General features: G+C 62.0%; 101 protein-coding genes and 4 pseudogenes (2 of these 105 cut by a window edge). 47 read left to right on the top strand and 58 right to left on the bottom strand.

The genetic code is table 11. The features are described from left to right. On the bottom strand, positions 1-989 hold the 5' portion of the coding sequence (locus tag OKW38_RS04030) for a tryptophan leader peptide (RefSeq protein ID WP_429360107.1). The gene continues 319 nt to the left of window position 1, outside the view; 989 of the gene's 1,308 nt are visible here — the first part of the coding sequence; its start codon is at positions 987-989; its stop codon lies off the left edge, out of view. 414 nt (positions 990-1,403) lie between these two features. Between OKW38_RS04030 and OKW38_RS04025 the strand changes: the two genes are divergently transcribed. Together OKW38_RS04025 and OKW38_RS04020 are read left to right on the top strand one after the other, a co-directional pair. Further along, on the top strand, positions 1,404-1,889 hold the full coding sequence (locus tag OKW38_RS04025; protein WP_018422486.1) for an adenosine-specific kinase: 486 nt from the start codon (positions 1,404-1,406) through the stop codon (positions 1,887-1,889). Between the two features lie 51 nt (positions 1,890-1,940). Then, positions 1,941-2,843: an ATP adenylyltransferase family protein gene (locus tag OKW38_RS04020; protein WP_429360106.1), complete on the top strand. Its 903-nt coding sequence runs from the start codon at positions 1,941-1,943 to the stop codon at positions 2,841-2,843. Positions 2,844-2,885: 42 nt separating this feature from the next. Here the strand turns inward: OKW38_RS04020 and OKW38_RS04015 are convergent, their stop codons facing one another. Then, entirely contained in the window at positions 2,886-4,538 is a 1,653-nt protein-coding gene (locus OKW38_RS04015; protein WP_429360104.1) for an FAD-dependent oxidoreductase, read from the bottom strand. 173 nt (positions 4,539-4,711) lie between these two features. Here OKW38_RS04015 and OKW38_RS04010 point away from each other — a divergent pair, with 173 nt between their 5' ends. Then, positions 4,712-5,527 (top strand): DUF4410 domain-containing protein, encoded by an 816-nt coding sequence (locus OKW38_RS04010; RefSeq protein WP_429360100.1) that lies wholly within the window; start codon positions 4,712-4,714, stop codon positions 5,525-5,527. A gap of 18 nt (positions 5,528-5,545) precedes the next feature. Here OKW38_RS04010 and OKW38_RS04005 read toward each other — a convergent pair whose 3' ends face one another. Next, a complete protein-coding gene (locus OKW38_RS04005; protein ID WP_429360098.1) occupies positions 5,546-6,769 on the bottom strand; it encodes a YeeE/YedE family protein in 1,224 nt (407 codons plus the stop codon). A 495-nt stretch (positions 6,770-7,264) separates the two neighbouring features. Here OKW38_RS04005 and OKW38_RS04000 point away from each other — a divergent pair, with 495 nt between their 5' ends. Continuing rightward, positions 7,265-9,655 carry a filamentous hemagglutinin N-terminal domain-containing protein gene (locus tag OKW38_RS04000; protein WP_429360096.1) on the top strand — a complete coding sequence of 797 codons (2,391 nt, stop codon included), beginning with the start codon at positions 7,265-7,267 and terminating at the stop codon, positions 9,653-9,655. Positions 9,656-9,727: 72 nt separating this feature from the next. On the opposite strand, the gene OKW38_RS03995 is transcribed toward OKW38_RS04000, so the two are convergent. After that, entirely contained in the window at positions 9,728-11,743 is a 2,016-nt protein-coding gene (locus OKW38_RS03995) for an acyl CoA:acetate/3-ketoacid CoA transferase (RefSeq protein WP_429360094.1), read from the bottom strand. 31 nt (positions 11,744-11,774) lie between these two features. After that, on the bottom strand, positions 11,775-12,242 hold the full coding sequence (locus tag OKW38_RS03990; RefSeq protein ID WP_184005654.1) for a CBS domain-containing protein: 468 nt from the start codon (positions 12,240-12,242) through the stop codon (positions 11,775-11,777). 861 nt (positions 12,243-13,103) lie between these two features. On the opposite strand from OKW38_RS03990, the gene flgM reads away from it, so the two are divergent. After that, positions 13,104-13,415 (top strand): flagellar biosynthesis anti-sigma factor FlgM, encoded by a 312-nt coding sequence (flgM, locus tag OKW38_RS03985; protein ID WP_429360092.1) that lies wholly within the window; start codon positions 13,104-13,106, stop codon positions 13,413-13,415. 180 nt (positions 13,416-13,595) lie between these two features. Here flgM and OKW38_RS03980 read toward each other — a convergent pair whose 3' ends face one another. The 11 genes and pseudogenes from OKW38_RS03980 to OKW38_RS03930 form a co-directional block, all read right to left on the bottom strand. Continuing rightward, the gene (locus OKW38_RS03980; protein ID WP_429360090.1) at positions 13,596-14,498 is read right to left on the bottom strand and encodes an NAD-dependent epimerase/dehydratase family protein; all 903 of its coding nucleotides are present in this window, start codon (positions 14,496-14,498) and stop codon (positions 13,596-13,598) included. 181 nt (positions 14,499-14,679) lie between these two features. Further along, complete coding sequence (locus OKW38_RS03975; protein WP_184024102.1) at positions 14,680-15,036, bottom strand: STAS/SEC14 domain-containing protein; 357 nt, start codon at positions 15,034-15,036, stop codon at positions 14,680-14,682. A gap of 113 nt (positions 15,037-15,149) precedes the next feature. Beyond that, positions 15,150-15,479 (bottom strand): annotated as a pseudogene (locus OKW38_RS03970) (UbiA family prenyltransferase); the annotation flags it as partial. A 14-nt stretch (positions 15,480-15,493) separates the two neighbouring features. Then, entirely contained in the window at positions 15,494-17,020 is a 1,527-nt protein-coding gene (locus OKW38_RS03965; protein ID WP_429360065.1) for a glycosyltransferase family 39 protein, read from the bottom strand. Positions 17,021-17,315: 295 nt separating this feature from the next. Beyond that, entirely contained in the window at positions 17,316-18,572 is a 1,257-nt protein-coding gene (locus OKW38_RS03960) for a hypothetical protein (protein ID WP_429360063.1), read from the bottom strand. A gap of 466 nt (positions 18,573-19,038) precedes the next feature. After that, the gene (locus OKW38_RS03955; RefSeq protein WP_429332705.1) at positions 19,039-20,283 is read right to left on the bottom strand and encodes a D-amino acid dehydrogenase; all 1,245 of its coding nucleotides are present in this window, start codon (positions 20,281-20,283) and stop codon (positions 19,039-19,041) included. Between the two features lie 107 nt (positions 20,284-20,390). Continuing rightward, positions 20,391-21,236: an urea carboxylase-associated family protein gene (locus OKW38_RS03950; protein ID WP_429332706.1), complete on the bottom strand. Its 846-nt coding sequence runs from the start codon at positions 21,234-21,236 to the stop codon at positions 20,391-20,393. Positions 21,237-21,404: 168 nt separating this feature from the next. After that, positions 21,405-22,136, bottom strand: coding sequence for an ABC transporter ATP-binding protein (locus tag OKW38_RS03945; protein WP_090810981.1), 732 nt, complete (start codon positions 22,134-22,136; stop codon positions 21,405-21,407). Beyond that, positions 22,124-23,932, bottom strand: a complete 1,809-nt coding sequence (locus tag OKW38_RS03940) for an ABC transporter permease subunit (RefSeq protein ID WP_429360061.1) — start codon at positions 23,930-23,932, stop codon at positions 22,124-22,126. The genes OKW38_RS03945 and OKW38_RS03940 overlap by 13 nt, the downstream gene beginning before the upstream one ends. A gap of 3 nt (positions 23,933-23,935) precedes the next feature. Continuing rightward, the gene (locus OKW38_RS03935; protein WP_018422469.1) at positions 23,936-24,835 is read right to left on the bottom strand and encodes a branched-chain amino acid ABC transporter permease; all 900 of its coding nucleotides are present in this window, start codon (positions 24,833-24,835) and stop codon (positions 23,936-23,938) included. Positions 24,836-24,860: 25 nt separating this feature from the next. Continuing rightward, positions 24,861-26,063 carry a branched-chain amino acid ABC transporter substrate-binding protein gene (locus OKW38_RS03930; RefSeq protein WP_429360059.1) on the bottom strand — a complete coding sequence of 401 codons (1,203 nt, stop codon included), beginning with the start codon at positions 26,061-26,063 and terminating at the stop codon, positions 24,861-24,863. A 310-nt stretch (positions 26,064-26,373) separates the two neighbouring features. Here OKW38_RS03930 and OKW38_RS03925 point away from each other — a divergent pair, with 310 nt between their 5' ends. After that, positions 26,374-27,150 carry a maleate cis-trans isomerase family protein gene (locus OKW38_RS03925; protein ID WP_429360057.1) on the top strand — a complete coding sequence of 259 codons (777 nt, stop codon included), beginning with the start codon at positions 26,374-26,376 and terminating at the stop codon, positions 27,148-27,150. A 158-nt stretch (positions 27,151-27,308) separates the two neighbouring features. Here the strand turns inward: OKW38_RS03925 and OKW38_RS03920 are convergent, their stop codons facing one another. The 7 genes from OKW38_RS03920 to OKW38_RS03890 all read right to left on the bottom strand — a co-directional run bounded on the left by OKW38_RS03920 (position 27,309) and on the right by OKW38_RS03890 (position 34,688). Beyond that, positions 27,309-27,758: an SET domain-containing protein gene (locus tag OKW38_RS03920; RefSeq protein WP_090811862.1), complete on the bottom strand. Its 450-nt coding sequence runs from the start codon at positions 27,756-27,758 to the stop codon at positions 27,309-27,311. A gap of 233 nt (positions 27,759-27,991) precedes the next feature. Continuing rightward, a complete protein-coding gene (locus tag OKW38_RS03915) occupies positions 27,992-28,819 on the bottom strand; it encodes an ABC transporter permease (protein ID WP_090810989.1) in 828 nt (275 codons plus the stop codon). A gap of 66 nt (positions 28,820-28,885) precedes the next feature. Beyond that, complete coding sequence (locus OKW38_RS03910) at positions 28,886-30,142, bottom strand: ABC transporter permease (RefSeq protein ID WP_429360055.1); 1,257 nt, start codon at positions 30,140-30,142, stop codon at positions 28,886-28,888. A gap of 39 nt (positions 30,143-30,181) precedes the next feature. Beyond that, a complete protein-coding gene (locus OKW38_RS03905) occupies positions 30,182-31,237 on the bottom strand; it encodes an ABC transporter substrate-binding protein (RefSeq protein WP_429360053.1) in 1,056 nt (351 codons plus the stop codon). A 2-nt stretch (positions 31,238-31,239) separates the two neighbouring features. Then, a complete protein-coding gene (locus OKW38_RS03900) occupies positions 31,240-32,445 on the bottom strand; it encodes an ABC transporter ATP-binding protein (RefSeq protein ID WP_429360051.1) in 1,206 nt (401 codons plus the stop codon). A gap of 43 nt (positions 32,446-32,488) precedes the next feature. After that, the gene (locus OKW38_RS03895; protein ID WP_429332714.1) at positions 32,489-33,640 is read right to left on the bottom strand and encodes an SRPBCC family protein; all 1,152 of its coding nucleotides are present in this window, start codon (positions 33,638-33,640) and stop codon (positions 32,489-32,491) included. A gap of 124 nt (positions 33,641-33,764) precedes the next feature. Further along, on the bottom strand, positions 33,765-34,688 hold the full coding sequence (locus OKW38_RS03890) for a LysR substrate-binding domain-containing protein (protein WP_429332715.1): 924 nt from the start codon (positions 34,686-34,688) through the stop codon (positions 33,765-33,767). Between the two features lie 178 nt (positions 34,689-34,866). Between OKW38_RS03890 and OKW38_RS03885 the strand changes: the two genes are divergently transcribed. The 4 genes and pseudogenes from OKW38_RS03885 to OKW38_RS03870 all read left to right on the top strand — a co-directional run. Next, positions 34,867-36,225, top strand: a complete 1,359-nt coding sequence (locus tag OKW38_RS03885) for a flavin-containing monooxygenase (RefSeq protein ID WP_429360049.1) — start codon at positions 34,867-34,869, stop codon at positions 36,223-36,225. Continuing rightward, positions 36,225-36,656, top strand: coding sequence for a RidA family protein (locus OKW38_RS03880; protein ID WP_090811000.1), 432 nt, complete (start codon positions 36,225-36,227; stop codon positions 36,654-36,656). The genes OKW38_RS03885 and OKW38_RS03880 overlap by 1 nt, the downstream gene beginning before the upstream one ends. 10 nt (positions 36,657-36,666) lie before the next feature. After that, positions 36,667-37,344 carry a DUF1028 domain-containing protein gene (locus tag OKW38_RS03875; RefSeq protein WP_429332717.1) on the top strand — a complete coding sequence of 226 codons (678 nt, stop codon included), beginning with the start codon at positions 36,667-36,669 and terminating at the stop codon, positions 37,342-37,344. Further along, positions 37,337-37,564 (top strand): annotated as a pseudogene (locus tag OKW38_RS03870) (acetylornithine deacetylase); the annotation flags it as partial. The gene OKW38_RS03875 and the pseudogene OKW38_RS03870, both read left to right, overlap by 8 nt. An 86-nt stretch (positions 37,565-37,650) precedes the next feature. On the opposite strand, the gene OKW38_RS03865 reads toward OKW38_RS03870, so the two are convergent. Continuing rightward, positions 37,651-38,982: an NRAMP family divalent metal transporter gene (locus OKW38_RS03865; protein WP_429360047.1), complete on the bottom strand. Its 1,332-nt coding sequence runs from the start codon at positions 38,980-38,982 to the stop codon at positions 37,651-37,653. Positions 38,983-39,569: 587 nt separating this feature from the next. On the opposite strand from OKW38_RS03865, the gene OKW38_RS03860 reads away from it, so the two are divergent. Then, the gene (locus OKW38_RS03860) at positions 39,570-39,794 is read left to right on the top strand and encodes a hypothetical protein (protein WP_018422453.1); all 225 of its coding nucleotides are present in this window, start codon (positions 39,570-39,572) and stop codon (positions 39,792-39,794) included. 84 nt (positions 39,795-39,878) lie between these two features. Here the strand turns inward: OKW38_RS03860 and OKW38_RS03855 are convergent. The 3 genes and pseudogenes from OKW38_RS03855 to OKW38_RS03845 all read right to left on the bottom strand — a co-directional run bounded on the left by OKW38_RS03855 (position 39,879) and on the right by OKW38_RS03845 (position 43,129). Continuing rightward, positions 39,879-40,865: pseudogene (locus tag OKW38_RS03855) on the bottom strand (ABC transporter permease). Then, a complete protein-coding gene (locus tag OKW38_RS03850; protein WP_429360045.1) occupies positions 40,862-41,323 on the bottom strand; it encodes an ABC transporter permease in 462 nt (153 codons plus the stop codon). The pseudogene OKW38_RS03855 and the gene OKW38_RS03850 overlap by 4 nt, the downstream one beginning before the upstream one ends. A gap of 87 nt (positions 41,324-41,410) precedes the next feature. Then, complete coding sequence (locus tag OKW38_RS03845) at positions 41,411-43,129, bottom strand: alpha/beta hydrolase (RefSeq protein WP_429360043.1); 1,719 nt, start codon at positions 43,127-43,129, stop codon at positions 41,411-41,413. Positions 43,130-43,344: 215 nt separating this feature from the next. Between OKW38_RS03845 and OKW38_RS03840 the strand changes: the two genes are divergently transcribed. From OKW38_RS03840 to OKW38_RS03830, 3 genes are all read left to right on the top strand, one after another. After that, a complete protein-coding gene (locus OKW38_RS03840; RefSeq protein WP_143037295.1) occupies positions 43,345-43,593 on the top strand; it encodes a hypothetical protein in 249 nt (82 codons plus the stop codon). 48 nt (positions 43,594-43,641) lie between these two features. Next, a complete protein-coding gene (locus OKW38_RS03835) occupies positions 43,642-44,022 on the top strand; it encodes a hypothetical protein (RefSeq protein ID WP_429360041.1) in 381 nt (126 codons plus the stop codon). 263 nt (positions 44,023-44,285) lie between these two features. Continuing rightward, the gene (locus OKW38_RS03830) at positions 44,286-44,615 is read left to right on the top strand and encodes a hypothetical protein (protein ID WP_429360039.1); all 330 of its coding nucleotides are present in this window, start codon (positions 44,286-44,288) and stop codon (positions 44,613-44,615) included. A gap of 67 nt (positions 44,616-44,682) precedes the next feature. On the opposite strand, the gene OKW38_RS03825 is transcribed toward OKW38_RS03830, so the two are convergent. After that, positions 44,683-45,453: a DUF3047 domain-containing protein gene (locus tag OKW38_RS03825; RefSeq protein ID WP_429360037.1), complete on the bottom strand. Its 771-nt coding sequence runs from the start codon at positions 45,451-45,453 to the stop codon at positions 44,683-44,685. 404 nt (positions 45,454-45,857) lie between these two features. On the opposite strand from OKW38_RS03825, the gene OKW38_RS03820 reads away from it, so the two are divergent. From OKW38_RS03820 to OKW38_RS03805, 4 genes are all read left to right on the top strand, one after another. Next, positions 45,858-46,400: a phasin family protein gene (locus OKW38_RS03820; protein ID WP_429360035.1), complete on the top strand. Its 543-nt coding sequence runs from the start codon at positions 45,858-45,860 to the stop codon at positions 46,398-46,400. Positions 46,401-46,508: 108 nt separating this feature from the next. Next, positions 46,509-46,706, top strand: a complete 198-nt coding sequence (locus OKW38_RS03815) for a hypothetical protein (protein ID WP_184024187.1) — start codon at positions 46,509-46,511, stop codon at positions 46,704-46,706. A 333-nt stretch (positions 46,707-47,039) separates the two neighbouring features. Further along, on the top strand, positions 47,040-48,065 hold the full coding sequence (locus OKW38_RS03810) for a lysylphosphatidylglycerol synthase domain-containing protein (RefSeq protein ID WP_090811015.1): 1,026 nt from the start codon (positions 47,040-47,042) through the stop codon (positions 48,063-48,065). Next, entirely contained in the window at positions 48,040-49,263 is a 1,224-nt protein-coding gene (locus OKW38_RS03805) for a polysaccharide pyruvyl transferase family protein (RefSeq protein ID WP_429360033.1), read from the top strand. The genes OKW38_RS03810 and OKW38_RS03805 overlap by 26 nt, the downstream gene beginning before the upstream one ends. Before the next feature lie 71 nt (positions 49,264-49,334). Here the strand turns inward: OKW38_RS03805 and OKW38_RS03800 are convergent, their stop codons facing one another. Then, entirely contained in the window at positions 49,335-50,051 is a 717-nt protein-coding gene (locus OKW38_RS03800) for a transposase (RefSeq protein WP_429332724.1), read from the bottom strand. A gap of 237 nt (positions 50,052-50,288) precedes the next feature. Next, the gene (locus tag OKW38_RS03795) at positions 50,289-50,453 is read right to left on the bottom strand and encodes a hypothetical protein (RefSeq protein WP_184069678.1); all 165 of its coding nucleotides are present in this window, start codon (positions 50,451-50,453) and stop codon (positions 50,289-50,291) included. 488 nt (positions 50,454-50,941) lie between these two features. Here OKW38_RS03795 and OKW38_RS03790 point away from each other — a divergent pair, with 488 nt between their 5' ends. Continuing rightward, entirely contained in the window at positions 50,942-51,985 is a 1,044-nt protein-coding gene (locus tag OKW38_RS03790) for an AraC family transcriptional regulator (RefSeq protein WP_090811021.1), read from the top strand. 228 nt (positions 51,986-52,213) lie between these two features. Beyond that, positions 52,214-53,146 carry a hypothetical protein gene (locus OKW38_RS03785; protein ID WP_090811023.1) on the top strand — a complete coding sequence of 311 codons (933 nt, stop codon included), beginning with the start codon at positions 52,214-52,216 and terminating at the stop codon, positions 53,144-53,146. 62 nt (positions 53,147-53,208) lie between these two features. Here the strand turns inward: OKW38_RS03785 and OKW38_RS03780 are convergent, their stop codons facing one another. Continuing rightward, complete coding sequence (locus tag OKW38_RS03780) at positions 53,209-53,793, bottom strand: glutathione binding-like protein (protein ID WP_090811025.1); 585 nt, start codon at positions 53,791-53,793, stop codon at positions 53,209-53,211. A gap of 295 nt (positions 53,794-54,088) precedes the next feature. On the opposite strand from OKW38_RS03780, the gene OKW38_RS03775 reads away from it, so the two are divergent. Then, positions 54,089-56,842 carry a UPF0182 family protein gene (locus tag OKW38_RS03775; RefSeq protein WP_429360031.1) on the top strand — a complete coding sequence of 918 codons (2,754 nt, stop codon included), beginning with the start codon at positions 54,089-54,091 and terminating at the stop codon, positions 56,840-56,842. Positions 56,843-56,854: 12 nt separating this feature from the next. Here OKW38_RS03775 and OKW38_RS03770 read toward each other — a convergent pair whose 3' ends face one another. After that, positions 56,855-57,316 carry a hypothetical protein gene (locus tag OKW38_RS03770; protein ID WP_429360029.1) on the bottom strand — a complete coding sequence of 154 codons (462 nt, stop codon included), beginning with the start codon at positions 57,314-57,316 and terminating at the stop codon, positions 56,855-56,857. Between the two features lie 183 nt (positions 57,317-57,499). Further along, positions 57,500-57,922, bottom strand: coding sequence for an ACT domain-containing protein (locus OKW38_RS03765; protein ID WP_184044736.1), 423 nt, complete (start codon positions 57,920-57,922; stop codon positions 57,500-57,502). Between the two features lie 163 nt (positions 57,923-58,085). Between OKW38_RS03765 and OKW38_RS03760 the strand changes: the two genes are divergently transcribed. The 8 genes from OKW38_RS03760 (at position 58,086) to OKW38_RS03725 (ending at position 64,234) form a co-directional block, all read left to right on the top strand. Then, on the top strand, positions 58,086-58,295 hold the full coding sequence (locus OKW38_RS03760; protein ID WP_084754273.1) for a hypothetical protein: 210 nt from the start codon (positions 58,086-58,088) through the stop codon (positions 58,293-58,295). A 239-nt stretch (positions 58,296-58,534) separates the two neighbouring features. Further along, complete coding sequence (locus OKW38_RS03755; protein WP_429360681.1) at positions 58,535-59,440, top strand: S1C family serine protease; 906 nt, start codon at positions 58,535-58,537, stop codon at positions 59,438-59,440. A gap of 18 nt (positions 59,441-59,458) precedes the next feature. Beyond that, positions 59,459-60,127, top strand: a complete 669-nt coding sequence (locus OKW38_RS03750) for a LuxR C-terminal-related transcriptional regulator (protein WP_429360027.1) — start codon at positions 59,459-59,461, stop codon at positions 60,125-60,127. Between the two features lie 289 nt (positions 60,128-60,416). Further along, complete coding sequence (locus tag OKW38_RS03745) at positions 60,417-60,605, top strand: hypothetical protein (RefSeq protein WP_090811035.1); 189 nt, start codon at positions 60,417-60,419, stop codon at positions 60,603-60,605. 755 nt (positions 60,606-61,360) lie between these two features. Continuing rightward, positions 61,361-61,846, top strand: a complete 486-nt coding sequence (locus OKW38_RS03740) for a LysR family transcriptional regulator (protein ID WP_429360025.1) — start codon at positions 61,361-61,363, stop codon at positions 61,844-61,846. A 13-nt stretch (positions 61,847-61,859) separates the two neighbouring features. Continuing rightward, positions 61,860-62,126, top strand: a complete 267-nt coding sequence (locus tag OKW38_RS03735) for a hypothetical protein (RefSeq protein WP_429360023.1) — start codon at positions 61,860-61,862, stop codon at positions 62,124-62,126. 379 nt (positions 62,127-62,505) lie between these two features. Further along, positions 62,506-63,798 (top strand): NAD(P)/FAD-dependent oxidoreductase, encoded by a 1,293-nt coding sequence (locus tag OKW38_RS03730; protein WP_429360679.1) that lies wholly within the window; start codon positions 62,506-62,508, stop codon positions 63,796-63,798. 31 nt (positions 63,799-63,829) lie between these two features. Continuing rightward, entirely contained in the window at positions 63,830-64,234 is a 405-nt protein-coding gene (locus OKW38_RS03725) for a DUF3331 domain-containing protein (protein WP_244144742.1), read from the top strand. Between the two features lie 289 nt (positions 64,235-64,523). Here OKW38_RS03725 and OKW38_RS03720 read toward each other — a convergent pair whose 3' ends face one another. The 4 genes from OKW38_RS03720 to OKW38_RS03705 form a co-directional block, all read right to left on the bottom strand. Then, positions 64,524-65,435: an IS5 family transposase gene (locus tag OKW38_RS03720; protein WP_429360677.1), complete on the bottom strand. Its 912-nt coding sequence runs from the start codon at positions 65,433-65,435 to the stop codon at positions 64,524-64,526. Positions 65,436-65,508: 73 nt separating this feature from the next. Next, on the bottom strand, positions 65,509-66,102 hold the full coding sequence (locus OKW38_RS03715; RefSeq protein ID WP_429360021.1) for a tyrosine-type recombinase/integrase: 594 nt from the start codon (positions 66,100-66,102) through the stop codon (positions 65,509-65,511). Between the two features lie 690 nt (positions 66,103-66,792). After that, positions 66,793-68,118 (bottom strand): type II toxin-antitoxin system HipA family toxin, encoded by a 1,326-nt coding sequence (locus OKW38_RS03710; RefSeq protein WP_429360018.1) that lies wholly within the window; start codon positions 68,116-68,118, stop codon positions 66,793-66,795. Further along, on the bottom strand, positions 68,118-68,498 hold the full coding sequence (locus tag OKW38_RS03705) for a helix-turn-helix domain-containing protein (protein ID WP_244145165.1): 381 nt from the start codon (positions 68,496-68,498) through the stop codon (positions 68,118-68,120). The genes OKW38_RS03710 and OKW38_RS03705 overlap by 1 nt, the downstream gene beginning before the upstream one ends. 207 nt (positions 68,499-68,705) lie before the next feature. Here OKW38_RS03705 and OKW38_RS03700 point away from each other — a divergent pair, with 207 nt between their 5' ends. After that, complete coding sequence (locus OKW38_RS03700) at positions 68,706-68,930, top strand: hypothetical protein (protein WP_167368781.1); 225 nt, start codon at positions 68,706-68,708, stop codon at positions 68,928-68,930. 121 nt (positions 68,931-69,051) lie between these two features. Here the strand turns inward: OKW38_RS03700 and OKW38_RS03695 are convergent, their stop codons facing one another. After that, positions 69,052-69,924, bottom strand: coding sequence for a LysR family transcriptional regulator (locus OKW38_RS03695; protein ID WP_187613438.1), 873 nt, complete (start codon positions 69,922-69,924; stop codon positions 69,052-69,054). 112 nt (positions 69,925-70,036) lie between these two features. Here OKW38_RS03695 and OKW38_RS03690 point away from each other — a divergent pair, with 112 nt between their 5' ends. Further along, on the top strand, positions 70,037-71,434 hold the full coding sequence (locus OKW38_RS03690) for an MFS transporter (protein WP_429332734.1): 1,398 nt from the start codon (positions 70,037-70,039) through the stop codon (positions 71,432-71,434). 199 nt (positions 71,435-71,633) lie between these two features. Here OKW38_RS03690 and OKW38_RS03685 read toward each other — a convergent pair whose 3' ends face one another. The 3 genes from OKW38_RS03685 to OKW38_RS03675 form a co-directional block, all read right to left on the bottom strand. Further along, positions 71,634-72,311 (bottom strand): carbonic anhydrase, encoded by a 678-nt coding sequence (locus OKW38_RS03685; RefSeq protein ID WP_090811049.1) that lies wholly within the window; start codon positions 72,309-72,311, stop codon positions 71,634-71,636. 10 nt (positions 72,312-72,321) lie between these two features. After that, on the bottom strand, positions 72,322-73,644 hold the full coding sequence (locus tag OKW38_RS03680; RefSeq protein WP_187615545.1) for a DUF2254 domain-containing protein: 1,323 nt from the start codon (positions 73,642-73,644) through the stop codon (positions 72,322-72,324). Positions 73,645-73,814: 170 nt separating this feature from the next. Then, entirely contained in the window at positions 73,815-76,580 is a 2,766-nt protein-coding gene (locus OKW38_RS03675) for an MGH1-like glycoside hydrolase domain-containing protein (RefSeq protein ID WP_429360016.1), read from the bottom strand. A gap of 204 nt (positions 76,581-76,784) precedes the next feature. Between OKW38_RS03675 and OKW38_RS03670 the strand changes: the two genes are divergently transcribed. Continuing rightward, positions 76,785-78,506: a dihydroxy-acid dehydratase gene (locus OKW38_RS03670; protein ID WP_429360014.1), complete on the top strand. Its 1,722-nt coding sequence runs from the start codon at positions 76,785-76,787 to the stop codon at positions 78,504-78,506. A 220-nt stretch (positions 78,507-78,726) separates the two neighbouring features. Here OKW38_RS03670 and OKW38_RS03665 read toward each other — a convergent pair whose 3' ends face one another. Together OKW38_RS03665 and OKW38_RS03660 are read right to left on the bottom strand one after the other, a co-directional pair. After that, the gene (locus OKW38_RS03665) at positions 78,727-79,023 is read right to left on the bottom strand and encodes a hypothetical protein (RefSeq protein WP_090811057.1); all 297 of its coding nucleotides are present in this window, start codon (positions 79,021-79,023) and stop codon (positions 78,727-78,729) included. Positions 79,024-79,036: 13 nt separating this feature from the next. Beyond that, positions 79,037-80,764 (bottom strand): methyl-accepting chemotaxis protein, encoded by a 1,728-nt coding sequence (locus OKW38_RS03660; RefSeq protein ID WP_429332738.1) that lies wholly within the window; start codon positions 80,762-80,764, stop codon positions 79,037-79,039. A 363-nt stretch (positions 80,765-81,127) separates the two neighbouring features. On the opposite strand from OKW38_RS03660, the gene OKW38_RS03655 reads away from it, so the two are divergent. Both OKW38_RS03655 and OKW38_RS03650 read left to right on the top strand, forming a co-directional pair. Next, entirely contained in the window at positions 81,128-81,436 is a 309-nt protein-coding gene (locus OKW38_RS03655) for a DUF4148 domain-containing protein (RefSeq protein ID WP_090811061.1), read from the top strand. 470 nt (positions 81,437-81,906) lie between these two features. Continuing rightward, positions 81,907-82,548: an NmrA family NAD(P)-binding protein gene (locus tag OKW38_RS03650; protein WP_429360012.1), complete on the top strand. Its 642-nt coding sequence runs from the start codon at positions 81,907-81,909 to the stop codon at positions 82,546-82,548. 209 nt (positions 82,549-82,757) lie between these two features. Here the strand turns inward: OKW38_RS03650 and OKW38_RS03645 are convergent, their stop codons facing one another. From OKW38_RS03645 to OKW38_RS03635, 3 genes are all read right to left on the bottom strand, one after another. Continuing rightward, entirely contained in the window at positions 82,758-83,561 is an 804-nt protein-coding gene (locus OKW38_RS03645; protein WP_429332741.1) for a hypothetical protein, read from the bottom strand. 225 nt (positions 83,562-83,786) lie between these two features. Continuing rightward, positions 83,787-85,094: an MFS transporter gene (locus OKW38_RS03640; RefSeq protein WP_429360010.1), complete on the bottom strand. Its 1,308-nt coding sequence runs from the start codon at positions 85,092-85,094 to the stop codon at positions 83,787-83,789. Between the two features lie 307 nt (positions 85,095-85,401). Then, the gene (locus tag OKW38_RS03635; protein ID WP_429360008.1) at positions 85,402-86,145 is read right to left on the bottom strand and encodes a GntR family transcriptional regulator; all 744 of its coding nucleotides are present in this window, start codon (positions 86,143-86,145) and stop codon (positions 85,402-85,404) included. 143 nt (positions 86,146-86,288) lie between these two features. On the opposite strand from OKW38_RS03635, the gene OKW38_RS03630 reads away from it, so the two are divergent. The 6 genes and pseudogenes from OKW38_RS03630 to OKW38_RS03605 all read left to right on the top strand — a co-directional run. Continuing rightward, positions 86,289-87,593: an MFS transporter gene (locus OKW38_RS03630; protein WP_429360006.1), complete on the top strand. Its 1,305-nt coding sequence runs from the start codon at positions 86,289-86,291 to the stop codon at positions 87,591-87,593. Next, positions 87,590-88,477 (top strand): amidohydrolase family protein, encoded by an 888-nt coding sequence (locus OKW38_RS03625; RefSeq protein ID WP_429360004.1) that lies wholly within the window; start codon positions 87,590-87,592, stop codon positions 88,475-88,477. The genes OKW38_RS03630 and OKW38_RS03625 overlap by 4 nt, the downstream gene beginning before the upstream one ends. 7 nt (positions 88,478-88,484) lie before the next feature. Further along, positions 88,485-89,771: an ATP citrate lyase citrate-binding domain-containing protein gene (locus OKW38_RS03620; protein WP_429360002.1), complete on the top strand. Its 1,287-nt coding sequence runs from the start codon at positions 88,485-88,487 to the stop codon at positions 89,769-89,771. A 27-nt stretch (positions 89,772-89,798) separates the two neighbouring features. Further along, on the top strand, positions 89,799-92,498 hold the full coding sequence (locus OKW38_RS03615; protein ID WP_429332743.1) for a CoA-binding protein: 2,700 nt from the start codon (positions 89,799-89,801) through the stop codon (positions 92,496-92,498). A 671-nt stretch (positions 92,499-93,169) separates the two neighbouring features. Next, positions 93,170-95,476, top strand: a complete 2,307-nt coding sequence (locus tag OKW38_RS03610) for a WD40 repeat domain-containing protein (protein ID WP_429360000.1) — start codon at positions 93,170-93,172, stop codon at positions 95,474-95,476. 156 nt (positions 95,477-95,632) lie between these two features. Further along, positions 95,633-95,835 (top strand): annotated as a pseudogene (locus OKW38_RS03605) (NUDIX hydrolase); the annotation flags it as partial. A gap of 75 nt (positions 95,836-95,910) precedes the next feature. Here the strand turns inward: OKW38_RS03605 and OKW38_RS03600 are convergent. Genes OKW38_RS03600 through OKW38_RS03590 form a run of 3 tightly spaced genes read right to left on the bottom strand, consistent with a single transcriptional unit; the run spans position 95,911 to position 96,707 of the window. After that, entirely contained in the window at positions 95,911-96,186 is a 276-nt protein-coding gene (locus OKW38_RS03600; protein WP_262420048.1) for a hypothetical protein, read from the bottom strand. Between the two features lie 39 nt (positions 96,187-96,225). Then, positions 96,226-96,435 (bottom strand): hypothetical protein, encoded by a 210-nt coding sequence (locus tag OKW38_RS03595; RefSeq protein ID WP_090811076.1) that lies wholly within the window; start codon positions 96,433-96,435, stop codon positions 96,226-96,228. A gap of 26 nt (positions 96,436-96,461) precedes the next feature. Next, a complete protein-coding gene (locus OKW38_RS03590) occupies positions 96,462-96,707 on the bottom strand; it encodes a hypothetical protein (RefSeq protein WP_090811078.1) in 246 nt (81 codons plus the stop codon). A gap of 310 nt (positions 96,708-97,017) precedes the next feature. Here OKW38_RS03590 and OKW38_RS03585 point away from each other — a divergent pair, with 310 nt between their 5' ends. From OKW38_RS03585 to OKW38_RS03575, 3 genes are all read left to right on the top strand, one after another. Beyond that, positions 97,018-97,335 (top strand): hypothetical protein, encoded by a 318-nt coding sequence (locus tag OKW38_RS03585; RefSeq protein WP_090811080.1) that lies wholly within the window; start codon positions 97,018-97,020, stop codon positions 97,333-97,335. A gap of 255 nt (positions 97,336-97,590) precedes the next feature. Then, entirely contained in the window at positions 97,591-99,216 is a 1,626-nt protein-coding gene (locus tag OKW38_RS03580) for a response regulator (protein WP_090811081.1), read from the top strand. Next, positions 99,213-99,845: a response regulator gene (locus tag OKW38_RS03575; protein ID WP_090811083.1), complete on the top strand. Its 633-nt coding sequence runs from the start codon at positions 99,213-99,215 to the stop codon at positions 99,843-99,845. The genes OKW38_RS03580 and OKW38_RS03575 overlap by 4 nt, the downstream gene beginning before the upstream one ends. Before the next feature lie 39 nt (positions 99,846-99,884). On the opposite strand, the gene OKW38_RS03570 is transcribed toward OKW38_RS03575, so the two are convergent. The 9 genes from OKW38_RS03570 to OKW38_RS03530 all read right to left on the bottom strand — a co-directional run bounded on the left by OKW38_RS03570 (position 99,885) and on the right by OKW38_RS03530 (position 111,508). Then, positions 99,885-102,716, bottom strand: a complete 2,832-nt coding sequence (locus OKW38_RS03570; RefSeq protein WP_429359998.1) for an ATP-binding protein — start codon at positions 102,714-102,716, stop codon at positions 99,885-99,887. Beyond that, positions 102,713-103,846, bottom strand: coding sequence for a substrate-binding domain-containing protein (locus OKW38_RS03565; protein WP_429359996.1), 1,134 nt, complete (start codon positions 103,844-103,846; stop codon positions 102,713-102,715). The genes OKW38_RS03570 and OKW38_RS03565 overlap by 4 nt, the downstream gene beginning before the upstream one ends. Positions 103,847-104,231: 385 nt before the next feature. Then, a complete protein-coding gene (locus tag OKW38_RS03560; protein ID WP_429359994.1) occupies positions 104,232-105,560 on the bottom strand; it encodes an NAD(P)/FAD-dependent oxidoreductase in 1,329 nt (442 codons plus the stop codon). Positions 105,561-105,612: 52 nt separating this feature from the next. Beyond that, positions 105,613-105,957 carry a cupin domain-containing protein gene (locus tag OKW38_RS03555; RefSeq protein WP_018422376.1) on the bottom strand — a complete coding sequence of 115 codons (345 nt, stop codon included), beginning with the start codon at positions 105,955-105,957 and terminating at the stop codon, positions 105,613-105,615. Next, on the bottom strand, positions 105,954-106,946 hold the full coding sequence (locus OKW38_RS03550) for a M14 family metallopeptidase (RefSeq protein ID WP_429359992.1): 993 nt from the start codon (positions 106,944-106,946) through the stop codon (positions 105,954-105,956). Before OKW38_RS03550 ends, OKW38_RS03555 begins: the two co-directional genes overlap by 4 nt. Before the next feature lie 2 nt (positions 106,947-106,948). Next, entirely contained in the window at positions 106,949-108,427 is a 1,479-nt protein-coding gene (locus tag OKW38_RS03545; protein ID WP_429359990.1) for an NAD-dependent succinate-semialdehyde dehydrogenase, read from the bottom strand. Positions 108,428-108,510: 83 nt separating this feature from the next. Next, positions 108,511-109,599 carry a tartrate dehydrogenase gene (locus OKW38_RS03540; protein ID WP_429359988.1) on the bottom strand — a complete coding sequence of 363 codons (1,089 nt, stop codon included), beginning with the start codon at positions 109,597-109,599 and terminating at the stop codon, positions 108,511-108,513. 94 nt (positions 109,600-109,693) lie between these two features. Then, entirely contained in the window at positions 109,694-110,617 is a 924-nt protein-coding gene (locus OKW38_RS03535) for a 2-hydroxyacid dehydrogenase (RefSeq protein WP_429359986.1), read from the bottom strand. Positions 110,618-110,623: 6 nt separating this feature from the next. Beyond that, a complete protein-coding gene (locus tag OKW38_RS03530; protein ID WP_429332752.1) occupies positions 110,624-111,508 on the bottom strand; it encodes a GNAT family N-acetyltransferase in 885 nt (294 codons plus the stop codon). 317 nt (positions 111,509-111,825) lie between these two features. Between OKW38_RS03530 and OKW38_RS03525 the strand changes: the two genes are divergently transcribed. The 4 genes from OKW38_RS03525 to OKW38_RS03510 form a co-directional block, all read left to right on the top strand. Beyond that, positions 111,826-112,440: a cupin domain-containing protein gene (locus tag OKW38_RS03525; protein WP_090811100.1), complete on the top strand. Its 615-nt coding sequence runs from the start codon at positions 111,826-111,828 to the stop codon at positions 112,438-112,440. A 459-nt stretch (positions 112,441-112,899) separates the two neighbouring features. Then, positions 112,900-114,393: an aldehyde dehydrogenase family protein gene (locus OKW38_RS03520; protein ID WP_090811878.1), complete on the top strand. Its 1,494-nt coding sequence runs from the start codon at positions 112,900-112,902 to the stop codon at positions 114,391-114,393. A gap of 106 nt (positions 114,394-114,499) precedes the next feature. Further along, positions 114,500-115,168 (top strand): haloacid dehalogenase type II, encoded by a 669-nt coding sequence (locus tag OKW38_RS03515; RefSeq protein WP_090811879.1) that lies wholly within the window; start codon positions 114,500-114,502, stop codon positions 115,166-115,168. A gap of 81 nt (positions 115,169-115,249) precedes the next feature. Next, positions 115,250-115,343: the start of an NAD(P)/FAD-dependent oxidoreductase gene (locus tag OKW38_RS03510; RefSeq protein WP_429359984.1), read on the top strand. The gene runs 1,184 nt beyond the window's last position; only the first 94 of its 1,278 coding nucleotides appear in the window; its start codon is at positions 115,250-115,252; its stop codon lies beyond the right edge, outside the window.

Genomic DNA, 115,343 nt, shown 5'->3' with positions numbered 1-115,343 from the left:
GTCGCGAGACTGTGCCGGTTCTTGTGAATCGAAGCGCGCCAGGTCGCAAGTATGTCGGCGCGCAACGCTGCAATTGCGTTGCCGAGCGACGTGCTCTGTCCGCCAACGACGAGCCGGCGTTCGTCGAGCCTGTCGACGTGGTCCCGGTATCCTTCGAGGAAGGGCTGCCAGTTCAAGGGCAATTCGGTCGTCTCGGAGAACGACCGGCTAGTCTCATTGAGCTCGGTCCTGATGTCCTCGATGGCCCGAGCGTCGGCAAGCCGCGCCTCATAGACCTCGTGAGCCGTCACCATCTGGCGATGAAGGGCGAACAGGGGATTCTTGTGGCGGCGTTGCAGGTGTCGCTCGGCGGCGCCGGGATGAGCGCTCCATCTCCAGTTGGGCAGCGATTTCGCGTCGAAGTCGACCGCGTCTATCATGGGCCGGAATACCGCCAGCCCCTCTTCGGTTGCATGCTCAAAACAGTCGGCCAGTTTGAAGTCGTTGCCTTGCAGGTCGGTGCCTTCGTTCCCGGCATAAGGCGAGTCCGGTGCGAGCCTGAGGAAAGCAGTAGCGAGGAAAAACTCCATGGGTAGCTCGACCGACAGACCCTCCAGTCGGAAGGTGCGCTGTTGAGCGGAAAGGTCCTCGACAGAATGCGCGAGGCGGTTTTCGAGGTCGAGGAGCGAGTCGATCTTGTCGCCGGCCGACGGTTGCATCGCGTCGGCGAGCAGGCACAAAGACTCACGCACCATTTTTGCCGCGATCGTGCCGTGCTTCTCGGCGAAAAGCCACAACCAGAGGGCAAGCTGATACCCCCGGACGCCGTTTCGCGCGAGCGTTTCGATTTCGGGCGCAAAAGTAATTCCAGGCGCGGCCCAGTTCGCAAACGGTGGCGAGTCGCTGCCCAGGTACATATCCAGAAGCTGCTTCAACGACTCATGCGTGCCGCTCGGCCAGCTTCGCGTCTCGTCGTACCGCTTCTCGGTCTTCCAAAGTTTCCAGGCCATCGTGAACCTCGCAAGAGTGTGCGGGATGCGGCTTGGTGAAGATACTTGCACACTCGGTCGGGGGCGTAAACCGGCGGTTGACCTTGTTGACCCGGAGAGGTTGCCGCGGTGCGATGGGGGTTTAAAGCGGGTCAAAACGCTATGAGGATGAATCGGCTTTTGGTCGATCAGTGCCGCCATAAGTCAGGCTTTCTCTGCCTGCCCGATCCTGGACTGGCGCGACCCGGAAGCGGTGTCCGGGCGCGTTCGAATCCCGCGGCTCGTGGTCGGTCGAGGTTTCGCTCACGCGCGGTTAGTACTAGGCTAGAAGCCGGATCGACGAAGACCGGCTGACGCGCGAACCATCCACGGTCGCGTTGGCCCGTGTTCGACGTGTTTTCATCGGCGTATTGCCGCAATGGAGCGAGGTCCACCATGCAATTGTCCGCCGTCAAGGTCGTCAAGCCCGAAGCGACCAACTTCATTCTCGGGCAAAGCCACTTCATCAAATCTGTCGAGGATATTCACGAAGCGATGGTCGGCACGGTGCCCGGCATCAAGTTCGGTCTCGCGTTTTGCGAGGCTTCCGGCAAGCGCCTCGTGCGGCGCTCCGGCACCGACGAAAGCCTCGTCGAGATGGCATGCCAGAACGCAACCAACGTCGGCGCGGGCCATAGCTTCTTCGTGTTTCTGGGCGACGGCTTTTTCCCCGTCAACGTGCTGAACACGATCAAGGCCGTGCCGGAGGTCTGCCGCATCTTCTGCGCAACGGCGAATCCCGTCGAAGTGCTGATCGCTGAAACAGATCAGGGGCGAGGCATCGTCGGCGTGGTCGATGGTTTTTCGCCTGTCGGCACGGAAAGCGCGGAGGACATTCAATGGCGCAAGGATCTTTTGCGCACGATAGGCTACAAGTTGTAGCGGCTGCGCGTTCACCCGCTTTACGCGCGCCGCCACGCCTGCCGACATCCTATGGAACGGCAACGACGCCTGATTCCGGGCACGCTGTGGCCCGCCATTGTGCGACAGACCGGACATGCGCTGAGCTGCGGCGCGCTGCGACCGATCGACACGCAACAGTCCGTGATCGACTGCGGCGGCATCCGCTTTCTCGTGCGTCGGGTGTCGAGCCTGACGCGCAAGGAACAGCAACGCGAGCAAGCGCGCAAGCTGCAGACGGCAAAGCACCCTCAGGCGAACCCATTTCTTCCCTATGAGCCGGATCTGTTCGTCGCCGACATCTCCGATACTCACCTCGCGTTGCTGAACAAGTTCAACGTGATCGATCATCATCTGCTGATCGTCACGCGCGAATTCGAACCGCAGGAAGCGCTGCTCGATCTTGCCGATTTCGAAGCGCTGCTCGCGTGCATGGCCGAATTCGACGGCATCGGCTTTTACAACGCCGGCACGCAGGCGGGCGCGAGCCAGCCGCACAAGCACCTGCAGATCGTGCCGCTGCCGCTCGGGGAAGCCGATCCGTCCGTGCCGGTCGAGCCCTTGCTCGGTGCGGAGGACGGCATGGCGGATCTGCCGTTCCGGCATGCGTTCGCACGCTTTCACGCCGATGATCTGGCTCGCGCGGATGCGCCGAAGCTGGCGCTTTCCCGCTATCGCACGCTGCTCGACGCGGCGGATATCGGCGCGCTCGAAATCGACCGTGCCTGCTGTCATGCGACGCCCTACAACCTGCTGGTCACGCGGCGCTGGATGTTGCTCGTGCCGAGATCGCAAGAGCGAGTCGAAGGCGTGTCGGTCAACGCGCTCGGCTTTGCGGGTTCGCTGTTCGTGCGCGATGCGGCTCAACTGGATGTGATCGAAAGGCTCGGCCCGATGACGGTATTGGAACGCGTCGCGCTGCCTGCGAATCCATAGCGGCCGCGCAACCCGATCGCGCAGCAGACTCACGCGACGAACTCAAGCTCCGTCCGACTGCAAATACCTGTGCGCGAAAGCAATCGCCATGCTGCCCTCGCCGACGGCCGAAGCGACGCGCTTCACAGGGCTCAGTCTCACGTCTCCACACGCGAACACGCCAGCCACGCTCGATTCGAGCAGATAAGGATCGCGCTGATGCGACCAGCGTCCGGCCTTGACGACGTCATCGCCGGTCAGAACGTAGCCGCGCACATCGCGCGCGATTTCGGGCGGCAGCCACTCCGTCTGCGCATCCGCTCCGATGAAGACGAACAGACCGCCGCAGTCGTGTCGGCTCACTGCGTCGCTCGTCGAATCGCGAACGGTGATGGCCGTCAGATGCGTATCGCCATGCGCGCCGACGACTTCCGAGCGCAGCCGCACCGCGACATTCGATTTGCCCGCTAGCTGTTCGACGAGATAGCGCGACATGCCCTTTTCGAGCGAATCGCCGCGCACGACGAGCGTCACGCTGCGCGCATGATTGGCGAAGTACAACGCCGCCTGGCCGGCCGAATTGCCGCCGCCGATCAGATGGACATCGAGGCCGTGCGTCGCGCTCGCTTCGCTGCGCGCCGCGCCGTAGTAAATCCCCTTGCCGATCAAGCGGTCGAAGCCGTCGATCGCCAGCCGCCGCCAAGTGACGCCCGTCGCGAGAATGATGGTTCGAGCGTGCACGGCGTCGCCGCCGTCGAGATGAATCCGCCGCGCCTGCACATCGATGCGCTCGACCGAGCGCGTCACGAGGATCTCCGCGCCGAGCCGCCGTGCCTGTTGCAGCGCGCGGCTCGCGAGTTCGTCGCCGGAAACACCATTGGGAAAGCCGAGATAATTTTCGATGCGCGAGGACGTGCCCGCCTGTCCGCCCGGCGCCTCGCGCTCGAGCACCAGCGTGCGCAGACCTTCCGACGCGCCGTATACCGCGGCAGCCAGCCCCGCGGGACCGCCGCCGATGATCGCCGTGTCGTATGCGGCCAGACGCGGCTGCGTCTGGAGGCCGAGCAGTCCCGCAAGCTCGCGGGTCGCGGGCCGCCTCAGCACCGTGCCGTCGATGAGGCGCAACGCGGGGCACTCGCCTTGCGTTGGACACGTGCCAGGCCAGCGCGCGGCCAATTCGGGCGCATCCGGCGCCAGCCAGTCGACGCTGATCTGATTGCGCGCGAGGAACTGACGCAGCAGCGTGCACGCATTGTCCCAACGGTTGCCGACGATCGTCACACGCGCCTTCGGCGGCTCGGCGGAAAGGCTTTGCAGCCCGCCGATGCGTTCGCGCGCGAGCGCGCCCATCTTGAACGCCACGTCGGGCGACGCCGCCGCGAGCGCATAGTATTGCGGCGCGTCGACCCGCATCACGCGCGAAGGCTCGGCCGCTCGATACGCGCCCGGAAACGGTGCGCTCAGCGCGAGCGGCACTTCGCCGAAGATCGTGCCGGGCAGACGCCAGCCCAAGGTTCGCTCGATGCCGTCGAACGTCTTGATGACTTCCATCTTGCCCGACAGCACGGCGTATAACGCGCGCTCGCCGCCTTCATGGACCGCGAACTCGCCCGCGCATAGATGCAGGTCGGCGCACGCGTGCACGAGGATTTCCAGTTCGCTGTCGGGGAGGGTCGAGAACAGCGGCACGGCGCGGATGTCGTCGATCGTCAGCATGGCTTGATTTTCCGTTCTGTCAGGCAGATGACGCAACGCGCGGTGCACCGGGTTTCAGAGGCGTCATGTCGGACGATTGGACTCGCGCAAACGGATGCGCAGACAAAGCGCGAAGTCGGCAACCGCACCGACCCAGTATAGGATTTTCAGATCGCGATGCAGACGATCAAGCCATGGGTGCGCTTCTGAAAGACCTAAGCTGGATGAATGGCCGCGATATGAATGCCGTATTTCGTCGCTGCCATGCAACCAGTATCAGGCGATCAGCGTGGAGGTGCGCAATGGTGTTGCGATGGGTGCGAATGGTATGTCTGGCGACGTACGTGTGTGCCAGCGCGCAAGGATGTCTGGCCGCGGATTCGTCGGCGGCGCTCGCGGCTCCTGTCGCGCCGCCGGTCGTCTATGTCTCCGATTTCGATCTCGACGCCGCGAACATCGCCCCTGACAGCGGGCCAGGCCACCGCGCGCGAGGCATCCTGGGCAATCTGGTGCCTGAGGGCCCGGTGCGTCAGCAGCAGGATCCGCAGGCGCGTGCGCGAGACATGGTTGCGCTGATGGCGCAATCTCTGACGGACGATCTGAAGAAGGCCGGAGTAGACGCGCGCCGCGTCACGCCGGGTGAACCGCTGCCCCACGACGGCTGGCAGGTGCGCGGCGTTTTTCTCAGTGTCGATGAGGGTAATCGGCTGCGTCGCGCGATGGTGGGTATGGGCGCGGGCCAAAGCCAGTTTCAGGTCGCGGTTTCCTGCGATAACCTGGCTACGCCGGAGTTACCGCCGCTCTATGAAACTGTTGAAGAGGGGGCGAGCAGGGATATGCCGGGCGCCGTGATCAAGCTCAACCCGTACGTGATCGCCGCGAAGGTCGTGCTGTCGGGCCGCGATGAAAAGACGGCGGTCAGGAAAAGCGCGCAGCAGATCGCTGACGAACTCGCGCGACGGCTTCAGACGGGTGCAAGGGAGGCCGGCAGCGCAGCCCCCGCCCGATAGGCGGCCGAAGCCGCCCGCTCAGCAGCCCGTCCGCTTGACGCGCTCGACCGCGAGGCCGAACACCGGACGCAGCTTCGTGCCGACCACGTTGCCGAAAAATGCCGAGACGAGCCACAGCCAGCCGTGCAGGCTGCCCGACACGATGCCGCTGAAGTACGCGCCGATATTGCAGCCGTACGCGAGGCGCGCGCCGTAGCCGAGAATCAGTCCGCCGACGATCGCCGCGATCAGCGAGCGCAGCGGCAGACGCCACACCGGCGCATAGCGGCCGGCCAGCGAAGCGGCAACCATCGCGCCGATCACGATGCCGATGTCCATGACCGACTTCGCGTCGTGGCTGATCGGTGCGGCAAGGGCGGCCGCGTTCGGGCCGGTGCTCCACACATGCCAGCTCGCGACGTCGACGCCCATCGCGGAGAACGCCTTCGCGCCCCACAGCGCGAACGCCGACGTGATGCCCCACGGATGGCCCGACAGCGCGAGCGTCGCGAAGTTGAGGATCGCGAGCACGACGCCGCCGGCGAGGAGCGGCCACGGGCCATGCAGCCACGGCGATGCGTTCGGGGCGCGATCCATGTCGCTGACGAGACGGCCGTGACGGCGCTTTTCGATCAGCACGCTCAGCGCGGCGATGGCCGCGAACACCACGAGGTTCAGCGCGATCGCCGGGCCGACGCCGAGCGTCTGCACGAGCGAGATCGGCGGCAGATGCGGCAGCGCGGACCAGAACGGCATGTGCGCGGTGCCGATCACCGAGCCGATGATGAACGCGATCAGCGTGACCACCATCCGTGTGCTGCCGCCGCCGACCGTATACAGCGTGCCGGAGGCGCAGCCGCCGCCGAGCTGCATGCCGATGCCGAACATGAACGCGCCGATCAGGACCGACGTGCCGACGGGCGACACTTCACCGACGACCGGATGACCGAATAGCGTGCCGGCGGAAAGCGCCGGGAAGAACAGCAGCACGCCGATCGCGAGCATCAGCATCTGCGCGCGCAGGCCGGCGCCGCGGCCGTCGGCGATGAACACGCGCCATGCGGACGTGAAGCCGAACGCGGCGTGATAGAGCGTGACGCCGAGCAGCGCGCCGAGGACGTACAGCGCGGCCTGTTTCACGCTGACGGTCTGCGCGAGATAGATCGCGCCGAGCACGACCAGCGCGAACGCGACGGAAAGCGGCTTCGGATTGATGTTGACGAGACGGCGGGGCGCGCCGAACGGCGTGGAGAGATCGGACATGGAGAGCGGGGCGGGCACGCTTGTCGCGCGAGGGCGGCACGCCTATGAAACGGCGGTCGCTGCGCGGGAGGAGGGCCGCGAATAATCGTTTTTGGGAAAGCTCGCGAGTATACCGAAATGTCGCGTTGCGGCTGTTGCCCAGCAAGGTTCGCGCTGCTCGATCGCAAATCCGGGCGCGGGCGGTGCCGCGAGGCTGCAAGGCCCGTCGCACGGGCGCTTGACGATGGTCGACCGCGCTTGAAACCAGTGACTTAATAACCTCCCGTAATAAAAGTATTTCAAACTTACATTGAAATCGTTATCAAGATGGAAGGCGACGGTAATCCCGTCCCGGTCGCGCAACAACATTTCGGGCCGAAATATCGACCAAATCAGCCACGGTCGTTAAGTGGCGACGCGACGAACTGCTAATCTTCATACGCGGCGACTCACGCGTTTCCGGTCGGCTCCACGGGTCGTTGGCAGCCGTTTCGCGCGAGCGTGGAAGGGGGATGTATGAGCACTCGAAGGCCATCTCTGCTGCGGCGACGTCCATCGCAACGCCGTCATGCAAGCGTGCGAATTTCATTTGCCATCGTCATTTCGCTGACCGGACTTTCCACGACGCACGTCGCGTACGCGGCGGGTACCCTGCCGCAAGGCGGGCATTTCGTCGCCGGCTCGGGAAGCATCACTCAGAACGATGCCGGCATGAGCATCACGCAAGCGGGCTCGCGCGGCATCATCGAATGGAACAGTTTTTCGATCGGATCGTGCCGCACGGTGTCGATAAACAACGGCACGGGCGCGACACTCAATCGCGTGACGGGTAACGATGTGTCGGCGATCTACGGCACGCTGAAGGGCACCGGCAGCATCTACCTCGTCAATCCGCATGGTGTGCTCATCGGGCCAGGCGGCGTGGTGTCGACGGGAGGGCGTTTCGTCGCGTCGACGCTCGACGTCCCCAACGATGTCTTTCTCAACCCGCCCGGGTTCGGTGGCTCGACTTACACAGGCAGTTCCACGGCGGATGTAGTCAATCTCGGCAAGATCAGTTCGTCGGGTGGGGACGTGTTCCTGATATCGGCCAGCAAGGTCACGAACGCAGGGACGATCGATGCGCCGAACGGCAATGCCGAACTCGTCGCAGGCCGTCAGGTCCGGCTCTTCGACGGCAACTTTCAACAAGTCTTCGTGGAGGTGGGAAGCGGCGGCACGGTGACGAACTCAGGCACGGTACGGGCGGCGATCATCAACGTGCAGGCGGCCGACGGCAATATCTTCGCGCTCGCGGGTCATTCGGGCGCCCTGCGCGCCACCGGCACCGCGACGCGCGACGGCCACGTCTGGCTCGTCGCGAACACCACCGTCAACGGGGTCGTCGTCAACTCCGGCAACGTCGATGCGCGCGGGGCGCAAATCAGCGCGCGTAACGCGGACGGCAGCGGCGGCACGCTCGACATGTCCGGCAAGGACGTCAAGGTCGGCGGCGCGGATGTGCGGGCGAAAGCATGGAACATCACCACTGGGGACTTCACCGCGGACGTCCCGACCGCCAACACGCTCGGCGCAAGTCTGAGCAACGGCGCATCCATCTCCGTGCTCGCGAACGGCGCGGACGGCAAGCTCGGGGCGACCGGCGAGGGAGACATCGCGATCGAAGCGAGCGTGCGCTGGCACGGAGCCTCCTCCCTGACGCTCGACGCGGCGCACTCGCTGACCATCGCACCGCAGGCGACCATCGCCAATAGGGGCACAGGCTCGCTCACGCTGTCCGCCGACACCTATGGTTTCGACAACGGCGGCAGTCTGACCAACCAGGGCACGATCGACTGGTCGCGAAGCATGGGCATCGTCAGCGGCCTGTACGACATGAACGGCAGCTACACGCCCGGCACGGTGTACACCAACGTATCGTGGCACCCCGCGCCGTTTACTGGGCTCGTCACGCAGTTCACGGCCTATCAGCTCGTCAACTCCATGACGGACCTGAGCGCGGTGAATAACAACCTCTCCGGCAACTATGCGTTGGGCAGCAGGGGGCTGGAATTCTCGGGTGCGCCGGAGTTCGGAGGCATCGGCACCGCCGCGAATCCGTTCACCGGTCAGTTCGACGGCATGGGGCATCTCCCCGCGGATCTGCGTCTCTCAAGCACGGCCGATACCGGACTCTTCGGCGTGATCGGCAAGAGCGGCGTCGTGCGCAATTTCACGCTCGCGGAAGGCACCGCGACGTCCTCGGGAGAAACGGTCGGCTTGCTGGCCGGCATCAACTACGGATACATGGTGAACGTCGGCGCAACGGGCGCCATCGGTGCCCCGGGCAACACGAGCACAGTGGCCGGCGGTCTGGTCGGCGAGAACTTTGGGCGCATCGAGCGCTCGTGGGCGGGCGTAAACATCATCGGCGTGGGTCAGATCGGTGGGCTGGTCGGGCTCAACGATGGCCGCATCGATCAGTCTTTCGCGATCGCCCCCGCATCGGGCGGTGCGCAAAGCACGGTCGGCGGACTCGTCGGCACGAACCATGGCGCCATCGGCCGATCGTATGCCTACGAATTCCTGAACGGCGGCGCGACTGTCGGCGGACTTGTCGGCAGCAATACGGGCTTCATCCGCGAGTCGTATGCCGCGTCCAGGCTCACGGCGGGCGCGAACTCGACGGAGGGCGGTATCGCGGGCACCAACAGCGGCCGGATCGCGGCGAACGTGTTCTGGAACAGCCAATCGTCGGGGGCGGCGGCGGGTGTCGGTTCGGGCACGGCGGTGGCCAGTTCAAGCGGACTCACGGACATCCAGTTGCTCGAGCCGGCGAGCTTCGGTCCGACGTGGGATTTCAGCGCGAACGGCACGTGGGTCGCGGGATATCCGGGGCCTCAGTTGCGCTGGCTGGCAGGGCACTGACATCGAGGGTCCGACAGAACCCGGCGCGGGCGCACTCGGCCTTCGGTGCCGCGATCACGATGCAAGCCGGATTCAGCGGTTTGACGACTGTTCGCGCAGGTAGGCCTGCGCTTCCGCCTCCGTCTCATAGACATAAGGTGACAGCCCGCGCCGCGTAAGGGCGCCACCCAGCTTGGCGCGCATGAAAGCGCTGGTAGTGAAGCGCGTTACGCCGAGATAGTAGCGCTGCACCATATCCTCGACCATTTCGACGTACGCGTCCTCCAGCGCGGGGTCCAACACGAAACCCTCGTAGTTCACCACTGCATAAACCTTGTGGTCCAGTGGTTCGCAGACGCGGCATACCTGAGTCCGGATCGCCGCGATGTCGTCGGGACGCTTCACCTCGAGGCGCGCGAAATTGAGAAACATGATGTTCTTGTCGTCGTCGTAGATGAAGCGCGCTTCCAGCGGCAGTCGCAAAACATTCGAGCGCAGGCCCATCGGTTCTGGCAGGAAAATCCGCTCGTCCATCTGCGTCGGCGAACGCAGGATCGGTGCGAAGTCCATCCTGGCCAGAATATCGCGCTCCAGATCGACGCCCGGTGCAATCTCGATGAGTTCCATGCCCTCGGCGCCCAGCTCGAACACGCAACGCTCGGTGATGTAGAGGACCGGCTTGCCCATTGCCGCCGCATACGGGCCAGAGAACGTGCGATGCTCGACTTCCTCGATGAATTTCCTGGCCGTGCCGTCACGGTGGATATGCAGCTTGCCGTCGACGACCGAAATCTGGCTGTGGCCCGCCATGAAAGTGCCGACGAACACGACTTTCCTGGCATTCTGGCTAATGTTGATGAAGCCTCCGGCGCCGGGCAGGCGCGGCCCGAATCTCGACACATTGAGGTTTCCCATGCGATCGGCCTGGGCGAGGCCAAGAAAGGCGACGTCGAGCCCGCCGCCGTCATAGAAATCGAACTGGGCGGGCTGATCGATGATCGCCTGCGCATTGGTCGCCGCGCCGAAGTTCAAGCCTCCCGCCGGAATGCCGCCGATGACGCCGGGCTCGGTGGTCAGCGTCATCAGGTCGAGGATCCTTTCCTCGTTGGCGACGCTGGCGATGCCTTCGGGCATGCCGATCCCGAGATTCACCACGCTGTTTGGCTGGAGTTCCATTGCCGCGCGTCGCGCGACCACCTTGCGCTCACTCATCGGCATCGGCGCCATACTGCTCGCGGGGACCCGGATTTCGCCGGCGTACGCCGGACTGTATGGTGTGGCAAAGGTCTGCTGGTGGTTCTCGGGCGGCGCCAGCACGACGCAATCGACGAGCACGCCGGGGATCTTGACCTGTCGCGGATTGAGCGAGCCGCTTTCGGCGATGCGCTCCACCTGGACGATCACGAGGCCGCGGCAGTTGTGCGCGGCCATGGCGATCGCGAGAGCCTCCAGTGTCAGGGCTTCGCGCTCCATCGTCACATTGCCTTCCGGGTCGGCAGTGGTGCCGCGCACGATCGCGACGTTGATCGGGAAGGCCTTGTAGAACAGATATTCCTCGTCGCCGATCCGCATCAACTCGACCAGATTCTCGGTGGTGCGCTCGTTCAGTTTGCCACCACCGAAGCGCGGATCGACGAAGGTGCCGAGGCCGACCCGGGAGAGATGGCCCGGCTTTCCGGCCGCAATGTCGCGAAACAGGTGGCTGATCACGCCCTGCGGCAGGTTATACGCCTCGATCTGGTTATCCACCGCAAGCTGCTGTAGCTTCGGCACGAGGCCCCAGTGTCCGCCGATGACGCGCTTGACGAGCCCCGGCGTCGCCAGGTGGTTCAGTCCGCGTTCCTTGCCGTCTCCCTGGCCGGCCGCATAGACTAGCGTGAGGTTGGCGGGCTTTGGGAGGGTGACTAACGTATCCTCGTCATGCGCCGTACAGAGTTCCTCGATGGCAATGGCGATGTCTTCGGCGAAGCCGATGCCGACGAAGCCACCCGTCGCGACCGTATCGCCGTCGCGGATCAGGCGCACGGCATCGCGCGCCGACGCCACTTTGCCGGACGAACGGGAAAGGATGGCCGGTGAAAGCGCCCCCGCGGTTGATTGCGTGCTCACGTTTCACCTCGCCTGATTCGAGCGCGACTTTCTAATAGGCGCCACCGGTATCAATGGTCAGATGGAGCATGTCGTCCTCGAGAATCCTGATGAAATGCTCGTCCTCCTGCAGGAGTTCCTCCAGCACGTCACTGTCGGAAAGCACGCCGATGACGCGCCCGGATTCGATCACAGGCAGGTGCCGGATCCGCCGGGTATGCATCGACGCGAGGCATTGATCGCAGGTATGCTCGGGCGTCACATAAAGCACCTGGGTGGTCATGATGTCGCCAACCCTGGTGTTCGCGGCGTTGCGGCCAAGCACCTCGACCTTGCGGGCGTAGTCGCGCTGAGACAGCACGCCAACCAGATTGCTGCCCTGCAGCACCAGCACCGTCGTCACGTCCTTGTCGGCCATCAACTGCAACGCGTTCAGCACCGTGTCGTCGGGGCCCACTGAGATAACCTCCCGAGGGTTCCCGGACAGAATTTGCCGTGCTGTCTTTCTCTCCTTTTTCATGACCGCCTCCAGACAGAAAGGGGAGCATGTACGGACTACGCTTGATCAAAGCGAAATCAAAGCGGAATCGGAATACGATCGTCCAGACCCAGCCAAGGCTGGCGATCTTTTCTCATTCGTTGAATTGCAGTGTAGATCGCTTGACCTGAGTCGAACGAACATTTTCCGTTCCGGCGCTACGCCACTCGGTGAGTCGAAGCGACGAGGCACCTGCCGCACGAGCGCGCCTTGCCCATTCGCAAGCGTCCGGCGCTAACTGTCGCCTCACCACCGCAGTCGCACCGGCAAACCCACAATCCATCGCCAGCGTACCGCTCGGTCGTCAGCTGGCCGAAAACCTCGCCGCTCTTCAGTGCAGGTGAGCCCGGTCGCGACCGCCACACGCTACGCTGCTCACGGCAGCCGCAATCACGCACTGCACCGCTCTCTACCGTCTTCAGGGCGGAAGTCACATGGCCGCCGCATCGGCATCGCCAGAGCCACACGTCTGCGCCGCAATATTGAAGCGCGACGAGATCGCCAAAGGCGCGACCAGCGACATCGCGACTTGGCGGAAAGGGCCATCGAGGCTGCAAGGGGCGGCGGGTACGTTTGTTCACAGCAAGCAAAATGGGGTGCGGCCTCGTGTTCTCAAGCATACCTGCGCCTTTGATTCGGCGCGGGTCGACGCTTCGATCAGCTTATAGCCGTTGTGTGGTATTGCTCACACTTTGTTGCAATTTGCTGCAGGCGGCTAGAGCGCCCGCCCGGCAAGGCTTAGCGGCTCGCGGCGAAACGTGGATACGGTTCCGCTTCCCACAGCAGGGTGAAGATTTCAAACGCTGAACCGTTAAAGGACTCAACCAGTGGGGAACACACACCATGAAGATTGAATCCAGCAATTTTCCGCTCGCGGCTTCGCAGAACGGTCCGCAACGCGCAACGATCAACAGCGATGCGAAGGATGCCGTCGAGTCCGCGCACCAGGTCAGCGCTGCCGGCGCGCAGCATTCGACGGTTAATCTCTCATCAGTGTCCGCGATGCACACGTCCAGCGATTCGGATAGCGACACGGCGAAGGTCGAGTCGATCAAGGGCGCCCTGCGTGACGGCAGCTACAAAGTCGATTCCGGAAAGATCGCCGACGGCATGCTAAGCACCGCGCGCGACCTGCTGCAAACGACTACCCGCTGACCGGCGGCTGAACGTAGCAACACCGACGGCGGATAAGCGACGCAGGCGCCAGCGCTGACAGCCGTGAAGGCGAGCCATTGGCTTCATTGTCGGTCCGCGTTCGGGGTGGCGGCACGCCTCAAAGCAGTCCATGAAGACTCGCACGGCGTGATTGGCCGGCCGGGGGCCGGCCCGCCATGCTTACTGGACGACCTGTTTCGCTTCGTCGCGCCAGTAGTGTTGCTGGTTCCACCCAAGAAGGCGCTTGAGCTTCTCGTTGCTGAGCAGGGTCTCGAACTCGCCGAGTTGCTTTTTGAGCGGCACGCCGGGGTAGTAGCGTCGGAGCAGTTCCGCGGTAGGTACGTCGGACGACACGTCGTCGGCCGCGACATTCATGACCTGAAAGCCGAGGCCGTCCTTTTCGATGGCAAGCCGGCACGCGCTCGCGAGATCGCGCCCGTCGATATAGCTCCACGCAATCCTCTTGCGCAGTGCTGGATCCTTGAGCCACGCCGGAAACTTCGCGTAGTCGTTGGGTTCGAGCACGTTGCCAATACGAAAGCAGTAAATGTCAGAGCCGGTGCGCGCGTGGAACGCCTTCGCCGTCACTTCGTTGATCACCTTCGACGTCGCGTAGCTGTCCATCGGGTTCACCGGGTATTCCTCGTCGAGCGGGAAGTACTCTGGACTGCGATCCCGGTGCGCGAACACCAGACCGTATGTGGTTTCGCTCGATGCCACGATCACCTTGCGGATGCCAAGCTTCGACGCTGCGTCGAGGATGTTGTACGTGCCCATCACGTTGATCCGGTAGACCTCGTTGTCGGGCGTGATCATGATGCGAGGGATCGCCGCAAAATGCACAATCGCGTCGATCGGCTTTGGTTCGAGGTCGTCGGCGAATTCTCCCGGCGCGGTGCTCGATGCCAGCGCATTGAATACCTGGCCCGCATCGGTGATGTCCGTAATCAACGTGCGCGCCGTGCGCGCCGCCATCGGCACGCGGTCAAGATTCATCACCTCGTAGCCGTGCTCGACCAGGTTCTGGACTACCCATTTTCCGGCCAGGCCGCTGCCGCCGGTCACGATCACTCGCTTCGTCATGTGCTCCTCTTCTCCTGTTTTCCTACATGTTTTAGCGCTTTTCCGCGCGTGTCGCGCGGCCTCATTCCATCATAGGATCGTTGCGCTCCGTGTCCTTGATTCGGCAGTAACAGTTCTGATGTTGAGTCGTGCGGCTCCAACTGGCCGGCCTCCGCCCGATGCGGCCGGCTGGAGACGACGTTCAGGCGTTGATCCAGGCTCGCGCCTGTTCCAGCTCGTTGACGTGGAACGCCTTGATTTCAGCCTTCGTGAAGAACCGGGCCAAATGCATCGAGGCGCGAATCCAGCCCGCGTCGGCCACCACGGCGGCGCGCGTGACCTTGCGGGCGACAGAGACGCCGAGCGTCAGGTCGGTCCATAGCGCCTTCGGCTCGATGCCGCTGAAATGCTCGATGCGTTCGAGCACGCGGGTCTTACCGTTCAGTTCAAGATCACCACGCATGCGCTCGATGGCTTCGCGCAGTTCGTGGTCGGTGATTTTGCCTTCGACGGATATTTCGATGACCGACGAATCGGGGACGGTGTGATACAGGATCATGGCAGGATCTCTAGCCAGAGAGACGTTACACGCTCAGGTACGGATGAGCCTGGCGTTCGACGGCGTACTCATCGTACCTCTTTCCACTCGCTCGGTTAGGTTACGAGCCGATCTTCCCCTGAGAGGCAGTCGAGGCCATCACGCTTGCGCCTTGCCGACAGGTTGACCTCACCCTCGGTCGCATGGACCTCGTCGAAGCAGCCCAGACGATCCGCGATGGCCTGCGCATAACGCTGGTGCGTGGCGGTTGCAAGCACGAGCGCACGGCCGGCCGCGAGCCGCGCCTTCAGGCCCGCTTTGCCACCATGCAGCAGCCAGACCAGCAGTTGCCAGCAGCGCAGCGGCGAGGCTTTCAGATAGGCCTACACGCACTCGATCAGAACGTCGGAGCGCAACAGCGTGCCGTCGAGACCGACGACGAGCGGCCGGCCGCGGTACGGCATGATGGACGCGTGGCTCACGACTGCGGCACGATCACGAACAGTTGGTAGGGACGCGCAGGCAACTCCCGTACCCATGCGGTCTTGCTCACCTCGAGCGCAATCGGCGCTGCATAGCTTAGCGACGATGCCGTCGCGATGCAGCCCGAGTCGTCGCCACGGCACACAATCAGCGAGCCCTGGCGCGCGAAATCGGCGGATGTGAGCCAGGGCGTTGCCGCCGGCCAGTCGAGATCCCAGAAGCGGGCGCGGTCGCCGTCATAGAACACCATCGAAGCGGCCTCATGCGTCGAGCCCGCCACGATCGACAGCGGCTGGCTGGTGCGTTCGTACCACACCGCCTGCGCGGCTGCCGCGAGTTCCGCGCGCGGCTCGGCCGCGTCGTCGGAATTGCGCCGCGCCCCTGTGTAGCCGACCACTGCCGATACCGCGAGCACCAGCGCCCAGTACACCGCCATGACGCGTATGGCACGCTGCGGCGCGAACTCGAAGCGGGCTTGCACGAGCACTGCAAGCCAGAGCGGCACCATTGCGAACCACTGCGCCATGCCCCAGACCGAGGCCATCTGCGTCTTGCCGATCACGGACAGCAGGCCCACCGCGAACAGTGGCCCCAGCGCGAGCCACCAGAGATCCGGGTACGACGCGCTCCGAACAACGCTCAGCGCCATGAGCCGCGCAGCCCCGCGCGTGCGCACCATCAACAGCACGAAAACGAAACTGAGCACGAGATAGCCGATCTGCGCGAGCGTGTAGATGCCAAAGCGCCCGACCGCGGCGAGAAGCGTGCCGCCGGTGCGTTGCGCGGCATACTCGAGCGTCGGGAAATGATTAACCATCATCCAGTGTACGTGCGGGGCCAGCACGGCGACTCCCGCCGCCACCGCGAGCAGCGAATCGACGCTGACGAGGCGCGCACGCCATGCGGGACGCGCGAGCAATGCCAGCAACAGCCCGAGCAGCAGCACGATCGTAAAGTACTTGCCCAGCACGGCAAGCGCCGCGCACGCCCCGAGACCGAGCGCCGCGCCGCTGCGCGCGAGGCGGCTGCCCGGCTGCGCGTAGCGGACGAAAAAGTAGGCGGTCCACGGCCAGACCGACAGCAGGATCGAGTTCGGATTGAATTTGATGGCGAGATTCGAGTAAAGCGGCGAGACCGCCATCGCAAGCCCGGCGATGATCGCGATCTGGCGCGGCACGAAGCGCCCGGCGAGCGCGACGATCCCGGCCAGGCCGACCAGCACGTTCACCGCCGACAGCGCGAAATAGGCGAGATCGGTGTGCGGGAACACGCTGAACCAGGCCGCTGCGACCCACGACGAAAGCGGCGGGTGCTTCGCGTAACCGGCCTGCCACTCGATGCCCCAGACATAGGTCTCGACCATGTCGCCCTGGATGTCGAGATTGCCGCGCGCGAGCCAGGCGGCCAGCGTCCAGACCAGCGCGTGGAAGGGGAGCAGCCAGTCGAGTGATGCGATGCGCGCGGCGGCAGGTTTATCGGAGGCTGAGGCGAGCGACGTGGGATTCGAAAGCTGGGTCGACATTGAGCTTTTGGGTCTGTGTGCCGCCGTACCGGGCAGCGTTTTTGGCCCGGCATTGTAATATGAGCTTACGTAGGGAGAGAGCGATCCTGACAGACTGCCCGGCAACCCATGGCGCCCGATCAAATCAAAAAGGCCTTGATGAAGGACGTTCGCGGCGACAATTGATCCGTGTGGTCAAGCCGAAGATTCGATTCTCTTGACGCGGCGCTCAACTCGGCCGCAATTGCAGATGCGCTTGAGGAAGCTTGGCTAAGATGCAAAAGTCGAGACCTGGTGTGACGGTCACCGTCAGATCCTACTGTTGCGCTTTTACGGTAACGATCTTTCCGTCACAAAGCAGTTCAGAGCCTTTAATGTCGATCAAATGTTGAGTGGCATTATGACTTAAATGGTCGGTCAGGTAATAAGAGACCCCATTGTCGTTGTGCAGTGATTTCCATCTTGAGTTGTAATTCCAGCTCGTCTCGTTTAAATCTCGATCGATCTGTATCAAGTTAAAAACTCTATTTGTTCCTTCGAATACGATCTTCGCCGGCCAATACTCTGCATAAACCGTGCTGCCACTTATCCCCTGGCGAGACAGGCAATCAATTTCTCGCTGAAAGTTTTCGTTTTGCGGGATCTTCGGCGCTGCCACGAGCGCGACCAGAAATATTATCGACGTCAGGGCAACGACATTTTTAATCTTAATTGAGCGATCTATCAGATCATGAAACATCCAGGCAGAAATTATGTAGGTTATTGATAGATAGCGAAATTCATATGTGTTATGAATCAATCCGGCGGCACAGACCACGGCGATCGAAAAAATGGCGGCTGCGCACAGTGATTTGCTATATTTGAACGATTTTGTTTTTATAAAAATAGAAATCATGAAAAACAAAATTATGGCAATATGTAATACATTTCTAAGTTTATCCGTATAATCTTCGGCCGCGGAATTTTTAGCCTGAATGGTCAGCGAGGAATTAATTTCAAGCGAGATAAGAAAGATAAATATTGCCAAAGCGGAGAAGGCCACAGTAAAGGCGAGAAATTTTTTTCTCTCGCCGAATATGGCCTCTGATGCCAACAGTGCTCCAAACCAGAGAACGAAATAAAGATCTGATATGCCGAGCAAAAAAATCACGATTACCAAAACGGCACTGTTCAGGACGGTGAGCTTGAAATGGCTTTTTACGTAGAAATATAGAATTACGGCTAGCACCGCTGCGAAGCCGTGATGTTCGAAGCTAAAGGCCGTTTCAATCAGAAAATAAAAGTCTTTTCCGATCACCAGCAGGCCGCTCACCGCGATAGCGATTAACGATATCGTTAGATTTGTGTATGTTTGGGCGAAAGGGCGTTCCTTCGATGTTAGAAGGCTGCATGCAAATACAAATATCAGTACTTGAACGGGCGCCGTCACCAGATGAAAAAAATACGGAGTTCGAGCGAGGATTTCAAATGGTATTGATAGCAATATATCTGGAAAAAACGATGGCGCACCGGGGTAAGTCCATCCTCTCAGGCTGCCAAACTCAATAAGATCTTTCGCTTGGGAGAATGACACGACATCGTCGGCGTTTATTTCCTTTCTAAGAGAAACTATCCATATAGAAAACAAAACTAAACATACGGTGGATGCGAATATTTTCATTGCATCCGTTCTATTCTTCGAGTTCATCTTGCGATTCTATATAGGTTTTTTTTGCGTCAATCAGGAAATCGGCGTTTACGTTGCCGATGGCATTCGCCGTGCCAGCGTTTTCATGCTGCCGCGTTTCCGCCTGCGCTTAATTCCGTCTTCATGATGCCATACTGAGCCGAACGGTCTGACAGATCAGGGTGGAATGTCTCCCGATACTTCAATGCCGTCACACATCGCGACCGACGCGCGATAACGCGTCTCGAAGTCGCAATTCTTTGAGCGCGACGTGTACCGACGGGTCATGCGCGGCGGATTCGACCGGTCGATGCAATAGTTTGCCGGCATCGTTCGGCTGGGCCCCATGTTTTGGCTGCAAAACGCGTCGCCATCAGTCGCAAAGCAGCCCCACCATCGGAATCGCCGGGGTTCGTCCCGTGATCAGGTCGGCCGTGATTCGAGCCGATCCGTGTGACATGGTCCAGCCGATATGACCGTGACCGGTATTCAGATAAAGATTGCGATACTTCCTGCGCCCAAGAAACGGCAGGTTCGTCGGCGTCATCGGCCTGAGACCGGCCCACATTTCGGCGCGATCGTAGTTGGCGCCGGCCGGGTAGAGTTCTTGTGTCACGCTCTTCATAAACGCAAAATCAGAAGGCTTATGGCTCGTGTCGTAGCCGGCAAACTCCGCCGTCGCGGTGACCCGGATCCGGTCGCCGAAGCGCGAGATTGCGACCAGGTTGTGCTCGTCGACCACTGCGACCGAGGGAGGCATGGGCCGGCCATCGATCGGAATCGTGAGGGAGTATCCCTTGATCGGATAGATCGGAAGATCGATGCCGATCTGTCGGCCGAGAACCGGACTATAGGGGCCAAGGGCGAGCACATACGCGTCGGCTTTTACAAGGCCTCGACTCGTTCTTATGCCCACCACATCCTGCCCAGCGGTTTCGAAGCCGTCGATGGTGGTGTCCGTCAGAAGCGTACCGCCACGCGCGACAATCTTTTCCGCAAGGGCGCGGGTGAACTTCGCAGGGTCTCCGGTCTCATCGGTCGGGCAGTAAATGGCACCCGCTATCCTGTCTTTTGCCGAAGCCAGCGACGGGTCGAGTGCGACGACCTGATCGCGGCTGAGAACCCTGATGACTTGCCCATCGGATTCCAGCAGCTTCATGTGTTCGACTCCGCGATCCTGCGCTTCCTGAGTGCGATGAAAATACAGAATTCCGCGGTCATTTCGATCGTATTCAATGGCGTCCTCGGCGATCACATTCTGTAGCACGCGTTGCGAGTACGCGGCAAGCCGATGCTTGAGCAGAGTATTGCGGCGTGCCTTCTCTGATGTGCATTCCATCAGGAAACGCCACGACCAGCTGTAAAGCCTGGGATCCGCCGAGAACTTGAAGCGCAACGCCTGATCTTTCAGCACCAGCGATTTGAGCAGAATCATCGGCGCTTTGGGCGAGGACCAGACAAAGGAATGCCCGGGCGCGATCATGCCCGCGTTACCCCAACTGGTTTCCGATGCGACTAAAGGCTGCCGCTCGACGATCACGACCTCATGGCCATCCTTCTGCAACTGGTACGCGGTTGTCACACCGACTACCCCGCCACCGAGCACGACAACTTTCATGATGTCCTCAGATACAAGGGGGCCGGCGGGCATTCAAGGCGGCGCGGTCTCGCTCCGGCTTTTGTGCTGCGCCACCATCGATTCCTGCTGGACAGGAGGCGCCAGTCTCACTTCCATTGCGGCTGATTCAGCACCATTCCGTGCTGCCCTTTGTAGGCAGCCACGGCCGGCGGCGTCCACCCATCCAGCATCCGTGGCGCGAGTTGCCAGACCTCGACGCCAAGCGGCCGGCACACTTCCAGCGGATCGCGCGCGTCGGGTCCCCACATCGGCACTGACAGATCGCCGCCCGGACAGGTCGACAGCGCGCACAGCAGGTCGATCTCCGCGAAGAATTCGAGGTAATCGCCTTTCTTTGCCGGACACGCCTTCATGAAGTATTTGTCTTCGAGATTCAGGCCGGTGCACTGGAACACGTTGAGCACGTCGTGGACGTCGTACTCAGTCAATCCATACGGGGCGATGGCGCGCGTCAGGTTGGAGTGGCAGTGAAAATGAAAATCCTCGCCGGTCAGCATGCGGTTCACGTAGGGGTCGCAGCGCGTGCCGAGCAGATCGTGGACACGGCCGCCGTGCTCGTCGACGCCGTAGCCTGCGAGACTGTCGTCCGTGATGGTCACCATCGGACGCAGGAATGGCAGCGTCGACCACAGACGGTCGAACGTGCTCACGTGCGCCTGCTGCAACTGGCGCGTGCGCGACGCCCACATGCGCTCGCGCGGGTTGTGCCGGTTCCACATGTTCAGGTCGGCAACCTGCGGGCCTTCGATCGTGACAATGCGAAACACGTGGCCGGCCGGCACGGTCCACGCTTGCCCCGAGCGGATCGGCACGACGATCGATTCGACCAGCGTGCGGGTGTCGTGCTGTGAGGCGATGCGCTGATAGAACGTCTTGTCGACGTCGAGCGCTGAGCCTTTGGTGGACTGATAGGCAGCAGGATAATTCAGCATGATGCATTCTCCGTCGAACTCAGGCCGGCGCCGTGCCGCGACGAGGCGGCGTCGTCATCGCTCGGGCGACGCAGCACTGCAACGACCTTTTCCTTATCGATCTCTGACATGTTTTGCCTCCATGACGTCTGACCCGTTTCAGCCAAGGTCGATTGCCCAGTTGGCGGGTTACTCTGCCGAGCTGGCACTGCCGCCCAGATAGGCAGCGCGGACCCGGCTATCCTGAGCCAGCTCGCGGGCGGACCCCGCGAGCGCAATGTGCCCGCTTTCCAGCACGTAAGCCCGATGAGCGATCCGCAGCGCCTGGCGGGCGTTCTGCTCGACGAGGAGAATCGAGGTGCCTTCGCGGCAGATGTCGGCGATCATGCCGAAGATCGCGCGGACCAGCTTCGGCGCGAGTCCCATCGACGGTTCGTCCAGCACCACGATACGCGGGCGCAGCATCAAGGCTCGGGCAATCGCCAGCATCTGCTGTTCGCCGCCGCTGAGCGTGCCAGCCAGCTGGCTGCGTCGCTCGCCGAGCCGGGGGAACGTCGCATAGAGCTGATCCCTTCGCTGTTGCAATGCCGCACTGTCGCGCCGGATCAGATAGCCGCCGAGATGCAGATTTTCCTCCACCGTCAGCGCCCCGAAAATGCGCCGCCCCTCTGGCACATGACCCAGACCCAGCGCCACGATCTGGTGTGCGCGCAAGCCCGTCAGGCGCTGGCCAGCCATCGCAATGTCGCCCGCGCGCGGCCGGATCAATCCGGAAATCGCCCGCAGCGTGGTCGTTTTTCCCGCGCCGTTGCTGCCGAGCAACGCGACGATCTCGCCCTCCGCGACGTCCAGCGAGATGCCGTGCAGCACTTCGACAGTCCCATAGCTCACACGCAGATCGCGGATTTCTAGGAGTCCCACAGCGATTTCTCCCCGGCAGTATCGTCGCTCGCCTCGTCCTTTCCGGCTGTGCCGAGATAGGCATCGATCACCCGCGGGTCCGCCTGGATCGCGGCGGGCTGGCCCTCGGCGATGATGACGCCGTGGTCCATCACGATGATCCGGTCCGACACGCCCATCACCAGCATCATGTCGTGCTCGATCAGCAGCACCGTCACGCCATGATCCCGGATCCGCCGGATCAGTTCCATCAGCGCGCGTTTCTCGGTCGGGTTCATGCCTGCAGCCGGCTCATCGAGCAGCAGCAGGCGAGGGCTGCTGGCGAGCGCACGGGCGATCTCCAGCCTGCGTTGGTCGCCGTAGGGCAGATCGGCGGCGCGCTCGCCCGCCCTGCCGGCAAGACCGACGAAGGCGAGCCAGCGCAGGCCTTCGGTGGAATGGTCCGCCGCCTCGGCGCGCGCGGACGGCAACGCCAGAAGCTCGGCTGCGAGCGGTGTCCGAAGCCGATGGTCCATGCCGGTCAGGACGTTTTCGAAGGCCGTCATGTGGCCGAACAGGCGGATGCCCTGGAAGGTGCGCGCCATGCCTTGATGGACGATGCGATGAGGCGCGCCGCCGGCAAGCCGTTCCCCGCACCAGACGATCTGGCCGCCAGTCGGGCGGATGACGCCGGTCAGGCAGTTGAACACGGTGGTCTTGCCGGCGCCGTTCGGACCGATCAGGCTCACGATCTCGCCGCTTCGCACCATGAAGCTGACACCGCCGACCGCCAGCACGCCACCGAAGCGGCGCTGCATGTCGCGCACCTCCAGCAGGACCTCATCGGTGACGGCGTGATCGGGCACAGCGACGCGATCGGCGTCAGCGCCCTTGCGCGCCGGCGCGACGCGGCGCAACGGCGCTGGCCACAACCCCTGTGGCCTTAGCAGCATCAGGATCACGAGCCCGATCGCGAAAGCGAAGATGCGCCAGAGATTGAGAAAACGCAGAATCTCCGGCAGGCCGGCGACGATGATGGCGCCGAGGAGCACACCGGGAATGCTGCCCCGGCCGCCGAGCACGACGACAATCAGGATCGTGACGGACTGCAGATAGGTGAAGCCGGTCGGATCGATGGTGCCGAAGCGGGCGGCGAACAGGCTGCCGCCCAGCCCGCCGATCAGCGCGCCCATCACATAGGCGAGCAGCTTGACGCGCAGCGTCGGCACGCCGACGGCCTCGGCAGCTGCCTCGTCCTCGCGGATGCTGGTCCAGGCGCGGCCCAGCCGCGACTGGCCGAGCCGGATGGCGAACCCGAGCACCAGCACGAGGAACGCCATGCCCAGTTCGTAGAGCGCTAGCGGCGAACTGATCTCGAAACCGAACAGGCTCGGGCTCGCGATGCCGAAGATGCCGTTCGGGCCGCCCGTGATGTCGAGGTTGGTGGCGACGATACGCGTGATTTCGCCGAACCCCAGCGTGACGATCGCCAGATAGTCGCTGCGCAGGCGCAGGGTGGGATAGCCGATGACGATGCCCGATACCCCGGCGAACGCCAGACTGAACGGCAGGGTCTCCCAGAACGAGAAGTGCAGCAGGGTTTCCAGCAATGCCGTCGTGTATGCGCCGATCGCGAAGAAGGCCGCGTAGCCCAGATCGAGCAACCCGGCATAACCGACTACGATGTTCAGCCCAAGACCCAGGATCGAATAGGTGACGATGGTCAGGCCGACATCGACGACATAGTTGCTGACGACAGCGGGCAGCGCCACGGCGGCGGCCAGCAGCGCACCGCCGAGAGGTCTGGCCCAACGCGCGGAAGCCTGACTGGCGCTCATGGACTACATTCTCTCGACAACGCGTTCGCCGAACAGCCCGGTCGGCTTGATCACGAGCACGGCGATCAGCACGCCGAAGACGAACACGTCGGTCCATTGCGAAGAGACATAGCCCGCGCCGAAGGCTTCGAGCAAGCCAATCAGGATGCCGCCCGCCATCGCGCCCGGGATGTTGCCGATGCCGCCGAGCACGGCGGCGGTGAACGCGCGCAGGCCTAGCACGAAGCCCATGAAAAAATTGATCTGCGTGTAGTAAAGACCTTCCATGACGCCCGCCACGGCGGCCAGCACCGAGCCGAGCAGAAAGGTGAGCTGGATCAGGCGTTCGACGTCGATGCCCATCAGACGCGCGGCGTCCTGATCGATTGCCAGCGCGCGCATCGCGGTGCCGAGGAAAGTGTGGTGAACGAAGAAATACAGTGCCAGCATCAGGGCCAGGCTCGTCACGATGATGCCGATCTGCGCGAAGGTGATCTGCACGCCGTGGAGTTCGAAGCCGGCCTGGCTCAGCACGTGCGGATAGGTGCGAAAGCCCGCGCCGTAGATCAGCAGCACCCCATTTTGCAGCGCCAGCGAGACGCCCAGCGCCGTAATCAGAATCGACAGCCGCGGCGCGCGCAGCAACGGCTGATACGCGAGCCGCTCGATCAGGAGGCCCAGCGCGCCTGTGACCGTCATGGCGGCCACAAGGGCGATCAGCAGCGCCAGGGCGAGCGGCAGATGCGCGGATGCAAGAACCATCAGACCGGTCCAGCCGATGAACGCGCCGACCATGAACAGGTCGCCATGAGCGAAGTTGATCAGCCGGATGATGCCGTAGACCATCGTGTAGCCGAGGGCGACGAGGGCATAGAACGAGCCGGTCGTCAGCCCTTCGATGACGAACTGGAAGAAGTCGCTCATGACGGGGCGGCGCGCGCAATGACGCCTACTTCATCGCCACCCAATGCCCGTTCGCTTCCTGCCGCTGGTAGGGCTCGAACTTGTCGTTGTGCACGATGATGGTGATGTACACCGCTTTACTGCGGTCCCCCTTCGCATTGAAGGAGATCGTTCCGGTCGCGCCCGGGTAGTTCGAGATCTTGTGCAGAGCCGCGGTGATCGCGGCAGGCTGGGCCGATTTTGCGTCCGCGATGGCTTTGGCCGTGACTCCGACAGCGTCGTATTCATAGACCGAGTACGGTCCCGGCGCTTCCCCATAAGCCTTCATATAGTCGTCGACGTACGCGTGCGCGCCGCTCAGGAACTGCGCAAGCGGTGCCGTCGTGATGATCATGCCGTCGGCGGCGGGACCGGCCGTCTTCATCAGGGTGGGGTCATTGGTGGCGTCGCCGCCCATGAAGGTCATTTTCAGACCCAGTTGCCGCGCCTCCTTGACCAGCAGGCCGGCTTCGGAGAAATAGCCTGTGTAGTAGATCACGTCAGGCTTCAGTGAGGAGACCCGCGTGAGCGTCGGTGAATAGTCCATCTGTCCGGGGGTGATCGAATTGGCGTACACGACATCGACACCGTCCTTCTTCAGGGCTTGCACGGTGTTCTGGGCGAGGCCTTTGGAATAGGTCGTGTTGTCGTCGATCACCGCCACGCGCTTCGCGTGCAGAACGTCTTTCATGAAGCTTGCCGCGAATGGGCCCTGCTGGTCGTCACGGCCGATCGTGCGGAACACGTTGTCGTACCCCATCTCGGTCAGTTGCGGATTCGTCGACGCATCCAGCACGTAGGGAATCCCGGCGCGATGAAAAGTTGTCGATTCCGGCAGCGCCGCGCTTGAGCAATATCCGCCCGCTACCGCGACAACGCCCGCATCGACGAGTTTCTGTGCCGCCTGCACCGCGGTCTGCGCATCGCAGGCGTCGTCCTCGGGCACCAACTCGATCTGCTTGCCGAGCACGCCACCGGCCGCGTTGATTCTGGCGGCGGCGAGCTTCGCGCCATTGACAATATCCGTGCCGGCATTGGCACTGCTGCCCGACAGCGGAACGGGCACGCCGATCTTGATGGTGGCGCCCTGGCTTAGCGCCGAACCGGGAGCCATGCCGACAAGCAGGGCCACGGCGGCCGCCATGCCCGCAAAGGCCGTTTGCCGCGAGCCCCGCTTTGCACCGGACCAGCCAATCGTCTGAGCAAACATGTTAGAGACTCCTTATTGTGAGAGGGATCGGACGATCCGCCACACGGGTATACCGGTGACATCGGAAAGCGGACGGAAATGGGGCGATTGCGTGTGATTCATACCCACCAGGTCAACGGCGTGACTGCTGGTTTCACCGGAGCGCTGACACTAAAGCGCCTCTTTCATGATAGAAGCCGGTGTGCGTTGGACGGTATAGGGTATTTGCGTATAAACCATTACACAAAGGCGCCGGCAATCCCCTACCTTTAAGAGGCAGTGACGACAGAGACTCGCGAGCCCGAACCCGACATGACAGGACGACTCCGAAATGAGTGCGATTGCACCGCATGACGACGTGTACACGAAGCTCGATTTCACGCTGGACGACGGCATCGGCCGTCGTGCCGCGATTGGGCTCGTGGTGCTCGCCACCGATCATACGATCGAGCATGAGTGGCGGGGCTTGCTGACGCAGGACGGCGTGGCGTTCTACGAAAGCCGTGTGTATAACTCGGCGGACATCACGCCCGAACGGCTAGCGGAAATGGAGGACCGTATTGCACCGGCGGTCGCGCTGATCCGTCCGGCCGAGCGTATCGATGTGGTGGCGTTTGGCTGCACGTCCGCGTCGATGGTGATTGGGGAGGAAAAGGTGTTCGCGCGGATTCGCGAAGCGCGTGCGGACGCCGCGTGCACTACGCCGATCACCGCGGCGCTGGCGGCGCTTCGCGCCCTAGGCGTCCAACGTACGGCCCTGCTTACTCCCTATGTGCGTTCGATCAACGAATACATGCGCGACTATATCGAGTCGCGCGGTCACGGCATTACGCGCATGGCGTCGTTCGAGCATGCGAACGATAACGAAGTGGCGCGGATCGACGCGGTGTCATTGCGAACCGGTGTTGAGCGACTTGCGCGCAATCGTGACGTGGACGCGATTTTCGTATCGTGCACGAGCTTGCGCATCGCCGGGTTGATTCCGGAGCTGGAGGCGGCGATCGGCAAGCCCGTGATATCGAGCAACTACGCGATGGCGTGGCACGCGTTGCGGCTCGCCGGCGTGGGAGATTGCGAGCCTCAGCTTGGGCGGCTGTTCGCGCTGTGACGTTGTACCTTGAAACGCGACGCAGCGCGACGGGGCGACCATGCGGAGATCGACGCCGAGGCCATGTTCCAGACATCGACGCGCACCACAGACGCGGCAGGCGCGTCGGATGAACCGCCGCAGGAATCGCTCATCGAAGCGTCTGCGCGACGGCAGGACTACGACGACTGTCCGTCATTTCCCAGCATGGTTCGACGACATGCCGGCGCGCCGCAATGACACGCGTACTGGGCGCGAATGTCGTCGGTGACCGCGCCGTCCACTGACAGACCGTAATTGATGAAAAGCTCCTCCCCGGGTGCGATCGTGGCGAGCGCATGAATGAACACCCGGTCGCCCGTCTCGATGGCCTCGCAGTTGGGGGCGCACGCATGGTTCAGAAAGCGGGCGCTGTTGCCGCCGCGGCTGCCGTCGATCACTCGTCCGCTGGACAGCCCAAACACGAACGTGTGGCCCGCGTCGGCTCGCTGACGGGCGGCGGCGCGCCGCCAGCTGGTCACTTCCCCCTTGTACTCGATCACCCGTTCGCCCGGGGCGATCGGCTGCAGGGCAAACAGTCCCATGCCATGCACTGGTGAGCGTCGTGCGGTGATGCGTCGCAATCGCATGTTGTCGTTTCCTTCGCGACCCTCGGTCGTTGCATGTGGTTGAGCAGCGATGCGAAGCATATCGCCACACAGTCAGGCGCTCAATATTTTTCTTTTTAAAAGCGCAACTAACAGCCAAGGACGGGCCGCGCCAAGGGTTCCGGCTTTGCCGCAACGAGGCTGGCAACGGTCGATGGTTACAGGGAGGTCGTCAAGTCGCATGTCCACGGCATCACGCTGGCACAACCGTCAGCTCAGCCAAACGAGCGGCTGGCCGCCGCTGCGCGCTTGCGCAACCAGTTCATGCAGGCGAACAGGGCGATGGCGAACGCCATCAGCAGTGTGGCCACGGCAAGGATCGACGGGTCGATCTGGTCACGGATGCCACTCCACATCTGCCGCGGCACGGTGCGCTGCTCGGGGCCGCCAATGAACAGAATGACGATCACTTCGTCGAACGACGTCGCGAATGCGAACACACTGCCCGTTGCGACGGCGGGCGTGATCAGCGGGAGCGTGACGCGACGAAACGCGACCCACGGCTGCGCGCCCAGCCCCGACGCAGCGCGAAGCAGGCTTTGATCGAACGACAGCAGCGAAGCCGTCACGGTGATCACCACGAAGGGCGTACCGAGCGCGGCATGCGCAAGCACGACGCCGAGATACGAATTGACCAGGCCGAGCGGCGAAAAGACCAGATAAAACCCTGCCGCGACGACAACGATAGGCACGATCATCGGCGACACGATGATCGGCATGATGATCGAGCGGTAAGGAAACTGCGTGCGGCTCAAGCCGAGCGCGGCGAGCGTGCCGAGCACCGTCGCGATCAGCGTCGACGCCGCGCCGATGCCGATGCTGTTCGCCAACGCGCGTTGCCAGTCCGGCGAACTCAGCGCCTGCGCGTACCAGCGCAGCGAGAAGCCCTGCATCGGGTACGAGAAGAATGAGCCGGAGTTGAACGACAGCGGCACGATCGCGAGGATCGGCGCGACGAGGAAAAAGAAAATGAGCGCGCAATGCACGCGTAGTCCCGCGCCCGCGATGCGTTCCGAGAGTAGCCGGGTTCGTCCGTCTTTCATCTGAGTCTGCCTGTTGATCAACCATACGAAGGAGCGACAACCCATTAGCGTCGGTTGCGCGGCGCGTTAGCCGAAGCGCAAGCGGTCGATACCGACCAGCCGGTTGAAGATGAAATAGAACACCGCCGTGAATGCGATCAGATAGCACGACAACGCACCCGCGAGTCCCCAGTTGAGCTGATCGTTGGTCTGCGACGCGATCAGTTGGCTGATCATTTCGTCGCCGGCGCCGCCTAGCAGGGCGGGGGTGATGTAATAACCGAGCGCGAGCACGAACACGAGAAAACATCCCGCGCCGACACCCGGCAGCGTTTGCGGAATATACACTCGCACGAAGGCCACAGCCGGATGCGCGCCGAGGGATTTCGCCGCGCGCATGTACACGGGCGGGACACCTTTCATCACCGAAAAGATCGCGAGGATCATGTATGGCAGCAGGATGTGCGTCATGCCGATCAACACACCCGTGCGATTGAAAATCAGCGGTAACGGATGATTGATGAGCCCAAAGTGGAGCAACGCGCCGTTGATCACACCACCTGGTTGCAGCAGCACGTACCACGCGGTGGTCCGCACCAGCAGCGATGTCCAGAACGGTACGATCACGAAGAGGATCAGCCGGTTGCTCTGGTCCTCCGGCAATGTCGCGAGCAGATACGCCACGGGATAACCCAGCACCAGGCACAGCAGCGTGACCGTCGCACTGATCGTGACCGTGCGTCCGAAGGCCGCGCGGAAGATGGCGCTGTCCGCCGCGACGGACGTCACCGAGCCATCGGGCGCGACTTGCGCGTCGACGGCGTTCAGCAAATAGTCGGGCGTGGGCGAGATCGACGCACGCTTGAGGAGCCGCCAGGTTTCCGGTGTGTTCCAGCGTTCATCCAGATCGATCAGGGCGGGCTTCCATTGCGCGGGCGTTTGCGAACGTGTGGCACGCGCCGTCTTGAACAGCAGGCTGCGGAACTCTGGTTGAGAGAAGTTCATGCGTCGCGCGATATTGCCGAGCTGGCCGGATTCGCCGGCGTCCTTCAGGTCGTGCGCGAGTGCGGCAAAGGCCGGTTCGCCGGGTACGCCCGCACCGTCCCATCCGGCCAGCGCCGCGCTCAACTGCGGCATGCCGGCGCGCACTTCAGGGTTTCGCACGCTGCGCGCGAGCAGGCTCGCGATCGGCGCGACGAACGTCACCAGCAGAAAGATGAGCAACGGCAAAGCCAGCAGCAACGCGCGCATCGCGGCCTTGCGGCGCGCGGCGCGGAACGACTCGCGGTTCGCGGCCTGCGGATCGCGGCCAAAAGAGGCAGTGGATGGCAGCGGCGTATTCATCGTGCTCGATCTCCCGGGTGACGTTCGTTCGATCTGGCGCTACTGCGTCAGCCAGTTCTGGAACCGCTTGTTGATCGCATCCGCGTTGTCGGCCCAGAACGTCGCGTTGATTTGCAGCGGGCGTTTGAAGTTCTCCGGCGCCGTCGGCAGATCGTTCAGACGCGCCTTGTCGATCAGCGGAATGGCGTCCTTGCGCGGCGGCGCGTACGCGATGTACTTCGACAGGTCCGCATAGGCCTGCGGTGTCGAGGATGCGACGATGAACTTCCGCGCCGCGTCGGCATGCTTCGCGCCGTTGACCACGGCCCACCATTCGTAGTCGTACACCTGTGCATCCCAGACGATCTTGAAGGGCTTCTTGTCCTTGTGCACGGCGTCGTCGATGCGGCCGTTGTACGCCTGCGTCATCACGACCGCGCCGTCGGCGAGCAGTTGCGGCGCCTGCGCACCCGCCTCCCACCAGACGATGCTCGGCTTGATGGTGTCGAGCTTCTTGAACGCGCGGTCGACGCCAGCAGGCGTGGAGAGGGTCTTGTACACGTCCTTGGGTGCCACGCCATCGGCGATTAAGGCCCATTCCATCGCGACCTTCGGCGACTTGCGCATGCCGCGCTTGCCGGGGTACTTGCTGAGGTCGAAGAAATCGTTGATCGTGGTCGGCGCAGATTTCAGCTTGCTGGTGTCATACGCATAGACGGTGGACCATACCATCGCCGCGACGGCGCAATCACTGATCGAGCCCGGCAGGAAGTCACTGGTGTTGCCGAGCAACTTCTTGTCGAACTTGGCGATGAGGCCTTCGTCGCACGCGGTGATCTCGTCGTTGGTTTCGAGGTCGATCAGATCCCAGGTCGGGTTCTTCGACTGTTCCATCGCTTGCAGCTTGGCGAGGCCGCCATCGTAGGACTCGGTGGAGAACTGGTCGCCGGTTTTCGCGGTGAACGGTTCGAACCATGCCTTTTTCGCGGCAGCTTCATACGCACCGCCAAAGGTGACGACGGAAATCGTTTCGGCCGCGTGAACCGTGGCCGTGGCAAACACCCCGAGCGCGCACGCCGCGATGGTGGTCCGGAAGGACGAGAGTGTGGTCTTCATTTCTAGTTGGCTCCTGCGATAAGTGGCGAGGCGGACGAGGGAACGGCAACAGTGGAATAGTCGGCGCCGCCGGACGCGGCGGCGGAATGCGGCGCGGGCGCCATGACGGGCAGCACCTTGCAGTCGTCGCGCCGCCAGGTCACGGCGGTCTGACGGCCGAGCGCGGGCAGGTCATGGTGCTGTGTGTTCGGCAGCTTGACCACCATGCTTTCGCCATGACCGAGCTTCAAATGCACGCGATGATGATCGCCGCAATAGACGAGTTCCTCGACGAGCGCGTGCACGACGTTCATGTTCTGCCGGGTCGCTTCCTGCACGGCGTCCGGCGTCGCCGCGATGTGCGCGCGCTCGGGACGCAGCGCCAGCACCGCCGTGTCGCCCGACGCGAGCCCCGCGCCTGGGCGTCCGCGCACGGTGCTGCCGTCGGCCAGTTGCATCGCAGCCCATTCCCCGCCGTCGGAATCGACGCGACCGGTCAGTCCATTGTTCTCGCCGACGAAATTGGCAACGAACGCATTCGCCGCGTTTTCGTAGAGTTCGGTCGGTGCGGCGGCCTGCTGGATGCGTCCATCGGAAAACACGGCGACGCGGTCCGACATCGTCAACGCTTCGTTCTGGTCGTGGGTCACGTAGACGATCGTCAGCGACAGTTCGCGATGCAGCCGCATGATTTCGTATTGCATGGTTTCACGCAGGCGTTTGTCGAGCGCGCCAAGCGGCTCGTCCATCAGCACCACGCTCGGCTCGAAAACCAGCGCGCGGGCAAGCGCAACGCGCTGCTGCTGACCACCCGACAGTTGCGACGGACGCCGCCCCGCCAGATGCGATAACTCCACCATGTCCAGCACGCGCGTCACGCGCGTTTTCTGTTCGCTACGGCTTATCTTGCGCACCGACAGCGGAAACGCGACATTCTCGGCAATCGTCATGTGCGGGAACAGCGCATAGTTCTGAAACACCATGCCGATATCGCGCCGATGCGGCGGCTTGTCGTCCAGACGCTTGCCGGCGAGGCGGATTTCACCGCGCGTCGGCGCTTCGAATCCCGCGAGCATCATCAGTGTCGTGGTCTTGCCGGAACCGGACGGACCGAGCAGCGAAACGAATTCACCGTGCGCGACATCGAGATCGAGTCCCTCGACGACGCTATGCACGCCGTCGTATGACTTGCTGACGCCGTCGAACGAAATAAATGGTTGGCTTGACATGGGTAACTCGGCAGAGTGTTGGCGGTCCACGTGGGGCGGCAAATCACTTCGCGCCCAGGCGTCCCGCCAGATAGCGGGCGAAGTCGTAATTCGGCCGTTCCAGAGGGCTCAGATGGCCAGGCTTCGCGAGTGGCGCGTGCACGCCGCGAAATACGGCCTCGACGCCGCGCCGGTCCTCGGCGTTGACTTCGTCGAGCAGCGTCTTCAGCGTAGCCATGTAATCGGCGGCCCGCGGATCGTCGACGAAATCCGGTGCGAGGCCGCCGCCGAAGCGGATATGCACGCGGCCGACGCCCCGCGGCTGCAGGATCAGATACCAGAAGTAGCCGGGCGTCAGCGTGATCAGGTGTGTCGGGTAGATCGCCAGCAGCGCGGTGGTACGGCGCCAGTGCCCTTGCAGACGTGTATTGCTGGGATGCGCGTTGCCGATCGGCAGCGACGCTTCCTTGGTGATCCAGTGATAGTTGAACGCGGGCAAGCCCGGCGGACATTCCATTTCTTCGAGCTTCGAGTGCGGCCCGACCGTTGCGCGATGCAGCATCGGCAAGTGGTAGCTCTCCATGAAATTTTCCGCGAGGATCTTCCAGTTGGTGTCCCACACGTGCTCTTCGTGGAAGGTCTCGACGTAGTTGCTCATGCCGTACGGCTCGATCAGCTTCGTCAGCCCGGACAAATGTGATTCCACCGAAGGCGCATGCGCGTTGAGCGTTACGTAGATCCAGCCTTGCCACGTCTCGCAGCGCACGGCAGGCAGCTTGTATTGTTCCATGCAAAAGCCCGGCTGCCGATCCATCAACGGCGCGCCCGCGAGCGAACCATCGAGCGTGTAGTTCCATGCGTGATAGGGGCACACGATCCGGCGCACGTTGCCGCGCCCTTCAAGCAATACCGACATCCGGTGCAAGCAAACATTCGAGAATGCGCGCAATGCACCGCTCGCATCGCGCAGCACGAACACCGGCTGGTCGTCGATTTGCGCGGTCAGATAGTCGCCGCTCTGTGCGAGCGCGCTCGCGCGGCCCACGCACAACCACTCGTTGCGAAACACGTCGCGCCGTTCGAGCGCGAGAAACGCCTCCGACGTGTAGACGGCCGGCGGCATTGCGTGTGCATCCCCGAACGGACGCTCGCAGTTCTCGCGCAGGGCGCGAACGATGTCGAGCTCAGTGTCCGTCGACTGAAGAATGGCTGACATAGGGGGCCCCCCATCAGTGTGTGCATCCGATGAGCACCAATCTAACAATCCAAATTGCTAGGTAAAATATTGTTTTTGCATGCAGTGCATAGCTCAAGCCTATGCCGAGAGGCTTTCCGGGCCGCTAAGCGATGTGGAGGCGCCGAATATACGTTTCACAGAATGCCGAGAAGCGCTTCACAACCTCGCGCGGCTTGACGGCGCCCGATAGTGCGATGCCAAGCGTCGTCGCATTGACGCTTTCCTTGAAATGTTTAATCACGAAGTCTTCGCCGTCCACTGTCCGGGTCGACTTCAGCGGGAAGTTGAGTATGCTGTAACCCAAGCCGTTGGCAACCATGCCACGCACCACTTCAGGCTGTGACGACCGGAAAGCCGCGGTAGGGCGGCTGCCGACTGCGTCGAACAGCGCGGAGAAGTACTCGCGGCTATGCGGAAGGTCCAGCATCACATAGGGCTCGGGCAGCAGATCGGCCAGCGACACTTTGCGGGCCCGTGCAAGCCTGTGTGTTTTAGGCAGGATGACATACGGTGGCAGCGAAAGCAGCGGGGTAAACGCGATTCCATCGGCGATATCGAGGCTGTAGGTCAGCGCGATATCGAGCGAGCCGTCGCGCAGGCCGCTCAAAAGCGTGTCCTGATGCGCTTCCGTCGTACGGAAGGTGACCGCCGGATAGTCCCGCACGAAGCGGCTGATGATGCCTGGCATCAGCGGCGGGGCCAGCGACACCATGCAGCCCAGCGAGATGGAGCCCGACATGCCGCCGTCGATTTCCTTCGCGGTCAGTTGCAATTCTTCGGCGTTCTGAAGCAGATTGCGAGCGTGGCCGAGCAGATCGCGGCCCGGTTGCGTGAGCGACAGCCCGCTGGCGTGATGGCGGATGAACAGTTGGACGCCGAACGATTCCTCCAGATCCGCGAGCGACGTCGAGATAGACGGCTGCGAAATGTGCAGGCGCTTTGCCGCGGCGGTGAACGAAAGCGTCTCGGCCGTGACGACAAAATACCTGAGCTGACGCAACGAGTAGCGTATCGAGTTGCCGTCCATCAGTTGCTCCGTGTTCGGTCGAACCGATTGTCGCTTGCCAATTGTCGATTGCATAGCGAAAAACGATGCAAAGCATTTTTAAAATATAGTTTTTGTTGCCCGCCGCGCGGCGTACATTCTGTCCGACCGAACAGAGAGAGTGACCTGAATCCAGAGCGCTTTTCAGAAGGAGAAGGCCATGTCGGCTGAAAAATTGTCGATCGACACGCTGGTCATAGGCGCGGGTCAGGCGGGCGTGGCAATGAGCGAACACCTGAGCAAACTCGGCGTACCCCATCTCGTGCTGGAGCGCGACCGCATTGCCGAACGCTGGCGTACCTGCCGCTGGGATTCACTGGTCGCCAATGGTCCCGCCTGGCACGACCGCTTCCCTAATATGGAGTTCGAAGGACTCGATCCTGATGGGTTCGCCGCCAAGGATCAGGTCGCCGATTACTTCGAGGCCTATGCGCGCAAGTTCGATGCGCCGATCCGCACGGGCGTCGAAGTCACGAGCGTCGAGCGTCTGAAGGGCCGGGCAGGATTTACGGTCGCAACGTCCGATGGCACGATCGAAGCCCGTCGCGTGGTCGTTGCGACGGGGCCGTTCCAGCGGCCCGTCATTCCCCCCATCGCGCCACAGGACGTCGAGCTCACGCAGCTTCATTCGGCCCACTATCGGAACCCGGCGCAGCTGCCCGAAGGCGCGGTGCTCGTGGTTGGCGCGGGGTCGTCCGGCGTGCAGATCGCGGACGAACTGCAACGCGCGGGCCGCAAGGTTTATCTGTCCGTCGGTGCGCATGACCGTCCGCCGCGCGCCTATCGCGGTCGCGATTTCTGCTGGTGGCTGGGTGTACTCGGCGAATGGGACAAGGAAGTCGCCGTGCCGGGACGCGAGCATGTGACCATTGCCGTCAGCGGCGCGTATGGCGGCCAGACCATCGATTTTCGCAGGCTCGCTCATCAGGGCATGATGCTGGTCGGCACGACGAGATCGTTCGCGAATGGCGTTGCGACCTTCGAACAGGACCTCGCCGCCAATCTGAAGCGTGGCGACGAAAACCTGAGGTCGCTACTGGACGCGGCCGACGACTACGTCGAGCGCAACGGCGTGGACCTGCCGCAAGACCCCGACGCACGCCTGATTCCACCCGACCCGGAGTGCGTGACGCATCCGCTCCCGGAACTGGATCTGAAGAAGGCGGGTGTGAGCACGATCATTTGGGCCACCGGCTACGCCGTCGATTTCAGCTGGCTGCACGTGAACGCGTTCGACGATAAGGGCAAGCCGCAGCATCAGCGCGGTGTATCGAAGGAACCGGGCGTGTATTTCCTCGGCTTGCCGTGGTTGTCGCGGCGCGCGTCGTCGTTTATCTGGGGCGTCTGGCACGACGCAAAGCACATCGCCGATCACATCGTCACCCAGCGCAAATACCTCGCGTATCGCGACACGTCGCAGCGTCGGCAGGACGCACGCGGCGTGCATGGCGCGAATCCAACCGATACCGCGTGCGACGAATCGCACGCGCCGAACACCAAAGAAGTGGGAGTGAACTGATGCCTACGCATACCCGCATCCGCATGTTCAATACGAAGGATACGTACCCGAACCAGTCGCTCGATAACGATCTTTGCCAGGCGGTTCGCGCGGGCAATACGGTCTATGTGCGCGGCCAGGTCGGTACGGATTTCGACGGCAACCTGGTCGGTCTCGGCGATCCGAGCGCGCAGGCCGAGCAGGCGATGAAGAACGTCAAGCAACTTCTCGAGGAAGCGGGCAGCGACCTGTCGCATATCGTCAAGACGACGACTTACATCACTGATCCTCGTTATCGCGAGCCGGTGTACCAGGAAGTCGGCAAGTGGCTGAAGGGCGTGTATCCGATTTCGACGGGGCTGTGCGTCAGCGCGCTCGGCCAGCCGCAATGGCTGATGGAAATCGACGTGATCGCCGTGATTCCGGACAACTGGAAGCCATCTCAGGCGTGAGGAGCTACCCATGACATTCTCGATCGTCGGACGTTGTGGCAAGACCGGTCAGCTTGGTATCGCGATCAGTTCGTCGAGCATTGCGGTGGGTGCGAGGTGTCCGTGGGCGCGCGCGGGCGTCGGTGCGGTGGCGACGCAGAACGTGACGCAGCCCGCGCTCGGGCCGCAGATTCTCGATCTGCTTGAAAGTGGGCGTATCGCGGCGGATACGGCGCTCGAACGGGCGCTAGGCGCGAGCGAATGGGGCGAATACCGGCAGGTGACGGTGGTCGACAGTGAGGGGCGAACCGCGATGTTCACCGGCAAGGAAGCACTCGGCGTGCATCACGCCGTCGCGGGAAATCAGTGTGTGGCAGCGGGCAATCTGCTCGCCGGCAAGCCGGTGATCGACGCGATGGTGAAAGCGTTCGAGAGCGCACAAGGCGTGCTCGCCGATCGTCTGCTGCACGCGATGCATGCGGCCGTCGAAGCTGGCGGAGAAGCAGGGCCCGTGCATTCGGCGGCTCTGAAGATCGTCGCTACACACGTCTGGCCGATCGTCGATCTGCGTGTCGATTGGGCCGACGACGATCCGATCGGCAAACTTGCCGCGCTTTGGCAAGCGTATCGGCCGCAGATGCGGGACTACATCGCACGCGCGTTGAATCCAACCGCGGCGCCGAGCTACGGAGTGCCCGGCGATGAGTGAGTTGTCGAGCCGTGCGCTGCTCGAACGGCTGATCGGTTTTGCGACTGTCAGCCGCGACTCCAATCTGGAACTGATCGGCTTCGTGCAGCAATACCTCGCGGATCCAGGTGTGGACAGCGAGCTGTTCCATCACGCCGAGCGTACCAAGGCCAACCTGTTCGCCACGATCGGTCCGCGAGAGCGTGGTGGCATCGTGCTGTCCGGGCATACCGATGGTGTGACGCGATGTTCGCTCGCCTCGCTGAACATCTCAAAAGCGTGAGGTAGCCTGCGCGTCTGCGGTGCAAATCGGGCGTGAGGGGTTCATCAGGACACGCGCTCCGCCACTTCGAGCACGAAGTGCGCGACCACGACCACACCGGTGATCAGGGTCGCGAGCCAGCAGAGCGCGCGTAACGACCAGTGCGCGACGATTTCGCCGACCGCTTCTCGTTTCGCACTCAGCAGCACCAGAAGCACCAGCACGGGCGTAATCGTCATACCGTTGACGATGGCGCTCCAGTACAGCGCCTTGACAGGGTCGACGTGCCATAGGCCGAGCGCAACGCCAAGCAGCGTCCCGAGCCCCGCGAGCGCAACGAGCAGAACAGCAATGCGCCGATCACGCCGTTGGCCGTGGGGCCAGTCGAACGAACTCGCGACCGCTTGCGCAGCGGAACCCCCAAGCGAAGGTAGTGCGAGCAGCGCTGAGCCGATCAGTGCAAGCCCAAGCAGTGTGCCGGCGTAGCCATCCACTAGCGGTTCGAGCACCCTGGAAAGCTCCATGGGCTCGCCGGGCCGCGTCTGTGCACCATGCAGCGTCGCCGCAGCCGCAATCATGATGCACAATGCGGCCACGCTCGATAGCGCGGTGCGCGTCAAGGTCTGCATGCGCGCCCGGCGAAGCTGCTCTGACGAACGTCGATCGCCTCGCGCCGCGTGCTGTTCGTGCTGTCGATGTTCTTCCTGTGCTTCCTGCTCGGCCTGCGAAAAAAGCAGATAGGGACTCATCGTCGTACCGAGCACGGCCATCAGCATCGTGACGAAATCTTCTTTCCACTCGACGTGCGGCACGAGCGAGCGCAGCACGACCGTGTGCCAAGGCACATCGACGATCAGCAGCACGCCGGCATACGCGAGCATCGGCAGCATCAACCATTTGAGCACCTGCGCATAGCGCGCATAGGGAATGAACCACTGCAACGCAATCGAGGTGCAACCGCATGCGAGGGCAAGCAACCAAAGCGGCCCATGAGTGAAGCGTTGCACGACCGCGGCCATCGCCATCACATTGACGGCGATATTCAGCGTATTGGCAATCACGAACCGCGCCACCGCCAAATAGAAGAACACCGGCGAATAGTGCGCGCGCATGTTCGCGGTCAGGCCATGTCCAGTGACGGCGGCGACACGCGTCGAGACCAGCTGCAACGCGACCATCGACGGATACGACAGCACGCAGGTCCACAGCAGGTCGTAGCCGTACCACGCGCCCGCGAGTGAATAGGTGGCGATCCCGCTGGGATCGTTATCGCAGCCGAGACTTGCCAGCCCCGGCCGCAGATCGGCGGCCCACGAGCGGGCGGGCTGCGACGAGGCAGCGTGCGTATTACCTTGTGCGGCGCGGGGCGCGGTGCCCCTGTCGGGGGAAGAGTGCATTCGCCTGACCGTCGGGAAACCAGGGATGCTGTAGCGCTCGCACGAAACGTTCCTTCGTCGACTCGTTTCGCGGCACACATATTCAGCGGATGTGACGCTATCGGGGGCGACTATCAGGACTCCCGCAGGCTGACGATACAATGTCACATCTTCAACGCGCGCCGACCAGCGCGAAACGCTCGTCGACCGCGGCGAGCGAACGACCAGTCTCCGCGATAGCTCCCCGCAAGTGAGGTCTCAATGCCCAGGCGTCTTTTCCGCGCTGCGGCAATCGAAACGGACTCAAAGCGGTGAATGACACACTCGGCCATACTGCATCGCAGCTGACTCGCTGCGTTTGCCTGAATTTCCGACCTGCTTCGGCAGGGATGCTGGATGTGCCGGACAAAGTGACAGTTGCGACGAGCCGCTGAAGAAAATCGCTGGAAAGGAGAAATCTTGAAAAAGACAGGATTCACGGTTCTGATCATGACGCCTTGCACGGGCGCGCGCGCATCGGACTACGCTGAGGTCTGGAATCCACCAGAGGCACGCGCGAACATGCTTCGAGTGACGACTCGCGCCGCATCCGTCAGGGTCGTGCGCTAATGGAAACGATCGACTACGACGGGTACACGTTGTGGGGGCATGCCATCCTTCAGCAGGAAGGCGAAGGCATCCTGCAACCGGAGCGGTATGCGGCGAGCGGAACCATTACGCGAGGCGGAAAGCTGATCGAAGCATCAGGCATTCTGGGACTATTCGATAGCGAGGAGGAAGCCCACCATGCAGGCCTGGATTGGGCGCGCGCGTGGGTGGATGCTCATGGATGAGCTTGCGCTTGGCAGGGTAGTCGAGAGGCTTGGAGCCGTTGCCGTTGGTGGGCCGGGAGGACGCGCCAGCGGATCGACTCAAACCTACGCTTCCCGCTTGCTGCGCCCATACAGCAGCAACATTGCCGCTATCACCGCGCCGTAGATGATCTGACGTCCCGGCTCGGGCATCTGCGCGACTGAAAGGATCGACTGCAGCAGCGTGATCAGGATCGCGCCAGCCACGGTGCCGAGGTATGAACCTCGTCCACCCAGAATCGATGTGCCGCCGAGCACGACTGCCGCGATCGCCGGCAACAGTTAGGCATCGCCCATCGACTGCGCTGCCTTCGACGCATAACCGGCGAGCAATACGCCGCCGAACGCCGCGAACGCGCTGCACACGGCGAATGCGGCCACGGTCACGAGTCGCGTATTGATGCCGGACAGATACGCCGCGCGTTCGGTATTGCCGATCGCGTACAACGTGCGGCCGAAGGTCGTACGCGACAACAGGAACACCGTGGCGCCGCCGATCACGAGCCATAGCGCGACGGCATTCGGCACGCCCGGTACGAGCCAGCCCGCCGCGAGCCATCGCATCACCTGTGGGGCGGAATCCTGCGGCGACGATCCGCCGGTATAGACGATCATGATGCCCTGTGCGACCGCATTGGTCGCGAGCGTTGCGATCATCGACGGAATGCGCAGCAGCGCAACGAGGATGCCGTTGACGACGCCGATCAGCATGCCGCAACCAATCCCGACCGGTATCGCGAGGATCCGTCCGAGTTCGCCGTGCCCCGCTACCGCGCACGCCATCATTGCGCCGACGGTGATGGTCCACGGCAGCGACAGGTCGATGTGGCCGAGCAGGATCACCATCATCAGGCCAGTCGCGATGATGCCGAGGAACGCGCCGACCTTCAGTTGCAGCAGGATGTACTCCGGCGACGTGAAGTTGCGCGAATACATCCCGCCGACGAGCAGCAGCGCGACGATGCACGCGAACGCGATCACGATCGGTTTGTCGATTCTGCGCGTGAGCCTCGACACGAACGTGGTCCGACTGGTCGCTGAAACGTGGCTCATTGAAACCACTCCAGACGGTTGCGTACCTTGAACAGCCCGCATGCGCCGATCGCGACAGCGAGCAGAAGAATCACACCCTGGAATAGCGGCTGCCACAGCGCATCGACGTTGAACACGAACAGCAGGTCACCGATCGAGCGAAACGCGAATGCGCCGAAGATCGCGCCAATCGCGCTGCCCTTGCCGCCGAGCAGCGACACGCCGCCGATCACCACTGCGGCGATCGAAAACAGCGTGTACGAGTTGGCGCTGCCGAGGCTCGCTTCGCGGGTGTCGGTGAAGAACGTCAGGAATAGGCCGCCGATCGCAGTGAGCAGGCCGGCCAGCGTATAGCTGGCGAACTTCGCGCGGCGGATCGGCATGCCGGACAGAAAAGCCGCAGGTTCGGACGAGCCGGTCGCGTACGCCGCGCGCACGGCGATGCAGGCGCATCTGGCGCGCGTGGTCGGCGAGTTCACACGAGCCTGGCGTTAGCCAGACCGTGTTCTGCGGTGCGCGCCGCAAGCTGCAACGGCACTGCCCCAATCCGTTCGCCTTCCGCTCGGTCACGGCTCTGATTCATCGCCGGCAATCTGGTCGAGGAACCGGGCCAGTCGTTCGGTATCGGCGTGCGTCCAGCCCTCGGGAGGCACCACGCTGGCCCAGCCGTTGACGTAGTCCTCCGACGAGTAGTTGTGACCAAAACCCGCCGGCACGCCGAGTTGGTGAATCAGATCGCCCACCGCCTGCACGCCCGAGACGATGGGAAACCAATGCATGGCGTCAGGCACGTCGAAGCCACGTGGCCGAGCCAGCCATTCGGGCGGCCACCAGAACGCACTGGCACTCCAGAACACGGCCGGATCGGCCGGGTGCTGAAGGTACACGATTCGCGGGGCCGGCCAGTCGGCGTCCAATGCCACCTGATGCGGATCGCGGTTCAAGAACCGTACCGAACGCCCCCCATTGAAGATCGGCTGCCAGAAGGGAGACCCGCTATCGCGCTCGCGAGTGAGTTGCGAATGGATCGGGTTGCTTTGTTTGGCGCCGACGATCAGCACGCCATCCGTTCTGGCCATCATGTTGGCCACCGAGGCAGAGGCGTCTTTCCCGACGAAAGGCGCTTCCACCCCCGCGGCGCCGAGACTCTTGCCGAACAGAACGAGCTTTGGCCGTCGTTTCGGCGGGAGCATCGACCATCGGGCGCGAACCGCGTTGAAGAGCGTGATACCCGCCTCGTTCGCGAGACCAGCATCCATGAAAATCGCGAGTCGGCTAGGCAGGAAAGAGTATTGGATCGCCACTATCGCCGTGTCGCCACTGTGCAGTTGCTCCAGCGAAGCCGCGGCTTTGGGGACTATCCAGCCCGTGCCGGTGGGTATCCACACGACCAGCACTTTCCGCTCGAACCCGCCCGCGCGCTCGAGCTCGCGCACCGCAATCTGCGCACGCTGCTCGAGGGAGTCCGCGGAACGCACTCCCACGTAGACCCTCACCGGATCGACCAGTCTCGCATCAGTCCCGTGGAACTTCGCAAGCTCTTGCTTGTTTGTCGCTGTCGCCACGAAGCCGCGCCCCATGCGGCCCAAGGTGTCCCATGCGACGAACGACGTGCTGCTGCCCGACACCGCCGGCGACGTGGGGGCCACGATTCCTTCAGCGGTGTCTTCGTTCGCCCGCCCGTGGACGAAGTTGGCGGCCGTGTTGAGGGCGGGAAGCGCCACTGCGCGAGCGAGCGCCATGCCAATCACGATGACGAGCAGCGCTGTTGCCGGCACCGAAACGATCGGGGGCACGTGACCCTGGACGACCTGCTTGACTGCGGCGACACCGCGCGCCGTCAATCGCCCGATGACTACCAGCAACACCGCGCTCAACGGCGACAGGACGCTCACCAGCACGGCGTCGAACCAGGCGATCGGCGCCATCCCCATGAAACTACGCTGCTCGTTCTGCCAGCCGAGCCATAGCTTCGAGCCAACGAATAGTGCAATGAGCCACGCCGCTGCCAGAACGATCCAGCTGCGCCGTCGGATCTCGCTGCCGGCCACGCGCCCCCATCGCTCCAGCAGCCGATGCACGCCGCGGCCGAGCAATGTGCCTATCCCATAGCCGATGGCCAGACAGAACGCGCCGACCACGGTTTGCGTTCCCCACGACCGCGGAATCAGTGTCGGCGTCAGTGACTGCCACCAGAACACGAGCGCGAGCAGCGAGCCGCTGAGCGTCGGCGTCCAGGACGTGCTTCGAAGCCCGGCGGCTACCGGCTCATGGGAGTCCCGCATGCGTGCTCGCTCGGATTGGCACAACTCGCACCTCGTTTCCGCGGGTCACCCGCAAAGGAGTTGATGACGCGGCCAGCCTTGATTCAGACTCCGCCAGGAGGGCAGTAATGGAAGATGCCGCCGCATGATCAGCCACGACGATGTTTTCCTGATTACCGCGCGCAACGCGACACATGGGGGCAGCGGAATGGACGGGGCTGCTCCGATCTCGTGCGATGTTTCTCCTGCGTCGAAAAAACGTCAACGATAAACCGGCCATGCGTCGCATTGTATTTACCTTTCTGTCCCCCGAACAACATCGTCGCTCTGCGCGCATCGTGTTCAAACATCGATGGACCGGCCTGTCGGTGGCGACGTCGCGCGAGCGAGGGCTTTACGGAGCTTGCGCGCACGCTGCTTGCCCGTCGCGCTGGTCGCTACCCGGTGGCACGATCAAGCGGTTCGAAACCCGCTGGTTGAATTGACCGTCGCAAACCAAGCCGAATATCTGGAGCATTGCCGACGCTACGCAGTTGACCGGCAAGGCAAACAGGCCAGATAGCGAGATGGTGTTGCGATTGTCGCAAGACTTCCAGGAAGACCCGGTGTCTCCGGTCGCTTCTGTCTGCCGCACGAAGCTCGAAGGGATCATAGGCAAACGCGGCGACGCGCCATACCGCTCCGAAAGGGCGCGCCGGCGCGAGCCATTAAAAAACGTCCTGGCGCGTTGCGGGCCGAGCGACCGCGTCTCGGAACCTGCGCCTTTGAGAAGGCGTCGACAACATCGAATCGACAAAGGTGTGCGCCCGATTTTCTCCATACTTGAACGCTTCATGCTCGGTCAGAAAATCGAACTGTTCCGGAAAACTCAGCAGTTCCTGTTCCGGATTGCCGGGCAACGTCACGGTCCATGACACGCGATAACGGCGATATTTGCCACCGAGCCAATGCGTCTTCGATAGCGTAACGTTCACCTCGATATTGCAGCCGCGATACGGCGCATATTCCTGAATGGACATCGCTTTTCTCCCACAACTGAACGCTTGCCACGTACGTCTGCTTTGCCGGCGGTTGCGCGCGGCCTCCAGATCGGCGGGATAGTCGATCTCGTCCGCGACCGGGACATAGACGCTCGCCCCGCTGGACGCGCCGTTCGGCCGCGAAAAACGCGCAGCCCATGGGTGTCTCCGTTATGCATTCCGTGTTGACGATGCACATCGAGCAACGCGCGTTCCCGCGCGGCAACCATCGTCTCGGCCCGCAGCGCGGCTGCGCTCGTGGCCATTCCCCCGATCTTCGTGACGCGGCGCTCGCGCACCGGCTGAACATCAAGGCGATTCAGGTGGCGGAACGGGACTTCCAGGTCGCCAAACGCCGCAAGGCGCGAAACGAGTTCGTCGACACGTGGTCCGTCGACGCGTTCGTGGAAGAGGGCATGCAGCCGGCGGAACCACGATGGGGTACGCATGAACGGCATTGGCCTGCGGACGCGCATCGGCACGGGTAAAGCGCGCGGGACACACAGCCGGCCACGCCGCGCCGACGGGCTCGATCAACTCGATGGCACCCGGTGATCAAGGCCCGGGAAGGAACTGGATGTCTCCGTACCAGGCCCGTGTCGTGGCACCGGTATTGTCGGTATCGGTCAGCAGCCCGTAGCCTGTGATTCGTCCTGGCGGCTCGTGAAAGACCCGCTCATAGTCTTGCACGATATTGCGGCGCAGGCTTTGCCACTGACCCGCATCGCCAGGCAGACCGGAGACCACGATCATCTGTACGCGGTTCGTGTGAGGGTTGGCAATGACGGTACCCGGCGCGGCGGTGGTCGACCACACGTACATCAACGTGGCATAGGGCAGATCTTCGCCACTCAGTTGCTTGGCCAGCCCCATCTTCGCCCGGTCGAAAAGCGACAGCTTGCTCTTGTCTCCGGCAAACATGAACACCAGCCTCGCTGGCGCGTCTTCCTTCGACGCCACGCGGTTATCGGCGCCTTCGATCGGTCTATCCGCTTTCCAGCGCCATGCCACGACGGGAGTGCGAGCGAGGTCGATATCACCCTCGTGCATCAGCGCGGACGCAGAGCGGTTCGCGTCCGCCTGCAGCACAGTGGTGTGGTCGTCGTGAACGAGCGTGTATTGCGTGATGGGCTTGCCGCGCGCGACCGGCAGGTTCTTCCAGCCCGCGGGCAGCGATGCGCCGGGCTCGAACGAGGAAAAGGCGATACCGGGCTTTTCGTCCTGGGCAAGGATGGGCGGCGACAACAAAAGAAGCGCGACGCATGCGGCGATCCAGGCTGACGGCGCTGTTCGTTTTTGCGCTCGACGGCGCGAGGGAAGATGCACGGCAGGTCGCATTCGTATGTTGGATAGCGTCCATTGTAGTGGGCTCCTCGGGCGACGTTTCAGCGGAGCTTTCACGTCGGCGGTTGAGGTTCTGTTTGCTGCGTCGTAGCGTTTGCATGACGAGGCTCGCAACGCGCCGCGCGGTATTCCCGTCGCGTCGTGCGGCGCGCGAGGGTTTGCTATCAATGACCGTGGTCGCCGCCACTCATCACAGGCGTCAATTTCCCACATATTGGGGAAACTCCCTGGCTACGTAAAAATCGTAGTCCGACTTAACAAAGTTAGAATGACGGCTCTAAGACGGCTTCAGACCGTCTGCCTGGCCAACGGCCCGGTGTGGGAACGACCTTCACGAATCGCAGTGGCAGCGCTCGCCGTGTCCGCGAGAACCTTAGAGATATTCTGTGAGCAGCCCAAAACAGATGCCATTTACCCTATCCATTCCGACCGACGTGTCGCAACTGCCCAACCAGTTCCTCGCCGGTTATTGCGCGCTGATACGGCTGAACGTGGATACATACAGGTCCGCGGTCACGGGTGCCGCGCTGCACTGGGAAAGCGTATTGCGCGCCCAGACGCCTGAACAGTTCCTCAGACGTCAAGCGGATGTGTTGCCTTGGCTTACCCTGCAGTTCGCCGGATACACCCGCGGCTGGATGGATATCGCGTCTGAAACAATCAGACCGTGCCACGCCGGCGGCGATCACGATGACGAGCGTGAGCTCCACGAGGACACCAGGCCCGCTGGCCTGCCGGCCTGCGCAACGGGCGTCGACGCGATGATGCGCGCGGCCGTGCCGCCGGAAGTGCAGCCGGACCGCGTGTCCGTCGCCGAGGCACAGGTCGGGGAAATGGTCCGCGCCTTTCTCGAGCGCGTCGAAAAGGCGACGCCTGACACGGCGCAACGACGAGGTCCGCCTCGCACACGTCGCTCGTCAACCCGATAGGCGACGAGCTTCCACCAATCCTGCCGGGTCCGGTATTCGCGTGCTGCCGACGCAGCCGTGGCCGGATCTGGTCACCCGTTCCTTCGTTCCCGCCGTGAGGTAAACGACATGTTGAGCCCGCACGAAGTGGCCACGTTGTTGCTGTTGAAGGATGCGCCTGAACGAATTGATTCGGATCGGGCAGAGCTTGGCGCGCTCCGCGAACTGCAGTTGATTGCGAATGAGCCAGCTGGGCCAGGCTTCCGGTTACCTCGCGTCACGCCGCGCGGCGACGCCGTGCTGCGAGCGTTCGCACGGGTCCGCTGACCGGTGCACAGACAACGTATCTGCGACCTATACACGTTGGGTGGCCGCCTGCGCCGCCGCTCGGCAATCGTGTGCACGAACAGCTTCGCCAGTGACTGTCGCTGAGCACGGCAGCGCGCAGCGGGGACTTCGTCACGGTCGCTAATCACACCACCATTCTCCCGCGCGGGGAACGAGTTATGCGACGGCTCGCATAGGGGCCCGAGGTGCGATATGCCAGATTCTCGGTGAAAAGTTATCGGGAGAGTCGCAGCTGCGCCTCGATCTCCGAAGTGGACGCAAAAGTCTATTGCTGCCGCTTCAAAGCGACTGACACTACGCTCGCGCCAGCTTATGAAATATCTCGCCCGGGCTGCCGCACTTGCTGGCCTGGCCATCGCGGTCTGGCTCGTCTGGCACGCCGACGCGCAGAAGGTGCTTGGTTTGATGCGCGCGGCCGGCGCCGGGCTCGCGCTTGCAGGGATGGTCCACGTTCTGCCGATGCTCGCCAACGCAAGGAATTGGCAAATGCTGATGCGCGGCGCGATACGCCCGAAGCTGTTCGCGGTACTGCGTCTCGTCTGGATTCGGGAGTCCGTGAACGGCATGTTGCCCGTTGCCCGAGTGGGCGGTGAAGTCGTGACGTTTCGCATGATGCGCAAACGGGGCATGGAGCCTGCCCCGGCCATGGCGAGCCTCGTCGTCGACCTCCAGCTCACGCTCATCAGCGAAATGCTGTTCGCCATTGCGGCCATCGGTTATCTGATCGCCCATGCCGGCTCCAGGGCGTTGCACCTCGCAGCCAGGCTCGGAGGCGGCATCGCCATTCTGGCGGTTCTGCTCCTGGCGTTTTCGTTCGTGCAGCGAGCGAGTCCGTTCGCGCGGCTCACGAAACTTTTCAATCGCATCACGAGCGGCAAGTTCCGCTCGCTCGTCGGCGAGTCGGTGCGCATCGATCAATCGATCAGTGAGCTCTGGCATCAGCCCGGCGTCATCATCCGTTACCTGCTCATCTGGCAATCGCTCCAATGCATCGGAACGGCGCTCGAGCTATGGCTCGCGCTCTATTTCCTGTCGGCAAAAGCAGGTTTCCTGCAGGCAGTCGTACTCGAGTCGCTCATCCAGGCGCTCAGTAGCGTCGTGTTCTTTGTGCCTGGCGCACTCGGCGTTCAGGAAGGTGGATTTCTGCTGATCGGCACGGTGCTTGGTTTCCATCCGCAGCTTTGCCTCGCGCTCGCGGGTGCGCGCCGTATTCGTGACATCATCGTCTTTCTGCCTGGACTGACCGCCTGGCAGGTGGAGGAGTGGCGCGACAAGCGGCGACTTCGTACCGAGGGAGGTCGGGGCCCGAATCATGATGCGAGACACAGGAAAACATGATGCGGTCGTGGTGTTCGGCGCCTTCGATCGCCACAACCTGGGTGACCTGCTGTTCCCTCACGTCGTCGCAAAACTGCTTGCGTGCGACGACGTGATCTTCGCCGGGCTCGCGGAGCGCGACCTGCGCGTCCACGGCGGCCACGCTGTTCAGGCGCTCGCGCAACTGGCCGCCGAACGCGGCAAGGACCGTGTGCATATCGTGCACGCAGGCGGCGAGATCCTGACTTGCGGCGACTGGGAGGCGGCGGTGATGCTGCTGCCGTGGGACCAGGCACAGAAGATCATCGCGCGACTGGAAACGCACAACGACGAGCGACGCGCGTGGGCACGTGCGCTGACGGGTCTCGATGCGCTTGCCCCCTACATGACGTCTCGCGAGATGTTTCCCTGTGCGTCGAGCGTCACTTATCAAGCGGCCGGCGGCGTCGATGTGGAGCGACTCGATCCCGGGATGCGCGCAGAAGTCCTGTCGAAGCTCGCGCAAGCCGACGACGTCAGCGTGCGTGACATCCACACCCAGAACGGGCTCGCCGCAGCAGGCATTCTCGCGCGGCTCGTGCCGGATCCGGCGGTGATGGTGACGGAGCTGTTCGGCACGAACATTCGCGCGTGCAAGGAACGAAGCGGCGTGGCGGATTTGCAAAGGGCGTTTCCCGAGGGGTATGTCGCCGTGCAGTTCAGTGCGGATTTCGGCGACGACGGAACGCTCGGTGTGCTTGCGCGCGAGCTCGATCGCGTGTCGAACGAGAGCGGGCTTGGTATTGTGTTCTTTCGAGCGGGTGCGGCGCCCTGGCATGACGATATGGCCTGCTACGAGCGGATTGCGGCACGGATGAAGGTCTCACGTACGCAACTCTTCCGTTCGCTGGAGATATGGGACATCTGCGCACTGATCGCAGACGCCACGGCCTACGCGGGAAGCAGCCTGCACGGACGGATCGTCGCGCTGGCGTTCGGCTTGCCGCGGGTGAACTTCTTCCATCCGGCGCGCGCGAACGACACGACCAAACAGTCCGCGTTTGCCGCGACGTGGGAGCCAGCGTGCGTGCCGGGCAGCGTCGGGATCGAGGCACTTTCGCAAGCAATGCTCCATGCCCTGACGATCGACCGGACGTTGCTGCGGCGCACGGCCACACACCTCGCCGCTCGCTATCGCGAGGGATTCTCGCAGACGCGAGCGGCAATGTGTTCTGCTTGAAATGCAGGGCTTCGCGCGACGAGCGGCGTCGGCGCGGTCGTGTAATCTCGCGAAGCTCGATCGTTCTTTCCTCAGCCCACGTGTACGAGCGAGCGTGTGGTGCGAACCGTGGACGGCCGGTCGCGCAGCAGCAGTGGCATCAAGCGCCGATTGGCTGTCTGCGCCGCCCATTCGCAATACGCGGGGCTGCCGAGCACCCAGCCGTTGAGCGTCGACTGCATCAGGTTATTGATCTCGCGTTCGTCAACAGGCTGTGCGCCCAGATCGCGATAAGCCTGGTGGCGCTCGAACGGCGTATTGCCGAGCGCCCGGTACAGTGGATGGTCCTTGATGAACCTATCGACACGCAGCCCGATGTGGTGCGCGCAGCTCGACCACGGGTAGTTTCCCGGCTCGGCCGCCAGGCCATTGCGCACCGGCGCCTGATCGATGACCTGGCTCGCGAGCAGGAAATACCGGTCGGGCTCAATCACTGTCGACCGGTACTCGCCACGCCATACCGCACCGCGGCGTCCATGGCGGCGGTTGAAGGTCTCGGCATAGCGACGGCCAACCGCCTGCATTGCCATGGCGACGCTCGACTCGTACGAAGGCGTGACGAGGAACTGTACCGCATCAGGCATGAGCACCCACGCATGGACCGCCAGATCGGCGACGCGCGCTGCGTCTGTCACGCAGGCGAGGAAGTACAGGTAGTCTCCTTCGTCCATGAAAGCGGGTCCCGCGAGTCCCTGCAAGATAACGTGCTGCGGTTGATCGGGGACGTAGTGCCGTGCAAGCCGTGCCATGCTGAATTAACCGGAGATCCGATGTGAGAAAGCGGTCCGACAGATATCGGACGCGGGACCGTGTGTAACGTGCTAGAGGAAATTCTATCGATCATGTCCGTGCATTTGCATCACGAACAGGCCTTTTTTATGGCCTCTGTTCGTTGATTTGCCGATCGCACCCAGTGTCTCTTATGCCAATGCTGAATTGCAGCGCCGCGCTCGGACGTTGATCGACGAACGCTTCGCATCGCAGCTCTATCCCTTGTCGAACAGACTTGAAACCCGCGAGATCGTTTTCGCGGTCAGAACCAGCAATGCACCAGCGATGCTGTAATCGACGTGATGCATAACGTCGGCCAGATGGAAAACGGATAGCGCAATGATCGGGTGGTACATCGCACGGCTTATCAGGCGTTTCATCGGTATCTCACGCTACTGTGTTTGCGCGAAGCGGTCAGTTGCTGTGCTTGAACCGATTCGTGCAAGTTGGGTGACGCGCCAGGTTTCCAGAGTCCGAGGAAGGCTTGTTGGCGAAGTACGGATGACGCCGATCCGTGATGTTCCTTCCTGTCATGAACTCTGCCCGCGGCAAGCCATTGCCGTCCTGCCCGTGCGTCGATCTTTCTTGTCCGATCGTCCACTTCTTGCCGATGCATCGCGTGCGCAGTGCGGGCGTCCACAAAGTTCGTCCTGTCATCCTGGCGAAGCGCACGTTCCGTGGTGCGCTTTTTGCCAGGCACGAGTCTTCAACGGACCCGCAAAGCGCTTCATAAGTCTCGCGAAAAACGTCAGTAAGGGAATTGTCATCAAGTGAGGTTGCGGGTATAACATGGAGCCCTTGGCCATCCTGAAGAATGAACGGCGGCAAGGTTTCTCGCCCGGGAAATCGCATTTCACGCGAGCTATCCATGGATGCAGTCTCTGAGGTTCTGCGCGCTGTTCGTCTGAGCGGCGCCGTGTTTCTGAACGGGACACTCACCGCGCCGTGGTGTCTGATCGGTCGCACCGATGCATCGCTCTGCGGCGCTTACTTGCCGCCTTCGGAGCGCGTCGTTTCTTATCATCTGATCATAGAGGGGAGTTGCTGGGCGACGCTGGCCGACGATCCCGGTTCGGCGATTCACGTCCATGCCGGCGAACTGATCGTGGTGCCTCAGGGTGAAACGCACATCATCGGCAGCGCGATCGATATCTCCCCTGTGCCGTCGGACTCGCTACTGGCCGGGCAGATGGCGACAGCACCCGGTGAAGTGATGACGCTGTCCTATGGCGGCGGGGGCGCTGTGACGCGCATCGTGTGCGGCTTTCTGGCCTGCGACGATACTTTGAGCAATCCGCTGCTCTCATCGCTGCCGCGACTGTTCAAGATCGACATGCGCCAGGATCCGCGTGCGGCATGGCTCGAGTCGTCTCTCAAACTTGCTGCCGCGGAAGCGGCCGACTCGCGCGCGGGCGGCACGATCGTGCTTGCCAGGCTATCGGAACTGCTGTTTGTCGAAGCAATCCGTAGCTGTATTGAAGCGCTACCTGATAACCAGACCGGGTGGCTCGCCGGCGTGCGTGACCGCTACGTTGGACGCGCGCTCTCGCTGCTTCATGCGCAGGCGGCGCATGCGTGGACCGTCGAGGAACTTGCGCGCAAAGTGGGCCTGTCGCGTTCCGCGTTGGCGCAACGCTTTACCGATCTTCTGGGGCAGCCGCCCATGCAATACCTCGCGAGATGGCGCATGCAGATTGCAGCGCACGAACTTCTGATCGGTAGCAAGCCGCTCAACGCCGTTGCGGAACAGATTGGCTATGAGTCGGAAGCCGCATTCAGTCGCGCGTTCAGACGCGAATTCGGCATGCCGCCGGCCGGCTGGCGCAAGAGCAAAGGAAACACGAACGGCGTGGCCACATCAGCGCAGCACGCGCAAGCTACGCGTGGCGTTGCCGCACTGCGGGATCAGTGATGCCTGCCGTGACGCGCCGCGCTGTCTCTATCCACTCAATTGTCGAGCTGTGCGACCAACGTGACGAAACGGCGTTTCAGTCATATCGTCCGGCGACTCGATCATAGAACTTCAAGACTCCCAATCGTAAATTGAGCGTGCCGGAAAGCCAGATCATCCGACTGGCTCTGCCCGGTGAATCGACACTCAACGCCAGACCGCATCGCGGTCCATATTGGGAGAACTTCAATGAACGCAATATTGCGGCTGTCCGATCGCGATCGCTACGCCCGATGCATTCGCGCTTCGAAGATGGTCAGTTGGGACATCGACCGTGACGTGATTGGAGGCCGTACCTTCGACATGTCCCAGAAGTATTTGCCGGACGGGCTGTCGCTGGTGCCGGATTTCATCATGCTCTCGGAGGCTGAGAAGCGGTTCGTCAGCCAGATTCAGGGGCGCACATACGCGAACGTGTTCGGGCTCGTCGAGCGCTTCATTAACGCCAAGGTGCTGGAAGTGAGCCGAGACTACTGGCTCGGCGATCAGGTGGCACTCGAAGCGCTCGTGCGTTTCAGCGACGAAGAGCTTAAACACCAGGCGCTGTTTCGCCGCATCGAAAAAATGATCGGCGAAACGCTGCCCGCGGGTTACCGCTTCGACGTCGATCCCGATGCGCTTGCCGCCGTGGTCCTCGGCAAGAGCACATGGGCGGTGCTGGCCATGACGCTGCATATTGAACTGTTCTCGCAAATTCACTACCGCCAGAGCATTCATCCTGACGATCAGTTATCCGAGCTGTTCAAGGATGTATTTCTGTACCACTGGAAGGAAGAAAGTCAGCACGCCATTCTCGATGAGCTGGAATGGAAGCGGCACGACGCTACGCTGACAGATGCGGCGCGCGACAACGCGGTCAACGAGTTCATCGACCTGATGATTGCGATCGACGGCATTTTGGGCGGGCAGGCGACAGCGGACTCGCGGTATTTCATCGCGAACTGCGGGCGTGCCGTCGTCGAGGCAGAAGCCATGTCGATCGAAGCGAATTTCCATCATGCCTACCGGTGGCAGTACCTCCATTCCGGTATGCATCACCCCCATTTCGCGGAAGTGCTCGATCGGCTCGTCTCCGAAGAGCAGGGGATGCGTATCCGGGCCGCACTCGCCACACTGCATTGAGCGAGCCCGAACACACACGAATCATCCAGCTAAAGGTGCGCGCGGCGAGGATCTGCGTTTCATCAGTCGAGTCCCTCGTGCTTCATGGCAAGCTGGACGGCCGGACGCGCGCGCATCAGTTCGGCAAAGTTTCGCAATTTCTCCGGCACTTCGATGCCTACCTTTTTGGCCCAGAGCAGCATCGTGAACAGATAGGCGTCCGCCACACTCGCTTCGCTGCCGAACAGGTATTCGCCCTTGAACATGGTGGCGATCAACTGGAAGCGTTGACCGAGCTTCTCGCGCGCTGCCGTTGCTTCAGCATCCGAAGTGGGCTTGAAAACACGGCTGAACTGCTTGTGGATTTCCGTCGAAATGAACGCGAGCATCTCGAGCAGGCGCAGGCTGCCGGGTTCGCTATTCGGCGCAAGGGCAGGCTTGCGCTGTGCGACCCACGAAAGAATCGCGATATTCTCGGTAAGCCGTTGACCATCATCCATTTCGAGGGTTGGGACGTAACTCTTTGGATTGATCCGATTGAACTGCTCCCCAGTCTCGGTCTCCTTGGACTTCAAGTCGACGCGAATCCTTTCGAAAGTGAGATCGGCCTCATGCATTGCGATATGGTCGGCGAGGCTGCAGGCACCAGGCGAATAGTAGAGCTTCATGATAGGGGTCCATTTTCGTGAGATGAAGTGAACCGTTTCAACGCAGCAAAGGGCGTGCCGCCGCCGTCGACACCTGGAACGAGAGTTCGACGTCGAGCGTCGATTGCGATGGATGAACTTTGGCATAATTGCCGCATCGCTGCGCCGGGCACTGTCCGTTTTGACTCGCGCCACGTCCACAAGGGTCTTTCGTCATGGTTCGCGGAGCGGCTTCAGATAGCTTGAATTAATGTAGCCATCCGAACCCGGATCGCAATCGCAGCAGGGCAGGGCGACGGCCAGCACAGGAGAGACCATGCGGTCGGAAGTGAAGTCCGGCGTGCGCCTGAGACGTTATGCAATCACGGTGACGGCCGTCATCGTTGGCCTGCTTGTCGTCGGACGCATCACGGGCATCCTGGTCAACTGGCTGTGGTTCTCTTCGATCGGCTATGGTGGCGTTTTCTGGACCATCCTCTGCGCGAGAGCGCTGCTGTTTGCCGCGGTGTTCGCAGTCTCGGCGTGCGCGATATGGCTGTCTGGGATTTTGGCGCATCGTTACGCGAGGCGCGTCGATGTCTTGCGAGCGCAATCTGTTGATCGATCGGGTCCGACGGAAGTTGCCGTTGAATTGTCTGAACTGATCGCGCCGCACGTTCCCTGGCGCTCCAGTATTGCCTGCGCCGCGGTCGTCCTGGGGTTGGTTATTGCCGCTAGCGAAGTCTCGAGCTGGGACCTCGCGCTTCGCTTCATTTATCAGGTCCCTGTTGGCGAACGCGATCCGATCTTTGACAGGGATATCGGCTTTTATCTGTTCTCGCTCCCCGCGTATGTCGCGCTCAAGAACTGGCTGCTGCAGCTAATCTTCTGGAGCGCGATCGTGGCAGGTGCTGTCTACGGGTTGCGCGGTGACATCGCGCTGGAGCGGCCACCACGCACGCTCTCGGCCGCCCCCCTCACTCATGGTTCGGCACTGCTCGGTTTGTTCTTTGCGGTGAAGGCCTGGTCGTGGTGGCTCGACCGCTTTCTGCTGCTCTATGGCGACAACGGCGTCGTGGTCGGCGCCAGCTATACCGATGTCCACGTCGAGTTGCCGGTCCTGTGGATGCTTGTCGGCCTTGCCGCGGCCTCATCCGTTGCCCTTTGGATCAACATGCGCCGACGGAGCCATCTGCAACCCGTCGTTCTCGCGCTGCTCGTATTCGGCAGTTCGTTTGTATGCGCTGTGATCTATCCATCGCTGTTTCAGCGCTTCTATGTCAAACCGAGCGAGCTGAAACTGGAAACACCCTATATCGAGCACGCTATCGCGCTAACGCGACAGGCTTACGGCCTCGCAAAGATCGAGGTTAAACCGTTTGAGGCCGAGCAGGGACTGACTCTCGATTCGCTGCAGGCCAATCGGGCGACCATCGACAACATCCGGCTATGGGATGTGCAACCGCTGATGGATACCTATGCACAGTTGCAGGAGATCAGGACTTACTACAAATTTATTTCAGTGGACATCGACCGCTATCAGCTTGACGCCGGATACAGACAGGTAATGCTGTCGGCGCGTGAACTGGAACCGGCGATGCTTCCGACCAACGCCCAAACCTGGGTGAACCTGCACCTTATCTTTACTCACGGCATCGGCGTCGTGATGTCGCCAGTCACCGAGAAATCCACCGAAGGCTTACCGTTTTTCTATCTGCACGATATTCCGCCAGTCTCCAGCGGCGGCCCGGCCATTCGCGAACCACGTCTTTATTTCGGCGAAGGCCGCCAGGACTACGTCATCGTGGACGGCAACGTAGCGGAGTTCGACTTTCCCCAACGGCCGACTAATGCCTACACGACGTATAGCGGGCGCGATGGCGTCAGCATCGGCAGTGTGGCACGCCGCAGTTTGTTCGCCTGGCAGCTCGACGATCCGAACATCCTGCTGAGCGGCTATATCACAGACAAGAGCCGGATCCTGCTTCATCGCAACATTCAGGACCGCGTGCGTACGATCGCGCCATTCCTGACTCTCGACCATGACCCCTATGTCGTCGCAAGCAATGGGCGCCTGTTCTGGATCCAGGACGCGTACACCGTCAGCCGGTGGTTTCCTTACTCCCGGCCGGGTTTTGGCGACGGCGCCAATTACATCCGAAACGCCGTCAAGGTCGTGGTCGATGCATATAACGGCACGGTCGATTTCTACGTCAGCGATCCCGCCGATCCGCTCCTGCGCACATACGAGCGCATCTTCCCGGGTTTGTTCAAGCCTTTGGACGTGATGCCACCGGAGCTGCGAAAGCATATCCGCTATCCCGAAGATCTGTTCCTGATCCAGGCGCAGCTCTACCGCGCCTATCACATGGATGCGCCGGAGATCTTCTACAACCGCGAGGATCTGTGGCAGTTTCCCCAGGAGCTGGTCGGAATGGATGGCGGAAGCACCGCCAGCACGATGCCGCCGTATTACACGATCATGCGACTCCCCGGCGACGCACGCGCCGAGTTCATCCTCATGCTGCCGATGGTGCCGAGCCAGCGCGAGAACATGATTGCCTGGCTGGCGGCGCGATGCGATGCGCCCGGGTACGGCAAGCTCATCGTGTACACCTTTCCCAAGGACAAGCTGATCTATGGGCCGTTTCAGATCGAAGCGCGGATTCAGCAGAATACCGAGATCTCGCAGCAGATCTCGTTGTGGAACCAGATGGGCTCACGCGTCATTCGCGGTCATCTCGTGGTCGTGCCGATCGAGAACTCGATCCTCTACGTTTCGCCGCTCTATTTGCGCGCGGCGTCCGGTCAGTTGCCGGAGTTGAAGCGGGTGATTGCCGCGTATGGGGACCGTGTGGTGATGGAGAGCACTCTGGATGAGGCGCTGGCGGCGCTTTTCAGTGAGACCGCACAAGCGGCATCGCCAGCCCGAGGCACCGTGGACGCTCGCGCGAGAGAGGCACTTGTCCACTATGACCGCGCCATCGAGCGACTGAAGGCGGGAGACTGGAGCGGCTTCGGCGCGGAACTGGATGCCCTCCGGCCGTTGCTCGAGGCACTCGGCGCTGGCCGTTCCGATGACCGGAAGTGACCAACGGGACGATCAATGCGGCTCGCCGAGGCAAGCGTCGGCAACATCGACGATCGGCTCGCTGTCGGCGTGAGCTTGAGGAAACCGGTCAACGCACTTGATCTGAACGTAGGTCCACCACGTTCCCGGTGGATCGTGACCCAGCCACAACACAGTGGCTGCGACCTTGGTTCGCAGCCCCCATTGGCGCCAGTCAGCACCCGTTGGCGAAAAGTTTCCGTGAATGTCCTTGTACAGGTTACGGTCCAACCCGTATCGCTTCAGATAGGGCGGGTTCATGCGCTCCTCGGGCGTAGCCGGCTCGCCACTTGCGATGCCCCCTTGCGCCAGGGCCGCGTCCCGGCGGAAATCGCTCACGGCACGGCCGACCACCGACAGCTCGAACAGCAATGCCCCGCCAACTGCCATGCAAGTCGTGACAATGCAAAGCGAGAGCGCCCAAAGCACCCGCCTTCGGGTCGTCGGTGTCTTCATCACTGTCGACCTCCTACCGGCATCGGGATTCGCCGCCATGCCCGGCGCTTCGTTCGCCATTCAAATGGCCGCTCGGCTTTGTCGCAACGGATTTGAGATGGTCGACGGCAGTCGTGTCAGACAGAGTGGCCCGCTTGCCTCGTCAGCAAGAGCCAAGCCGGTTTGCAGTCCGGTACGGGTACTTCAGGCCCTTTGTAGAAGGTCAATCGCCTTTTCGGCATCGTCCAACGAGTCGACCGCGAGATACGCAATGAACTGCGTGCCAAGTACAGCGGCCGAGACGCCGCGAAGGTTGATCCCCCCATCCGCCAACATCTGGGTCAATTGCGCGATGATGCCCAACTGGTCCAGACCCATTACACGGACGGAGTGAAGGCTCGGGGTGACGCTGAACCCCGCCTGTGTGGCGGCACGGATCGCACTTTCTCCCTGTAGCGGAGCGACAAACACGACTCCCTTACCCGCTGCCTCTGGCGTTCGACGTGCCACGACGAACTGCAAGTCGACACCAGCATCCCGCAAGACGCTTAAGACCTTCGCAAGGCCTCCCGGTTTATCGTCGATGGTAGCTGCCCAAACCTCGACCCGTTCCACGCTCAGTTCCATGGCCGTCCCTCCCAGTTCGAACCTCATTAGAAAAATCTACTTCACGAACGGCACGCGGGCAAGGACTGTCGGACTACGCGCCGCTCGGCGAGCCGCGTCCAACTTGCTGCTACTGAACATCTGTATCAAGATCAAGTCGCCTCATCACAAACAGGCGACTCTCATGACAGACGATCCCGATGGCGATCCTGCTACCGATCCCGACAAACTGAAAGGCCCAGGCGGCATGAGTTTGAGGCAGATCCACGAACAGGTTCAGAAGTCCGTCCAGCGCGACTGCGAAGCGCAGACTGCGCGCCACGCGCCCGCTCCACCGCAAAGCCGCTGGCAGCGGTGGGTTCGCTATGTATGGGGCCGTAGCGGGCGGCGCTAACCGCAGTTTGATGAGGGACGTGCTGGTCGCAGACCAGACTCGTTGCATCGTGAAGTCCGCATTGCATCCACCCGGCTACCCATTTGGGTGGTGTGCGCCCCCCGTCGTTCTGTCATTGTGAACCCGTCGTCATAACGCTAGCTGGACAGGCGAGCAAACGTCGACGCGAAGCACTGGCAGGTCACACGCAATTGAAGGGGCTTGAAATGGAAACCACATCCTCGAGCGGAAATCCTTTGATGGATCTCTCGGACAATCTGGCAGACATCGTCGCGCGAGTCGGGCGGAGTGTCGTCGCAGTACACGGCCGACATCGCATGCCGTCGAGTGGCGTAATCTGGCGACGTGGCGTCGTTGTGACGGCTGCACACACGCTCAGGCGTGAGGACGGCATCGAAGTCACTTTGACCGACGGCCGTACTGTCGCCGCAGTCCTCGCGGGCCTGGATCTGGGGTCCGACGTCGGCGTGCTGAAACTGGACGGCGTGGACCTCGACCCGATCGGTTCCGGCGACGCCCACTCACTGAAGCCGGGTCATCTTGCGCTCGCTGTCGCACGTGCGGACGATTCCGGCGTCAGCGCCGATTTTGGCGTGATCGGCAGCATAGGTGGTCCTTGGCGCACGTGGAAAGGCGGACAACTCGATGCGTTCGTGCGACTGGACGGCGGTCTGCGCCCGGGTTTCTCCGGGGCGGCCCTCGCGGACATGCGCGGGCAGGTCATCGGCATCTGCACCTCGGCACTGATGCGCGGCGCCGGCATCGTGATTCCGGGGATGACCGTGGAGCGCGTCACCGATGAACTGTTGGCTAAAGGGCGCGTCTCGCGGGGCTACCTTGGTGTCGGCACGCAGCGGGTCGGCCTGCTGGACGCCTGGGTCAATAAAATGAACCTGTCGTTCAGCAGTGGATTGCTGATCAATTCGCTTGCACCGGGCGGCCCTGCGGAGCAGGCGGGCGTGCTGATAGGCGATGTACTGATCGAACTGGACGGCAAGCCTTGCCGCGACATGGGTGACGTGAGTGCGGCGCTGGGCTCCGCAAGCATCGGGCAGCAGTTGCAAATCGCCTTGATCCGAGGCGGCGAACGCCACGCGTGTTCGGTAACGGTGGGCGAACGGCCCCAGCGGAATTCGTGCAGGTGACGTCCGGGAAGCGACCAAATGTCGGATGGACAGACGATACGGAGGGCGCCTTTACGGGTCGTAGTGATTGCGGCATCGTGGCAAGAGCGCGCAAGCCTGCAAGCGCTTGTCGAGGCGAACCCGGCACTTGAGTTCCTGGGTAGCGCGCCCGACGCCGAAAAGCTCGTCGATTGCCTCGCCGGATCGGTGCCGGATGTGGTCGTCGCCGACATCGCGCCGGAGGCGAGCGATGCGCTCAAGACGCTACTCGAACTCTCGCCCGTGTCGCCGTCGCTCGTCCTGTTGAGCGACGACCCGGACAGCGACTGGATCTTCGATGCGTTGCCCGCCGATGCGGTGGCTATCCTGCCGCGCAACGCGATGCCAGCTGAAATCGTCGTGTCCATCGAAGGCGTCGCCGCAGGCCTTTGCGTGCTGACGCCCGACATCCTCGCAAGGCTGCTGGCCGAAACAAGACCGTCGCGCCAGAAGGGATCCGGCGAACCGTTCGAAGCTTTGACGTTACGAGAGATCGAAGTGCTGGCGATGCTCGCCGACGGACTCGGCAACAAGGAGATCGCGCGGCACCTCGACATCTCGGACAACACGGTGAAATTCCACCTCTCGTCGATCTTCGGCAAACTCGGTGCGACCAACCGCACCGAAGCGGTGATGCTCGGCATGCGGCACGGATTCATCATGGTGTAGACAAGCTCGCGTTTCTCTACCCACGACACTAGACGACGTCATGCTCGAACGTTTTCCACCGAGGTGGCAATCTGCACGAACTCGACATCAGGGCGTACCCCGTAGAGACCGGTGACCCGGTCGAGCAACTCATCGGTGAAGAACGCCTTGGCTGCGTCCTCTGATTCCCAAATGTAGAAGTTCGTGGCTTCATGCTTGGCGGAATTGAGGCGGCGACTGGCACGAGAACGTCGAGCGCGCTCTGTATGCCCAGCGTCATTTCGACAGTGACAGGCAGGCTGCCGATGCCGTGCTTGATCCGCTCGAAGCGCAGATACAGGTCGGGCGCATCGAAGGCGAACGTCTGGTTGACGGCAACGCGATCCAGATCCAGTCGATCGTCCAGCGGGCGCTCAGCTACGGGCAGTTCCGCCAGGTAATCGACGAGCCACGCAATCAGCATTTCGGCCAACCCGTGTACTTCGGCGCGACGAGCTGACGTCGAAGATGTCGGTTCTTCCTTGCGGGCCACCCAGACCGTGCCGCGGTACATCGCGGATGTACCGCAACGCGAAGATCACTCGCCGGGCGCGCAGCACCTTGCTGATCCCACCTTGCGCTCGCAGATTCTCGACCGAAGAAATGTCTGCGAATACTGAAAGACCCGCGTTGGGATCGACGTACACGTCCGCTTTTCACCGCGCTACCTATTGCGCGGGCGTTGTATGTGGGGTTGTGCTAACCATAGACCACGCTGTGGCAGAAGCCGGCTCAGTTTCTGCCGCTCGACCGCATTTTCGAGCGCTCATTCGAACGACTGCTCCACTTCGTGACCCGCCGGATACTCAACGCGGACTCCTCGGCCAATGCCGATCTTGGGGCGGGCTGGATTCTACGTCGGCAATGTGATGGATTGCCGACGGTAGCGGCGTCGAGCAGCCGGGCGACAGCTTCCGGCATCGCGAACTCAATGGTCGGAATGGCGCGGTGGCATTGATATCCTCTCTCTGCCATGACTGGACCTGTTCGACGCGACAGGCTACCGAGCCGGCGAAATGCCGCTGGCTGGCGACAGTCTGCGCAGCAAGATCGACACCTATACCAACGTATCGCCGGCCTGACCACATGGATTAAGCGACGATCCCAATGTAGGGATGGTTCAATCGTTCGCCTCGGTCTATCGTTCTTCCAAGTCGGAAAGTCTCATTCCGCTGAAGAGCGACCCGAATCAGACAGCACGAGGTGAACGGTTCCATGGACAAGTTCATGAGCATGCGCATCTTCTCCCGAGTAGTCGAGGCGGGAAGCTTCAGCGTCGTTGCGGAGCATATGAGTTGCAGCAAGGGGAACGTATGGCGTGCCGTCTTGGCACTCGAAGACCAGCTGCAGACGCGGCTCCTGCAACGCACGACACGTCGGGTATCGCTGACGGAACCCGGCGAGCGCTACTACCAGAAGTGCAAGAGGATCCTGGCCGACCTCGACGATGCCGAAGCCGAAGCACGCGACGCCCACACCCGCGCGCGCGGAAGACTCCGCGCTCACTGCGTAACCGATCTCGGTCTCGGACAGTTGACGCACTTGATCATCGAATATCGCAGGCGTTTTCCTGCCGTTTCAGTGCATCTCAAGTTCCCGCCGCGTATGGCGAACCTGATCACGCAATACAACCTGAACCGTCAGACATTTATCGTCGTTGGTCAATTAAAAACGCGCTGTGTGACTTTCTTTCGCGCGTGATGGAGAACGCAAGATGCACACGATCAGATTACCTCGCATTCGGGCAGGCTATATCGTTGCCGCGTGTATTGTGGCAATTGCCGCAATGTGTGCGTCTCGAACGCCCGGTCTGATGCAGGCCATTCTCGTCGTCGGTACGAATGCGCAATTGCCGCTCGAATGCCTGGCCGCAGAGAGTCCAGAGAACGCCGAGCCCTCGCCTGTTGCTACCGTCGCCGACCGTTCCGAATGGAAGGCGCATGTCCCGACGCAAGGCCGCGCCCCGCCACGCAAATGCTAGAAGAATACAACTCTCCCGTGCGCATTCGACGCGAGCGCCGTAGCATGACTGGCTACGAGCGAAGCGTGACCAGTTTCAAGTACTGGACGTAGAGTCACCGCGCACTTCATTCACCCGTTCTCATCGATACACAAGCGGTCGCGATCGGGCTGAATTTCTGAGGTGGAGACTCGCCCCGATGACGATCACGCACGAACAAGCCATGTCGATGAGCATCCCGTCCAAGCCGCTGGCCTACGACTCTCAATGCTGCGATCTTGCCATACCTAAACCGTACAGTTTCTTTTCGTTGACGTGGGCGGTGACCTTGATAACGATACTGTCCAGTATTGTAAAACGCGGACGGGAGTAGGAGATCATGCAAGAGAGACATTTGACGATGCGCCAAATGACCCGGATCGTCATCGGCGGCGGCGGCATCGCTGGACTTCTGCTCGCGACCAGGCTGGGCAACACGCTTGGCCGCAGCGGCCGCGGTCAGGTTACGTTAATCGACAAAAGTGCAACGCATATCTGGAAGCCCATGCTGCACACCATCGCGGCAGGCACTCGCGATGTCCAGCAACAGCAGGTCATCTATCTCGCCCACGCCCGCGACCACGGCTTCAACTATCAGCCAGGCGAAATGGAAGGCCTGGACCGCGATGCGCGGGTCGTGAAGCTGGCTGCGCTGCGTTCGCCGTCGGGGGAGGTCGTGATCGGGCCGCGCGCGGTCGAATACGATGTGCTGATTCTTGCGTTAGGGAGTCGCGCCAACGACTTCGGCACACCAGGCGTACTTGATCATTGCCATTTCATTGACAGCCAGGCACAGGCTGAAGTCTTCAACGAAGCATTGCGAATCCGTATATTCCGGAGCGTTGTGACGAATAGCCCGTTGCGCGTGTCTATCGTCGGCGCCGGAGCGACCGGCGTCGAACTGGCTGCGGAGTTGAGTCGCTTGCTCGAAGTGGCGTCGAGTTACGGCGACCCCGGCATCCGCTCACGTCTGCAGCTCACCCTTTATGAAAGCGCACCGCGCGTACTGGCGGCATTTCCGCCGGCGGTGTCGGAGTCCAGCGAGGCACAGTTACGGCATATCGGCTTCTCGGTACGAACGGGCACGCGAGTGACCGCCGCCGAACCCGATGGACTCCGGTTGGGCGACGGCAGTAAGCAACCGGCGGATTTGATGGTATGGGCGGCGGGCGTCAAGGCCTCTGATTTTCTAAGCAAACTGGATGGGATCGAGAGCAATCGTTCCAATCAGATCGCCGTCAGGCCAACCCTGCAGGCACAGGACGACGACACACTATTCGCCCTCGGCGACTGCTCGACGTTGACGCTCGCCGGCAATGAACGCCCTCTCGCACCCACGGCGCAAGTCGCCACGCAACAGGCACAACACCTCGCGAAGCACTTGCCGGACTGGCTCGGCGGGGGATCATTGCCCGACTTTGCATTTCACGACTTCGGCGCGCTCGTGTCGCTGAGCGACTACAACGCTTTTGGGACGCTCGGGCAGTTCGGATTCTTCCGCGGCGGGTTTATCAAGGGCCGATTCGCGCAGCTCAGTCACGCCATGCTCTATCGACAACATCAGCAGGCTTTGCACGGTTTCGGCAAGGCCATGATGCTGTGGACTGCCGAGCGGATTAACGGTTTCGTGCAGCCGAAGATACGGCTGAGCTGAGCGCCACCTCGCTTTTGACGGGAGTACTGCCATGGATCAATGCGTGACGGCCGACACTGCATGGCAGCGCACAGTCGGCCAACTCGATTTGGGATGCGCGCAACAATTGACGGCTCGGGTCAGGAATATAGTTGATTCGGGTGGATCGAGCCGTCTGCCGGTCAAGAATGGCGACGTTGCGATCGCGCTGCTCGATCGACCCAGTCCACGAACGGCCACGGTATCGTGGAGCGACCCTCGATGTTGCAAGTACGGCGAACAGCTTTGGCGCCTTGCTACAGCGAATCGATCGGGTATATGCGCTTTGAGCGGACAAGGCATCGCCGCAGGCGATGTAATCTACCGCCCCGCAAAGGTCGAGCCGCCTCCCGCAAACGCGGCTGCCATGATGCTCGCAACGTTAGTCGAGCTCGCCTTTACCGATCCATCCTGTTAGTTTTCGCGGGCATGTTTCGCTGTTGATCCTTCCCGGATCAACACTGCGCGACAGCGCAGTTGCTGCCCGCGATCGATCAGTCAACTTGTATCCTCGAGCCACATACAGGACGTCGCCGATGCGCGCGAATGTCGCTTAAGGAAGGTCTGCACAACCCGCTTTTGAAGCATTACCTTTCACATCAAGCGCAGCCTCGGCCTTCAGATCTTTGTTGGCGAGTTGATTGCCATGGTCTTTCCGCGCGCCGGAGCGCTCCAACCCGACATGTGATCTTCATCGGCCCGGTGTTTCAAACTTTGCGCAAAGCTCTACGCGCCATCCATAAATTGCCCAAAGCAAACAGCGTAGTGATCTGGGCGGTGTTCTTCATCAAACCACGATAGCGGGTCTTCATGTAACCGAACTGTCGCTTGAGGATGCGAAACGGGTGTTCGACCTTGGCCCGAATACCCGCCTTCAGGCGCTCGATCTGATCATAGATCGCGTCCAACGAGTCGCTCAGATCCAGTTTCCTGCGCTTTGCCGGTCGCATCGCCACATGCCAACGAACCGCGTTAGTCTCACAACGCTTTTCGATACCCTGATAACCGGCGTCCGCATACACGTCCGTTTCCTCACCATGCAGCAACGCCTGGGCTACGGTGATGTCGTGAACATTGGCCGCCGTTCCAATGACCGTATGGACCAGGCCCGAGTCGGCGTCCACGCCGACATGCATTTTCATCCCGAAGTACCAGTTGCCACCTTTCGGCGTGGATTGCATTTCCGGATCGCGCGTGCCGGAGCCATTCTTTGTCGAACTGGGCGCGGCAATCAGGGTGGCGTCGACTGCCGACCCAGCCTTAAGCATCAGGCCTTTCTCCGTCAGGATTTCATTGACCAGCGCCAGCATTTGCGCCGCCAGTCCGTGCGTTTCCAGCAGGTGGCGGAACCGGAGAATCGTGCTTTCATCCGGCAAGCGAACCATCCCGCCGTCGAGACCCGCGAACTCTCGATAAAGCGGCACGTCATAGAGTGCCTCTTCCATAGCAGGGTCTGATAGACCGAACCATTGTTGCATGAAATGAATCTGCAGCATCGTTGCAATCGGGAATGGCGGCCGACCGGTTTTGCCCGTGAGATAGTGCGGCTCGATTAGCGCAATCAGCTTCAACCAGGGCACAACGCGTTGCATCTCATCGAGAAATTCCCGCTTGTGCAGTCTTCAGTGTGTTGCATCCACCGGTTGAATCCGACCCCCGCCACCTGCCGGACGAAGATCGCCGGATGGCCGCTCATCGGACGCTCACGTTGCAGATAGTCAGCGAGTGCCTGCCCGGTTTCCATCGGCAGCGTAGTACGTCCTGCCGCAGCGACTTTGTGCCCCTCAACGTCGCTGTGCCTGCGCGCCAGTCGACGTCGCTGATCATGAGTTGCGCGATTTCGGCAGAACGCAGCCCCATGTCCAGCGCCAGACGGACAATCGCATAGCTACGCTTCGGCCAGCGGCGAGCGCCTGCAACCGCGCCCAGGAGGTACTCAACTTCCTCTGGCGCGAGCGCGCGTGGCAGCGATACGAGCTTCCAATGGACGGGATTCAGTATGACGGCGCTGAGCTTGCAGACCTGGTCACCGCACGTCGCCCGGTAACGCAAATAACTGCGTAAGGTACAAGCCAGTTGAGAAGCATAGGAGGCCGAGCCTCCGGCCCCTAACTGTGACGAAAGGAACCGACGAATATCGTCAGGGCGCAGCTTTCTCGGATCGACTGCGCGCCGCTCGAAATTCTGTCGCAAGAACAAACCGACTATGCGGAGTTGATTACTCCGTGTTGTGGCTGCCAGTCTACAAGACCGGGCCCTGGCTTCGTGCAAACTCGTTGGCTTCATAACGGTCCCCTGAAATGGAACCGTTACTCCAGATCAACGCTGAAATTATGTCGAGTTCCCAGCTGAACCGCCTGCTGCCGGCCCCTTGTTTGCCGGGCCTTGTCGGCAATCGGCTCGGCTACTTCCCATAATCAACGACTTTGCATAGTTGGCCAATGCCGACCTTGGGGCGGGCTGGATTCTACGTCGGCAATGTGACGGATTGCCGACGGTAGCGGCGTCGAGCAGCCGGGCGACAGCTTCCGGCATCGCGAACTCACACTCCCGACCCGAAGCAGTCCATCGGCCAGTATCTCTGACAGGCTGCTTTCCGCGCGCGAACAGACGCCGGGACAAGAACCCGATAGCTGTGGCATGGGCTATCTGCCGTGCCAGCCGTACTATTTCGATCGTAGGCGGCGGCCCTTGGTGTTGGAGCAACCAAAACGCGAAAATTTGCATCCTTTCGAATCAACGGGTTACGCCGGTCCACGACGAATAAGCTGAGACACGCACAGCCATAAATCGAGAATTTGCCACGCTGGCGTCGGCGACCTCAAAATGCCGGATTCGAAAACCAAACGGGTTCCCATCGGAAATGGCATTGGCGTTTCGCAGAATCGCCGTTCAGAAATAACATTTCATATGTTACTACCCCGCCAATCGAATGCCACGCCGGCGACGCCTGACCAGACGGTCCGATTGGCCGGTTTATTGTTCCAGAAAGGACGCTACCGTATCCCAGTTGTCGTTCTCAAAAGCGGGCGCGACCTTGTCGATTTCATCATCACCCATTCCCACGGCCGGGGACCGGGCGAGTCGTTTCCAGTCGTTCAGGGCAGCCATCATCCGGGTCAGGATTGCATGAGCGTCGTCATCGGACACGCCAAAGTATGCCGCTGCATCCAGCGCCTCCTGGATATCTCCGGTTTCACCGGTCGCTTCGGTCACGGCGGTTTTCAGGATGGGTTCCTTGTCGGGGAACGGGTTCACGTCAAACAGCGGGGCGAGCCGCCACTGACCCCCGCCGCTGTGCAGGAAGCCGTGGTTGTGCATGTGGTCATCCACGTTGGTGATGAGCATGCTGAAGCAGATGCGCGCCCAAAGCTCCTGCTTGTCTTCGAGGGGTCTCGGGGAGAACCGGTCAATGGCCTCCGCAATCTGCGTGTATGCGCCATCTTCCCTGGAATCCAGCTGCAGCAGCGAGGCCGCAGACAGGTAAGGGATGCGACCGCCAGCCCGGGGTCGGTCAAACCGCACGATAAGCGCGACAGCCTGGGTGCCAGACATGATGACTTCGGCCTCGGATGCATTCAGGCCCGCCTCTTTCGCGAGCAACAGCGCCAGCACCTCACCGCGCGCCACGTCACGCGTATCACTCACGCTCGGAAACTTGGCGATGGTCAGGGTGCCGTCGGCCGTCAGGACCGTTGCTTTGGGTCGCATACCGCCGAGCGAGGTGCCGCGCCCTTTCAGATACGCGAGGTCCGTCGCCGTTTCCTTGCCGGATTCGACCGCTTTCGACGCCTGAATCAAGGTCTGCAGCGGGACCTCGTGAGTTCCTTCAGGCAAGTTGTCGTCATGGGGCACATCGAGGAAGGGGCTGTCGGCATTGTCCCTAAAGCGCAGTGCGCCAATGCGGCTGGAATCCAGCACCCCCAGCAAATAGTCCAGGTCTGACAGCTGTGCGGAACCGGCGTCTCGGCCGGCGTCTTTTTCAGCCTTGCGCCGTTGGGCATGGGCGCGGTTAATGACACGGCGTCCCCAGCCATCAGGCTCAGTATCGGCAATGGCACCCGCAAAGGTAGAAGTCTCCTTGCTTCCCGTGCGGTATTGAAAGTCGGTGCTCAGGGGGAGGTCCGGAGACAGTGCGAAGCAATCTGGATTACTGAGCCAGGCGGGGGAGTACCGGAACGCCGAGACCTCTTTTTGCCCCTGTCTGGAAAATTGCAGTTCGCCCACTTCCAGTCCCGTATCGCCCAGATAGACGAGCAGCGTCCGCGTTGTGCTGGTTTTTGCTTTTTTTGTCGTTGCCATTACAGGGCTCCACTGTCCGGGTTGGTTTTGCGTACCCGGATGCGTTTGGCTACCGCCTTGTTCATGAGCGCTAGGCCGAGCGCATCATTGGTGGTGTTCAGGGCCTTGTTGAGCTCGGGGAGGAGGTTCAGGATGTTCAGGACCCGAACCACAGCGCCCCACGACACTCCGGGGTCGCCCTGTTCCAGCCGGTAGAGCGTCTTTTTTGAGATGCCCGCCCGCTCCGCCATGGATGACGTAGAAAGCCCCCGGCGTCGGCGGGCCAGCGCAAGGTCATCTCCGGCAGCAACCAGCGCACGCTCGACCGGTAAGGGCATCGGACTTTCGGTGAAGCGGCCGGAAGGTTTGGGTGTCGCCGCTGTTTTTGGTTTATCGGTCATATCTGAACCCTTAACATGTTAATACGTCATATTTGACCACTGTACGACATCCCTCATGTGGACGCCAGTGCGATGTTGGAAACGGTCAGATATGGGCCAATATTTCACTTAAGAGGTCATATTTGGCTCGTTATCTTGGAATCAGGCGCGTGAAGGGGCCGGAGGCTCCCTGTTGAAAAACGCCCACCCAACCGTGAGCGCGACATCATGTTCCTGTCGAGGGTGGCCGACCCCGAGCGCTGCCACGCGCTTTCAGGGAACGCCTATGACCAGCGTTTCAACGTCGCGGCGAGTCGTGCGCGCGGGCTGGACCTTCTGGCGATGCTTCGCGTCGACGTGGTGTCTGCGCAAGGAGAAATCTTCGAGGAGCTGATTGAGCGACTCACGAGCATGGGCATCGAGCCTCTAGGTCGCGAACATCGTCTGACTTAGAGCTCTGCATGTCTGAGAATCGCCCAAATGTGTACCCTATTAAAAAAAGACCCATAAATTTCTCAACTTACGGGTCCTAGATTCTCAGGTTATGCGTCTACCTACATTTGGCATCCGCCGTCTAACCGCTTATCGTAAAGGCGGAATGTTCCGCCACGATTTTCAGCAGAAAGTCCATCACTGCCCGTACTTGCGGCGAACGCCGCAAATCCCGATGCACAGCCATCCAGATATCACGCGAAAACCGTTCGCCGTCGTATGCGACGCGTTGTAGATTCGCATCGGTATCTGCCAGGAAGCACGGGAGGCCAGCCACGCCGGCGCCTGCTCGGGTCGCTGCAAGGTGGCCCGTGATATCGCTGATTTCGCAAGCAATAGGTCGTCCTCTTGCAACGCTCATCAACCACTTCTGCTGTGGCATGTCCGCGAATCCGGCATCGTAGACGATGAATTCCCATGCAGATGGATTGTGCAGGTGCGGATAGTCCCTGCTCGCGTATAGGTCGAACGGCATACGCCCTAGCTTGCGTACGACGCTGGTCGCTTCCTCCGGACGGACCAGCCTTAAGGCGATATCCGCCTCCCTTCGGCTAAGGGAAACCTGTCGTGCCTGGCCAGAAACAGACAACTGGACGCCGGGATTTGCAAGCCGGAATTCCGCCAGATGCTTCACCAGAAAACTGGCCACTAGTACCGGCGGTGCGCTCAGCGTGACTTTTCCGCTTAGCGGGGAAAGGCTGGCATCAAGGAACCGTTCAATCGCGTACGCGTTCTCTTCCATTCCCTGCGCCAGTTCGAACACGCGCTGTCCAGCGAGAGTGAGTTTGCAGGCCCTGGGGAGCCGTTCGACAAGGCGCGTCTTGACCTCGTCCTCGAGTGCGCTCAAGCGTCGGCTCACCGTCGCGTGATCAACCTTCAGATCGCGCGCGGCCCCTGACAACGTACCAATGCGGGCGACAGCCAGGAAATGACGAATATTTTCCCAATCGAACATCTGTGCAATTTCTCAAGGATAGTGTGCGGTTTTGGGGAATATTCGCACAAAGGCGACATGCCTACCATGAGACTCGTTCAGTCGATAAGGGTGATTCCAGATGAGCATGTCTATGAGCCGCGATCAACGCGGCACTCTCGCCGCCGCAGGGCTGGGCTTTGTCGTTGTTTTGCTTGATGTCAGCGTTGTCAACGTCGCTCTTGACGCTTTGCGAGCCCGTTTCACCACGGACGTGACCGGCCTGCAATGGGTTGTCAACGCGTACACGCTGGCATTCGCGTCGCTGCTTCTCACCACGGGCGCCTTAGGTGATCGCTTCGGCGCAAAGCGAATCTTCACTGCTGGATTCGCCGTCTTTACTGTGGCATCGATTGCATGTGGGATCGCGTACTCGTTGCCGATTCTTGTGGCTGCACGCGTCGTACAGGGCATGGGCGCTGCGCTGTTGGTGCCCAATTCGCTGGCTATGCTGCGCCAGGCGTTCCCTGATACGGAGCAAAGAGGCCGAGCGGTGGGCTGGTGGGGAGCTGCAGGCGGAATTGCACTTGCAGCAGGACCTGTGCTAGGTGGGCTGCTGGTGACTCACGTGGGCTGGCGCAGCATTTTTCTGATTAACCTGCCGATCGGAATTGCAGGCGTGAGCCTTACTCTCCGTCATGCGGCGACAGCCGCACGGGCGCATAGCCGAAGCATTGACCTTGCCGGCCAGGTGGCGGCCATTCTGGCGCTCGTCGCTCTGACCGTGTGCCTCACGGAAGCGGCCCGGTTTGGATGGCATCATCCGTTGGTCTATGGTGCGCTACAGTTCTCCGTTGTTGCCGCCTGGGCGTTTCTGTGGCTTGAGTCACGCCATACGGCACCCATGCTCCCATTGGCTCTTTTTCGAACGACTACGTTCTCCGCAGCCTCGGCCGCCGGCGTCATCGTGAACTTTGCCTACTACGGTTTGATCTTTGTTTTTAGTCTCTTCTTTCAGATAGAGCAGCAGTTATCAGCTCAGTGGACTGGCCTCGCGTTTTTGCCCATGACCGTCGTTCTGATGGCAGTGAATATCCTGGCGGGTCGGCTGCTCAACCGCGTCGGCGCAAAGAAACTCATGATTGCCGGCATGCTGATTGCCGCGTCGGGTTATCTGCTGCTGTTGCCGGTTCGCATAGACGGCTCGTACTGGATGCTGGTCGTGCCAATGCTCATAGCCGCAAGCGGCATTGCCTTAATGGTGCCGACCATGACAAACGTCACGCTGTCATCCGTGGATGCTTCCCGCTCGGGTATCGCGTCAGGAGTGCTCAACTCGGCGAGGCAGGTAGGCGGCATGCTCGGGGTGGCGGTGTTCGGGTTTTTCGTACGCGATACCCGTCCTGATGCATTTATGCAAGGTATGCATCTTTCCATCATGACCGCTGCGGTGCTCCTGCTGTGCGGCAGCGTGATGTGCCTGTACGGAATCAGAACGCCACGGCCCGTGCACATTGAGAACACTTCCAGGATTCTGGCCTCTGACAGATAAGACCCGATTCTTCAGGTGTGCAGTCGCGCGTTAACCGCAATGGCTCATGTATGCCTGTAAGCAGACACGCTGGATTTTAGCTGAATGCCCGTTGATGGCCGGAGCGAACATTGAAACAGAACTTGCCGTCTGCATCGCGACACAGGGATTGCATTGGTCGCTAGCGACATGCCGGTCCCGTCGCGGACTTCGCAACCCGTCACCTCGCCCGTGCGGTAAGGCGCGCAATCATCCGATCAGCCATTGTGCGATCGATGACTGCGAATGAGCGGCTGGTGCGCTCATAGGCGTACATGGCGCCCGTCGCGATGTCGAACCACCAGCCGCTCAATACGAGTGCCCCGGCAGTGACCTGCTGGCGGACGATCGGGTAGGTCATCAGGTGCTCGAGTTGCACGAGTACGTTGAGTTGCGACAATTGATCGTGTGCTTTCAAGCTGTCGTCGAGCGGACCTTCCTGTTCAAGGCGAAACGCTGCGTTGTTGGCGTGGCATAGCCATTTATCGAGGTTTGGTGATTTCAGCTTGGCGTGCCTGGAGAATACGGCCTTCATCGCGCCGCACTCCGAATGTCCACACACGACAATATTCGCGACTTTCAACACCAGCACGGCATATTCGATCGCGCTTGCCTCGGAAAGATCTCCGGTAGAGACGCCCTCCGCAGTCGCCGGTGGTATCAGATTGCCGACGTTGCGCATTGTAAAGAGATCGCCGGGATGGGTTGATGCAAGCAGATCCGGCACGACCCGGCTGTCCGAGCACGTTATGAAGAGCGCATCAGGTGTCTGCGCGAGCGCGAGTTTGCTGAACTGCTGCACGTATTGCGGCAGCATTTTCTCCCGGAATTCAACGATGCCCATGATGAGTTTTCGCATGGTTTGCCTCTCAAAGGACGGGTTGCCTTGCTGTCGAGCTTTCCGAGCCTCCAAGCCCTTGCGAGTCGGGGATACGGGCCAGCGCCAGGTCCTCCGGAAATGGATGCTTCGAGCCGATCGCGCGGTCCAGCAGGGTCAGCTCGACACGCAAGGCGTCGTGACGATGCTCCGGCAAGCATTGAAGGAGATTCTCTATCGCCGCGCGCTGACGCCGCGCGATCTGAATGCTGCCCGCGCCGTACTGACGTATCTCGCGGAAACTGATATGCACGAAATCTTCCCAGTTCGGCGTTCGATAGATGACGCGCACAAGTCCGGACTTATCCGTCATCTCTTCGGAGTACAAAGACCGTTTTCCGACGACACGCAACAGCCGCTGCAACTGATCGATGGCCAACACGGCCGTAGTTGGATCGTTGATCGCAGCCGACAACGCTTTCAGCGCAATATCAACAAGGATGCGAAACGCGAACATAGGATCCTGTTCCATCGTGCGTTCAGTCCCGAAAGCAACCAGTGTACGCAGCCGGTTTTCATCGATTGCGTCAGAGTCTCCGTACAAGTAAAACAAGGGTTCGTCCACCGCGACAAAGTCGCCGACTTGCGGCACGAATTCGATAACCGAGTTAGTGCGCCTCGCCTTGGCGACAAGTCTTTCGAGATTCACGGCCAGAACGATGCCGGATGTACCGCTATGGCGAACAATGCGGCCAGGGACGCCTCGCTCGTGGTCAAGTCTCGGCGGGGTGGTCCGGCCCGTCGCTGGGTCGGGATAGACGCTTTCGATGACCGCGATCCCATGCTCCCCAACCCGAGCCACGAGGCTTACTGGACGCAGGCATTTCGCCGCATAATCAATCAGGAAAAGGAATGCGACGACAGACGCGAATCCGAATAGCGCTGCAATGAATACCTGAAGCTGGTGCACCTCGCTATCACCCATCCAGCCCAGGGTTCTGTTGGCGAACAGAAGCGTGAATACGAACAATCCCGAGATGCTGCGGATCACGTTATCGCGCAGCAAGGTCGTCGCGATGATCCGCGGGGTATATTGACCGCCAGCGACCTGGATTGCGACGAGCAGCGAACCGAAGGTAAACACCAGAAACGCCAGGTCTGCGGAAACGATGTCGCCGACAAGTGACCGCGCTCCAGTCATGGACAGCGCAAAAAGGCCAGTTTTCGGATCGAGGATGTCGTGTCCGATCATCCACCTTCCCAGCATTTCAGTGAGCGGCTTTACCACGGCATAGATCGCCACCGCGACGAGCGGTACCGTCCACAGGGAAGATCTGAGGTAACTCTTCAAGCTGTACCAGCGGTTCCAGTCCATGTTTGCGCTCTTCCTACGATTCATGCGGCAGCGGAGGCCGAAACGTTCGCGGTTCGCCTTTGACGATGCACGTGACCTTCAGGTCGGTCAATCAGACTTTGGTCCGATAGGTCGAGGACATAGAGTTTCGGGAATCGCGTCTCGATCGATTGCGGATTTTCGATGCCTGTCTATCGCGCCATCGCGGGCAGCGCGTCTTCGACGACGGGCGCGCCTGCCGGCGCGTTTTCGGCAGTGACATCGGCCGCCACGTGGGCCAGCTTCATCAGACGCGGCTGAAGCAGCAGCGCGACGAGACCACTCCAGCCGGTCTGGTGCGAAGCGCCGACGCCACGTCCGCTGTCGCCGTGAAAGTACTCGTGGAACAGCACGAGATCAGACGAGCGCGGGTCGGCCTGCAACTGCGGATAAGCTGCCATCACGGGCCGCACGCCGTGCTCGTCCTTGAGAAAGAGGGTAGTGACACGCCGCGCGAGACCGTCGGCGATCTCGCTGAGCGAGCACCGGTTGCCCGATCCCGTTGGATATTCGATGCGGAATTCGTCGCCGTAGTAGCGATGGAATTCATACAGCGATTCGATCAGCAGATAGTTGACGGGCATCCACACGGGCCCGCGCCAGTTCGAATTGCCGCCGAATACGCGCGAATCCGATTCGGCCGGCTGATACGCGATGCAGACATGCGCGCCGCCATGATCGAACTCGTACGGTGTATCGCGATGCACGCGTGACAGCGCGCGCACGCCGTGATCGGACAGAAATTCGTCTTCGTCGAGCGCGCGGCGCAGCAGTGCCGTCATCCGGTATCCGCGCAGTAGCGAGAGCAGCGTGGTGTTGCCTTTGCCGGGTTCGGTCCAACGCGATACGAGTTTGGCCAGATTGGGCCGGTGATCGAGAAACCACGCGAGCCGTTCTCGCAGGCCCGGCAGGTGGCCGTATATGCGTTCTTCGAGCACATGCACGGCGAACAACGGAATCAGGCCGACGATCGAGCGAACGCGCATCGGCACACGGGTTCCGTCTGGAAGATGCAGTACGTCATAAAAGAATTCGTCGTGTCCGTCCCATAGCCCAGTTCTGCAACCTTCGCTGCAACCGACGGCTTCTGCGATATACAGGAAATGCTCGAAAAACTTCACCGCGATTTCGACGTACGCGTTGTTCGTCATCGCGAGCTCGAGTCCGATCTGCATCAGGTCGAGCGCATACGAGGCCATCCAGGCGGTGCCGTCCGCCTGGTCGATGCGGCCGCCCGTCGGCAGCGGGGAAGAGCGGTCGAAGATGCCGACGTTGTCTAGCCCGAGAAAGCCGCCCTGGAAGATGTTGCGGTCCTCTGCATCCTTGCGGTTGACCCACCACGAAAAGTTCAGCAGCAACTTGTGGAACATCACCTCGAGAAACTTGTGGTCACCGACGCCCGTGACTTCGCGGTCGAGTTCGTACACGCGCCACGTCGCCCATGCATGAACGGGCGGATTCGCGTCGCCGAATGCCCATTCGTAGGCGGGCAACTGCCCGTTCGGATGCATGTACCGTTCCTTCACGAGCAACAGCAGCTGTTTCTTCGCGAAGTCGGGGTCCACCATCGCGAACGCGGCCGCATGAAACGCGAGATCCCAGGACGCGTACCACGGGTACTCCCACTTGTCCGGCATCGATACGACGTCGCCGTTGCACATATGCCGCCAGTCGGCGTTGCGCCCGTGCCGGCGTCCTTTCGGCGGCTTCGGCTGACCGGGGTCGCCGTCGTGCCAGCGCGTCACGTCGAACTGGTAATACTGCTTCGTCCATAGCATGCCGGCGAGCGCCTGGCGTTGCACGAGCCGCGCATCGGCGTCGCTGATGTCGTGCTGGAGCGCGGCGTAAAACTCATCGGCCTCCGCGATCCGGCGCGCGAACAGCGCTTCGAAGTCGAGCGGCACGTCGTCGCACGTGATGTCCGGTAGTGCCGCCGGACACCAGCGCAGATATAGCACCGCGCGCTCGTGCGGCGCGAGCGACAGGGCCACATGCGCGGCGGCGCGCGTGCCCGCGTCGCGGCGTATTGCGTGCTCGTCGCCATCGACGAGGTAATCGTTGAAGCCATCCTTGAACGGGCCTGCGCCGGCGATGCCGAAAAGGCGGCGGACGTTGGTTTCGTTTTCGCAGAACAGCCATTCGATCGGCTGCGGCGCCGAGGCCGTGACGATCATCGTGCCCAGCGCGGGATTGTGCGCGATCACGCGCGCGCCCTCGGCGGACTCCGGCTCGAGCGTGAGCGACGGCTTGCCGGGCTTGCCTGACCACGCCCAGCGGTTGCGCGCCCAGAAGAGCGGCAGCACATGGAGTGGCGCGTGCTGATCCGCGCGATTTTCGACGGTTACGCGCATCACGATGTCGTCGGGTGTGTGCTTCGCGTACTCGATCCAGACGTCGAAATAGCGATCGTTGTCGAACACGCCCGTATCGAGGATTTCGTATTCGGGCTGATCGGCGCCGCGCCGGCCGTTTTCCTCGATCAGGTCCTGATACGGGTACGCATCGTGGGGGTATTTGTACAGCATCTTCATGTACGAGTGCGTCGGCGTGCCATCGACGTAGAAGTAAAGCTCCTTCACGTCCTCGCCGTGATTGCCCTGCGCATTGGTCAAGCCAAACAGCCGCTCCTTCAGGATGGGGTCGCGCCCGTTCCAGAGCGCGAGCGACACGCACCAGTCGAGTGGGTCGTTGCCGAATCCGGCAATGCCGTCCTCGCCCCAGCGGTACATGCGGCTGCGCGCATGCTCGTGGGGGAAATACTCCCATGCGGTTCCGTAGTCGCTGTAGTCTTCGCGAACGGTGCCCCACTGCCGGTCGCTCAGATAAGGCCCCCAGCGGCGCCAGCAGTCGAGGTCCTGGCCATGCAGACGGAACCCTTCCTTCGAATGGAGCAGATCGTTTGCGCGTAGCGATGACATGTGACCTCCCAAACCGGGATCGACCGTCGAACACGTTCAGTGCGTGAGTCCCCGCCCATCCCGTCACGCGTGCGGCGCCGGGCGGTATCTGGATGATAGGCGTCGTTTAGACTTATCGAGGTCGGAGGCCGCCTCGCTCCTGGTTTCATCTGACGTTTTCTTTCGCTATATCCGCGCTGCATCGCTGATCGTAAGGAACTGGAAATGAATCAAAAACCGCGTGGCCTCGACAATGGCCTGACGAACTACGGTGATCAAGATTTCGCGCGCTATCTGCGCCGGTCGTTTGCCAATTCGATGGGCTACACCGGTGAATCGCTCGACAAGCCGATCGTCGGGATCTGCACCTCGGAGAGCGGTTTCAATAACTGCCATCGCCACTTTCCCGAAATGATCAAGGCGGTCGAACGGGGCGTGCTCGCGGCGGGCGCATTGCCGATCGTATTTCCGGTGATGTCGCTTGGCGAGGTCTTCCTTTCGCCGACTTCGCTGGTCTATCGCAATCTGATGGCGATGGCCGTCGAGGAAATGATTCGTGCCCAGCCGATGGATGCAGTGGTGATGCTCGGCGGATGCGACAAAACCGTGCCGGCGATGTTGATGGGCGCGATCTCCGCGGAGCGGCCCGCCGCAATGGTGGTGGCCGGTCCGATGATGACCGGGCGACATCGCGGCGAGCGGCTTGGCGCGTGCACGGACTGCCGGCGCTTCTGGTCGAATTTCCGCGCGGGGAAAGTCTCGGCGCAGGAGATCAGGCAAGTGGAGGGGCGTCTGGCAGTCACGGCGGGAACGTGTGCGGTCATGGGCACGGCGTCGACCATGGCGCTGATCGCGGAAACGCTGGGCATGATGCTGCCCGGTTCGGCGGCGATTCCGGCCGTGCACGCGGATCGTCTGCGCAATTGCGAAGAAACCGGAGCACTGGTTGCGCGCATGGCCCTCAATGGCGGACCGAAACCGGCCGAGATCGTGACGCCTGCGTCGGTGCGCAATGCCTTGCGGGTGCTGCTCGCGGTCTCCGGTTCGACCAACGCCGTGATTCATCTGGCGGCGATTGCCGGTCGTATCGGACTGAAGATCGATTACGACGAGTTCAACCGGCTGTCTGATGAAACGCCCGTACTCGTGGATCTCAAGCCGGTAGGCAACGGTTACATGGAGGATTTCCATGCAGCCGGCGGGCTGGAGGGCGTTCTGCGCGGACTGATGCCCCAACTCGATCTGACCTGTCGCGATATCGCCGGGCAGAGTCTCGAGGAGCGTTTGAACAGGCCGCTTGCCGATCCGATCGATACGGCCGTGATCCGCTCGACGGAGAAACCGGTCAGTCCCGATGGCGGGCTGATTGTTCTGAACGGGAGTCTGGCGCCCGGCGGTGCGGTTCTGAAGCGCGCCGCCGCTACTCCCGAACTGCTCGAACACGAAGGGCGTGCCGTGGTATTTACCTCGCTCGAAGATCTGGCCGCGCGCATCGACGACCCCAGTCTGGACGTTCGCGCGGACGACGTTCTCGTATTGCAGAACGCGGGGCCGCGCAGTGCTTCAGGCATGCCCGAGGCCGGCTATCTGCCGATCCCGCAGAAACTTGCACGGGCGGGGGTGAAGGACATGGTGAGGATTTCCGATGCGCGCATGTCGGGCACGGCGTACGGGACCATCGTGCTTCACGTGACGCCAGAAGCGGCGCTCGGTGGCCCGCTGGCAGTGGTGCGCAACGGCGATCGGATCCGGCTCTCGGCGCGGGACAAGCGGATCGATCTACTGGTCGACGAGGTCGAACTGGCGCGTCGTGCCGCTGAGATTCGTCCGGCGCAAGGGATGTATGCGCGCGGTTACCAGCGGCTCTATCACGATCACGTGCTCTCTGCCGCGGCAGGGTGCGACTTTGATTTCCTCACCGCGTTTCCTTCCGAAGAGCTTAAGTAGCGGGTGCTTTTTCAACTCCCTGACCGAAGTGCCCGCGCGACTCGATCTGTTCGGCGCCTGATCAAGCGCAAACGACGAAGACTTCATCCCTCACCGGAGGTGTCGTCGAAGATTGCGGATTGCCTGGGCCACGGTGTTTCGAGGCGACCCAGCAGATCACCCCTTCAGCGAATTTTTGAGAACGTCTTCATCCCATTCAAAAGCGGCCGTTCCGGCTCGCTTAAAGGGGCGAGGCCCGGCTTGGGCCGAGTATGGCGAGGATGACATTGGTGAGTTCGAGCATCGCCGAATGATATTCCGCGGGCAGGGGCACGTCGTCCATCAGGGACATGGCTTCTTCAATGCCCTGCCGGAATGACGTGGCGACCTTGGCGCGCTGCTGCGTCGTCAGGTGTGGTGAGGCTGCATCAAGAAACGTGCCGAGAACCATCGCCCGCGCGCCAAGCACGCTCATTTCCCTCGTGTTGGCGGTCACAAGTTTGCACATTCGGTGAAGCGCGTCGTTCGCATTGTCCAATTTTCAGATCCGCTCAGAATGCCTGCCAGTGCTCCGGACTGCTGCCGGTCGCAACCAGTGTGGTCGTGTCTGCGGTAACCAGGGGCGCCGTCTCCAGCTTTTTCAACGCTGGAGGACGTGACGCGCGAGCCTTCGGTGCCGGCCGACGCGGTTCGCTCCGCGGAGCCATCACGCGTGACGCGGAGGCGTCCCGGTCGGCAACCTTGAAGACTGCCACTGCGTCACGCAACGCTTGGGCCTGCTGGGCCAGCGACTGCGCCGCGGCCGAGGCTTCCTCGACCAGCGCGGCGTTTTGCTGGGTCGCCTCGTCCATCTGCGTGACGGCCGTATTGACCTGCCCGATGCCGGTGCTCTGTTCTTCCGATGCTGCCGCGATCTCGCTCATGATGTCGGTCACGCGCTGCACCGACCGAACAATTTCATTAATCGTGCTGCCAGCTTCCTCGACGAGCTTCGAGCCGGCATCTACCCGAGTTACCGATTCGCCGATCAACTCCTTGATCTCTTTGGCCGCCGTGGCGCTGCGCTGAGCGAGCGTGCGGACCTCCCCGGCCACGACGGCAAAACCCCGCCCCTGTTCGCCGGCGCGGGCCGCCTCGACCGCGGCATTGAGCGCGAGGATGTTGGTCTGGAACGCGATGCCTTCAATCACGCTGATGATCTCGGCCACCTTGGCTGAGCTGTCGGAGATCCCGTGCATCGTCTCGACCACGCGTCCGATCACTTCCCCGCCGCGTTGCGCGATACCCGACGTCGTACTGGCCAGCGCGGTTGCCTGCTTCGCGTTGTCGGCGTTCTGGCGGACCGTCGACGTCAGCTCCTCCATGGACGAGGCAGTTTCCTCCAGCGAGGCGGCCTGTTCTTCGGTCCGTTGCGACAAGTCCAGGTTGCCGGCCGATATCTCCTGTGCGGCGGTATCGATCGACCGGGAACCGTCTCGCACGACACTGATCGTCTGAACCAGTTTGCTTTGCATCGCCTGCAGGCCGGTCATCAACTGCCCCATCTCGTCGCGCGTGCGAACCTCGACGCGCGAGGTCAGGTCACCATCGGCAATCGCCCTGAAATGGCCCAGTGCCTGGGCAAGGGGCGTGCCGATCGCGCGCTGCAGCGACCACCAGGCCAGTGCCGCCGCACCGAGCGCCATCAGCATACCGGCGAGGGCTACGCCGATGAACCCGTGGAAGCGGGCCTGCGAGGTCTCAAACGTCGCGCGGGCAGCCGTGATCTGCATCTGGCCCAGTGAATATGTGCCGCCGGTGAAATCGCTGAACAGCGACTGCGGTGTGTGCACGGCGACATCGGTGAGCTTCGCCGTATCGTGGGCGGCGATCGCGCTGAACATCGGTTCCAGGCCATTTGCGACGTACGCGTCGCGCTTCGCGTTCACGTCGGCCGCGCGGCTCGCCTCCTCGGGTCCGGAGAACGGCAGCGCGCGATACGCGTCCCACGCCTGCTTCGACTCAGCGAGCAGATCCCGGGCGATCTGCACTCGTTGGGGTACGTCCGGACTGGCCGGATCAAGCGCGATGAGAAGCAGCCAGAGGCGCGTCCTCGATAGTGCTACGTTTGCCCGACCGAGCGCCTCGGAAGAAGCCAGCCGGCTGGAATACAGCTCCTTCAAATCGTTGTTGCACATCGACACGCTGGCGATGCCCATGACGCCGCCAAGGACCAGCAGCACGGCGAGAAAAGCCATCGCCAGCGCCAGGCGGACACGGATACTTAGGTTATTGAACATGGATAAATTAAATGGGAAGCCGATGACGAGGCGTGCGCAAGGCGCAAGAAGAAGGAAGCGAGCAGCGCAAGCGCCAACACACGATTGATAAACAAATCACACATGATGTTTGTATACGGCATTAACCCGTCAAACTTGATGTCGAACTGCTAACCGCCATTCCGTTCAGGCGTTTTTGTGCGGATAGACGCCTGGTGACGTTGCAGACGCGGAAACAAACAGTTGGGGCGAAAGGTGCGTGTAAGTTGATAGTAAACAGATAAACTGACTTCAACGACTTGGCACTCAGGCTTCCGCCCCGGCGGTCGTTGTTTCGCTAACCCAGTGTTTTCTGTTTCTGACGCTCGCAATTGGAGATTCATCATGGCTAAAGCATTCATCCCCGTTCTCGCGCTCGTGTCGGTCCTCGCTCTGCCCACGGTTGCGTCCGCTCACAACAACGGTCCCCTGACGCGCGAGCAGGTGCGCGCAGAACTCGTCCAACTGCAGCAGGCGGGCTACGGCCGCAACCACGGTGACGCGCACTACCCGGCGCACATCCAGGCTACGCTGGCGAGCGTGGCGGCCCAGCAGCAGGCGCCCAGTGGCTACGGTGGCGTGAAATCGGGCTCGGCCGCTTCGGGGGCACCGACCCAGTGGGCCTCGGATCATTCGGCCTACAAAGGAGGTTGATTGGCGATCAGCCGGGTGGCCGGGCGCTTTCAACCGCCCGGCCTGGTAACACGCCGCGAGCGGCATCGTCGCGGCTTGCGGGTTCGCCGATGGGGCCCGTTACCGGCAGGAACAGCGTGAGCGGTTCATCGGTAAGCGGCACGAAGCCGTACTTTTGTAGAAGCTGGTGGCTTCATCGTTGATGGCGTCGACCAGCGCACTGAACGCCGAGGGTTTCAGCGGTGCTAACGACTACATCGAACGCATGCGCCAGAAATTGGGGAATCTGTCCGGACTTATCTAGATAGATATCCCACGTGCTGACGGAGAATCTCCGTTGAAGAAGCAATTGCATGACGAGAAGCACAGGGGACGAATTGACCGAAGGCGTCATAGATCAGCATGGCAATCGAAGTCTAAGCCGCCTAACACGGCGCTTGAAAAATAATCTGCCTCGACTTAGGAATCGTCTTTCGAAGTCCCTTGGCCGAATGGCGCAGACCCTGAGCGTCGCACGGGAAGCGGGTGTGAAAGGCGTGGTTTATCTGTCGGTGTTCAAGGGCGCCGAATACGTCGACGTGCCGCACTTCACCGGCAAACATACGGTCGAGCGCATGATCGAACACCTCGACCTGCCGGTGACAGTGCTGCGCCCCGCGTATTTCATCCAGAACGACGTCCGGCAGAAAGACCCGCTGCTTTCGCACGGGGTCTACGGCATGCCAATTGGCGCGAAAGGCATTTCCATGGTCGACGTCCGTGATATCGGCGAGGCTGCCGCGCGCGAACTGCTGCGCCGCGAGCGTGGCTCAAACCCGCTGCCGGGCGAGACGTACGAACTCGTCGGTCCTGACGTGATCAATGCGCAGACCGTGGTTTCGATCTGGGCCAAGGCGCTGGGACGTCCCGTCCGCTACGGTGGCGACGATCTCGACGTCCTTGAGCAGCGCCTCAAGTCGGTTGCTCCTGCCTGGCTCGCATACGACATGCGGCTCATGATGGGCCGGTATCAGCAGGACGGCGCGGCCGCGTCCAGCGCGGACGTCGAGCGTCTGGCGACGCTGCTGGGACGGCAACCGAGATCCTATCGGGACTTTGCCGTCGCCATGGCTGCGGCGTGGGCTAAGGACTGACCTGCCAGGATACGCGATCGCGACTTTCAGAGGCTGGCACGCGCGACGGGGGGCTTGACGGGGCCGACCCCTGCTCGCGGGTGTATTGCGCTGCTTATGAAGGCCGCGCGGATATCGACCGAGCGTGACACTCGTGGCTTCAGGGAGCGGACGTCCGTAAATCGTCTCCAGAAGCACGAACGATTCAACGCGTTTCCCGCCGACTTCAGTCAGGGCCTCGCATCCTCTGGCTTGGGGCTCCTGGCATCAGCAAAGCGGCTTTGTACCGCGACGAGTTGGTCATCCGTGGTCGCCACCAGCCACAACCGTGCGTGCTCCGCGATTTGGCGGTTGTGGTCCTTCAACGGGCCCATTGCCGCGGCGGACTTCCAGACCACGGGGCCAATTCGGCTGCTCCTGCCCGACGGCGCACCCACCAGCAGGCAGTATGGCCCAAGAGGAAGCGAGACAAACGGAAGGGCCGGACTAGCGCGCACGCGCCAGTCGATGAACGGCGCCTCGCTGATGAGCAGGGGCGTGGGCAAGCCGTAAAGCACACTGAAATCGTACAGCGCCAATTGCTCGCGCATGCCCGCGTAGATACGTCGGATATCGTCGACAACCGCAGCGCGGATTTCATCCTCGAACATGGGTTCTTGCGCATAGCGTGCGGCGGCCTGCTGGGCGCTCAACTGATATGCGCTGAACAGGCCGAGTTCCATGCAGTCCTGCACTGCGCGCTGGACCTCTACGATAGTGCCGGCCTCCTCGGGCCTGCCTAACTGCGCTGCCCTCAAAAACCGGGCGAGCCCCGCTTCCTGGATCGCAGGACCTTCCACAGGCGCATCGTCGTCAGCATCCTTCTCGAGCGGCACGTAAATGTATTCTTCGGCCGCGAAGCGCGACTTCTTGCCTTCGTCAAACTTGATTTCGCCATCGGTGCAGTCCAGATATCGGGTACCGATTCGGCCATGCTCCCAAACCCAATTCTTCAGGAGCGGACGTAGCGGATGCAGTCTGTCTTGATTAGCCATCGAAGCCTCCAGGTGCCCCAGTATAGATCCACATGATTATCTGATCCGCAAAGGGCTATGAGCGGTCGATTCGAGCCTTGCTCCGGAACGGCACCCCCAGCCGGGCCGGATGGCTTCAAACCATCGCGAAGTTGAACCGCGCTCAGTCTGCAATCAATCGAAGATGCGGCTCAAACGAGGGTACATTGCGTCTGTGCAAATAGCTTGGGGGTGTCATGGCCCGCATCAAAGCGGAACCGTTGATGACGCAAGCGCCGCCTTGCGATGCCCACCGACTGTCCACGCAATGATGGTACCGATTGCGAGAGCTAACAGGCATGCAGTCGGAACGAGCATTGGTGCTACATGACTGTTGGTTACCTTGCCAACGTACGGCATGAGGTTCTGTCCGAAGAACCCTCCAAGGTTTCCGATGCAGTTGATGGCAGCGACACTTGCGGCGGCTCGAGCGCCAGAAAAGAAGCGTGGTGGGAGCGACCAGAAGCAAGGGTACAGCAGGGGAATACAAGCTCCGCCCAGACACAGAGCAATAAAGCGCAACGATACAGTCGGCAACACGAGGCTCGATGCAAAGCATACGACGCCGATGCCGGCGACTATGGCCATTGCTTTTAACACCACCTGTTCACGTTTGAGCTTCCCGGGAAGCCAAAGCAGGAGAAGAGCCGCGAGTGCCCACGGAATCATGTTAAGCAGGCCATTGACGCTCGACGAAACGCCCCAGCTCTTAACCAACGTGGGCAGCCAGTACGTCACGCCGTAGAGCGACGTCGACATCAGCATGTAGGTTGCTGCGAACATGAGAACCTTCGGGTCAAGCAATGCCGCCCATGGCCGGGACTCCTTTGCTTCCGGGGACGCTTCGCGCACAAGCGCTGCGACCACAACGTCCTTCTCATCCTGAGAAAGGAAGTTCGCTTCCTCGACGGAGCTCGGTAGATATTTAAGCGCTACGAAGGCAATCAGTATTGCCGGAAGACCGGTGGCAAGGAAGACCCATTGCCAACCCGCCAGTCCCAGTGTTCCGCCCAAGGAAAGGAGCAGCCCTCCGACCAGCGCGCCAAGCATGTTTGCCAGCGAACTGCCGAGGGTAAAAAGGCCAAGCACACGTGTCCGGTAGCTTTGAGGAAACCACTGCGTCAGGTAGTAAATGACGCCTGGATAAAACCCGGCTTCAGCAACACCCAGCGCAAACCGAAACGAGTAAAAAGCTGGCAGGGACCTGGTGAACGCCATTAGCACTGTGACGACGCCCCACGTAATCATGATGCGAGCGAGCCACGTCCGGGCCCCAAACCGATGTAGCGCCAGTGTGCTGGGCACCTCGAACAGCAGGTAGCCAATGAAAAACAGCGATGCTCCAAGGCCATACGCGGCTTCCGTCATGCCGAGTGCCTGAACCATTTCCAGTTTCGCGAAGCCGACGTTCTGCCGGTCGATGAATGCGATGAGAAACATGACAATCAGCAGCGGCATCAGCCGCCATGCCATTTTCTTCATTACCTGCTGCTCACGTGTTACGGACGTAGACATGTTCGCTCCAAGTTCCATGCCCGCTGCCGCTCGACTGGCGTTTCGAAAACGGTCAGTCAGACGAAAACAAGCAGATTGATATAGTCATGTATATGTTTGTATGTTTGAGGTCGGGCTGCAATGAGGTATAACCCGGACGAGCGCACGCAAGCGAGCTGCGGCCGCAACTGGCGACCAGTGATGTATTCGGCGAACGAGGTGTAGAGCCTGAAAGTCGCAGGAAAAATGCGACCTGCCGGGTGACAGAAAGTCAGTTCGCGTTGTCGGTCCCTATGACAGCACCAAACGCGGCGAGGAAGTCGCGTTGTCAGCGAATATCGACCTGATACTGGAACGCTGCAGCAGCACCACGCGTGGTGCGCCATTCAATAGGCGTCCCGGCGAAATCGGATGCCACACGGTGCACAAGGATTACCGGGCTGCCGACGGCGATATGCAGGAGCGCCGCATCAGCGTCCGTCGCCTGTTCGACGTTCAGAATCTCGGTTGCGGATGCGACGATTTGGCGGCAAAGCCGCTCGTAAAGCGGATAAAGCAAATCCTCGAAGCCACCAAGGGGCAGAGTCGCCAGCGCTTCGAAACGGCTTCGAGGTAGCCATATTTCTTCCGACAAAACGGGTTGTCCGTCAATCAATCGTACCCGCGAGAGATGAACAGCCTTCTCCGTCGCCTTCATCTGCAAGGTTGAGCGAATCGTCTCGTTTGGCTTGACGACCTCGCGGCTGAGCACCTTCGCCGTCGGTCGGACCGGCTTCCCGTCAGCTGACTTGAATCGGAAGAAGCGGAACAACGACGAATCAAAGCGCGGGCGCCGGACAAAGGTCCCCTTTCCCTGGGTGCGGGTGAGCACCCCGTCGGCCACCAGCAAATCAATGGCTTTCCGAAGTGTGCCGGTCGACACGTTATAAAACAGGCTGAGCTCCGCCTCTGTGTCGATTGCCTTTTCTGGCGCCCATTCGCCCTCCGCGATGCGGCGCACCAGGTCATCGCGTAGCTGCTGGTATCGGGGCAATCGACTGTCTGGCCTGGCCGAGAACGACTGCATATCCATGATTCATATAGTTGTTCACAGGAATAGTCACTGTACAACATCTGCCGGAACAAGGGTAAATCCCCAATGACTTCTTCGTCGAAGCGCCTAAACTAAACATATAGTCATATACATGAATATATGAATTTACCCTGGAGACGGCGATGTTCACCTGGTACAAGCAAGGCACACCTCTCGAACGAAACACCTTCTGGGGATGTTTCGCGGGTTGGGGCCTCGATGCCCTTGATGTGCAGATGTTTACCCTGGCAATCCCCGCAATCATCGCAGCGTACGGCATCGACCACACGCAGGCGGGCGCGATCAGCGGCGTGACACTGGTGTCATCGGCGATGGGCGGCTGGCTGGCGGGCGCCTTGTCCGACAGGATTGGTCGGGTGCGGACGCTGCAGATTACGATTCTCTGGTTTGCAGGATTCACTTTCCTTTGTGCCTTCGCCCAGAGTTTTCCTCAACTACTGGTCCTGAAGGCCCTGCAAGGGTTCGGGTTCGGCGGAGAGTGGGCTGCAGGCGCCGTGTTGATGGCTGAGACCATCCGGACGGAACACCGCGGCAAGGCCATGGGCGCGGTACAGAGCGCCTGGGCTGTCGGCTGGGCCGGCGCAGTGCTGTTGTATGCCGCAGCTTTTTCGTGGTTGCCGTCAGACACGGCGTGGCGTGTCATGTTCGGTGCTGGCCTGCTGCCCGCGCTTCTCGTCCTTTACGTCCGCCGCAATCTCCGCGAACCTGTGCACGTTGAGCCGTCTCGCGCTGAACCAGCGGTTTCTGTGTGGGGGCAAATCGCGCAAGTATTCCAGCCGCGCGTCATCAAGACCACCGTTATCGGGGCGATTCTGGGCACAGGCGCACACGGCGGGTACTACGCCATCATGACCTGGCTGCCGACCTTCCTCTCCAAGGAAAGACATCTGTCGGTCCTCAACACCGGTGGGTATCTTGCGGTTGTTATCGTGGCTTTCTGGTGCGGCTGTATGGCGAGCGCTTACCTGCTCGACCGTATCGGACGGCGTCGCAACATCGCATTCTTTGCATTTTCTTGCATCGTCACCGTGCTCGCCTACGTGATGCTTCCATTGAGCAACACGCAGATGCTTGTTCTGGGCTTCCCGCTAGGCTTTTTCGCCGCCGGCATCCCGGCCAGCCTGGGCGCACTTTTCAACGAACTCTATCCTGCGGACATGCGCGGGACAGGCGTCGGCTTTTGCTACAACTTCGGTCGCATCGCCTCGGCGGGTTTCCCGGTGCTGGTCGGGTACATGAGTCATTCGATGTCGCTGGGAGCAGCGATTGGTATCGATGCCGCAATTGCGTACGGGCTGGCGATGGTTGCCGTGTTGTTGCTTCCCGAAACGCGCGGCAAGCGCTTGCGGCCGTCTGGCGTCGAGCAGGCTTCACAACTGGTCGCCGACGCCGAATTAGCGCTTGACCATCACCGGAGCCAGCGATGACTCAGGCCCCATCCATCGCGCGGCCACGGCTGCCGCGCGTTGACACGCACGCGCACGTGTTTGCCAGGACTCTGCCGCTGGCGGACGGACGGCGCTACGCACCCGACTATGACGCAACGCTGGACGCCTACCGGAAGCTTCTGGACGAGAACGATATTGGCAATGCCGTCCTTGTCCAGCCCAGCTTTCTCGGCACCGATAACAGCCATCTGTTACAGGCGCTGACCAGCGACATTAGCCGGCTGCGAGGTGTAGCAGTCGTGTCCCCCGAAATTTCAGAAGACGACCTGCAGCGACTGAACTGCCAGGGTGTGACGGGCGCGCGTCTCAACCTTGTCGGGCAGACGCTCCCCAAGCTGGGCTCGGCGCCATATGTAACGCTTTGGCGGCAGTTATCAAAACTAGGCTGGCATGTTGAGTTGCACAGGGAGGCGTCGGACCTGGCGCCGCTCGTCAACACTTTGCTGGATGTGGGCTTGCCAGTCGTCGTTGACCATTTTGGCCGCCCTGACCCGGACAGCGGCACACGCGACCCGGGCTTCAACGACCTGTTGGAGTTTGGCCCATCTGGCCGCGTGTGGGTCAAGATCTCGGGCGCCTATCGGTGCTCGGAGCCGGACTCGAGTTTCATGCGCGATGCCACGGACCAACTCATAGACGCATTTGGCGCCGAACGTCTGATGTGGGGTAGCGACTGGCCACACACGCAGTTTGAACATGCGACGGCCTACAGCCAGACGCTTACCGCGTTGCTGGACTTACATCTTGCGCCCGCGATTGTCGAGGCAATCCTGTGCTCAACCCCGCACTCGTTTTACGGGTTCGACAAAGACCCCGTGAGGGATATTGTCCCGACGACACCGACTTCCCAACTCACTTCCTGAGGTCATCATGCAAGTCACCGGTATGTTGCACGGCGCCAGATTGCTGCAGTTCGTGGGCTTTCCGACGCCCGAGATTCTGGGTCCGGACGCTAGCGAAGAACAGATTCGAGCGATGCTGAAAAAGCACGGCATGATTTTCATCAAGCCGGTTTTCAAGGGCGGTGTTGGCAAGAAGGGCAAGGCCGGTCTGATTGGCCGCGCGACTGACCTGACGACCGCCTTGAAGGAGAAGGAGCGTCTTTACTTCGTCGAACATCACGTTGCCAATACTGTGTCGAAAGCCAACGGTGTGACCTTTGAGGCGGGTGTGCCGGCCGAGTACGAGGTCTATTTCTCGATTACCGACTCGACACACTTCCGCGCACCGACGATGACGCTCACACATCACGGTGGCGTCGACATCGAGGAACTGGACAAGTCGCAAGTCGTGCAGATTCCGTTTGACCCGCTCACCGGGCTCAAGGCGTTCGTCGTGGCGAACGCGCTTTCGACGCTGGGCGCACCCAAACAGATTATCTCGCCGCTTGTACAGCACCTCCCCAAGTTATGGGAGCTCTACCACGGGTTCGGAATGACGACCCTCGAGCTCAATCCAATCCGGATGCGCGAGGATAGCAAGGGACGGCTGACACCCGTCGCCTGTGACTTCAAATGCGGCTTCGACCGTGATGACCCGCGCTGGCAGCGCCTTGACCTGCCCGCGCATCTCTTCGCAGTCGACTATTCAGACTTCGAACAGGAAATCAACCAGCTTCGCACGTATCAGGGGCAGAGCGACGTCTACGTCATTAACGCGAAGGGCAGCATTCTCGCTCCGACGTTCGGTGGCGGCGCGAACTCCCTTGTCACGCAAATGCTCGGAGACGACGCCATCATCTCGTCAGACTTCGGCGGCAATCCACCCTACGAAAAAATGAAGGAAGTTGCCCGCATCTGTTTCAAGCACTGGATTCAGCAAAGCAATGTTCTGTTCATTATTGGTGGAAAGTCAAACAACACGGATATTTTCGAAACATTTCGCGCAATGGCCGACGCGTTACGCGAGCACTTCAGTCAGCACGGCCCGACGCCGCTCTATGTGGTGGTCGGCCGTGGCGGTCCGAATCTGGTTCGCGGAATGGGAGCATTGCGCGACACGCTCGATTCGCTGGGATTGCCGTACACCTTCTTCGGCTTTGACTCGGACATGAGCGAGGTGGTCCTGTACGCGAAGCAGGTTGACCAATGGATGAAAGCAGGCGGCCGTGAGCAGATTGCCGCGAAGCTGGGAATTGCGGTCAAACAGGCTGCCTGAGCATCTCATCGACTGAGGAGAATCATCATGTACAAGCAGGGCATTGGCGATTTTAAATACTTCGTAGGAATTAGTTCGTTATCCCAAGTTGCCACAAAGGACGACCGCGTTTGCGTGCTCAACATTCTGGGCGGCGAGTCGAGCGATGTCACGCCCGTCGGTCATGCCTATTCCGGTGGCAACGTGGTGTTTGGTACGGCTCCGGGAAAGCGCGGACAGGTACTGGAAACGGCACTTGGAAGCGTGCCGGTCTACAACAATGTCCTTGAAGGCCTGAACGATGGTCACCGGTTCAACTGCGGCGTCATCTATCTGCCGCCTTCCGCTGCACGGGACGGCGTGGCTGAGCTAATCCGTGTCAATCCGGAACTGAAGAAGATTTTCATCGTTACCGAAAAGCTGGCCGTCAGTGACTCGCGCGAAATCCGCGCGATGGGTCAGTCCAACGGGGTCGACATTTTTGGCGGCAACAGCCTCGGCGTGGCTGACGCCTGGAACCAGGTGCGTATCGGGGGAGCGCTGGGCGGCGACCACCCTGAAGAGGCATTGCGGCGTGGCTCGATTGCCTTGTTTTCCAACTCGGGCAACTTCACGACTACCATCGCAACCTACCTGCGGATGGCCGGATGGGGCACGACTACAGCCATCTCAAGTGGCAAAGACGTCTACATACAGTTCGCGGCGCCGGAGTTTGCTGCGGCGCTGGCAAACGACGCGCGAAGCAAGGCGGCCGTTCTCTATGTCGAACCGGGCGGCTACTATGAGCTCGACGCCAACTTTACGAAGCCGGTGGTTGCGTGCGTCGTGGGTCGCTGGAAGTCAAAGCTGACCCGTGCTGTCGGACACGCGGGTGCTATGTCCGGAGGCGCGGACGACGCCGCATCGAAAGAACAATGGTTTCTCGATAAATTCGGGGTGTCAAGTGTGTTCACACCGGACAATCCGGCCGTGTCGGCAAAGGGTGCGCTTGTCACGAACATCGCGCACATACCCGCAGCACTCACGGCTGTGATGCGTGAAAACGCCTGCAGGCCAGATTTCGAGCCGGAAGGTAACCTCGCATTAAAACCGTGGTTTAGCAGTCACCGCGGATTGAGCCTGCCGCAGGCGCTCGATTTGCCTGTCGTGCAGGCCACGGCCCCATACGATGCCCAGATTGCCGCGCTCGACAAACAGGTTGGAGCTGTACCACCGCGACAGTCGATGAAGGATGCTTCTGGCGCGTCGCAGATGGACCCAAAGTCGCAGGTGACCAGTCTCTACGGCGTTTCGATGCTTGATGCGGCGCAGTACCCCCTTGAGACAAACGTAAGCCTCGCGCTGCTCCACGAACCCGGCGGGATGAACGACCGCGCGCTAATCAATGTCGCTGTGAGTGCGTTCCTGAACCTGTATGGACATCCCGCACTTGGGGCTGCCCAGGCGGCACGGGATGCCGGTAATGCACCAAACACTGTCCTTGCAGCGGCGGCGAGTATCATCGGGCCCCGAGGGCAAGCCGGGCCTCGCCAGGCGGTCCGCGCTCTAATCGACGCCTTTGCCCCGGTGAAGCTCGAGAACGCGATGGATGAGAGTTTCGACTTTTCGCGCGCCGAAGTCACCGACCTCAACCTGTTCGTCGGCAGTGAACCGGATTTGCGGGCCCGCGCAATCCTGGCGGGACTCAAAGCTCGCGACGTGAAGTCGACATTCGTGCAATATGTTGAAAGCCTGCCCGGCGAGCCGACTACCGATGGCGTATTGGCAGCCATTTGCGCGACGCTCGCATGGGGACCGCTCATGCGCAAACGCATTTCACGCCTTTCGGCTGAGAGCCTTCCGTGGTGGATACAACTTTTCGGCTCCCTGATAGGCGCTTCAGTGCCCTCGGACCAGCACGGTCCGGACAGCTTCTGCGGCGTCGAAACGAAGACAGTCCTGGAGGAGCGTTCGCTTGGTGAAACCGCCTTCAGCGCGTTGTTTGGATTGTCGCCAGGCACGAGCGACTTGTTTTCCTTCCAATTGCTGGTCGGTCTGCTGCTGTCAAATGGACCCGGAACGATTTCCGCGCAGGGTGCAAAAGGTGCGGTCTCTGCCGATGGTCCCGAAGACCCCGAGCGCGTCCAACTCAACAAGGCGTTAATCGGCTTCCTTACGCACAGTGGTTACACGCATGGCGGCAATGGATTTGAGGGAATTGCGTTTCTGCTAGACCAGTTCGCGCATAGCGGACTGACTGACCCGGGCAATCCTGCGCACGGGCTGGATTTGAAAGCACTAGCGATGACGTACGTCGAAAGTTACGCCAAATACAAATCGAGCAAGAAAACGAGCGGCAGCCTGGACATCCAGAAAATCCCTGGCGTGAATCATCCGGTGTTTAAGGATAAACCCGTCAATCACGACCCGCGTGAAATGTTCGTGCGGCAATTGTTCGCCGAGCGCGACGAATACAACATCTTCCACGACTTTTACAGGACGTTGGTCCAAAGCCTGTTCGACGCGGGGGTTTCGCGAAACGTTTACTGCGTCAACGTCGATGCGGTGATTGCCGCGTTACTGCTCAAGATGCTCTGGCAGCCGTATCGTGACGGAACGTATTCGCGCAACGCTTTGGAGACGGCCGCCTTTACCATCTTTCTTTACCCTCGCATGCTCGGTTGCGCGGCTGAAATCGATGACCATATGAACCGCGGAAGGAACATGGATACACGTACACCAGCGTCGGAGTGTCGTTTCGTTGCGTAGCGGAATGACCCGGAAGCGCACGAAGTCTTTCCGCGCTGCCGGGTTCATGCCCACAACTATCAGTTGTCTCCGCACGGGATTGGGGGTGCGAGTCGTGCACGCTTTTCCGAACAACCCGAGCCTATGTGGCGATTATTCGTTGGCCTTGCTCAACTACGACGCGTTTCGCTTCGCGAGGCTTCTCCTCTTTGGGTTGCGGTGATCATAGACGTTCGCTGTCTCGGAAGTGTGCTTTACCCGGACCTGAAACATGCGCGATACCGAACATATGGTTTAACGCGATCATTTAGCAATTTCATCAGTGACGTCTCCTGCAAGGCGGAACGAGCACCCAAGGAAGACGCTGGATTACGAAACACCGGCTGAACGATTTCATCGAACTATTGCATCGACCGGTTGAATCCGCCCCCCTGTCAGCGGACACTGGTGCGCACTGATGTGCTGTTTCCTGGAATCGAGTGCGTGGTGTGGCGTGAGACGATGCGACCGGGAGCCCCCAGACGTCTGGGCGACGGTGCGGGCCAGCGATTTCTTTGCGAATTGGACATGTGCGAATTGCTTTCGGCTGGGCGCGGACGACCTTTCCTATCGATGGACTTGCTGCGGGCGCAACGAGGTGGCACGCGCGGAGCGCGAGTCGCAGTTGCAACAAATCGTTGAGGATCAAGCCCATGTCAACGAAGAGCGGGCACGGACAGGGCGCGCAGCGACGCATCCAGGTACTGATTGGCGCAATCGTATTCATTCTAGTTGTGACTGCCGGGTGGATCATTCACCAGACTCGGACGGTCGCACGCCAGACTTCCCTGGCGTTGGCGTCGGCCGCGACAACGGCGAACGACGCGGGAAATTATGACCGCGCAATGCGCTTCGCGATGCTGGCGATGGGCAACGGTTGGCTCTCGCCGGGATCGGCAAAAGCAGAGCTTGAGCTTATGCGTGGCGCGCAAGCATCAGTGCAGATTGCGTTGCTCGGCGGCGATCAGAATGCGGTTGATTCCGCCGTCTTCAGCCCGGACGGTAAGCGGGTGGTGACCGCGTCCTGGGATGGGACAGCGCGGGTGTGGGACCTGGCCACGGGTAAACAGATTGCGCAGCTCAGTGGCCATCAGAATCTTGTCTATTCTGCCGCCTTCAGCCCGGACGGCCAGCGGGTGGTGACTGCGTCCGCGGACAGGACCGCGCGGGTATGGGACGCGGCTACGGGCAAACAGATTGCGCAGCTCAGCGGGCATCAGGATCTGGTTTATTCCGCCGCCTTCAGCCCGCACGGCCGGCGCGTGGTGACTGCGTCCGCGGACAGGACCGCGCGGGTGTGGGACGCGGCTACGGGCAAACAGATTGCGCAGCTCAGCGGGCATCTGAAACCGGTTTTCTCCGCCGCCTTCAGCCCGGACGGCCGGCGCGTGGTGACCGCGTCCGCGGACAGGACAGCGCGGGTGTGGAATGCGGCGACCGGGCACGTGATCGCACAGCTCACCGGGCATCGGGAACCGGTAAGCTCCGCGGTCTTCAGCCCGGACGGCCGGCGCGTGGTGACCGCGTCCGATGACAAGACCGCACGGGTGTGGGATGCGTCGACCGGCCAGGTCATCGCGCAGCTCAGAGGGCATCGTGGACCGGTTTTCTCCGCCGCCTTCAGCCCGGACGGCCAGCGCGTGGCGACAGCGTCCGATGACAACACCGCGCGGGTGTGGAACGCGGCGACCGGCCAGGCGATCGTGCAGCTCACTGGGCATCGCGGACCGGTGAGCGCCGCCGCCTTCAGCCCGGACGGCCAGCGCGTGGTGACCGTGTCCGATGACAAGACCGCGCGGGTGTGGGATGTGGCGACCGGCCAGGTGATCGTGCAGCTCACCGGACACGAGGGGCCGGTGAATTCCGCCGCCTTCAGCCCGGACGGTCAGCGGGTGGTGACTGCGTCCCGTGATAGGACCGCGCGCGCATGGGACGCGGCGATGGGCATCTTGCTGCTCAGAGGGCATCAAGGGTCAGTTATTTCCGCCGCCTTCAGCCCGGACGGCCAGCGGGTGGTGACCGCGTCCCGTGATCGGACCGCGCGGGTGTGGGACGCGGCCACCGGCAAACAGATCGCGCAGCTCAGCGGGCACCAGGATCTGGTTTATTCCGCCGCCTTCAGCCCGGACGGTCGGCGCGCGGTGACCGCGTCCGCGGATGGGACCGCGCGGGTGTGGGACGCGGCGACCGGCAAACAGATCTTGCTCCTCAGCGGTCATCAGGGCCCGGTTGATTCCGTCGCCTACAGCCCGGACGGCCAGCGGGTGGTGACCGCGTCCCGGGACGGGACCGCGCGGGTGTGGGACGCGAGCACGGGCAAACAGATCGCGCAGCTCAGCGGGCACCAGGATCTGGTTTATTCCGCCGCCTTCAGCCCGGACGGTCGGCGCGCGGTGACCGCGTCCGCGGATAGGACCGCGCGGGTGTGGGACGCGGCCACCGGCAAACAGATCGCCCAGCTCGGTGGGCATGAGGGACCGGTTTTCTCTGCCGCCTTCAGCCCGGACGGCCAGCGCGTGGTGACCGCGTCCGCGGACGGGACCGCGCGGGTGTGGGACGCGGCGACCGGCGAGGTGATCGCGAAGCTCACCGGACATCAGGGACCGGTTTTCTCCGCCGCCTTCAGCCCGGACGGCCAGCGCGTGGTGACCGCGTCCGCGGACGGGACCGCGCGGGTGTGGGACGCGGCGACCGGCGAGGTGATCGCGAAGCTCACCGGACATCAGGGACCGGTTTTCTCCGCCACCTTCAGCCCGGACGGCCAGCGGGTGGTAACTGCGTCCGCGGATCAGACCGCGCGGGTGTGGCCTATCCGATGGCTCATGCAGAAGCGAGGTCAGAGCCTGGCTAAAGCCGTGTGTAGGGAAAGGCTCGTGGGAGCAAACCTGCTCACAACCGATGATGAAGCTGCCCTTTCTCTCGTACGCGGGCGCCGGGGCGAAAACGTATGTGGATCGTAACTCGCCGACCGGTCGGAGCGAGCTGCAACGATACGTTTGGCCAGCGCGACCAATTGCTTTCCAATCTTCCTGACTAGCTCTCACAGGTCCATCGCCTACTCGTAGGTCCGCTCATCCGGCGTTCATTGCGTTGCATCGACCGGTTGAATCCGCCCAATCTACGTCGGTCAGTCGCTGTTGCTGCTGAAGTCGTCGTACCGCGCCGAATGGGGGTTTCCGGGCGGCAGTATCCGGGACCCGAACTGCGGCTCGATAATCGCGAGATCGTCGCCGCGCATCTGGCGTCGCCGGAGCAATTGCCTGGCTTCGCCGTGACAGGCGCGGTCGCTGCGTATCTCGGCAGGGATGTCCGCGGCTAGTCGAGCCGTTTTTCTTGCATGACCGTTCGAGTCCGCGTGACGCTGCGCGAGGCGCGGGCCTTCCAGGCATCAGGGTTACAGCCCCACGGTTTTTAACGCTTCCTGATTCGCCAGCATGGCATCGATAAGAGCGCGAGCCTTGCGATCGACGCACGTGAGAGCAACACTTTCCGACTCGTAGGTAACGACATCGGCTAAGTCACCGGTGACGTGCTGTTTTCGTGTTCTTCTACGCAACGACCACGTGACGCGATATGTCAGCGCGATTCCAACGGACAAACGGGCCGTCCGCGGCTCCATGTGCGCTTCGATGACGAATCCGCGATAACGCCCGACAATGTGATGTTTCATTGATTGACTTCACCGTCTTTCGCCTTCATCGCTCGCCTCTCAATGCACGACGCCAAAGAACAAAATTGCGCCTTCGGCCGGCGTCAGGCCCGCCTTGAAGTAGCCTTCGAGCCGGTCGGCTGTCGCTTCATCGAGCGTGAAGGGCGGATGGACGTAGCCTACGGCGAATGCATGGTCGTACCAGTCGTTGAGCCAAGCGCGCAGCTCTATCACGTCCTGCGGCAGTGTGTTCGAAGCATCGTCGTGCATGTGCGTTTCCCCGGCTGGCTGAACGTTCAGGCCGCCATGCGGCCTATCCCCATTTCCGGACGGCGCTGGCCCGGCGGAAACACGTGCCATGCGCCGTCGGCATGGCGAAAGAAGAAGAGTGAAAACGCCCCGGTCGGCAGATCGATTTGAATGCAAACCCGGCATGTTTCACCCGAGCGCGAGCGGTTCAGCAGACGCACGCGCGCCCCTCGGCCCCCCGTCGGGCCAACGAGTTTTTCGACCTGAGAACGCAGCGATCTGTTGCCCGCCATGATTTTCCCCGCGATGCACGATGATTCGATGCTATGGCGATCGGTGCGTGCGTCCAATCGGCGCCGGCCGGAATGTCGTTTCAGGAATCACTGGTTTCAGCCGTCAGGACTTCCTGAACCGGAGCAGCATGTAGAACGGCATTTAAGGGTCCTTGCCCATCTGCGGGGGCTTTCGCCATGAATGACACTAAGGATTTCCTGACACGCGAATCAGGAAGTCACACCCTGATTTTCCAGCCTGCGCTGAATGCGACACACTTTCTGCTCGTAGATGATGAGCCATCGAAATGCAATGTCGAATTGATGCAACATGATCGGCTATCTATCGGAACGGGAAAACGTCATCGAGCAAATCGACGTGATATGTCTGCGACTGTTCGACACCTGGTGCGAGACGCGCAGCGTGACATCGCTTGCGTATTTGATGCACTGCTGGCCGCTGATAGACAGCACGACCAACGCGCTCAGGCGCCTGGGCGAAACCATGCGCGAGTTGCGGCGCAATCACGCGGACCAGATCGACGAGTATGATTTTCGCGCGCTGTGCGAGGTGGCCGACCTCATCGACGAACTGACCTTGCCGCGCACGGTCCGACTGATCGCGGTGGCGGCCGAGGTGCCGCACTAGCGAACGGCAACGCCGGCCAGGCGCGCAACTGCTTACAGGCACGCATGCGGCGGCTGTGAGGCCACGGGGCGCGCCGTTTCATCGGACGTTTGAAACCCGGAGCGGGCGTGATGGACCAGGCGCCGGCATCGAGTGCAGAATAGGACAAGTACAACGGCGGCACTCGCGGGGATATATGGCGCTCGACATTTTCGACGCATGGTGGAGCGGAATCCTGCAACCCGCTGAGCGGTATCTCGAAGGGAACACCGCATCATGAGCCATCTCGCCGCTCCGGTCGCGTATACGGGCACGATTCTGATCGTCGACGATACGCCGGGGAATCTCGGCGTGGTTGTCGACAGTCTCGAGGCGCGCGGCATTCGCGTGCTGGTGGCGCTCGACGGTATCGAAGCGTTGGAGCGCGCAGCCTTCTCGCAGCCCGATGTGATCCTGCTCGACGTGAAGATGCCGGGCATCGACGGCTTCGAGACCTGTCGGCGCCTCAAGCGCGATGAGCGCACGCGCGATATCGCCGTCATATTCATGACCTCGCTGATGGACAACGAGGACCGCGTCGAAGGCTTTCTGGTGGGCGGTGTCGATTATGTGACCAAGCCATTGCGCGTCGATGAGATGGTCGCGCGCGTTGGCGTGCACGTCGAGCTGCGGGTGATGCACAAGCAGGTTCTCGCGCAGAACCGGCAACTGCTGGCGGAAGTCGCCGTGCGCAAGGAAACGGAGGCCGCGCTATCGCAAGCGCGCGACGATCTGGAGCGACGTGTCGCATTGCGCACCGAAGAGCTGGCGCGCGCCAACGCCAACTTGCGGGCGCAGATCGACGAGCGGCGGCGCGCGGACGCGCGCCTGCAGGCAAGCGAGGCTCGCTTTCGCGCGATTGTCGAAACGAGTCCCGTGCCGCTATGCATCACCTCGATGCCGGATGGGCACATCCTGTACACGAACCCGCCGCTGCGCGAACTCTTCGGCATGGACGAAGGCTTGTCCGCCAATATCGCGGATTTCTACGCCGAGCGGGGCGAGCGCGAGCGTCTGATCGAACATCTGCGGACCAAGGGTGGCTTGCGCAACACGGAGATACAGTTCCGGCGCCAGGACGGTACCCGGTTCTGGGCGATGGCGACGGCGCGCGCCGCGACTTACGACGATTCTCCCGCGATCTATGTGGGCCTGAATGACATTACGGGGCGCAAGCAGATGGAACAGGAACTCGTCGAATCGCGCGAGCAGCAGCGCGAACTGTCCGCGTACATGGAGGCGATTCGCGAGGAGGAGAGAAAGCGCATTGCGATGGAAATTCACGACGAGCTGGGGCAATTGCTGACCGCGCTCAAGATGGACGTGTCTCTGCTCAAAATGCGCATCGCGCACGACGCGGAAGCGACAAAAAAAGCCGACGATATGCGCCAACTGGTCGAAGGCACGATCTCGATGGTGCGCAATGTCGCGAGCCACCTGCGGCCCGCGGCGCTTAACTTCGGCATCGTGTCTGCGCTCGAATGGCTTGTCGACGAGTTCAACCGCCGCAATGCGATTGCGTGTGAATTGCGCATCGAAGGCGGCGAACCCGCGCTGTCCGACGCCCATGCGACGGCCCTGTTCCGCATTGCCCAGGCTTCGCTGACAAACGTCGCGCGTCATGCCGCCGCCACACGTGTCGAGGTGACGCTTGTTTCGACGGCTTCACAGCTCTTGCTGCAGGTGCGTGACGACGGATGCGGCTTCGATCAGCAAGTGGTGAGTCGCAACTATTCATATGGCCTGCTCGGCATGAACGAGCGCGCGCGGCTGATCGGCGGATCGCTTTCGATCGACAGCTCGCCGGGCGCGGGCACCATGGTTTCGATTCATATTCCGCTCGATGGCGGAGCTCGAACATGATCAGGATACTCATTGCGGACGATCATGCGATAGTCCGTGGCGGACTCAGACAGATCATCGCGACCACGAGCGATATCGTCGTTGCGGCGGAAGCGGCGCAAGGAGCGGAAGTGATCGACAAGCTGCGCTCGTGCGCGCTCGATCTTCTATTGCTCGACATGACGATGCCCGGCATCAGCGGCGTCGCTCTGATCCGCAGGGTACGGGCGGAACATCCTTCGTTGCCGGTGCTGGTGCTGAGCATTCACGACGAGGCTCAGGTCGCGTCGCGCGCGCTGCGCGCGGGAGCAACGGGATATCTGACCAAGGACAGTGACCCGGAGGTGCTGCTCGCGGCAATCCGCAAGCTCGCGGACGGCGGCCGTTTCATCGATCCGAAGCTCGTCGATGCGATGGTGTTCGATACACAGCGCGGCGACGTCCCGCCGCATGAAGTACTGTCGGACCGCGAATTCCAGGTCCTGCAGATGCTCGCGGCAGGCAGGAGCATCAATGAAATTGCCCAGGCATGTGCCCTCAGCGCGAAAACGATCAGTACACACAAGATGCGGTTGATGCAGAAACTCGGGCTTTCCAACAACGCTGAGGTGATCCGGTACGCGATCCGGCACGGAATGATCGTCGAGTAGAAAACGAAGGATGATGCGGTGCAGGTTCTGAGGCGCGAATCACCGCGGTAGCCTCCTTTCCAGATATTGCTCGACGAAGCTGAGGATCGCCTTGGACCGGTAAGCCTTCGCCAACCGGCAAAGGTGGTCCGCGAAGGGTCGATATCGCTCGTCGAGCTCGCTCAAGTGTTGGGCGTGTTGCACGATGGCACGCATGTCGCCGAGTCGCGCCAGGTAGTGCAGCGCTTCGATCTCCCCCTGCGGCGGTGCCATCAAGGGCGCGGTAAAAGGAGCGGCAGCGGGTACAGCCGTGTGGTCCGCGCCAGTGACTTGCGCCTTGCTCGCTTCGTCGATCCACTCGACATTCATGAGCGACGCGACATGGGACAATAGCCGGCCGAATTCGATCGGTTTGGCAAGAAAAGCGTTTGCGCCGGCCGCGAGACTGTGCGCCGCATCGGTCCCCGAGGCGCTTGCGGAGACTGCGACGATGGGCAGATCCCGGAACTCGGGCATCTGGCGCAGGCAACGCGTGGCTTCGAGCCCGTCCATCCCGGGCATGACCACATCCATCAGGACCAGCGCAGGATGCAGGGTGCGGGCTTTCTCCAGAGCTTCGGATCCGTTGCCAGCCTCCGCCATGTCGAATCCGAGCGGACCCAGCATATCGACCATCACGGCACGGTTCTCCGCCACGTCATCCGCGACCAGGATAGCCTTGCGCGGCCCCTTGTAGCCGCTCACGATCCGTCCGGACGCGGCGACAGCCGCCGGGGGCGCCACCACCTGGACATCCAGTTCGATCGAGAAGACGCTGCCAATATCGCGGCGACTCTCGATATGGATCTCGCCGCCCATCAGGCGTACGAGTTGCCGGCTGATGGCGAGCCCGAGCCCCGTGCCGCCAAAGCGATGCCGGTCGGCGCTCACTTGCTCGAAAGGCCTGAAGATTTCCTCCAGGCGCCCTTCATCTATCCCAATGCCGGTGTCCTGCACTTTGAAACATAGTCGCGCGGGCGGCGTAAAAGCGACGCTCAGATGCACGCTCCCCTGCTCGGTAAATCTGATCGCATTGGAAAGCAGGTTGAGCAGCGCCTGACGCAGCCGTATTTCGTCCACCCGGAAAGCCGCGGGCAGATCGGGCGGCATGTCGCAATCGAAGGCCAGGCCCTTTTCCGTTGCCTTGACCCGCATCGTCTCGGCGACAAAGCAGACGAACTGTTCGAGCGGAACGTCGGAAAGATTGAGTTCCATTCTTCCAGCTTCGATCTTGGCTATATCCAGGATGTCGTCGATGAGCGTCAGCAGGTGTTCGCCGCTGCGCTGGATGACCGCGAGTCCGTCGATCTGTTGTTGATCGAGAGTCGTGTCGCGTGTGAGGATCTGAGCGTAACCAAGAATCGCGTTCAGCGGCGTACGCAGTTCGTGGCTCATGTGCGCGAGAAAATCGCTTTTTGCCTGGTTGGCCGTATCTGCATGTTCCTTGGCCACGGCGAGTTCCGCTGTCCGTTCGCGGATCATGTCTTCGAGGTGCTCGCGATAGCGCCGCAATTCCGCTTCGGCATGCTTGTGCTCCGTGATGTCGCGTGAGATGCCGAGCAGGAACTGCGGCACGCCGCGCACATCGGCGATCGGGATCTTCATCGTGTGCACCAGACGCACGCCATGTCGCGTATGAACCGGCTCTTCCTGTATGTCGATCATGTGATGCGACTCCAGCACGGCCCGATCCTTGAGCGCGAAGAATTCAGCCTCCTCCGCGGGAAACAGATCGTGGACGGACCGGCCGAGGAGCTCCTCGCGCCGGTAGCCGAGAAGTTGCTCCGCCGCCTTGTTGCAGCGCACGAAGCGCAAGGTCGCGGCCTCCTTGACGAAGATCGCGTCCGGGATGTTTTCGACGATGCTGTTAAGAAAGTTCTCGCTTTCCCGGACGGCATCTTCGGCGTGCTGACGTTCGGCGATCTCGGCCGCCTGACCCGCAAGCGCCGTACTGAGTTCGGCCGTGCGCTGTGCGACGCGCGCCTCGAGTCCGGCGTTGAGCTCCTTCAACGCATCCTCGGCCTGGCGGCGCCGGCGCCGGTCTTCAAGGAACTGCTCGACTGCGCGCGCCATATCGGCAATCTCGTCGCCGCCGTGCACGGGGACTCCGGCTTGCGTGCGTCCGGCATCGCCGTGCCGCAGAAAGTGACTGACGCGGCGCAGGCGCGCCACGACATGGCGCCCGAGGAATTCGCGGGCGATTAGCCAGGTGAGCAGCAGGCTCACCGCGACTCCACCCGCTACCCATTTGCGTGTGCGATCTGCGCGAACGGCCAGATCCTGGACTGCTTCGCGGTAGTCGCGCGTCAAAAAATCGGACTGCCGTTGCGCCGCGACGGCCAGAGCCTCGGCCGCGCCGCGCAGGTCCTTGTCGAGGCTGGTCAGCGACACGCCCGGCCGCTGCCCATCCGCCGGCGCACCCTGGGGGCCGAGCGCGGTCTCGCGCACCTGCGCCTCGATGTTGGCGATGTTGCGAAAGCGTTGGCTCGACCGGTAAAGCGTCAGCGCGTCGACCCCCGGGTCGTCGCTTGCGGCCGCGGAGGCCAGGCGGTCAACCAGGCGGTCGAACGATGCCAGCTGTTCGAGCACATGCCGATGGGTCTCGCGCACGGCATCGATCGTATCGTCGCGAGACAACTGCAACGCGAGGCGTTCGATCGTCAGCGTGTGCTGTACCAGATCCTGCGCATCCGCGAGGCGCGTGAGCCGCTCTTCGGCCAGCTGACGGATCGACTGGGCCGAACCGGTCAACGAGTAAATCGTCGTGGCTCCGACGACGACCACCAGCGCGGCCAGGCACGAAACAACGAGCGCAAATTGAGCGGTGAGCGATTGTGGGAAAGGCAGTTTCACGGTCGTTGCCAGATCTGACGATAAATGTCGCGATAGCCGTTGTCAGGGTCGTAGAGTAGACGATCGCCGCCGTCCGCGGCGACGTTGTCCGCCGTCACGAGATGCACCGGCGTCACGTAACCCGTGACGCCGACGCCCGCGAAAAGTCGGTTCATTTCGTCGACCAGTTGCCAGCCGTGCAGATTCAGGGGTTCGGCCACGGTGCCGGTCTGGAACGTGCCGGTGCGGATGCGCAGGAAGGCGGACTCGCTGCCGTCGCCAGCCGACAGCATGATCATTGCAGCGTTCGGCATTCCCGCCTGAGTCAACACCGGGGCGGCGTAGTCGAAGTAGATGTCGTTGATCGCCAGCGCACAGTTCCAGCGCGGGCCGTAACGCGCGAGCAGGGCGCGGGTCGTCCCCGGCACCAGTTCCCGGCTGCGCGAAATCGCCACGTCGCGCACTTCAAGCAGGGTACAGCCACTGCACGCGCGAACGACGGCAGCCATTTCATCCGCCTTGCCTTGCGCAATTCGGAAATTGGAATCGGTGAAGATGACGACGCCCGCATGCCCGCCGGACTGCACGATGGCCGCCAGCGCGGTCACACGCGCGACCTCGAGCGGATCCGTCGACACGTTCATCGCCACGGGCGTGCCGGGCACCGGTCCGGCCCGGGCCGCGACATGCCAGCCGACGATCGGGATGTTGTTCTCGGCAAACGGCCGCAGTGCGGGGAGCAGCGCGCGTGCGTCGCCCCCGGCGAGGATCAGACCGTCGGGGTGGCTTGCCAGCGCATTTGCGAGCATCTTCAGACGCAGGTCGGCCGCACCCGCGGAATCGAAGATCCTCACGTGCCAGCCGATCACCTTGGCCGCCTCCAGCACACCATCGACCACACCGAGGATGCCGCCGTTGCGCAAATCCTCGGCGACGACCGCGATGTGTTTTCCAGATTGCGCGGGTGGCCCCTTGCGTGGCCCGTTCCAGGGTGCAGCGGGACGCGAAGCGGCGTCGACCACTCGCCTGGCCAGGGCCAGGAAGTCCGTCGCGGCGAGCGGGGCTCCGGGCGCAGGGCCTGGCAATAAATCCTGCGCGGCGGCGGCCGACAGCACACACGCGCAAGCCAACGCCAGAAGGAAGCCCTTCATGCTGTTCCCCCCATGGGCTCCGTCGAGGTCGATTGGGGTTGCCCAAAGCCGCTCGCGGATGACCTTTTTAGCAGAATATTACAAGCCGATTCCCGCGTGTCATCGGTCATGCGCTGGCGCAGATTGGATCAAGCGTGGTCGGCACTCAACTGCAATGGTCTGATGGTCAGTGTTTGCCACGATTGCGCGATCAACCGTTCATCGATCGCAAGCCATGGATTTTCTCGACTGCAAGCAGGTACGACAGTATGACGACTGGCAGTGTCGTTTGGCACGGAAGCCGCTTCGCCTTATCCGGGGTTGAGGAATGGCGGTGAAACGGTCGAAACTGCATCTTCCCGCGATCGGGCCGGGAACATGAGATTTCGCGGGGCGACGTCAGGCGTTACATCATCTCGGGTTTCGCCAGCCGGGTGCCATCGCTAAAGCGCGTCAATCGATATGGCTGTGTCTCGATCCCAGTCGCGTCGTCCGTCACGATGCGGCTAACCAGCATGCCGGCTCCCGGTCCCAGCCCGAATCCATGACCGCTGAACCCCGAAGCGATCACAAGGCCCGGGTTGCTCTCCACGCGTGACATCACCGGCACCAGATCGGGCATCGTGTCGATCGCGCCAGCCCACGCATGAGCGATACGCAATCCCGACAGTTCGGGAAAGACCGTCGCAACGTTTTGCAGTGCACGGGTCGGCCACTCGGCATCGGGCGCAGGATTGAGAACCCGCGTCACCTCGAACGGAGAGATGTCGTCGTGGCGCCAGTCCGCACTTCCTTCGGGGCCGCCGAAGAAAGGTTGCGCGATCCGGAATTTAAGCTTCTTGTTGAGTTTGCTGCGGAACATCTGGCGAAACTTGACCGCGTGCCGCAGGTTCTGTGGCGCGATCTCCATGCGTCCATAGCCTGGCACCGCGATCGTGTAGCCGCCGTCCAGCCGCCGCCGCATCGCGAAGTTCGGGCCGGAGAAGCACCCGTCTATCACGGCCGGCGCTTCCGCCGTGCGCAGCGCGGTGCCGATCACATTGACCGCCGGCAGATCGATCCCATGGTGCCGGCAGAACAGGGCGCTCCACGCGCCGCCGGCCAGCACGACGCTGCTCGCGCCAATCCGGCCGCGCTCGGTCCATACGCCGGAGATTCGACCCGCGCTGCTATCGAGTCCGCGAACCGCACAGGTCTGATGCACGCGCGCGCCGAGTCGTTGCGCGCCTCTTGCGATGGCGGGCGCTGCTCGCGACGGCTCCGCGCGTCCATCGGAATGCGACCACACGCCGCCCGCCCACTTTGCCCGACTATGCGGAACGCGCGCGGCCAGTTCTCGAGCCGACAGCAGCTGACTGTCGAAGCCGAGCGCGCGCGCCTTGCCGAGCCATGCTTCCCACTGGGCGACATCGGCAGACTGCTCGCTTGCGTACAGAATGCCGCTGCGCCGAAAACCGATGTCCTCGCCGAGTTCGTCGCTCAACTCGCCCCAACGCTTCAGGCTCTGCATCGCGAGCGGCAACTCGTAAAGGTCGCGGTTCTGCTGACGCACCCAACCCCAGTTGCGCCCCGACTGCTCCGCGCCAATGATGCCTTTTTCGAGCAGCACGACCGATACGCCGCGCCGTGCCAACTCGTAAGCGGTGCTGACGCCGATAATGCCGCCGCCGATCACGGCTACGTCGCAGCGAGCGGGGAACCCCTCGCTATTCGGGACTTCGTCGATTCTTAGCATGTTTGAGCAACCATGATTGACATGAGCAGCCGGATACCGGGTGCGTACGCTGTCAGAAGATCACATAGATCTTCCGCAGCGTTTCATCGATGTTCCAGAGCCCTTCCGTGTTGGCTTGGAAAAATAGCGTGTCGCCGGCGGCGAAGCGGACCGTGTCTTCTCCGTCGGGCGTGAAGGTGCCGCTGCCCTTGATGAAATGCATCACCTCCGCCTGCTTGACGGAGCGCCGATAGGTGCCGGGCGAGCACTCGAACACGCCGGTATCGATTGCTTCGTGACCGGGAATGACGTACTGGCGTCCCGATACGCGCGACGGTTCGGTACCGGGCAGGCCCGCAGTTCCCCAATCCTCCAGTGCGGAGACTTCCGCGGCTTGCCTGATCTGCTGAACTTTCATTGCGCTGTTTCCTGTTGTCGTGAGCGGAGGTCGATACGTCGTTCGATCCGGCCTAGCCGGACCACGGTGACGCCGGCGCGCAACTGGCGCAGCGAGGGCATCACCAGCATGCAGTCATCGTACGGAGTCGAGACTGGCTGACCGTCGGACCATGCGATCACGGTGCCGGCCTTGTCGAACGTCTCGAGGCCGGTGTAAGGACCCGCGAAACGGAAATCCATGCTCCTGGCGACGACCGGTTCGGTCACGCGCACGATGCGCATTTCGTCGGGCAATGGCGCGATCCAGCCGGGCGGCAGGTCGGCTGCGTCGACGATGCCCGACAGCAACAGAAAGCGCGCGGTGCAGTCGCGCGCAACCGTCACCGCGCTGGCTTCCCAGTGCTGGCCGCATTCGATCAACAGGGCATTCTTCGGACTCGTGTCGTCGCCGAAACCCTCGTAGTCGCGCATCCGGCGGCCTTCGGGATGGCCTTCGTCCTGAATCACGGTGGCGGGCGTGCCGAGCCGCTCGGCCAGTTCGGCCCCCTTGTGCAGCGGCCCCGCGACGATCAGCGGCGCGCTTTTTTCATGCATCGAATGCAGGTCGAGCAGCAGATCCACCGTGTCGATCACCGGCCGCATCGCGCGCGCACGATCGAGTTCCGACGAGCGGGTCGCCAGATCGTCGAGCTTCGCGGCGGTCCAGACGCGGTTGAAGTCCTGATCGACGAAACGCGCTTTGTCTGGTGTCGCGGGATCGAACCGCGCATACGCGGCGACGTTCGCGAACGACAGCGTGAGCTTGCCGCGGCGCGGGCGCAGGCCGCTGCGCAACAACGCGTCGACAGTGATCGCGCCGCACACTTCGTTGCCATGCGTGAGCGCATTGATCATCACGTGCGGCCCGGCTTGGCCGGAGTCGAACGAGTGCACGTATGCAATGCCGGTATTGCCGTCGGCGTGCGCCGAGAGGTCCGGAAATGCGACTTCGATCGGATAGGCTTCCATGTTTACTCCAGACCTCCCTGACACAGATACTTGATCGACAGATAGTCATCGAGACCATACTTCGATCCTTCGCGACCGTAGCCGGATTCCTTCACACCGCCGAACGGCGCCGCTTCTGAAGCGAGCGCGCCTTCGTTGATACCGACGATGCCAGCTTCCAGCGCGCGCGAGACACGCTCGATACGGCGCATGTTCTCGCTGTAGAAGTACGAGGCGAGCCCGAACGGCGTGTCGTTGGCGGCCTGCACCGCTTCCTGCTCGCTGTCGAATGGGAACAGCGGCACGACCGGGCCGAAGGTTTCCTCGCCGCACAACACCATCGACGACGTGGCGTTACCCAGCACCGTGGGCGCGTAGTAGTGCGGTCCCAGCTCGGTGAGCCGTCGTCCGCCCGTCAACACGAGCGCGCCGTTCTCGAGCGCGTCCTCGACATGACGAGCGATCTTGTCCACAGCGCGCTCATTGATCATGGGCCCGATCTGCGAGGCGGGGTCGCTGGCGGGTCCGACCCGCAGTTCGGCCACTTTCGCGCTTAGCAGCGCGGAGAAACGTTCGTATACGCCGCGCTGCACGAAGACGCGGTTCGGGCACACGCAGGTCTGCCCGCCATTGCGGAATTTCGCGGCCAGCAGGCCATTGACCGCGGCATCGAGGTCGGCGTCGTCGAATACGATGAACGGCGCATTGCCGCCGAGTTCCAGCGAGAGCTTCTTCAGCGTGCCCGCCGATTCGCGCGCGAGATGCTTGCCGACGGGCGTCGATCCGGTGAACGTGATCTTGCGGACACGGCTGTCGGCGAGCCAGTCGCCGACCGTCTCGGCCGCCGCCGCGCGCGAAGCCGAGATCAGGTTGAGCACGCCGTTCGGTACGCCCGCCTCGTGCGCCAGCATCACCAGTGCGATCGCGGTGAGCGGCGTGTCTTCCGCGGGTTTCGCGACCACCGTGCAGCCCGCCGCGAGCGCGGGTGCGATCTTGCGCGCGATCATTGCAAGCGGAAAATTCCAGGGCGTGATGGCCGCGACGACCCCGATCGGTTCCTTGACCGCGCTCATCCGTTTGCCGCGCTGCTGCTGCGGAATCAGGTCGCCGTAAATGCGGGTGGCTTCGTCGGCGAACCACGCGACGTACGACGCGCCATAGTTCACCTCGGCGCGTCCTTCGGCGAGCGGCTTGCCTTGTTCGAATGAGATCAACGCACCGAGTGCGTCGCGATTCGCGACGATCAACGCGTGCCAGCGGTGCAGTACCGCCGCGCGTTCGCTGGCCAGTCTCGCGCGCCACGCGGGCAGCGCTTTAGCGGCGGCGTCCGTGGCCGCTCGCGCGTCGCTGGGGCCGCTGTCGGCAACTTCCGCGATCAGCTTGCCGGTCGCCGGATCGGTGACCGCGAAACGCCGACCGCTCGCGGCGGCGACCCACTCGCCGTTGATGAAGTTCTCCGTGCGGATCAGCGCGCGGGCCTGTTGTTCGAGATTCGTGCTCATATGAGGTCTCCGTGCCGGTTGGCATGCGACGGCAGAGCGCCCGACGCGCGCCGGGCAGTCAGTGCTGCCTGCTCTGTGAGTGATCAGGACGGGTTGGCGACCTGAGCCGCGATCGCCGCGCCGACCTCCGTGGTCGATGCGCTGCCGCCCAGGTCGCCCGTGCGCGGGCCTTCCTTCAGCACCCGCGTGATCGCGGCGACGATGGTGTCGTGCGCATCGCGCTCGACACCCGCGCCGTGGCCGAGAAAGTCGAGCATCATCGCGGCCGACCAGATCATCGCGACCGGATTGGCAATGCCCTTGCCGGCGATGTCGGGCGCCGAGCCATGCACCGGCTCGAACAGCGACGGAAAGCGCCGATCGGGATTCAGGTTGCCCGACGGCGCGATGCCGATCGTCCCCGTGCACGCCGGCCCGAGATCGGAAAGGATGTCGCCGAACAGGTTCGATGCGACCACCACGTCGAAGCGATCCGGGTTCAGCACGAAGCGCGCGCACAGGATGTCGATGTGCTGACGGTCCATCTTCACATCCGGGTAGCGGGCGGCCATTTCATCGGCGCGGGCGTCCCACCACGGCATGCTGATCGCGATACCGTTGCTCTTCGTTGCAACCGTGAGTTTCTTCGCTCGACGCTGTGCAAGGTCGAACGCGAACTTCATCACGCGCTCGGTGCCGTGGCGCGTGAAGATCGACTGCTGCATCACGACTTCGCGCTCGGTGCCCTCGAACATCGTGCCGCCCACCGACGAATACTCGCCTTCGGTGTTTTCGCGCACGATCATGAAGTCGATATCGCCCGGCTTGCGGTTAGCGAGCGGGCAGGGCACGCCTTCGAACAGCCGCGCGGGGCGCAGGTTCACGTACTGGTCGAATTCGCGGCGGAACTTCAGGAGCGAGCCCCACAGCGAAATATGGTCGGGCACCTTGTCGGGCCAGCCGACCGCGCCGAACAGAATCGCATCGCAGTCCTGCAGTTGCGCCTTCCAGTTCTCGGGCATCATCTGGCCGTGTTGCGCGTAGTAGTCGCACGACGCCCATTCGATATGGCGGTAGTCGATGCCGATGTCGAAGCGTTTGCATGCGGCGTCCAGCACGCGCAGGCCTTCGGGCATCACTTCGGTGCCGATGCCGTCGCCGGGAATCACGGCAATGCGGTATTTGCGGGTCATACATCTCTCTCCTTGCCGTGATCGCGCGCCGTCTGCTGACGCCGCGCGGATGGCGAAATGGGGTTGCGTTCGGGGGGCGGGCCGCGCATGGGTATCAGTAGCCGCGCGTCCGGTCGATCAAGCCGTTCATCCGCTCGCCGCTGCGATAGCGGCGCAGGTTTTCCAGTACCGCATCGACGGCCGGTTCGGGCCGCGTCGCGCTCGCGATATGCGGCGTGATGCGCACGCGCGGTTGCGCCCACAGCGGATGGTCGGCGGGCAACGGCTCCGGGTCGGTGACATCGAGCACCGCGCTGTGAATCTGCCCGCGTTGCAGCGCGTCGAGCAGATCGGTGCCGACGAGTTGCGGTCCGCGGCCGACGTGAACCAGCGACGCGCCTCGCGGCAGCATGTCGAATACCCGCCGGCTGAGCAGGCCGCGCGTGGCGTCCGTGAGCGGCAGCAAACAGATCAGGATGTCGGCACGGGCAAGCAACTCATCGAGCCCGGCCTCGCCCGCATAGCAGTCGATCCCTTCGAGCTCGTGCTTCGAGCGGCTCCAGCCCGCGCAGGCGAAGCCGAACAGCCGCAAACGCTCCAGTACCGAGCGGCCAAGCATGCCGAGGCCGAGCACGCCGATTCGACGCGACGCGGCGGCGCGCAACGGCATCGGCTGCCAGACGCGCGCCCGCTGCTGCAACCCGTAATCGAACAGATCGCGGTGAATCGCCAGCACCGCCTCGGTGACATATTCGACCATGCCTTCGACGATGCCCGGCTCGAGCATCCGCACCACCGGCAGATGCGCCGGAATCTGCGACAGATCCAGTTGATCGACTCCCGCACCGACCGAAAACACCACTTCGAGATTCGGCAGCGTGAGCGCGAGGTCTCCCGGTTGCCACGCGACCAGATAGCGCACGGCCGTGGGATCGCCGATGTCCGGCCACACCCGGAACGGCACGTTGGGCGCCAGCTGCGCGAAGCGCTCGGCCCATAGCGCTCCACGCACCGGATCGGCCTTGTAGAGGACGGTCATCGGCGCTTACGCCATCGCCTGATTGATGATGCCGAACGCGCGCCAACCCGGGTCGGGGGCCACCTCGCGCAAGTCGGCGGGCGCGTTGCGCACCATCTTTTCGACCGAGTCGACGCGCGGCATGCCGACATGGGTCAACCAATCGTTGATGCCGGCGTCGTCCGGCACGTCGATCCGCACGAAGTCGCCGGCGTGCTGCGCGAGCCAGTACGAAATCAGTGCGCGGGCACGCAGATCGTCGGACCCATGCTGCGCGACCACCGGTCCAACCGAGTAGCCGCGTCCGAACGGACGGAACAGCGATAAACCGACCACTTCGCCGTCACGTTCGAGAACCACGGCTTGCGCGAACTCGAGCAGCGCCGGTATCGTCGCGCTGCGGTCGAAGCCGCTCGCGCGCGACGCGAGTTCGATCAGCTTCGGCGTGTCGTCCGGCCTCGCGGCACGCAACTGTTCGCCGGCCGGCGGCGCGACAGCGGCCACGCTGCCGAGCGCGCCCTGATGCTGGGTGAGTCCGCCGCAGCTGACGAAGCCGAGCTTTTCGTAAAGCGGCTTGCCCGCGACCGTTGCGTGCAGGAAGGTCACGCGGTTGCCCAGTTCTTCGAGCACCAGTTCCATCAGCTTGCGGCCAATGCCGCGGCCCTGTTCGTCCGGCGAGACGATCACGAGGCCGAGCGTGCCGCGGTCCGCGCCGAATTTCCAGCAGAGCGCGGTGCCGATCACGGCGCCATTGTCCTCGGCGACGAAGCCGGTGCCGGCGTCGTACATGAAGCGCCAGTCATCGGCGCGGTGCGGCCAGCGCACCGCAACCGAGAGGCCGTGCGCGGCGGCGATGTCATCGGCAGTGAAGCGGCGATAGGTCAGTGATTTCTTCACGGTTGATTCGGACACTGCAAACTCCTGCTGGCGGCATGATCAGCCTAGACTGTGGCATTCCCGGTGCCTGCTTCATAGGACGATCTTTTTGTTATTCGGGCCGGTGTGTGCTCGGGTCTGCTTCACGGCGGCAGCGACGCGCAACGCAATTGCACAGGTATTTTTGGCGTTCACCCCGCGGGTGCTATATTCAATATAATGCTGAAAATTGAACGGGCGTTCATTGTAACGAAGCGGCTGGCGCCTCATCGGATGCGACCGTGCGCGCCCAGCACAACAACCGCACCGGCGGCACATGGGCAGCCGGCCGCAGCGTCATCAACGGGAGACACATGCAGCGAACCGAGCTCAGCAAGAAGCGCACGGCCGACCCCGGTCCCGGCGACGTCGGCGCTCGTCTGCGCGCGCTGCGCGTCGCGCAGGGTCTGTCGATCAACGAACTGGCGATGCGCGCGGGCGTGTCGGTCGGCACCGTCAGTCAGGTCGAGCGCAACAAGGCCAATCCGTCGGTGCGTATTCTCGAGCGCCTGCGCCTGGCGTTGGAGGTTCCGCTGACCGCGCTGCTCGAAGAAGACGACGCGGTCTCGGACCCGATCACCGGCGATTTCGTGCGCAAGGCGGCCGAGCGGCCGCTGTTCGAAGTCGGCAAGAACGGCATGCAGAAAGAATTGCTGTCGCCGCATGGCGATCACGATTTGCAGATGATGATCATCATGCTGCCGGCCGGCTCCGGTTCCGAAGAGGTGCTGGTGGGCATCGGCGAGAAGGCGGGCCTGGTGCTGGAAGGCACGGTCGTGCTGAATGTCGGCGACCGGCGCTCCGAACTGCGCGCGGGAGACAGCTTCCAGTTCAAGAGCACGGTGCCGCATAGCGTGCGTAACGAAAGCAGGAAGACTGCTCGTTTGCTGTGGATCATGAACACGCAGCCGCCCGTCATTCATCTTTGATCTGTTTGTTGTACCGGAGCCGCATGTCGTGTGGCAAGCGGCGCTGTCTTCCCTCTCTTTTCCTCGCTCGCTCTGACGCGGCGCGTCCGGTTCGCACGGACGGCGGCTGACGTCAACGCCTTTCTCTCATTCACTTTTCGGTTTTGCGTTGCACGACGGAGCGGGCGTGTCGCGTCGCCTCGCTCGTGCGCGCCCCAGCCGTGCGGGCTTGCGGCCCGTGCCCACCAGTGCGGCGGTGTGCTCTCCGAGGCACGCAATGTATTGCAGCGCACAACGAACTTTTCACACAGTTTATTTTTGACCACTAGTATTTCATTTCGTGTTCATTAAAATGAACTTCATCCGATGTTCGTTCATTCGGCGGTCGCGATGGCGAACAGCAGTGCCGAGTGGTGCCGCAGTCATCAGTGCGTATGCGCACGCGGCACCACACACTTGAACCTACTGATCAGGCCGGACATGTCCACTCCGTCACTCGATTTCGATCCTTCAGCCGTGCCGTTGCCGCAGGGGCATTTCATTGGCGGTGCGTACTATTCGGCGGGCGAAGCGCAGATCGCCGTTCACCGGCCGTCGGACGGCGCGCTGCTTGGCCATGTGCCGGACGCCTCGGACGCCACGGTCGATCACGCAGTCAGCAATGCGCTGGCGGCATGGAAGACGAGCGGCTGGGGCACCCGCTCTCCGCGCGAGCGCGCGAAGGTGCTGAGCCGCTGGGCCGATTTGATCGATCGCGATGCGGTGAGCCTCGCCCAACTCGAAACGGTCAGCTCGACGCGTCCGGTGACGGAAAGCTATACATCAGATGTGCCGTTCACCGCGGAGGCGATCCGCTTCTTCGCGGAGCTGGCCGACAAGCTCGGTGGCGACATCGCGGCCACGCGCCGCGACAGTCTCGGTTTTGTTGCATCGGAGCCGTACGGTGTGATCGGTGCGATTACACCGTGGAATTTTCCGCTGTCGATGTGTTCATGGAAGTGCGGTCCCGCGCTCGCGGCGGGCAACGCGGTCGTGATGAAACCGTCGGAAATGACGCCGTTCTCGACGCTGCGTCTCGCGGAACTTGCCATCGAAGCCGGCATTCCGCCCGGCATCTTCAACGTGGTGAATGGCCGTGGAGCGACGGCGGGCGCCGCGCTGACGCGTCACCCAGGCATCTCGAAGATGAGCTTCACCGGTTCGACCCGCACGGGCGCCGCGATCATGAGCGACGCCGCGATGCACGGCACCAAGCCCGTCACGCTGGAACTCGGCGGCAAGAGCCCGCAACTGGTGTTCGAACATGTGCGGGACCTCGAGCATACGGCGCGCTGTGTCGCCCGCGGCTTTACGGCCAACGGCGGCCAGGCCTGCGTGGCCGGCACGCGGCTGATCGTGCACGAGCGCATTGCCGAGCCGCTGATCGCCGCCATTCAACGGCAACTGCAGCCGATCGAGCCCGGCCCGCTGTGGGACAGCCGCACCGCTTATTCGCCGATCATCAGTGGCGCCCAGGCGCGACGCATCGAAGCGCTGATCGGGCAGAGCCGCGAGAGCGGCGCGGAAGTGATCTTCGGCGGCGGCTTTTTCGAAGGCACCGACGCAGGCTATTTCCACCGCCCGACGCTGCTCGCCAATGTGACTTCAGAGACACCCGCCGTGCGCGAGGAACTATTCGGCCCGGTGCTGACGGTACAGACATTCGCCGACGAGGAAGAGGGCATCGCGCTCGCCGCGCATCCGATCTACGGTCTCGCGGCGGGGGTCCATAGCAGCGACATCGGTCAGGCGCTGCGGGCGATGCGCCGCATCGCCGCGGGCACCATCTGGATCAACCGTTACGGCCGCAGCGGCGACATGATCATTCCGACGGGCGGCTTCGGCCAGTCCGGTATCGGCAAGGATCTCGGCCGCGAAGCGATGGTGGCGAGCATGCGGCACAAGAGTGTGCTGATCGATTTCGAAACGCTGTGAAACACGGCTTTACACCTGATATACGCAAGCATCAACCGCACTGATTCAACCCGAAACTGAACCCCGAGCCTGCAACCAGGTTCGCCACGACGACAGGATGTTGACCATGATCGATTTCGAGCCGAAGTACATCACTTTCGACTGCTATGGCACGCTGACCAACTTCCAGATGGGCCAGACCGCGCGCGAGCTTTACGGCGACAAGCTGGACAAGGCGAAGATGGATGAGTTTGTCGAGTTCTTCCGTGGCTACCGCCTCGACGAAGTGCTGGGCGCATGGAAGCCCTATCGCGACGTGGTCGTGAACTCGGTGCGCCGCACCTGCGAACGCACCGGCGTGCCGTTCGACGAAGCGACCGCGCTGAAGATCTACGAGGCTGTGCCGAGCTGGGGCCCGCACGCGGACGTGCCGGAAGGGCTGTCGCGACTGGCCTCGAAGTACAAGCTCGTGATCCTGTCGAATGCGTCGAACGACCAGATCCACAGCAACGTCGACAAGCTCGGCGCGCCGTTCCACAAGGTCTACACCGCCCAGCAGGCACAGGCGTACAAGCCGCTGCAGAAAGCCTTCGAGTACATGTTCTCGCAACTGGACTGCAATCCGGAAGACGTGCTGCATGTGTCGTCGAGCTTCCGCTATGACCTGATGACCGCGTACGACATGGGCATCAAACACAAGGCGTTCGTCAACCGCGGTCACGAGCCGCTGAACCCGTATTACGGCGTCAACGAAGTGTCGGGCATCCCGCAACTGGCATCGCTGCTCGGCCTCTGATTCGCACGTCCGGCCTTCTCACGACATCGCTTCCCGCGCGCCGCTGAAAGCGGCGCAACCAACCGACAGGAACGCATCACGATGAAGCTCGACTCCTACTGGCTCGACACTGCGCCACGCTTTACCAGCGGCGCCCAGGGTCCGCTACCGCAGCGGGTGGACGTTGCGGTGGTCG

Source organism: Paraburkholderia sp. MM5496-R1 (assembly GCF_050436205.1).
Classification (GTDB): Bacteria; Pseudomonadota; Gammaproteobacteria; order Burkholderiales; family Burkholderiaceae; genus Paraburkholderia; species Paraburkholderia tuberum.
The sequence above is the reverse complement of the archived record's forward strand: the minus strand, read 5'-3'. Positions and strand labels throughout refer to the sequence as shown.

Bases quoted from the DNA above. Each gene is read 5' to 3' on its own strand.
- OKW38_RS04025 (WP_018422486.1), top strand. From the start codon at position 1,404: ATGCAATTGTCCGCCGTCAAGGTCGTCAAGCCCGAAGCGACCAACTTC.
- OKW38_RS04020 (WP_429360106.1), top strand. From the start codon at position 1,941: ATGGAACGGCAACGACGCCTGATTCCGGGCACGCTGTGGCCCGCCATT.
- OKW38_RS04015 (WP_429360104.1), bottom strand. From the start codon at position 4,538: ATGCTGACGATCGACGACATCCGCGCCGTGCCGCTGTTCTCGACCCTC.
- OKW38_RS04010 (WP_429360100.1), top strand. From the start codon at position 4,712: ATGGGTGCGCTTCTGAAAGACCTAAGCTGGATGAATGGCCGCGATATG.
- OKW38_RS04005 (WP_429360098.1), bottom strand. From the start codon at position 6,769: ATGTCCGATCTCTCCACGCCGTTCGGCGCGCCCCGCCGTCTCGTCAAC.
- OKW38_RS04000 (WP_429360096.1), top strand. From the start codon at position 7,265: ATGAGCACTCGAAGGCCATCTCTGCTGCGGCGACGTCCATCGCAACGC.
- OKW38_RS03990 (WP_184005654.1), bottom strand. From the start codon at position 12,242: ATGAAAAAGGAGAGAAAGACAGCACGGCAAATTCTGTCCGGGAACCCT.
- flgM (WP_429360092.1), top strand. From the start codon at position 13,104: ATGAAGATTGAATCCAGCAATTTTCCGCTCGCGGCTTCGCAGAACGGT.
- OKW38_RS03980 (WP_429360090.1), bottom strand. From the start codon at position 14,498: ATGACGAAGCGAGTGATCGTGACCGGCGGCAGCGGCCTGGCCGGAAAA.
- OKW38_RS03975 (WP_184024102.1), bottom strand. From the start codon at position 15,036: ATGATCCTGTATCACACCGTCCCCGATTCGTCGGTCATCGAAATATCC.
- OKW38_RS03965 (WP_429360065.1), bottom strand. From the start codon at position 17,020: ATGTCGACCCAGCTTTCGAATCCCACGTCGCTCGCCTCAGCCTCCGAT.
- OKW38_RS03955 (WP_429332705.1), bottom strand. From the start codon at position 20,283: ATGAAAGTTGTCGTGCTCGGTGGCGGGGTAGTCGGTGTGACAACCGCG.
- OKW38_RS03950 (WP_429332706.1), bottom strand. From the start codon at position 21,236: ATGCTGAATTATCCTGCTGCCTATCAGTCCACCAAAGGCTCAGCGCTC.
- OKW38_RS03940 (WP_429360061.1), bottom strand. From the start codon at position 23,932: ATGAGCGCCAGTCAGGCTTCCGCGCGTTGGGCCAGACCTCTCGGCGGT.
- OKW38_RS03935 (WP_018422469.1), bottom strand. From the start codon at position 24,835: ATGAGCGACTTCTTCCAGTTCGTCATCGAAGGGCTGACGACCGGCTCG.
- OKW38_RS03930 (WP_429360059.1), bottom strand. From the start codon at position 26,063: ATGTTTGCTCAGACGATTGGCTGGTCCGGTGCAAAGCGGGGCTCGCGG.
- OKW38_RS03925 (WP_429360057.1), top strand. From the start codon at position 26,374: ATGAGTGCGATTGCACCGCATGACGACGTGTACACGAAGCTCGATTTC.
- OKW38_RS03920 (WP_090811862.1), bottom strand. From the start codon at position 27,758: ATGCGATTGCGACGCATCACCGCACGACGCTCACCAGTGCATGGCATG.
- OKW38_RS03915 (WP_090810989.1), bottom strand. From the start codon at position 28,819: ATGAAAGACGGACGAACCCGGCTACTCTCGGAACGCATCGCGGGCGCG.
- OKW38_RS03910 (WP_429360055.1), bottom strand. From the start codon at position 30,142: ATGAATACGCCGCTGCCATCCACTGCCTCTTTTGGCCGCGATCCGCAG.
- OKW38_RS03905 (WP_429360053.1), bottom strand. From the start codon at position 31,237: ATGAAGACCACACTCTCGTCCTTCCGGACCACCATCGCGGCGTGCGCG.
- OKW38_RS03900 (WP_429360051.1), bottom strand. From the start codon at position 32,445: ATGTCAAGCCAACCATTTATTTCGTTCGACGGCGTCAGCAAGTCATAC.
- OKW38_RS03895 (WP_429332714.1), bottom strand. From the start codon at position 33,640: ATGTCAGCCATTCTTCAGTCGACGGACACTGAGCTCGACATCGTTCGC.
- OKW38_RS03890 (WP_429332715.1), bottom strand. From the start codon at position 34,688: ATGGACGGCAACTCGATACGCTACTCGTTGCGTCAGCTCAGGTATTTT.
- OKW38_RS03885 (WP_429360049.1), top strand. From the start codon at position 34,867: ATGTCGGCTGAAAAATTGTCGATCGACACGCTGGTCATAGGCGCGGGT.
- OKW38_RS03880 (WP_090811000.1), top strand. From the start codon at position 36,225: ATGCCTACGCATACCCGCATCCGCATGTTCAATACGAAGGATACGTAC.
- OKW38_RS03875 (WP_429332717.1), top strand. From the start codon at position 36,667: ATGACATTCTCGATCGTCGGACGTTGTGGCAAGACCGGTCAGCTTGGT.
- OKW38_RS03865 (WP_429360047.1), bottom strand. From the start codon at position 38,982: ATGCACTCTTCCCCCGACAGGGGCACCGCGCCCCGCGCCGCACAAGGT.
- OKW38_RS03860 (WP_018422453.1), top strand. From the start codon at position 39,570: ATGGAAACGATCGACTACGACGGGTACACGTTGTGGGGGCATGCCATC.
- OKW38_RS03845 (WP_429360043.1), bottom strand. From the start codon at position 43,129: ATGCGGGACTCCCATGAGCCGGTAGCCGCCGGGCTTCGAAGCACGTCC.
- OKW38_RS03840 (WP_143037295.1), top strand. From the start codon at position 43,345: ATGTTTCTCCTGCGTCGAAAAAACGTCAACGATAAACCGGCCATGCGT.
- OKW38_RS03830 (WP_429360039.1), top strand. From the start codon at position 44,286: ATGGGTGTCTCCGTTATGCATTCCGTGTTGACGATGCACATCGAGCAA.
- OKW38_RS03815 (WP_184024187.1), top strand. From the start codon at position 46,509: ATGTTGAGCCCGCACGAAGTGGCCACGTTGTTGCTGTTGAAGGATGCG.
- OKW38_RS03810 (WP_090811015.1), top strand. From the start codon at position 47,040: ATGAAATATCTCGCCCGGGCTGCCGCACTTGCTGGCCTGGCCATCGCG.
- OKW38_RS03805 (WP_429360033.1), top strand. From the start codon at position 48,040: ATGATGCGAGACACAGGAAAACATGATGCGGTCGTGGTGTTCGGCGCC.
- OKW38_RS03800 (WP_429332724.1), bottom strand. From the start codon at position 50,051: ATGGCACGGCTTGCACGGCACTACGTCCCCGATCAACCGCAGCACGTT.
- OKW38_RS03795 (WP_184069678.1), bottom strand. From the start codon at position 50,453: ATGAAACGCCTGATAAGCCGTGCGATGTACCACCCGATCATTGCGCTA.
- OKW38_RS03790 (WP_090811021.1), top strand. From the start codon at position 50,942: ATGGATGCAGTCTCTGAGGTTCTGCGCGCTGTTCGTCTGAGCGGCGCC.
- OKW38_RS03785 (WP_090811023.1), top strand. From the start codon at position 52,214: ATGAACGCAATATTGCGGCTGTCCGATCGCGATCGCTACGCCCGATGC.
- OKW38_RS03780 (WP_090811025.1), bottom strand. From the start codon at position 53,793: ATGAAGCTCTACTATTCGCCTGGTGCCTGCAGCCTCGCCGACCATATC.
- OKW38_RS03775 (WP_429360031.1), top strand. From the start codon at position 54,089: ATGCGGTCGGAAGTGAAGTCCGGCGTGCGCCTGAGACGTTATGCAATC.
- OKW38_RS03770 (WP_429360029.1), bottom strand. From the start codon at position 57,316: ATGAAGACACCGACGACCCGAAGGCGGGTGCTTTGGGCGCTCTCGCTT.
- OKW38_RS03765 (WP_184044736.1), bottom strand. From the start codon at position 57,922: ATGGAACTGAGCGTGGAACGGGTCGAGGTTTGGGCAGCTACCATCGAC.
- OKW38_RS03760 (WP_084754273.1), top strand. From the start codon at position 58,086: ATGACAGACGATCCCGATGGCGATCCTGCTACCGATCCCGACAAACTG.
- OKW38_RS03755 (WP_429360681.1), top strand. From the start codon at position 58,535: ATGGATCTCTCGGACAATCTGGCAGACATCGTCGCGCGAGTCGGGCGG.
- OKW38_RS03750 (WP_429360027.1), top strand. From the start codon at position 59,459: ATGTCGGATGGACAGACGATACGGAGGGCGCCTTTACGGGTCGTAGTG.
- OKW38_RS03740 (WP_429360025.1), top strand. From the start codon at position 61,361: ATGGACAAGTTCATGAGCATGCGCATCTTCTCCCGAGTAGTCGAGGCG.
- OKW38_RS03735 (WP_429360023.1), top strand. From the start codon at position 61,860: ATGCACACGATCAGATTACCTCGCATTCGGGCAGGCTATATCGTTGCC.
- OKW38_RS03730 (WP_429360679.1), top strand. From the start codon at position 62,506: ATGCGCCAAATGACCCGGATCGTCATCGGCGGCGGCGGCATCGCTGGA.
- OKW38_RS03725 (WP_244144742.1), top strand. From the start codon at position 63,830: ATGGATCAATGCGTGACGGCCGACACTGCATGGCAGCGCACAGTCGGC.
- OKW38_RS03715 (WP_429360021.1), bottom strand. From the start codon at position 66,102: ATGAAGCCAACGAGTTTGCACGAAGCCAGGGCCCGGTCTTGTAGACTG.
- OKW38_RS03710 (WP_429360018.1), bottom strand. From the start codon at position 68,118: ATGGCAACGACAAAAAAAGCAAAAACCAGCACAACGCGGACGCTGCTC.
- OKW38_RS03705 (WP_244145165.1), bottom strand. From the start codon at position 68,498: ATGACCGATAAACCAAAAACAGCGGCGACACCCAAACCTTCCGGCCGC.
- OKW38_RS03700 (WP_167368781.1), top strand. From the start codon at position 68,706: ATGTTCCTGTCGAGGGTGGCCGACCCCGAGCGCTGCCACGCGCTTTCA.
- OKW38_RS03695 (WP_187613438.1), bottom strand. From the start codon at position 69,924: ATGTTCGATTGGGAAAATATTCGTCATTTCCTGGCTGTCGCCCGCATT.
- OKW38_RS03690 (WP_429332734.1), top strand. From the start codon at position 70,037: ATGAGCCGCGATCAACGCGGCACTCTCGCCGCCGCAGGGCTGGGCTTT.
- OKW38_RS03685 (WP_090811049.1), bottom strand. From the start codon at position 72,311: ATGCGAAAACTCATCATGGGCATCGTTGAATTCCGGGAGAAAATGCTG.
- OKW38_RS03680 (WP_187615545.1), bottom strand. From the start codon at position 73,644: ATGGACTGGAACCGCTGGTACAGCTTGAAGAGTTACCTCAGATCTTCC.
- OKW38_RS03675 (WP_429360016.1), bottom strand. From the start codon at position 76,580: ATGTCATCGCTACGCGCAAACGATCTGCTCCATTCGAAGGAAGGGTTC.
- OKW38_RS03670 (WP_429360014.1), top strand. From the start codon at position 76,785: ATGAATCAAAAACCGCGTGGCCTCGACAATGGCCTGACGAACTACGGT.
- OKW38_RS03660 (WP_429332738.1), bottom strand. From the start codon at position 80,764: ATGTTCAATAACCTAAGTATCCGTGTCCGCCTGGCGCTGGCGATGGCT.
- OKW38_RS03655 (WP_090811061.1), top strand. From the start codon at position 81,128: ATGGCTAAAGCATTCATCCCCGTTCTCGCGCTCGTGTCGGTCCTCGCT.
- OKW38_RS03650 (WP_429360012.1), top strand. From the start codon at position 81,907: ATGGCGCAGACCCTGAGCGTCGCACGGGAAGCGGGTGTGAAAGGCGTG.
- OKW38_RS03645 (WP_429332741.1), bottom strand. From the start codon at position 83,561: ATGGCTAATCAAGACAGACTGCATCCGCTACGTCCGCTCCTGAAGAAT.
- OKW38_RS03640 (WP_429360010.1), bottom strand. From the start codon at position 85,094: ATGTCTACGTCCGTAACACGTGAGCAGCAGGTAATGAAGAAAATGGCA.
- OKW38_RS03635 (WP_429360008.1), bottom strand. From the start codon at position 86,145: ATGGATATGCAGTCGTTCTCGGCCAGGCCAGACAGTCGATTGCCCCGA.
- OKW38_RS03630 (WP_429360006.1), top strand. From the start codon at position 86,289: ATGTTCACCTGGTACAAGCAAGGCACACCTCTCGAACGAAACACCTTC.
- OKW38_RS03625 (WP_429360004.1), top strand. From the start codon at position 87,590: ATGACTCAGGCCCCATCCATCGCGCGGCCACGGCTGCCGCGCGTTGAC.
- OKW38_RS03620 (WP_429360002.1), top strand. From the start codon at position 88,485: ATGCAAGTCACCGGTATGTTGCACGGCGCCAGATTGCTGCAGTTCGTG.
- OKW38_RS03615 (WP_429332743.1), top strand. From the start codon at position 89,799: ATGTACAAGCAGGGCATTGGCGATTTTAAATACTTCGTAGGAATTAGT.
- OKW38_RS03610 (WP_429360000.1), top strand. From the start codon at position 93,170: ATGTCAACGAAGAGCGGGCACGGACAGGGCGCGCAGCGACGCATCCAG.
- OKW38_RS03600 (WP_262420048.1), bottom strand. From the start codon at position 96,186: ATGAAACATCACATTGTCGGGCGTTATCGCGGATTCGTCATCGAAGCG.
- OKW38_RS03595 (WP_090811076.1), bottom strand. From the start codon at position 96,435: ATGCACGACGATGCTTCGAACACACTGCCGCAGGACGTGATAGAGCTG.
- OKW38_RS03590 (WP_090811078.1), bottom strand. From the start codon at position 96,707: ATGGCGGGCAACAGATCGCTGCGTTCTCAGGTCGAAAAACTCGTTGGC.
- OKW38_RS03585 (WP_090811080.1), top strand. From the start codon at position 97,018: ATGATCGGCTATCTATCGGAACGGGAAAACGTCATCGAGCAAATCGAC.
- OKW38_RS03580 (WP_090811081.1), top strand. From the start codon at position 97,591: ATGAGCCATCTCGCCGCTCCGGTCGCGTATACGGGCACGATTCTGATC.
- OKW38_RS03575 (WP_090811083.1), top strand. From the start codon at position 99,213: ATGATCAGGATACTCATTGCGGACGATCATGCGATAGTCCGTGGCGGA.
- OKW38_RS03565 (WP_429359996.1), bottom strand. From the start codon at position 103,846: ATGAAGGGCTTCCTTCTGGCGTTGGCTTGCGCGTGTGTGCTGTCGGCC.
- OKW38_RS03560 (WP_429359994.1), bottom strand. From the start codon at position 105,560: ATGCTAAGAATCGACGAAGTCCCGAATAGCGAGGGGTTCCCCGCTCGC.
- OKW38_RS03555 (WP_018422376.1), bottom strand. From the start codon at position 105,957: ATGAAAGTTCAGCAGATCAGGCAAGCCGCGGAAGTCTCCGCACTGGAG.
- OKW38_RS03550 (WP_429359992.1), bottom strand. From the start codon at position 106,946: ATGGAAGCCTATCCGATCGAAGTCGCATTTCCGGACCTCTCGGCGCAC.
- OKW38_RS03545 (WP_429359990.1), bottom strand. From the start codon at position 108,427: ATGAGCACGAATCTCGAACAACAGGCCCGCGCGCTGATCCGCACGGAG.
- OKW38_RS03540 (WP_429359988.1), bottom strand. From the start codon at position 109,599: ATGACCCGCAAATACCGCATTGCCGTGATTCCCGGCGACGGCATCGGC.
- OKW38_RS03535 (WP_429359986.1), bottom strand. From the start codon at position 110,617: ATGACCGTCCTCTACAAGGCCGATCCGGTGCGTGGAGCGCTATGGGCC.
- OKW38_RS03525 (WP_090811100.1), top strand. From the start codon at position 111,826: ATGCAGCGAACCGAGCTCAGCAAGAAGCGCACGGCCGACCCCGGTCCC.
- OKW38_RS03520 (WP_090811878.1), top strand. From the start codon at position 112,900: ATGTCCACTCCGTCACTCGATTTCGATCCTTCAGCCGTGCCGTTGCCG.
- OKW38_RS03515 (WP_090811879.1), top strand. From the start codon at position 114,500: ATGATCGATTTCGAGCCGAAGTACATCACTTTCGACTGCTATGGCACG.